At 35.4% G+C, this 115,343-nt stretch carries 86 protein-coding genes (2 of these 86 cut by a window edge); 38 read left to right on the forward strand and 48 right to left on the reverse strand.

Going from position 1 to position 115,343, the window contains the following annotated elements; translation table 11 throughout:
* The 5 genes from nrdB to KO509_RS17410 all read left to right on the forward strand — a co-directional run.
* A protein-coding gene (gene nrdB, locus KO509_RS17390; RefSeq protein ID WP_215974528.1) for a class Ia ribonucleoside-diphosphate reductase subunit beta crosses the window boundary here: on the forward strand, positions 1 to 62 show its 3' end. Its footprint begins 1,069 nt before the window's first position; the window shows 62 of its 1,131 coding nt (coding positions 1,070–1,131); the start codon falls outside the window, past its left edge; its stop codon occupies positions 60 to 62.
* Positions 63 to 82: 20 nt separating this feature from the next.
* Positions 83 to 373 (forward strand): class I ribonucleotide reductase maintenance protein YfaE, encoded by a 291-nt coding sequence (gene yfaE / locus KO509_RS17395; protein WP_215974529.1) that lies wholly within the window; start codon positions 83 to 85, stop codon positions 371 to 373.
* A 233-nt stretch (positions 374 to 606) separates the two neighbouring features.
* Positions 607 to 1,230 (forward strand): septation protein A, encoded by a 624-nt coding sequence (locus tag KO509_RS17400; RefSeq protein ID WP_215974530.1) that lies wholly within the window; start codon positions 607 to 609, stop codon positions 1,228 to 1,230.
* A gap of 8 nt (positions 1,231 to 1,238) precedes the next feature.
* A complete protein-coding gene (locus KO509_RS17405) occupies positions 1,239 to 1,541 on the forward strand; it encodes a YciI family protein (protein WP_215974531.1) in 303 nt (100 codons plus the stop codon).
* Between the two features lie 21 nt (positions 1,542 to 1,562).
* Positions 1,563 to 1,967, forward strand: coding sequence for a lysozyme inhibitor LprI family protein (locus KO509_RS17410; RefSeq protein ID WP_215974532.1), 405 nt, complete (start codon positions 1,563 to 1,565; stop codon positions 1,965 to 1,967).
* A 122-nt stretch (positions 1,968 to 2,089) separates the two neighbouring features.
* Here KO509_RS17410 and KO509_RS17415 read toward each other — a convergent pair whose 3' ends face one another.
* The 3 genes from KO509_RS17415 to KO509_RS17425 form a co-directional block, all read right to left on the reverse strand.
* Complete coding sequence (locus tag KO509_RS17415) at positions 2,090 to 3,160, reverse strand: AI-2E family transporter (RefSeq protein WP_215974533.1); 1,071 nt, start codon at positions 3,158 to 3,160, stop codon at positions 2,090 to 2,092.
* A 90-nt stretch (positions 3,161 to 3,250) separates the two neighbouring features.
* Positions 3,251 to 5,758, reverse strand: a complete 2,508-nt coding sequence (locus tag KO509_RS17420) for an FtsX-like permease family protein (protein WP_215974534.1) — start codon at positions 5,756 to 5,758, stop codon at positions 3,251 to 3,253.
* Positions 5,748 to 6,461 (reverse strand): ABC transporter ATP-binding protein, encoded by a 714-nt coding sequence (locus KO509_RS17425; protein WP_215974535.1) that lies wholly within the window; start codon positions 6,459 to 6,461, stop codon positions 5,748 to 5,750. The genes KO509_RS17420 and KO509_RS17425 overlap by 11 nt, the downstream gene beginning before the upstream one ends.
* On the opposite strand from KO509_RS17425, the gene KO509_RS17430 reads away from it, so the two are divergent.
* Both KO509_RS17430 and KO509_RS17435 read left to right on the forward strand, forming a co-directional pair.
* On the forward strand, positions 6,460 to 7,092 hold the full coding sequence (locus tag KO509_RS17430) for an arylesterase (RefSeq protein WP_215974536.1): 633 nt from the start codon (positions 6,460 to 6,462) through the stop codon (positions 7,090 to 7,092). The genes KO509_RS17425 and KO509_RS17430 overlap by 2 nt on opposite strands.
* A gap of 133 nt (positions 7,093 to 7,225) precedes the next feature.
* Entirely contained in the window at positions 7,226 to 8,797 is a 1,572-nt protein-coding gene (locus KO509_RS17435; protein ID WP_215974537.1) for a cation:proton antiporter family protein, read from the forward strand.
* Positions 8,798 to 9,173: 376 nt separating this feature from the next.
* On the opposite strand, the gene arsJ is transcribed toward KO509_RS17435, so the two are convergent.
* The 6 genes from arsJ to KO509_RS17465 all read right to left on the reverse strand — a co-directional run bounded on the left by arsJ (position 9,174) and on the right by KO509_RS17465 (position 15,859).
* Entirely contained in the window at positions 9,174 to 10,403 is a 1,230-nt protein-coding gene (gene arsJ, locus KO509_RS17440; protein WP_215974538.1) for an organoarsenical effux MFS transporter ArsJ, read from the reverse strand.
* A gap of 14 nt (positions 10,404 to 10,417) precedes the next feature.
* On the reverse strand, positions 10,418 to 11,440 hold the full coding sequence (locus KO509_RS17445; protein WP_215974539.1) for an ArsJ-associated glyceraldehyde-3-phosphate dehydrogenase: 1,023 nt from the start codon (positions 11,438 to 11,440) through the stop codon (positions 10,418 to 10,420).
* Between the two features lie 30 nt (positions 11,441 to 11,470).
* Positions 11,471 to 11,977, reverse strand: coding sequence for a dual specificity protein phosphatase family protein (locus KO509_RS17450; RefSeq protein ID WP_215974540.1), 507 nt, complete (start codon positions 11,975 to 11,977; stop codon positions 11,471 to 11,473).
* A gap of 1 nt (position 11,978) precedes the next feature.
* Positions 11,979 to 12,989, reverse strand: a complete 1,011-nt coding sequence (arsB, locus tag KO509_RS17455; protein ID WP_215974541.1) for an ACR3 family arsenite efflux transporter — start codon at positions 12,987 to 12,989, stop codon at positions 11,979 to 11,981.
* 40 nt (positions 12,990 to 13,029) lie between these two features.
* Complete coding sequence (locus KO509_RS17460; RefSeq protein ID WP_215974542.1) at positions 13,030 to 13,851, reverse strand: metalloregulator ArsR/SmtB family transcription factor; 822 nt, start codon at positions 13,849 to 13,851, stop codon at positions 13,030 to 13,032.
* 178 nt (positions 13,852 to 14,029) lie between these two features.
* Positions 14,030 to 15,859, reverse strand: coding sequence for an SLC13 family permease (locus tag KO509_RS17465; RefSeq protein ID WP_215974543.1), 1,830 nt, complete (start codon positions 15,857 to 15,859; stop codon positions 14,030 to 14,032).
* Between the two features lie 684 nt (positions 15,860 to 16,543).
* On the opposite strand from KO509_RS17465, the gene KO509_RS17470 reads away from it, so the two are divergent.
* Positions 16,544 to 18,343, forward strand: a complete 1,800-nt coding sequence (locus KO509_RS17470; RefSeq protein WP_215974544.1) for an ATP-binding protein — start codon at positions 16,544 to 16,546, stop codon at positions 18,341 to 18,343.
* 217 nt (positions 18,344 to 18,560) lie between these two features.
* Here the strand turns inward: KO509_RS17470 and KO509_RS17475 are convergent, their stop codons facing one another.
* The 4 genes from KO509_RS17475 to KO509_RS17490 form a co-directional block, all read right to left on the reverse strand.
* A complete protein-coding gene (locus KO509_RS17475) occupies positions 18,561 to 20,498 on the reverse strand; it encodes a hypothetical protein (protein ID WP_215974545.1) in 1,938 nt (645 codons plus the stop codon).
* A 450-nt stretch (positions 20,499 to 20,948) separates the two neighbouring features.
* A complete protein-coding gene (locus tag KO509_RS17480; RefSeq protein WP_215974546.1) occupies positions 20,949 to 22,547 on the reverse strand; it encodes a cation:proton antiporter in 1,599 nt (532 codons plus the stop codon).
* Between the two features lie 264 nt (positions 22,548 to 22,811).
* Positions 22,812 to 23,303, reverse strand: a complete 492-nt coding sequence (locus KO509_RS17485) for a hotdog fold domain-containing protein (RefSeq protein WP_215974627.1) — start codon at positions 23,301 to 23,303, stop codon at positions 22,812 to 22,814.
* A 263-nt stretch (positions 23,304 to 23,566) separates the two neighbouring features.
* Positions 23,567 to 25,750, reverse strand: coding sequence for an OsmC domain/YcaO domain-containing protein (locus tag KO509_RS17490; RefSeq protein ID WP_215974547.1), 2,184 nt, complete (start codon positions 25,748 to 25,750; stop codon positions 23,567 to 23,569).
* A gap of 366 nt (positions 25,751 to 26,116) precedes the next feature.
* On the opposite strand from KO509_RS17490, the gene KO509_RS17495 reads away from it, so the two are divergent.
* Together KO509_RS17495 and KO509_RS17500 are read left to right on the forward strand one after the other, a co-directional pair.
* Positions 26,117 to 26,572: a methylglyoxal synthase gene (locus KO509_RS17495; protein WP_215974548.1), complete on the forward strand. Its 456-nt coding sequence runs from the start codon at positions 26,117 to 26,119 to the stop codon at positions 26,570 to 26,572.
* 172 nt (positions 26,573 to 26,744) lie between these two features.
* Entirely contained in the window at positions 26,745 to 27,047 is a 303-nt protein-coding gene (locus KO509_RS17500; RefSeq protein ID WP_215974549.1) for a DUF6172 family protein, read from the forward strand.
* Between the two features lie 600 nt (positions 27,048 to 27,647).
* Here the strand turns inward: KO509_RS17500 and KO509_RS17505 are convergent.
* The 6 genes from KO509_RS17505 to KO509_RS17530 all read right to left on the reverse strand — a co-directional run bounded on the left by KO509_RS17505 (position 27,648) and on the right by KO509_RS17530 (position 32,941).
* A complete protein-coding gene (locus tag KO509_RS17505; protein ID WP_215974550.1) occupies positions 27,648 to 28,994 on the reverse strand; it encodes a hypothetical protein in 1,347 nt (448 codons plus the stop codon).
* Between the two features lie 60 nt (positions 28,995 to 29,054).
* Positions 29,055 to 29,624 carry an energy transducer TonB gene (locus tag KO509_RS17510; protein ID WP_215974628.1) on the reverse strand — a complete coding sequence of 190 codons (570 nt, stop codon included), beginning with the start codon at positions 29,622 to 29,624 and terminating at the stop codon, positions 29,055 to 29,057.
* An 83-nt stretch (positions 29,625 to 29,707) separates the two neighbouring features.
* Positions 29,708 to 30,118 (reverse strand): biopolymer transporter ExbD, encoded by a 411-nt coding sequence (locus tag KO509_RS17515; protein ID WP_215974551.1) that lies wholly within the window; start codon positions 30,116 to 30,118, stop codon positions 29,708 to 29,710.
* Between the two features lie 71 nt (positions 30,119 to 30,189).
* Complete coding sequence (locus tag KO509_RS17520) at positions 30,190 to 30,717, reverse strand: MotA/TolQ/ExbB proton channel family protein (RefSeq protein ID WP_159819812.1); 528 nt, start codon at positions 30,715 to 30,717, stop codon at positions 30,190 to 30,192.
* Between the two features lie 3 nt (positions 30,718 to 30,720).
* Positions 30,721 to 32,130 (reverse strand): MotA/TolQ/ExbB proton channel family protein, encoded by a 1,410-nt coding sequence (locus KO509_RS17525; protein WP_215974552.1) that lies wholly within the window; start codon positions 32,128 to 32,130, stop codon positions 30,721 to 30,723.
* A gap of 13 nt (positions 32,131 to 32,143) precedes the next feature.
* Positions 32,144 to 32,941 carry a DUF3450 domain-containing protein gene (locus KO509_RS17530; protein WP_215974553.1) on the reverse strand — a complete coding sequence of 266 codons (798 nt, stop codon included), beginning with the start codon at positions 32,939 to 32,941 and terminating at the stop codon, positions 32,144 to 32,146.
* A 367-nt stretch (positions 32,942 to 33,308) separates the two neighbouring features.
* Between KO509_RS17530 and KO509_RS17535 the strand changes: the two genes are divergently transcribed.
* Positions 33,309 to 34,424, forward strand: a complete 1,116-nt coding sequence (locus KO509_RS17535) for a polysaccharide lyase family 7 protein (RefSeq protein WP_252727696.1) — start codon at positions 33,309 to 33,311, stop codon at positions 34,422 to 34,424.
* A gap of 95 nt (positions 34,425 to 34,519) precedes the next feature.
* Here the strand turns inward: KO509_RS17535 and KO509_RS17540 are convergent, their stop codons facing one another.
* The 3 genes from KO509_RS17540 to KO509_RS17550 all read right to left on the reverse strand — a co-directional run bounded on the left by KO509_RS17540 (position 34,520) and on the right by KO509_RS17550 (position 42,567).
* A complete protein-coding gene (locus KO509_RS17540) occupies positions 34,520 to 36,067 on the reverse strand; it encodes a PAS domain-containing methyl-accepting chemotaxis protein (protein WP_215974554.1) in 1,548 nt (515 codons plus the stop codon).
* Between the two features lie 887 nt (positions 36,068 to 36,954).
* Entirely contained in the window at positions 36,955 to 39,621 is a 2,667-nt protein-coding gene (locus KO509_RS17545) for a TonB-dependent receptor (RefSeq protein WP_215974555.1), read from the reverse strand.
* A 132-nt stretch (positions 39,622 to 39,753) separates the two neighbouring features.
* A complete protein-coding gene (locus KO509_RS17550) occupies positions 39,754 to 42,567 on the reverse strand; it encodes a hypothetical protein (RefSeq protein ID WP_215974556.1) in 2,814 nt (937 codons plus the stop codon).
* A 287-nt stretch (positions 42,568 to 42,854) separates the two neighbouring features.
* Here KO509_RS17550 and ppk1 point away from each other — a divergent pair, with 287 nt between their 5' ends.
* On the forward strand, positions 42,855 to 44,996 hold the full coding sequence (gene ppk1 / locus KO509_RS17555; protein WP_215974557.1) for a polyphosphate kinase 1: 2,142 nt from the start codon (positions 42,855 to 42,857) through the stop codon (positions 44,994 to 44,996).
* A complete protein-coding gene (locus KO509_RS17560; RefSeq protein WP_252727701.1) occupies positions 44,996 to 45,919 on the forward strand; it encodes a Ppx/GppA family phosphatase in 924 nt (307 codons plus the stop codon). Before ppk1 ends, KO509_RS17560 begins: the two co-directional genes overlap by 1 nt.
* A 98-nt stretch (positions 45,920 to 46,017) precedes the next feature.
* Here KO509_RS17560 and acs read toward each other — a convergent pair whose 3' ends face one another.
* Positions 46,018 to 47,964 (reverse strand): acetate--CoA ligase, encoded by a 1,947-nt coding sequence (gene acs, locus KO509_RS17565; RefSeq protein WP_215974559.1) that lies wholly within the window; start codon positions 47,962 to 47,964, stop codon positions 46,018 to 46,020.
* A gap of 846 nt (positions 47,965 to 48,810) precedes the next feature.
* Here acs and nhaD point away from each other — a divergent pair.
* On the forward strand, positions 48,811 to 50,208 hold the full coding sequence (gene nhaD / locus KO509_RS17570) for a sodium:proton antiporter NhaD (protein WP_215974560.1): 1,398 nt from the start codon (positions 48,811 to 48,813) through the stop codon (positions 50,206 to 50,208).
* A 137-nt stretch (positions 50,209 to 50,345) separates the two neighbouring features.
* Positions 50,346 to 50,864, forward strand: coding sequence for a disulfide bond formation protein DsbB (gene dsbB / locus KO509_RS17575; protein ID WP_215974561.1), 519 nt, complete (start codon positions 50,346 to 50,348; stop codon positions 50,862 to 50,864).
* Positions 50,865 to 50,888: 24 nt separating this feature from the next.
* Here dsbB and KO509_RS17580 read toward each other — a convergent pair whose 3' ends face one another.
* Positions 50,889 to 51,515 carry a TetR/AcrR family transcriptional regulator gene (locus tag KO509_RS17580; RefSeq protein ID WP_215974562.1) on the reverse strand — a complete coding sequence of 209 codons (627 nt, stop codon included), beginning with the start codon at positions 51,513 to 51,515 and terminating at the stop codon, positions 50,889 to 50,891.
* Between the two features lie 640 nt (positions 51,516 to 52,155).
* On the opposite strand from KO509_RS17580, the gene KO509_RS17585 reads away from it, so the two are divergent.
* The 5 genes from KO509_RS17585 (at position 52,156) to KO509_RS17605 (ending at position 59,464) form a co-directional block, all read left to right on the forward strand.
* On the forward strand, positions 52,156 to 54,006 hold the full coding sequence (locus KO509_RS17585; RefSeq protein WP_215974563.1) for a M2 family metallopeptidase: 1,851 nt from the start codon (positions 52,156 to 52,158) through the stop codon (positions 54,004 to 54,006).
* Between the two features lie 313 nt (positions 54,007 to 54,319).
* A complete protein-coding gene (locus KO509_RS17590) occupies positions 54,320 to 54,826 on the forward strand; it encodes a YgjV family protein (RefSeq protein WP_215974564.1) in 507 nt (168 codons plus the stop codon).
* 345 nt (positions 54,827 to 55,171) lie between these two features.
* Positions 55,172 to 56,341 (forward strand): patatin-like phospholipase family protein, encoded by a 1,170-nt coding sequence (locus KO509_RS17595; RefSeq protein WP_215974565.1) that lies wholly within the window; start codon positions 55,172 to 55,174, stop codon positions 56,339 to 56,341.
* Positions 56,342 to 56,431: 90 nt separating this feature from the next.
* Positions 56,432 to 58,081 (forward strand): amidohydrolase, encoded by a 1,650-nt coding sequence (locus KO509_RS17600; RefSeq protein ID WP_215974566.1) that lies wholly within the window; start codon positions 56,432 to 56,434, stop codon positions 58,079 to 58,081.
* Positions 58,082 to 58,573: 492 nt separating this feature from the next.
* On the forward strand, positions 58,574 to 59,464 hold the full coding sequence (locus tag KO509_RS17605; RefSeq protein ID WP_215974567.1) for a GGDEF domain-containing protein: 891 nt from the start codon (positions 58,574 to 58,576) through the stop codon (positions 59,462 to 59,464).
* 41 nt (positions 59,465 to 59,505) lie between these two features.
* On the opposite strand, the gene KO509_RS17610 is transcribed toward KO509_RS17605, so the two are convergent.
* Positions 59,506 to 60,813: a DEAD/DEAH box helicase gene (locus KO509_RS17610; protein WP_215974568.1), complete on the reverse strand. Its 1,308-nt coding sequence runs from the start codon at positions 60,811 to 60,813 to the stop codon at positions 59,506 to 59,508.
* A 193-nt stretch (positions 60,814 to 61,006) separates the two neighbouring features.
* On the reverse strand, positions 61,007 to 63,238 hold the full coding sequence (locus tag KO509_RS17615) for an NADP-dependent isocitrate dehydrogenase (protein ID WP_215974569.1): 2,232 nt from the start codon (positions 63,236 to 63,238) through the stop codon (positions 61,007 to 61,009).
* A 322-nt stretch (positions 63,239 to 63,560) separates the two neighbouring features.
* On the opposite strand from KO509_RS17615, the gene KO509_RS17620 reads away from it, so the two are divergent.
* From KO509_RS17620 to purB, 4 genes are all read left to right on the forward strand, one after another.
* Positions 63,561 to 64,181, forward strand: a complete 621-nt coding sequence (locus KO509_RS17620) for a pseudouridine synthase (RefSeq protein WP_215974570.1) — start codon at positions 63,561 to 63,563, stop codon at positions 64,179 to 64,181.
* 110 nt (positions 64,182 to 64,291) lie between these two features.
* Positions 64,292 to 65,461 carry a tRNA 2-thiouridine(34) synthase MnmA gene (mnmA, locus tag KO509_RS17625; protein ID WP_215974571.1) on the forward strand — a complete coding sequence of 390 codons (1,170 nt, stop codon included), beginning with the start codon at positions 64,292 to 64,294 and terminating at the stop codon, positions 65,459 to 65,461.
* A 49-nt stretch (positions 65,462 to 65,510) separates the two neighbouring features.
* Positions 65,511 to 66,152: a high frequency lysogenization protein HflD gene (gene hflD, locus KO509_RS17630; protein ID WP_215974572.1), complete on the forward strand. Its 642-nt coding sequence runs from the start codon at positions 65,511 to 65,513 to the stop codon at positions 66,150 to 66,152.
* A 78-nt stretch (positions 66,153 to 66,230) separates the two neighbouring features.
* The gene (gene purB / locus KO509_RS17635; protein WP_215974573.1) at positions 66,231 to 67,601 is read left to right on the forward strand and encodes an adenylosuccinate lyase; all 1,371 of its coding nucleotides are present in this window, start codon (positions 66,231 to 66,233) and stop codon (positions 67,599 to 67,601) included.
* 97 nt (positions 67,602 to 67,698) lie between these two features.
* Here the strand turns inward: purB and KO509_RS17640 are convergent, their stop codons facing one another.
* Positions 67,699 to 68,952: an FAD-dependent oxidoreductase gene (locus KO509_RS17640; protein WP_215974574.1), complete on the reverse strand. Its 1,254-nt coding sequence runs from the start codon at positions 68,950 to 68,952 to the stop codon at positions 67,699 to 67,701.
* A gap of 237 nt (positions 68,953 to 69,189) precedes the next feature.
* On the opposite strand from KO509_RS17640, the gene miaB reads away from it, so the two are divergent.
* The 5 genes from miaB (at position 69,190) to lnt (ending at position 74,732) form a co-directional block, all read left to right on the forward strand.
* Entirely contained in the window at positions 69,190 to 70,647 is a 1,458-nt protein-coding gene (miaB, locus tag KO509_RS17645; RefSeq protein ID WP_215974575.1) for a tRNA (N6-isopentenyl adenosine(37)-C2)-methylthiotransferase MiaB, read from the forward strand.
* A gap of 147 nt (positions 70,648 to 70,794) precedes the next feature.
* On the forward strand, positions 70,795 to 71,787 hold the full coding sequence (locus KO509_RS17650; protein ID WP_215974630.1) for a PhoH family protein: 993 nt from the start codon (positions 70,795 to 70,797) through the stop codon (positions 71,785 to 71,787).
* Entirely contained in the window at positions 71,787 to 72,242 is a 456-nt protein-coding gene (gene ybeY, locus KO509_RS17655) for an rRNA maturation RNase YbeY (RefSeq protein WP_215974576.1), read from the forward strand. The genes KO509_RS17650 and ybeY overlap by 1 nt, the downstream gene beginning before the upstream one ends.
* Positions 72,243 to 72,268: 26 nt before the next feature.
* Positions 72,269 to 73,162: a transporter associated domain-containing protein gene (locus KO509_RS17660; protein ID WP_215974577.1), complete on the forward strand. Its 894-nt coding sequence runs from the start codon at positions 72,269 to 72,271 to the stop codon at positions 73,160 to 73,162.
* Positions 73,155 to 74,732, forward strand: coding sequence for an apolipoprotein N-acyltransferase (gene lnt, locus KO509_RS17665; RefSeq protein WP_215974578.1), 1,578 nt, complete (start codon positions 73,155 to 73,157; stop codon positions 74,730 to 74,732). The genes KO509_RS17660 and lnt overlap by 8 nt, the downstream gene beginning before the upstream one ends.
* A gap of 40 nt (positions 74,733 to 74,772) precedes the next feature.
* Here lnt and KO509_RS17670 read toward each other — a convergent pair whose 3' ends face one another.
* Both KO509_RS17670 and KO509_RS17675 read right to left on the reverse strand, forming a co-directional pair.
* A complete protein-coding gene (locus KO509_RS17670) occupies positions 74,773 to 75,738 on the reverse strand; it encodes a diguanylate cyclase (RefSeq protein ID WP_215974579.1) in 966 nt (321 codons plus the stop codon).
* Positions 75,739 to 75,796: 58 nt separating this feature from the next.
* Positions 75,797 to 76,903, reverse strand: a complete 1,107-nt coding sequence (locus KO509_RS17675) for a response regulator (protein WP_215974580.1) — start codon at positions 76,901 to 76,903, stop codon at positions 75,797 to 75,799.
* Positions 76,904 to 77,184: 281 nt separating this feature from the next.
* Here KO509_RS17675 and tpx point away from each other — a divergent pair, with 281 nt between their 5' ends.
* Both tpx and KO509_RS17685 read left to right on the forward strand, forming a co-directional pair.
* Positions 77,185 to 77,757 carry a thiol peroxidase gene (gene tpx, locus KO509_RS17680; protein WP_354668422.1) on the forward strand — a complete coding sequence of 191 codons (573 nt, stop codon included), beginning with the start codon at positions 77,185 to 77,187 and terminating at the stop codon, positions 77,755 to 77,757.
* A 341-nt stretch (positions 77,758 to 78,098) separates the two neighbouring features.
* Positions 78,099 to 78,557, forward strand: a complete 459-nt coding sequence (locus KO509_RS17685; RefSeq protein ID WP_215974582.1) for an Hsp20 family protein — start codon at positions 78,099 to 78,101, stop codon at positions 78,555 to 78,557.
* A 159-nt stretch (positions 78,558 to 78,716) separates the two neighbouring features.
* On the opposite strand, the gene aroC is transcribed toward KO509_RS17685, so the two are convergent.
* Positions 78,717 to 79,847 (reverse strand): chorismate synthase, encoded by a 1,131-nt coding sequence (gene aroC / locus KO509_RS17690; protein ID WP_215974583.1) that lies wholly within the window; start codon positions 79,845 to 79,847, stop codon positions 78,717 to 78,719.
* Between the two features lie 105 nt (positions 79,848 to 79,952).
* Positions 79,953 to 80,900 (reverse strand): 50S ribosomal protein L3 N(5)-glutamine methyltransferase, encoded by a 948-nt coding sequence (gene prmB / locus KO509_RS17695; protein ID WP_215974584.1) that lies wholly within the window; start codon positions 80,898 to 80,900, stop codon positions 79,953 to 79,955.
* A gap of 144 nt (positions 80,901 to 81,044) precedes the next feature.
* Between prmB and smrB the strand changes: the two genes are divergently transcribed.
* Positions 81,045 to 81,617: an endonuclease SmrB gene (gene smrB / locus KO509_RS17700; protein WP_215974585.1), complete on the forward strand. Its 573-nt coding sequence runs from the start codon at positions 81,045 to 81,047 to the stop codon at positions 81,615 to 81,617.
* Between the two features lie 33 nt (positions 81,618 to 81,650).
* Here smrB and sixA read toward each other — a convergent pair whose 3' ends face one another.
* Positions 81,651 to 82,193: a phosphohistidine phosphatase SixA gene (gene sixA, locus KO509_RS17705; RefSeq protein ID WP_215974586.1), complete on the reverse strand. Its 543-nt coding sequence runs from the start codon at positions 82,191 to 82,193 to the stop codon at positions 81,651 to 81,653.
* Between the two features lie 198 nt (positions 82,194 to 82,391).
* On the opposite strand from sixA, the gene KO509_RS17710 reads away from it, so the two are divergent.
* Positions 82,392 to 85,202: an insulinase family protein gene (locus tag KO509_RS17710; protein WP_215974587.1), complete on the forward strand. Its 2,811-nt coding sequence runs from the start codon at positions 82,392 to 82,394 to the stop codon at positions 85,200 to 85,202.
* Positions 85,203 to 85,377: 175 nt separating this feature from the next.
* Positions 85,378 to 90,072 (forward strand): EAL domain-containing protein, encoded by a 4,695-nt coding sequence (locus tag KO509_RS17715; protein ID WP_215974588.1) that lies wholly within the window; start codon positions 85,378 to 85,380, stop codon positions 90,070 to 90,072.
* A gap of 338 nt (positions 90,073 to 90,410) precedes the next feature.
* On the opposite strand, the gene KO509_RS17720 is transcribed toward KO509_RS17715, so the two are convergent.
* The 9 genes from KO509_RS17720 to KO509_RS17760 form a co-directional block, all read right to left on the reverse strand.
* Positions 90,411 to 90,908, reverse strand: a complete 498-nt coding sequence (locus KO509_RS17720) for a PaaI family thioesterase (RefSeq protein WP_215974589.1) — start codon at positions 90,906 to 90,908, stop codon at positions 90,411 to 90,413.
* A gap of 143 nt (positions 90,909 to 91,051) precedes the next feature.
* Complete coding sequence (locus KO509_RS17725; protein WP_215974590.1) at positions 91,052 to 92,302, reverse strand: AMP-binding protein; 1,251 nt, start codon at positions 92,300 to 92,302, stop codon at positions 91,052 to 91,054.
* 136 nt (positions 92,303 to 92,438) lie between these two features.
* Complete coding sequence (locus KO509_RS17730; RefSeq protein ID WP_215974591.1) at positions 92,439 to 93,260, reverse strand: ABC transporter ATP-binding protein; 822 nt, start codon at positions 93,258 to 93,260, stop codon at positions 92,439 to 92,441.
* Between the two features lie 212 nt (positions 93,261 to 93,472).
* Positions 93,473 to 94,732, reverse strand: coding sequence for an ABC transporter substrate-binding protein (locus tag KO509_RS17735; RefSeq protein WP_215974592.1), 1,260 nt, complete (start codon positions 94,730 to 94,732; stop codon positions 93,473 to 93,475).
* 138 nt (positions 94,733 to 94,870) lie between these two features.
* On the reverse strand, positions 94,871 to 95,944 hold the full coding sequence (locus tag KO509_RS17740; RefSeq protein WP_215974593.1) for a branched-chain amino acid ABC transporter permease: 1,074 nt from the start codon (positions 95,942 to 95,944) through the stop codon (positions 94,871 to 94,873).
* Between the two features lie 42 nt (positions 95,945 to 95,986).
* Complete coding sequence (locus KO509_RS17745; RefSeq protein WP_215974594.1) at positions 95,987 to 96,880, reverse strand: branched-chain amino acid ABC transporter permease; 894 nt, start codon at positions 96,878 to 96,880, stop codon at positions 95,987 to 95,989.
* Complete coding sequence (locus KO509_RS17750; protein WP_215974595.1) at positions 96,877 to 98,856, reverse strand: long-chain fatty acid--CoA ligase; 1,980 nt, start codon at positions 98,854 to 98,856, stop codon at positions 96,877 to 96,879. The genes KO509_RS17745 and KO509_RS17750 overlap by 4 nt, the downstream gene beginning before the upstream one ends.
* Positions 98,856 to 99,674, reverse strand: a complete 819-nt coding sequence (locus tag KO509_RS17755) for an ABC transporter ATP-binding protein (RefSeq protein ID WP_215974596.1) — start codon at positions 99,672 to 99,674, stop codon at positions 98,856 to 98,858. The genes KO509_RS17750 and KO509_RS17755 overlap by 1 nt, the downstream gene beginning before the upstream one ends.
* Before the next feature lie 120 nt (positions 99,675 to 99,794).
* Positions 99,795 to 100,877, reverse strand: a complete 1,083-nt coding sequence (locus KO509_RS17760) for a DcaP family trimeric outer membrane transporter (protein ID WP_215974597.1) — start codon at positions 100,875 to 100,877, stop codon at positions 99,795 to 99,797.
* 261 nt (positions 100,878 to 101,138) lie between these two features.
* Between KO509_RS17760 and KO509_RS17765 the strand changes: the two genes are divergently transcribed.
* Positions 101,139 to 104,687: a PAS-domain containing protein gene (locus tag KO509_RS17765; RefSeq protein ID WP_215974598.1), complete on the forward strand. Its 3,549-nt coding sequence runs from the start codon at positions 101,139 to 101,141 to the stop codon at positions 104,685 to 104,687.
* Positions 104,688 to 104,731: 44 nt separating this feature from the next.
* Here KO509_RS17765 and KO509_RS17770 read toward each other — a convergent pair whose 3' ends face one another.
* The gene (locus tag KO509_RS17770; protein ID WP_215974631.1) at positions 104,732 to 105,397 is read right to left on the reverse strand and encodes a response regulator transcription factor; all 666 of its coding nucleotides are present in this window, start codon (positions 105,395 to 105,397) and stop codon (positions 104,732 to 104,734) included.
* A gap of 261 nt (positions 105,398 to 105,658) precedes the next feature.
* On the opposite strand from KO509_RS17770, the gene KO509_RS17775 reads away from it, so the two are divergent.
* On the forward strand, positions 105,659 to 106,102 hold the full coding sequence (locus KO509_RS17775; RefSeq protein WP_215974599.1) for a hypothetical protein: 444 nt from the start codon (positions 105,659 to 105,661) through the stop codon (positions 106,100 to 106,102).
* A gap of 162 nt (positions 106,103 to 106,264) precedes the next feature.
* The gene (locus KO509_RS17780; protein WP_215974600.1) at positions 106,265 to 108,571 is read left to right on the forward strand and encodes a YgiQ family radical SAM protein; all 2,307 of its coding nucleotides are present in this window, start codon (positions 106,265 to 106,267) and stop codon (positions 108,569 to 108,571) included.
* Positions 108,572 to 108,668: 97 nt separating this feature from the next.
* On the opposite strand, the gene KO509_RS17785 is transcribed toward KO509_RS17780, so the two are convergent.
* The 6 genes from KO509_RS17785 to KO509_RS17810 form a co-directional block, all read right to left on the reverse strand.
* Positions 108,669 to 110,015, reverse strand: a complete 1,347-nt coding sequence (locus KO509_RS17785) for a DEAD/DEAH box helicase (RefSeq protein WP_215974601.1) — start codon at positions 110,013 to 110,015, stop codon at positions 108,669 to 108,671.
* Between the two features lie 256 nt (positions 110,016 to 110,271).
* Complete coding sequence (locus tag KO509_RS17790; protein ID WP_215974602.1) at positions 110,272 to 110,679, reverse strand: SHOCT domain-containing protein; 408 nt, start codon at positions 110,677 to 110,679, stop codon at positions 110,272 to 110,274.
* Positions 110,680 to 110,866: 187 nt separating this feature from the next.
* Positions 110,867 to 111,301: a GNAT family N-acetyltransferase gene (locus KO509_RS17795; RefSeq protein WP_215974603.1), complete on the reverse strand. Its 435-nt coding sequence runs from the start codon at positions 111,299 to 111,301 to the stop codon at positions 110,867 to 110,869.
* A gap of 227 nt (positions 111,302 to 111,528) precedes the next feature.
* Positions 111,529 to 112,158, reverse strand: coding sequence for a uracil phosphoribosyltransferase (upp, locus tag KO509_RS17800; protein ID WP_215974604.1), 630 nt, complete (start codon positions 112,156 to 112,158; stop codon positions 111,529 to 111,531).
* A gap of 144 nt (positions 112,159 to 112,302) precedes the next feature.
* Positions 112,303 to 113,262 carry a phosphotransferase gene (locus tag KO509_RS17805; protein ID WP_215974605.1) on the reverse strand — a complete coding sequence of 320 codons (960 nt, stop codon included), beginning with the start codon at positions 113,260 to 113,262 and terminating at the stop codon, positions 112,303 to 112,305.
* Positions 113,263 to 113,454: 192 nt separating this feature from the next.
* Positions 113,455 to 114,612 carry a hypothetical protein gene (locus tag KO509_RS17810; RefSeq protein ID WP_215974606.1) on the reverse strand — a complete coding sequence of 386 codons (1,158 nt, stop codon included), beginning with the start codon at positions 114,610 to 114,612 and terminating at the stop codon, positions 113,455 to 113,457.
* Between the two features lie 553 nt (positions 114,613 to 115,165).
* Between KO509_RS17810 and KO509_RS17815 the strand changes: the two genes are divergently transcribed.
* Positions 115,166 to 115,343, forward strand: the 5' end (the start) of a protein-coding gene (locus tag KO509_RS17815) for an ABC-F family ATPase (RefSeq protein ID WP_215974607.1). 1,415 nt of this gene lie beyond the right edge of the window; 178 of the gene's 1,593 nt are visible here — the first part of the coding sequence; its start codon is at positions 115,166 to 115,168; the stop codon falls past the right edge of the window.

Here is a 115,343-nt window from a genome sequence, read left to right on the forward strand (position 1 = left end):
ACTTAGTTGGCCAAGTAGATTCAACTATTGATGCTGATGATTTTGATGATTTTGATTTGTAAAACCGTTTAAATATCTTTCTATGCCTGCATCAAGTAAACCTTCGATAAAACCAGTGCCACAAATTAGTGTCAACGGTAAGGTCATAGAGTATAAGCAATCAAAGCAAAGCTTATTGGAATGTTTAGAGCAGGCAGGTGTCGAAGTTCATTATCACTGTCGAGATGGATTTTGCGGAGCTTGTCGAGTCACGCTAGCCTCAGGAGAGATAAGCTACCCTGAAGGGGAGCCGTTAGCCTTTATCGGCGAAAATGAGATCCTACCTTGCTGCTGTGTTCCCGTTACTGATATTAGTTTAAAAATTGATGAATAATAAAGACATCTTAACTATTTTTTGAGATGTCTTTGTCACCACCCTTTAATTATTTTACATATAGAAATATTAAATACACTTAAAAAATCAAATACTAAGCTCAATAGTTACTATTTAAACAATACTTACAAAGAAAGTAGGTTTATTTTACAAGATACTGAGCTTTAACTTTTAAAGTATAGGAAGTTTCGTTAAACTCAATTCATCAGTATCTTCCTTGTAATAATTATAATATGCATGCACTTTTTGAATACATTCCATTAGTTATCTTTTTTGTAGTAAATAAATTTGTCGATATTTATTGGGCTACCGCTTCATTAATTGCTAGTTCAGCCTTACAAATTCTTTATTACATTATTAAAAAAGAAAAAGTCCCCACACGTAATTGGATATTTTTTGGTTTAATCGCTGTTTTTGGTGGCTTAACTATCTTTTTACACGATGAAGCTTTTATTAAATGGAAAGTAACGATCATCAATGAGTTTTTTGCTGTTGCGCTACTCGTTAGTTATTACCTATTTAAAAAGAATATTATTAAACAATTTTTATCTGAATCAATAAATCTTCCCGATCCTATTTGGACTAAACTAAACCTAGCTTGGGCACTTTTCTTTGCCTTATGTGGTGTACTAAATTGGTATGTTGCTTTTAACTTTGACTTAGAAACTTGGGTAAATTTTAAAGTATTTGGCTTAACTGGGCTTATGTTTGCCTTCTCAATTATCACAATATTATCTTTACACAAATATATGCGTGATGACAGCGAAGACATAACTAACGCAATTGAAGATAGTATTGAAATAAATTCAAATGTAATAAGTAAACCTCAACACAACAAAGATAATGACAAAATATAGGAAAACAAATGTTATATTTAATATACAGTGAAGACGTCAGCAACAGTTTAGAAAAACGCTTATCAGTAAGAGAGCTTCACTTAGCTCGCTTAAGTACTCTACAAAGTGAAGGACGCTTATTAGTTGCAGGCCCATGCCCCGCTATAGATAGTAATGATCCGGGTGCAGCTGGCTTTACGGGCTCATTAATTATTGCAGAGTTTGATGACCTAACAGCAGCACAACAATGGGCTGATGCTGATCCCTATATTGCAGCCGGTGTTTATGAAAAAGTCACCGTGAAGCCTTATAAAAAAGTATTACCTAATTAATAATTTTCTTCTATTTAAAATATGATTAACAAGAGAACTATCTCAAGCGTATTAATATTTACGTATCAATTACTTTCTGCTCCTGTCTACGCTCATGATCCGTTAGACGCATGCTTAGAGGTAGAGCAAACGGCTAAAAGCCAATCACTCTGCCTTGATAATTTAAAAGAAGTGGTTGAACGCGAATTGCAAACATGGATAAACACCCATATTTTAAACTTGGAAGAGAAAATAACAGCTACTTGGCGCCCTGCAGCACTAAAACTTTTCAGACGTTCAGAAAGTGACTTTGTTGCTTTTCGAGAGCATGAATGTCGGTGGCAATATTTTGCGACACCACCAGAAAAAAGTGCAACATTAACATATAAGCGATGCTACATATTAATTACTCAAAATCGTATAGATCAATTGAGTAAGACACTGTAAAGAATATTAAAAGTAGCGGCATATTAGTATTAATAATATCAAATAATATCCATAAAAAAGTCAGCTATTTACATCGCTGACTTTTATTAAATTCATCAAGTTATTCCAAACAATTTAAACGATTAATCTTTACTCTTTTGAATCTGTTCTATTTCTAATAAAACGCTATCTTCATCACTGAGTAAAACAGCTAACCAGCGTCCTTCAGGCGTACTCTCTAACCCTATTTTTAAAATCATGGTTAATGGGACACTCAATAACATACCAACAGTTCCTAATAACCAGCCCCAAAAGATTAACGACAAGAAAACCACTAATGTTGATAAACCTAAACCCTTGCCTAAATATCTAGGCTCGATCATATTGCCCATCACCATATTAATAGCAACATAACCCAATCCTATAAAACCAGCTTCACCAATACCTAACTGTAAACTTGCTAAGGTTACAGCAGGCACAGCAGCAATAATTGAACCAATATTTGGGATGTAATTTAATAAGAAGGCAAATACCCCCCATAAAAGATAGAAATCTAACCCAAAGGCCCAAAGCATCAGCGAGACAACCATACCGGTAGCAATACTAACCATTGTTTTAATAGCAATATAATGATTTACCGAGGCTAAGAAACGTTCAATTTGCTTAATACGCATCTCAGGATCGTCAAGTGCAAAATGCAATTTCACAGGAAATGAAGATGCTTCAAAAAGCATAAACACAACAGTAAGCACAATTAACAGTAAATTAGCCATTACCGAGCCAAAACCACTCAGCATATTTGCCGCCATGCCCATAGCCGCGGCAGGATCAAAGTATTCTAATAAAATAGAAGACGATATTTGAATATTATAACGAGATAAAAAAGCAGTTAACCAAGTAAATTGCTCTTGGAATTGTAGTCGATATTGAGGAATAAGTTCTGACAATTCATTCAGTGACTTGCCCACTAAGCCTGCTAACGATAAAGCAATAGTGACAAAGATAGCAATAACAATAATCACCGAAACGGCTTTAGGTATCTTAAATTGACTCGCCTTAACAACAAGAGGGTTACAAATGATGGCAATAAATAAAGATAATAAAAAGGGGACTAATATATTTGCTGCTGTTTTTACTCCTGCAAAGATGATAAAGATAGCAGCAACAGTGACAAACCCTTTAACCATTGAGCTGTTTTTAGTCGATAATACCATGAAAATTAACTCTTATTTTTTAATAAGAGTTAATATACCTGAAATTAGTCTCTGGCACTAGCTTATGAATTGCTTGCTTTTGATATTAGATTAACTCAGTTTTCTTAATAAACCTTGGGTATTTTGACGCATTGTTTGAGCAACCATAATGTAACCGATGCTACCAACAAACAAAGCACCACTTGCCGGCCCAAGTACCCATACATAAGGGTGAAGTCGTCCTTCAAGATCAAACAATTGTTGCTGAATTACAAGTAAGGTAATATCACTTACCATAGCAGCAACTAAACCAGAAATAGCACCAAGTAATAAAAACTCATAAAGTGTTGCCAATTTAATCAAGCGCCCTTTGGCACCTAAAGTCCGTAATATAACCACTTCCTGTAAACGCTCAGACAAGCTCGCTTGTACTTGTGATATCAGTACTAATGCACCGCTAATTAACACAATTGATAATACAAAGCCTATGGCAAGTGTAACTTGCGAAATAATTGCTTGTGCTTGCTCCATGCGAGTTTTAACATCGATCATGTTAATAGTAGGGTGTCGTTGTAGTAAAAGGCTGATATCTTTAGTGTGCCCCTCTTCTAGTTTTGCTGCACTAAAATAAGTAACGGGTACTTTTCCAACCATATTAGGACTTAAAATCATAAAGAAGTTAGGTTTTATATTTCCCCAATTAACACTTCTAAAACTAGTAACTTTTACCTCAAATTTTTGTTCATTCACTAAAATTGTTAAGGTGTCACCAAGCGCTATATCAAGATCATCTTTCCAACCTTCAAAAACGGAAACTTCTAACGCATCACCATTTTCCGTACTAAACCATTCACCTTCGGTTATCTCATTACCTTCAGGTAATTCATCTAACCAAGTTAAATTAGGCTCACGTCTTGAGCCATTTCTAGCATTTTCATCTTTCTCTTCACCCTCTTGCTGTGAAACACGTCGCGCAAATTCTTCGCCATTAACGGCATCAACGCGCCCCTTAAAGACAGGATAAAAAGCTTCATGTGTAATGCCTTTATCATTAAAGAACTGTTTTATAGGGTCAATTTCTTTTTCTGCAATATTGATGATAAACATATTTGGCGCATCTTCAGGCACTTGCATTTGCCAATCCGCAATCATGTCATTTTTTAGCACAACTAAAAACAGCATTAATTGAATAGCCAAAGCAAAGCTAATTAATTGAATAGCATTAGCATTTGCTCGTTTTTGTAATGTAGCAATAGCTAATGACCAACTAGAGCCAGGTCTTAAACCTAAACTGCGTCCTGCAGCAAAAAACAAGCGCGATACGGCAAATAAAATAACGATGATTAATAAGGTTGAAGCAAATAAAACTAAGGTAGTCACAAGTGCACCACTGAACAACCACATTAAAGCAAAAATAGTAATAAGTGACAGCGCGATATGAATACGGCTTAACGCTAACGTATCCCCTAAATTACGACGCAACACCCGTAAAGGTGGAATATCAAATAAGTCTAATAAAGGTTTAAGTGAAAACATTAATGCACATACCACACCAATGAATGTTGATAAAATCCAAGGTCTAAAACCTGATGGCGGTAATTCTGTCCCCATAAAATTAGCCAAATAACTTGCCCCAATATTTTGCAAAATAAAACCTATGGCTAAACCCGCCATAATAGAACAAATAGTGACTAAACTTAGGTGGAGTAAAAATATATTACGAATTGTTGTGCGGCTACCTCCTAATGTTTTCATCATAGCGACAGGATCATATTGTCGCTCACAATACCGTTTAGCAGAAACCGCCATAGCAACCGCAGCCAACATAATACCGAACAATCCAGCTAGCAATAAGAAACTTTCAGCGCGCTCTAAATTATTACCCAATGGCGTTTGTCGGTCTTTGATCCCTTCCCAACTTTGGTTATTTTGAAGCTGTGGTTTTAACCAAGCGTAATAATCTGATAACTCTTGTTCTTCACCCGCAAACAATAAACGATGAAAAACTCGACTTCCTGCTTGTACGGCTTTGGTAGCGGGAATATCTTCATAATTCAGTAATACTCTTTTATTTCCGGATAAAGAAAAAAATGGAGCATCAGGCTCATTCACCAAAACTTTTGTAATAACAAAAATACCTGCCCCTAACTCAACTTTATCACCCACGTTCACATTAAGCGGATAGAATAAACCTTCACTCAGCCAAACAGTACCAACTTTAGGGCCAGTATCAACCTCATAAGACTCTCCAACTAGCGTATCCTTGATCGTGATTTTTCCTTTTAGCGGATAAGATTGCGAGGTAGCCTTAACCGACCCTAACACTAATTCATCATTAGCAAACAACATAGAGTCAAAAAATAAGAGTTGTGCCGTTTCAAGTCCTTGCGCTTTGGCTTTGTGTAGTATGTCAGGATCAAAAGCATGATTACTTGAAAGGCGCCTATCAGCTGCAATAAAGTCACTACTTTTTTGTTCTATGTTTAAGCCAATACGTTCGGTTATTGACGACAAACTAAAAACAGTTAACACCGCCAATGCAATAGCGGCGAATATAATCGTTAGTTCACCACGACGAAATTCACGCGTAAATAATTTAACAGCTAACTTAACCCACATTAGCAATCACCCCTTCGCTAATTTTTTCAAGCTGTCCGCCTTCAATATGAATAATTCGCTGACATTGTTTAGCTAATTGTTCATCATGAGTAACCAATACCAAGGTAGTGCCATTTTGTTTGTTCAGATCAAATAATAAATCTTCAATTAAATGTCCATTTTTACTATCTAAGTTGGCCGAAGGCTCATCAGCAAAAAGTATTTTTGGTGAACCAACAAAAGCTCGTGCAATGGCAACACGTTGTTGCTCGCCTCCAGATAATTGTGATGGATAATGCTCTAAACGATGAGACAAGCCTACCTTATCTAGAAGATCTAAGGCTTCTTTTTTAGCATTTCGATCGCCTGCTAACTCGGCAGGTAACATAACATTTTCTAGAGCAGTTAAACTCTGTACCAACATAAAAGATTGAAAAACAAAACCTACTTTTTCCGCCCTTACTTTCGCTCTTGCTTCTTCATTAAGCGTGCTTAACGCGTCACCATCTAAATAGATTTCCCCTGCACTGGCGACATCTAGTCCTGCTAGCAAACTCAATAAAGTAGACTTACCTGAGCCTGAAGCTCCAACAATTGCTACAGATTCTCCCTGCCTGACGTTAAAATTAATATCGTTAAGGATAGTGAGGCTTCCTTCAAGCGTGCTAACATGTTTACTTAATTCTGAGACTTGGATAACATTTAATTGAGAAGGTACTGGCATGACTCGTTTTTTCCTAAATTTTGCTGTTGTTATAATGCTAACATGTTTGTCATTTACAACCACCGCTAAAGACAAAATATTACTTATTGGTGACAGCTTAAGCGCAGGTTATGGACTAGAGCAAGAAGAAGCTTGGGTTCATTTGTTACAAAATAAATATAACAAAAAAGATAATGATATCATCATCATTAACACAGCTATTAGCGGACAAACCACTGACAATGCTCTACTCAATATAGACACTTGGCTTGAAACCCATCAGCCAAGCCACGTATTAATAGAACTTGGTGGCAATGATGGAATTAGAGGCTTTCCTATAAAAATTTTACAAAAGCATTTAACTGAGTTAGTGACTAAAAGCCAAGCACAAGGTGCACAAGTCGCATTAATGGAAATTCAAATTCCACCTAATCTAGGTGCACGCTATACCACGATGTTTACTGATAGTTACAATAAAGTAGCCAAAGCAACAAACGCGTATTTAATGCCTTATTTTATGACTAAAATTGCTATTGAACCTAAATTAATGCAAAACGATAATTTACACCCAAATGCTCAAGCACAAGCTATTATTAAAGATTTTATGTATGTAGAAATTAATAAATGGTTGCAAAGCTTAGCCCCTAGATAGCTAGCTAACGTTTGCTATACTAATATAACGTAAGGTGATAACAAATATTGATTAATATCAATCAGTAACCTTTTATAGCTATGCTATTATATCGATATCATTTAATGGCATAACAACTTAACTTGAGCTAAATATGGACTTTATCTGGATTCTTTTTGCTTTTATTTGTGGCTTAGCAGCAAAAACTTTTTCTTTCCCTCCTTCAATAGGCTACCTTTTAGCTGGCTTTATTTTAAACTTTATGGGTTATCAGGCTGATGAAAGTCTAACCATTTTAAGTAATTTAGGCATTACCTTAATGCTATTTACCATTGGCTTAAAACTTAATGTTAGAAGTTTATTTAAAAATGAAATTTGGTTAGCTAGTTCACTGCATACCCTACTTTGGATAGTGCTCACTGTCATAATTATAAAACTCTTTACTATCTCAGCTATAGGCTACTTCTCTAAGTTGGATGTTTTAACCGCAACACTTATTGTTTTTGCGTTAAGTTTTAGCAGTACCGTGTGCGTGATCAAACTACTTGAAGAAAATGGTGAAATGCGTACTCGCCATGGCAAATTAGCGGTTGGTATACTGGTAATTCAAGATATTGTGGCTGTTGCCTTTTTAGTGATTGCCACAGGCAAAACGCCTACTGTTTGGGCATTGGCTTTACTACTATTGTTTATTATCAAACCTGTTATTAATAAAATTGTCGATCATGTTGGCCATGGAGAATTACTCCCTTTAACGGGTTTTTTTATTGCGCTTGGTAGTTATGAACTATTTGAATTAGTGAATATTAAAGGTGATTTGGGAGCACTATTAGTCGGAATTTTTCTTTCTTCGCACCTTAAAGCTACAGAAATAAATAAGTCACTACTAAGCTTTAAAGATATGTTTCTTATCGGTTTCTTCCTATCTATCGGCTTTAGCGCCATTCCTACTTTAGAGATGTTAGGCTTAGCTGCAATGCTGGTTTTAATTATCCCATTAAAATTCATTCTGTTTTTCGGGCTATTAAGCTTGCTAAAAATACGTTGTCGAACATCATATTTATCGGCGTTAGCACTAAGTAATTTTAGTGAATTTGGTTTAATTGTCGGAGCAATCAGTGTGTCTAATGAATGGTTAAGTAGTGTGTGGTTGGTTATTTTAGCTTTAGCTGTATCTATGTCTTTTGTGATCACCAATATTCTGTACCCTCATGCACATAGCTTTTTTAGTAAACATAAAGAGTTTTTCTATAAATTTGAACGTAATGAATATTTAGCTGAAGATAAATTTTCTCAGCCTCAAGATGCACCTATCGTGATCATAGGAATGGGTCGTGTTGGTATGGGAGCTTACCGTGCAATTTGTGAACATGACAATAAACTAGCTTGGGGGCTCGATGCCGAGCCTGAAAAAGTGCAATTACTTTCAGAACAAGGTGCTCAAGTGTATTGTGGAGATGCCGAAGATGCATTTTTCTGGGAAAAAGTTAACCTATCTAACTTAAAACTCGTACTACTTGCCTTACCAAACGTAATCGACAGTGTGAATATAACGAATCAATTAAAATCTGCAGGTTATCAAGGGAAAATAGCCGCTATTGCTCGTTATGATGATGAGCGCTCTCAGTTAGAAGAGCTAGGTATTGATAAAGTGTTTAATTTTTATACTGAAGCAGGTGTTGGTTTTGCCGATGAAAGTATGGGGCTTATACAAACAACAAATTAACACTTACGTGTTAATTTGTAAGGAAGATTTCCCATTTAAAGTTAGCGTATTAAGCCTTTGAATTATTGTGAAATTGAATAATTACTAAGTCAATTTTACAATATTATTAAAAATAATTCGCATAACTCAAACCTTGCACTACACTTATTCAAGCACTATAGCAGTTTACAGACATAAATATTTTACTTCCTCTCTCTGAAATAAAGTATATGCTCGCAGCAGGCAGGGTCTGGACTTTATGCTTAGAATATTTAGTAACGTATGTAAACGAATATAGCGCATGGCTCAAACCCCTTTGAGCCAACTTTTTAGGCCTAAACTAGCATAGTTTGGGCCTTTTTTTATATAAGAAAACTGAGAACTGATAAAGTATATTTTAGCTTGTCGGCTCATTTTTATTTGGCAGTTTACTTGAGATAAGTGCAGCGATGCTCACAAATAATGTCGAAATGACTAAACAGGCAATTAAACCTTGTTCTTGATACATCCATCCAGATAATACAGTACCCATTAACCTCCCCATAGCATTGGCCATATAATAAAAACCAACATCAAGTGACACTGCATCTTTATTAGCATAACTTACAATAAGGTAACTATGTAGCGATGAATTAATCGCAAACACAATACCAAAAATCAATAAACCAATTATGATTGAATACTGAATATAAAAATCAAAATATAATGAAGCCGCTATTGCTATAGGCAATAAACTCAGCATTACAGCCCACAAACAGGCTGATTTTCCAGTAGGTACTTTGCCTTGTTTTTTCCCGGTAAAGTAAGGGGCAAACGATTGAACAATACCATAACCAATTACCCAAGAAGCCATAAAGCCACTAACCCACCAATGATCCCATTGAAAAGTTGCCGCAAGGTAAACAGGTAAAGCAACAACGAACCACACATCCCTAGCACCAAATAAAAACATTCGTGCAGCAGATAGGCGGTTAATAGCATCACTTTTAGAAAATATCTTAGTAAATTTTGGTTTGTTTTTGGCTTTTCCTAAATCTTCTTTTAAATATAAAAGGCTAAAAATCCAAACCACTATTAATAAGAGCGCCATCACAATAATAGCGCCCTTAAAGCCTATTAATGTTAATAATATTCCCCCTAAAAAGAAACCAACTCCTTTAAGCGTATTTTTAGACCCCGTAAGAATAGCAATCCACTGATATAGTTTATTTTCGGCATTTTCAGGAACCAGTAATTTTATCGAACTTTTAGCGCTCATTTTATTAAGATCTTTCGCTATTCCGGAAAGCGCTTGCGCCATCATAACATAGACCACAGTCAACATTTCTGGCGGAGCTGTCAGCATACCAAGAGCTACAATTTGCATCGCTAAACCAATATTCATGGTTTTATTTAAACCAAACCTTGCCCCTAACCAACCACCAACAAGATTAGTAATCACGCCAAATATTTCATAAAACAAAAATAACATCGCAATTTTTAGTGGGCTATAGCCTAATTGATGAAAATAAAGCACTACAAGCATGCGTAGAGCACCATCAGTTAAGGTAAATGCCCAATAATTACCTGTTATCATTAAGTATTGTTTAATCTGCGGCGTTAATGTTTTTAACGATAAAAAACTCATTAATAACTATTCCTTTAGGCTAAATCGGCTAATCCGACCATACGCGCTAATTCAGCCGTTCTATTGGCATACCCCCATTCATTGTCATACCAAACATATAATTTAACTTGAGTATTATTAACGACCATCGTTGATAAAGCATCGATAATGCTTGAACGTGGATCTGTTTTATAATCAATAGAAACTAATGGTCGTTCTTCATAACCTAAAATACCGCTAAGCTCATTATTAGCAGCTTCTTTAAGTAAGTTATTTACCACTTCTACTGTTGTATTTTTTTCTAACTCAAACACACAATCGGTAATAGAAGCATTGGTTAACGGTACACGAATAGCATGACCATTTAGTTTTCCTTTTAATTCAGGGAAAATATGTGTTATCGCTGTTGCTGACCCTGTTGTTGTTGGAATTAAGCTAGTGCCACATGAGCGAGCACGTCGTAGGTCTTTGTGCGGCGCATCAATAATAGTTTGCGTATTCGTTATGTCATGAATAGTGGTAATCGAACCATGCTTAATGCCTATCTTTTCGTGAATAACCTTAACGACAGGGGCTATACAATTAGTGGTACATGATGCAGCCGTTACAATAGAATGAATTTCTTTATTGTATAAGTGATCATTAACTCCCATTACAACATTTAACACTCCCTCTTCCTTTACCGGCGCTGTAACAACTACACGTTTAACGCCTTGATCTAAATAAGCTTGTAATAAAGCTTTCGTTTTGATTTTACCTGAAGCTTCAATAACAACATCACATTTTGACCAATCAGTCTCTTGTGTCATTTTATTTTGTGTACAAGGGATCGCTTTGCCATTTATGATCATTTCCTCGCCATTCACTGTTTTTTTACTCGTCGCTTCATGACACCAGCGACCATGAACTGAATCAAAAGTCATTAAATGCGCTAATGTTGCCGCATCACCTGCTGGATCGTTAATATGAACAATTTCTACATCATCCCAATCAAATGCAGCCCGCATCGATAAACGTCCCATACGGCCAAAGCCATTAATACCAATTTTAAGTGTCATCGTTTTTTCCTAAAATAAGAACAAGAATATTTAATATGAATTAAAGTAATTTAATTGCTTCAAGTTTTTTAATGATGTCGGTCTGAGTTTTTGTACCTCAGAAATAATTTTTTCATGAGACCAACCTAGGGCTAACAGTATTAATCCGATAACTAAACCTGTTCTGCCAGAGCCACCTTTACAATGGACCGCAATAACTCCTTTGTTATTTATTATCTTTATGATGTTAGCTTTATGAACCTGCCATTGTGTTTCAAATGCCTGATTTGGTTCAGCGTCATCTAAAATAGGCAATTGTAACCATTGTATACCTTGCTTGTTGCACTCTTCAGGTAAAGAAAGTACTGCATTTCTTTCCATTTCTTCATCAAACATCAAGGTAATAAGTAAATTAGTACCCGCATTTTTAAGCGTGGCAATAGATGCGACTAAATCTGCTTCTTTTGTGCCCGGACAAGGAGTAAAAATAAGTTGAGCGCCATTATCTAACGGTAACGTATCAAAAGGATGTGTTAAGCATAGTGTTTTTTTAATCATTTTATTTAAACCAATGTTGTGTCCGATTAATGATATAAACTAAGGAGAGCATTACGGGTACTTCCACTAACACCCCAACGACGGTTGCAAGCGCAGCCCCTGAATGTAAACCAAACAGTGAAATGGCAACCGCAACAGCTAATTCAAAAAAGTTTGAAGTACCAATTAAACAGGCTGGTGCCGCAATATTTTGAGGCAGCTTCATCCATATAGCAGCGATATAAGCAATAATGAAGATACCGTAAGTTTGGATCATTAATGGAATAGCGATTAAGCCAATGGTTTCAGGCTCATTAATAATTGTATTGGCTTGAAAGCCAAATAATAATACTACCGTAGCGAGCAATCCAATAACTGACCAAGGCTTCATTGTTGATAGAAAGTGCGTCAGTGATTTCTCACTATTATTTAATTTTTGGCGAGTTAAAATACCGGCAACTAACGGTAATAGCACGTAAAGGACCACTGAGATAAATAAGGTTTCCCACGGTACTTCAATATCACTCACCCCAAGTAATAATGCCGATATTGGCGCAAAAGCGAAAATCATAATGACATCATTCACTGATACTTGTACTAAGGTATAGTTTGGATCACCTTTTGTTAATTGCGACCAAATAAACACCATGGCAGTACATGGCGCAACACCAAGTAAAATCATACCCGCAATATATTCCTGTGCAGATTCAGGATCGACTAAATCAACAAATAAACCATTAAAGAAAAGCCAACCTAAACCTGCCATAGTAAATGGTTTAATCAACCAATTAATTATCACGGTTAGAACTAACCCTTTTGGGTTTTTACCTACATCTTTTATTGCTGAAAAATCAATTTGCACCATCATTGGGTAAATCATCACCCAAATAAAAATAGCTACCACAATATTAACATGCGCTATTTCAACGTTAGCAATAAGCTGAAATACCTCTGGTTGCCATAACCCTAACAACACACCAGAAAGCATGCTAATAGCTACCCAAAATGATAAATAACGCTCAAAAATACCCATTAAAATATATCCTTAAATTTAATTTTTACTTCGCACAATTTTACTTACAAAAAGTAGCTTTATTCGGTCGGCTTTGCATTTTAGTTAATCGTAAGTATGCATCCTGGAAAAGATGTGTATTATTTTCCGTTGTCTCTGCTATAACCGCTTTTGCCCAATGAGGAAGTTCAGGGTTAATTCGGTAAAACACCCATTGACCATGTTTTCGAGCACTCAAAATATTAGATTTTCTTAATAGTGCTAAATTACGAGATACCTTAGGCTGACTATCTTCAGCTAAAGCTTCCATTATTTCACAGACACATAATTCACCATGATAATGCGATAACATTAAGACCTTCATTCGGATTTCATCTGTCAGGTTTTTATAAAAATCAATCGGTGTTAAACGCAGCGTTTTTTCTTCTGTTTCACTAAGCTCTGTGTTGTTGCTGACCTTCTCTTCAACACTCGCTCCTTCCATGATTAGAAACATAGACAAACGACGACTTAACTCATTTAAAGTCATTGTAAATGGTGCATTACCTAAACGGTTTTTAGGGTCTGGAAAGTCCCAGGCATATTGTTGTTTTGCATCAGGAAAATCCCGACATTCACTGCTGGCTTTATCACAAAGTGTAATAACAAAATCAAACTCTCGGCCTACAAATGTATCAATTCCTTTAGAGACTAATTGCGGTGGATCAATACCAAATTGCTTTAATGCTGCAATCGCACGTCCATCGACGTTTTCGGGTTGTGTACCCGCACTAAAAATATCAAATTGATCACCTGCTTTGTGCTTAAGCAACGCTTCTGCCATTTGTGATCTCGCTGAATTACCAGTACATAGAAAAAGTACGCTGCGTTTACTTTTGTTCATATTAAATCTTACACTCACAATATATAAACATAATTGTATATATGTTTTTTCATATATACAAGCAGATGAGCACAAAAAAAACGTAGATATTATAATAAACATCTACGTTTTATAATCTAAGTGACCATAACTTATTGTTATAAAAATATATTTAAGTCATTAACAGCTCAAATGTACATTACAAATAAAGAAAACTTAGTAAGAACGAAAGCGTTACCCACATCAATAAAATTAGTGGAATACCAACCCGCATAAAGTCAGAGAACTGATAACCGCCAGCATTCATCACCAACAAATTAGTTTTATACGCCATCGGGGTCGCATAGCTTAAATTAGCACCAAATAAAACAGCTAAGATAAAAGGTTCTGCCGGCAGGTTGAGTTGGCTAGCAACAGAGATAGCAATGGGTGTACCAATAACTGCCGCAGCATTATTCGATACTATATTGGTTAAAATAGCGAGTAACAACATCAATGCCGCAATCACACCACCCGGAGGGAGCCCAAAAGATACAGCAACAAAAACCTGTGCGATATATTCAGCGCCCCCTGTTATCATCATCGCTGAGCCCAAAGCGAGGGAAGCAGCCACAATTAAAATAACTTGAGTACTCAAAGCAGATGCAGCTTCTTCCCAATTTAAACATTTAGTCATAAGCAGTATAAGTACACCAACAATAGAACTAATTTCAATCGGCAACAGACCAAGCGCCGAAGATGCAACAACCGCTAATAACGTTCCTAACGCAATTGGCGCTTTACTGGTTTGTGGTAAGGCTTCTGCACCATCAATAGTTAAAAAACCTTTTTTAGACTTTAACAAATGTATTTGTTCTGTTTTACCTTGAACCAGTAATACATCACCAATTTTAAGTTTAGTATCACCAATACTACTACGCCCTATCTCCATTGCTTTACCTGCACGGTGTAAAGCAACTACTGAAATTGCATATTTTTGGATAAAATGCGCTTGCTGTAACGTTTTCCCTTCTATGCCAGAGCCAGCAATAATCACAATCTCAGCTAATGTTTGTTCATCAGCTTTTAATGGATGCTCGTCAGAAACTTTATGCAGCCCTGAGAATAACGTAGCGCCTAATACTGTCTCAAATTCTTTTAAGCGATCAGGGTAATCATGCACTTTTAACCTATCACCAACTTTAAGTATCGTATCAGGTAAAGGAATAATATTACGATTATCCTTTCCTCGCTGAATACTTTCTATTTTAAGTTGACCATCAGTCATCGCAATTATTTCAGCAATGGTTTTTTCGTTTACATTACTTTCTTCACTAATATTAAGGTATGCACTAAATAAGCGTGGCGAGGTATCAGGCATTAACGGTGTTCTACTTGGTAATAGCTTAGGGGCAATTAACCATAAATAGATGATAGCGACTAGAGAAGCAATAAGTGCTGGCTGAACAAAATCAAATAATCCAAACTCAACTGACCCCATGTTTTTTGCAATACTAACCACTAATAAGTTTGTTGAGGTGCCTATAGTTGTAGCCATACCACCTACCAATGTTGCTAAGCCCATAGGTAATAACATTGGAGAAGCATCTGTTTTATTACGTAATGAAACACTGATCAAAATAGGCAATAAGAGAACAACAACGGGTGTGTTATTGATAAAAGCACTTAATACGCCAGCAAGGATAAGTGTCAATAATAAAGACAATGCTGGGCTAATCTTCCACAGTTTAGCTAAATATCGCCCAATAGGCTCTAAAGCTCCCGTTCGCACAATACCATGACCAATAATCATCAATGCACAAACTGTCACCAGCGCTTCGTGGCCAAAACCAAAAAACAAAGTACTTGGTTCAAAATGTTCACCATCAATATAAAAAGGAAACACTGAAAACATCACACATAAAATTGCAATAACAGCTAATGATGATGTTTCTAGAGGTATGCTGTCACGACGAAATAGATATAACGCTAGTACGGTGATCAATAAGATCGCTAATGCATGATAATTAGGTAGGTCAGGAATATTCAATGGGCAATACCAAGTTGATTAAATTAGGTAGCGTGAACGCTAATGACGCTATAAGGGGTAAATTTAAAATAAATTTTATTTGTTATAAATACTTTATAATACCTTCTGGATCAAGTATATACTTAACCTGAACTCAGTTTAAGATGTTTTTAATTTATTGAAATTATTAATAATATAACTATATTTTATACTTTAACTTGATAATTTTTCTTAATTCAAAGCAAATTTCGCGTCACTAGCTAGTCTATTACAAGTAAATTTAACGATGAAGTAAGGGAAAAATAACTGTTAGGTAATCTAACAGCAATAATAGCCTTACTATTGGTAGGTTTTACTTGCATGTTTATGGAGTTTATTATGACTGTTACGGCAGTACGTTTTTAAATATCCTGAGATTAACGGCGATAACGGCATTGAGTATTTTAAACTGCGCTCTGTTTAGTACATAATGAGTATAATAGTTAACACCTTAGTTTGTATTAAAAATATAATATAAGAAAAGCTGAAAGATCATACTGTTGAAATGCAAGATTTGTAACCTACATCACTTTACAATTTACGTATTGAACCAAGCTTTTTCCTTTGCCCTTATTTCTAATGTTCATATTTTATAGCCTACTAGTGAATGTAATATTTCATTTTAACAACTAACAATAACAACAAATAACCACTAACGAATATACAATGACAATAAAACGCAAAACTCTTTTTTGGAAATTATATCCCTCTTTTCTAAGCATCTCATTTATTTCATTACTCGCTATTGTAATGATTGCGCTTTGGTCCTTTAAATCATTCTATTATCAAGAGCGAGCTTTAGATTTAGAAATTAGAGCCAAAATATTAGCACCTGAATTCTCTCGACTTATTCAAGCTAAACGCTATCCAGAAATTCAAAATAAAGCGCAACAATTAGGTGATGATTCATTTACCAGAATAACCATTATTCTCCCTTCAGGATTAGTGCTGGGTGATAATAAAAAGTCACCAAAAATAATGGACAATCACATAGGTCGTCCAGAAATAGAACAAGCACTCATGACAGGAAAAGGTTTAGCAATAAGGTACAGTGATACTATATCAACAGATGCCATGAATTTTGCCATGCCCATTATTGAACAAGATATCCTTATTGGCTTTATCAGAACATCAACGCCTTTAGATACATTACAAAATGCGCTATGGATAATTTATTATAAAATATCTATAGGGTTTATTATTCTCACAGTTATTACTGTTTTTGCTAGCTGGTGGATGTCAAAATCTTTAGTGAGGCCGCTTGAAATGATAAAAATACAAGCACAACGGTTAGCTAAAGGTGATTTTTCAAGCCGTGTACAATTAGGCTCTAATGATTCTCTTGAGTCTGAACAATTAGGACAAGCATTTAATGAAATTGCCATTGAATTAAATCAACGTATTGAAACAATCCTCAATCAAAGAAACGAACAAGAAGCGGTATTTTCAAGTATGGTTGAAGGCGTTGTTGCGGTTGATAGTAATGAAAAAATTATCAGTATTAACCAAGCAGCCTATAACATTTTAAAAATAAGAGAAAAAAATATAGAAGGCTGTAAGTTAAAAAGCACAATAGATAACAGTGAACTATATAACTTGATTGTATTTTCGCTACAACAGAGCTCTCCAGTTGGGCAAGAAATTATTATTCATAATGAAAATACACATGAACAAGTTCTGTTTGCTCAATCAGCTCCGCTACTTGATATACACAAAAACAAGTGTGGTACCCTTGTTGTATTTAACGACATAACAAAGTTAAAAGAATTCGAATTACAAAGAAAAGAATTTGTTGCTAACGTATCGCACGAACTCAGAACACCACTTACCGCTATCCAAGGCCTTTCTGAAACCTTAATAGAGTTTCCAGAGTTAGATCAAGAAAAACGCTGCTATTTTATTGGTGTGATACATACCCACTCTATTCGTTTAGAAGGGATTATAGAAAACTTACTGACATTATCTAAAATAGAAAAAGAAACAGAGGTTGATGAAATAGACTTTGTTGATGAATCAGTCACCTTAGCAATAAGCAATGCTATTTTCCTTTGTAAAGACAAAGCACTAAAAAGAAATATCAACATCATATTAAATAATGCAGAAGATATAAGCTTTAAACATAATTCGTCATTAATAGAACAAGCAATTATTAATCTATTAAACAATGCTATTAAATACAGTAATGGTAATAGTGAAATAAACATTACTATTATTAAAGAAAATAATGATATTAAGATCAACGTTGCGGACCAAGGCAGTGGGATTCCTGAAGAGCATTTATCTAGACTATTTGAACGCTTCTATCGTGTAGATAAAGCACGTAGTCGACAATTAGGTGGGACAGGCTTAGGTTTATCTATTGTAAAACATATTGCTTTAGCGCATAAAGGTACTGTCAGTGTAACTAGCGAGCTAAATAAGGGCAGCGTTTTTTCATTAATTTTACCATTGAATAATGAAGGGTAATCCAAATTAACTAACGCCATATTCGACATAAAGCTAAAGCAATAATTTAATGTTCGATTGTACTAATTAGATAATCAGCATGGTCTATTAAACTATGCTTACTTAACTCACTAAACATAGCCTTTGCACCAAATAATAGACAAAAAAATAGCGCTAAAATGAGCGCTATTTTTGTATGTGTAATTATTAGCTAATGCCTAGCTATTCTGCTCGCTAGTTATTGTCCAACAATAACCTCGGCTGAGTTCGAATTATAAGGCGAAGCTGAATTATCTGCAGCTAATGAATCACCAACTGAGTAGCCCTCAAAATCATCAGAGAAAACTTCTACTGTAGCTTCTGTATCAGAATAAAGTTTAATATCATCCACTAAAAAAGCGGTTGATGCGACACCACCGTTATCACCTAATTTAAATACAACAGTTGATACACCATCAGCGGTTAAATCTAACGCTTCCGTTGTTGCGGATAAGAATGGCCCAAACATTTCGCCATCAATAGCAAGTGTCAAGGTTGTAACTTCGGTAGTGCTTGATGAATCCCACGTTATTTCAACATCATGCCATTTATCAGTTTCAAAGGTTACTGCACTAAGAATCGTTTCGTTATTACGAATTTCAAAAACACCGTTTTTAATTCTTAGATCAATAACAGCATCAGCAACACTGGTTGAGTTACCATACAAGCCAATGTAAGCATCTTTTTCATCACCTTCGGCTTTATTAAATGACGCTGTTAATTTACCTGCCGCTAACATTGATCCTTTATATCGTAATTCACCTGCATCATCGGTCATAGTATCAGTAATTGATGCAAATTTACCACGCGTGGTAGATGGGGCTTCAGGCTCTGTTGGCTCACTAGTACCTGCTCTAATCACTTCAACCACAAATGCATCAGCGGTACTTGAATCATAAGGTGATGCACTATTATCAGTATCTAATGAGCTATTGACTTCATAGCCTTCAAAATCATCTGAATAAGCAACTGTTGTGCCTGGAATATCAGAATACAGAGTAAAATCATCAACTAAATAAGCGCCTGTTACTACAGAACCAGTATCACCTAATTTAAATACTACTGTTTTAGCACCATCCATTACTGACGCAAGGTCTTCAGAAACAGAAGTAAAAGCTTCAGTAGTAATAGCACTACCATTAATAGAAACAGTTACTAACGGTGCGACACTTTCACTTGCGCTTGAGGCATCCCAAGTCATCTCAACGTCAATCCATTCACCTGGTGTAAATGTTGACGTCACGGCAATATCACTATTACGTATAGTATAAGTGCCATTACCTATTCTTAAATCAACTATCGCTGCGGCTGTTGAAGTTGAGCTGCCATATAAAGCAATATAAGCTTCTTTAGCGCTACCATCTGCGGTCAAAACTTCATCTTTTGCAAATGAAACAGTAAGCATACCTGCTTCAATAGTTGAGTCATGTTTATATCTTAATTCTCCTGCATCGTCGTCCATAGTGTCCGTAATTGATGCAACTTTAGAAGTAATAACATCAGCAGGTTTTTCGATAATAGCGGCTGTTGGATACGAAGTAGAAGCTTCCTCAAAACCATCATTATCTAGGTAACTTACAGCCACAGAAATAGTTTTTCCTTCTTCAGCAGCTGTTACCATGTAAGTAGCTTCGTCTGCATCAGCAATGGCAACACCATCCGCCATCCATGTGTAGGTAATAGGAGTATCACCAGATCCGTTATCATCGATAATTTGTGCTGTTAATTCAAAACCTATATAAGCATCACCTGTGATCTCGACTGTGCCTTCACTCGGTACTGCTGGAAATTCAACAGTTTCAGTTAGTGATGAGGTTGCTATCTCACTATAACCATCATTATCAACATAACTCACGCTTAATGAAATTTTTGAACCTTCATCAGTAGATGTAACAGTATAAGAACTTGATGAAGCACCACTAATGGCAACGCCATCAAGTAGCCAAGTATAGGTAACATTACCTGATTCAAAACCATTACCTTCGGTAATATTAGCAGATAATGTTGAACCAATAATAGCATCGCCAGAAAGTGCAACACTTCCTAAAGAGTTACCACTTGATGGTAGTTCATAATCACTTTTACATGCACTTAATGCTAAAGCGCTCGTCATTGCTATTAACAATTTGGTTTTCATTATAGATATCCCCGTACAAATTATTTTAATTTCTTGTAGTTATAAGTATAAAACCAAACCAATAAATAAGATTGGTTTTAATTAAAACACTGACAACTATAATCACAGCGCATTACCAAATTGTCAACCAATAATAAAATACAAACAATAAAAAATCATAAAATTGGTAAACCAAATTTCATGATGACGTTATATTTTGACCAGATGATGATAGGGGGAATAGCGACTAGAGGAAGATTTATTAATCCGAGAGCAGATTATTTACGTTATTTAATTAAAAATATAGCTAATTTGAACTGAGGTTAAGCAATATGGGAGACGAATCTTAATTCTAAATGCTAAATTGAAAATAAATAATAGTGCTTTAGCGCTTACAGTATATATGGACAATGCAGTGTACACCCAAAGAACAATATTAACATATTACATTTTGGGTGTTTTATATTTTGACTAAACTAAACTTTCTTTTACTAATAAAACAGCTGTTTCATGATGAGCATGGACAAATGATTTTATGTCTAACTCAGATAAAACTACTTTTTCCTCAAGCGTATTTACTTGCACAATCAAATTGGCTTCTGGGCAATATTCTAATACTGCTTCACAAATTAACTGTTTACCTTTTAATGTATGAACAGTCACTATAATGCTTTTAGATAGCTCTACTTTAAGTGATTCAAGCACTACTCGCTTATCAAGATGACCAAAGTAAGCATTGTATCCTCGTTTTCTAGCTAATAAGACATGCTGTAAGTTGTCAGAAATAATTAAAAAATCAATATCTTTGCTCGCTAACTCTTTGGCAACAATTCTTCCTAATGTAGCAAAACCACAAACAATCGTATGATTGCGCACATTTACCGGTGCTATTTTATCGGCTTCAAAAAACTCAACCACAAACAGCGATGCTATTTTGTAGATATTATTAATCATAAATGGGGTTACCAACATAGATAACACAGTAATCAATATAAGAAAATTTCCCAGTTCACTATCTAAAATATTTTGGTGAACAGCCAAGGCAAAAATTGCGAAAGAGAACTCCCCTATTTGACATAAAGCTAATGCAGACTTTATTGCATCACTTTTATTGGCGCTTTTTCTAATAATAAAATAGATAAGAACGGCTTTAATAATCATCACCAACAAGAGTATACCTAGCACTAGATATAAGTTACTGGCAAAATAAAAAATATCAATTTTGGTACCGATAGAGAAGAAAAAAGCCCCTAACAATAAATCTTTATAGGAAGAAATATCTGACTCAACTTTAATATGAAAGTTAGTTTCAGCAATAATCATTCCGGCAATAAAAGCACCTAAAGAGTAAGTAAAACCGAGCTCATGCGCCAATAATGAAGCACCAATAACGATGGTAAAAACAGAACTTAAAAACAATTCTTCCATTTTTGCGGTGGAAGAAAAATGCAGTAACCAGCCAATAATTTTTTTACCTAAAGTAAACATAAAAACGATGATAGCCGTCGCATAAAGAAAGGTCTTTAAGAGAATATCAGTCATCGACATTTCATTATTGGCTAGAAAACTCATTAATAGCAAAATTGGAATAACGGCTAAATCTTGAAAAACTAAAATGGCTACAGACTTTTCTCCGTATGGCGTTACAATATCTTTAGACTTTTTCAAATACGGCAGTACGATAGCCGTTGACGATAAACTAAAAGAAAGAGAGATAATGACAGATGAAATAGTATCTAATGAAAACACATAATGAGCTAAAGCAAAAATAATAAGGGAACTACAAGCGACTTGCATAAAACCATTATAAAATATCAAATGCTTCATCTTGTGAAGTTTAGAATAAGACATTTCTAAACCAATAGTGAACATAAGGAATACAATACCAAATTCACCAATTAAATCGAGTGATTCTAGGTCTTCACTACCGTTAAAATCGAAAATAAAACTAACGATAGTGCCTGTAATTATATAGCCAATAATATGAGAGATGGAAAACCGAGTTAATACTATATTTAAGACACTTGCTAGTGCTAATGAGATAGTAATAATAACGAGTAGTGAGTCCATTATACTTCCTTAAATAAACCTCATGTCTCGCCTACTACAAATGAAACAATTGAATAGTTAAAACAGCAAAGGTAGTGTGGATATTATAATTGGTTGTACTACAAACGATTAAGCGTATTGCACACCAGAATAAAAAATTTGAAATAACATGATATATCAGTATGTTATTTCAAATCTATAATTTTTTATGCAGTAATCAAAAAAATTCGTTTCGTTATGTTTGATAGGGTAATCAGCTTTGCTGAAATATAGCACTTAAAATCTTTACTTTTCAGAAATCCAAAGTTTTATATGGCCTTGTACTACCACAACATCATTGCTGTCATAAGCGGTAACAGGTACAAGAAGATCACCGACTTGCCATTGCTCAGGCTCTACTTGTGCTACACAACGTATATCTGAACCAGCCTTGGCAGTATAGTCTAGCGACATACCTTTAGGGATCCACCGTAAATGTTTAGGAATAGAAGCTTCAGCCATAACACCCATCGCCATTTCTAACCCGTTACAAATAGCAATAACATGTACCGTTTTTATATGATTATGAACCTTGTTGCGTTTTTTGATATAGCATTCGCAATAGTTGGGTTTTAGCTCAGTAATTAAAGGGTTGATGGTACTAAAATAAGGAGCCATACGAGCAACCATCATAGAGAATAACTTCTTCCCCATTGGCCAACGAGTCACTCTTTTATATAGCGCCATAACTTTAGTGGGTTTAGCTTGAGTAGACTTAGTTGTGGTGTTTTGCGCCATCATAAATTTTCCTGTTTTATCTTTACCTGGTCAGATGAGTTTAGCATTAATTTACCAAAACTCAACCAGCTTTATATACAGGAAAATTGTTTATGCTTAGTTTATAAATTAAGTAAACGATACAAATTGAGGAATGCTCTTAGAATAAAAACAAGATAAGGTATTGCGATTCATTTTAATACGTTGCTTCCATGCAACGTGATTTTTGCCTACAAATAACGGTTAAATGTAGGCAGAAAAATTTAAATATATTTATAGTTAGCTTACGTTATTTTTAAGCTTCGTGCTTGATGAAGTTTTTTATAACTTTCAATCAATCTTAAATGTTTATCTAAACCTTCGAGTTTCATGCTCGTTTTAGTTAAACCAAAGAATCTGATTTCACCAAACACTGACCCAACAACATTACTCATATTTTCTTCACCAAACATACGATTAAAATTAGTAATAAAATCATCTAATTCTAATTCATCATCTAACGTAACTTCGAGTACCGCATGTACTGCTTGATAGAATAAACCACGTTCAACAGTGTTATCATTGTACTGTAAAAATTCCCCGACTAAATCAAGGGCATCTTCCAATGCGCCTAACGCAAGACAAATAAGAATTTTCAGTTCAAGAATAGTTAACTGTCCCCACACGGTATTTTCGTCAAATTCAATGCCAATTAAAGTGCGAATATCAATGTAGTTATCTTGTTGGCTATCTTCTAAACGTTCAAATAAATCTTGTAATGCATCATCACTTAGCACATGAAGGTTTAAAATATCTTCACGATAATCTAATGCTTTATTGGTGTTATCCCAAATAAGATCTTCAACCGGATACACTTCTGAATAGTCAGGAACTAACATGCGACATGCGGTAGCACCTAGTTGATCAAAGACAGTAATATAAACCTCTTTACCCAGTGCTTTTAAAATAGCAAACAAGCTACCGCACTCTTCTTCATTTGTGCCAGAAAAGTCCCATTCACAAAATTGGTAATCGTATTTTGAACTAAAGAAACGCCAAGAAATAACCCCTGTAGAATCAATAAAGTGTTCAACCGCATTTTCCGGTTCAGACACTGCCATGCTATTAAATGTTGGCTTTGGCACATCGTTTAATCCTTCAAAACTTCGCCCTTGTAACAATTCAGTTAAGCTTCGCTCTAATGCTACTTCAAAACTTGGATGTGCACCAAATGACGCAAACACACCGCCTGTTTTCGGGTTCATTAAGGTCACGCACATAACAGGAAATTGTCCACCTAAAGAGGCATCTTTAACAACAACTGGAAAACCCTGCTCTTCAAGGCCTTTAATGCCCGCTAAAATACTTGGATATTTCTCAAGCACTTGTTGTGGTACATCCGGTAAGACAATTTCTTGTTCAATAATTTGTCTTTTGACCGCACGTTCAAAAATTTCAGATAAACACTGTACTTGCGCTTCAGCTAAATTATTACCCGCGCTCATACCATTACTTAAAAATAAATTTTCAATTAAATTAGAAGGAAAATAAACCGTTTCACCGTCACTATGACGTTGATAAGGAATAGAACAAATACCGCGCGCAACATTACCTGAGTTAGTATCAATTAAATTTGACGCACGTAGCTCATTTTCAGGGTTGTAAATACCTAAACAATAATCATCCAAAATTCCCTCAGGTAAGGCATCATTTTCTGCCGCTTTAAACCATTTTTCATTGGGGTAATGAACAAAATCACTATTCGCAATTTCTTCACCTAAAAATTGATCGTTATAGAAGAAATTACAATTAAGACGTTCGATAAACTCACCTAATGCTGAACAAAGTGCACTTTCTTTTGTTGACCCTTTGCCGTTGGTAAAGCACATAGGAGAAGCTGCATCTCTGATATGTAAAGACCACACATTAGGAACAATATTTCGCCATGAAGAAATTTCTATTTTCATACCCAAATCGGCCAGAATGCCCGTCATATCTTCAATGGTCTGCTCAAGTGGTAAATCTTTGCCTAAAATGTAAGTGCTACTATCACCAGTTGGCTGCCCCATTAACATTGCCTGAGCATCTTCTTCTAAACTCTCAACCGCTTCCACTTTAAATTCAGGTCCCGACTGTACAACTCTTTTTACTGTACATCGGTCAATAGAGCGTAAAATACCTTTTTTATCTCGATCAGAAATACTCTCGGGTAATTCCACCTGAATTTGAAATATTTGATTGTAGCGATCTTCAGGATCAACAATATTGTTTTGTGATAAACGAATATTCTCAGTTGGTATGTCACGCGACGAACAATAAACTTTAACAAAATAAGCAGCACAAAGCGCTGATGATGCAAGAAAATAATCAAAAGGACCAGGAGCTGAGCCATCTCCTTTGTAACGTATAGGTTGATCAGCAATGACACTAAAGTCATCAAACTTAGCTTCTAATCTAAGGTTGTCGAGAAAATTAACTTTGATTTCCATGAAACGTTTCCATATTTTAATGTTGTAATAAAAGTGTTTGGATCGTCTCAATTTATGAGGATTCACCGAAACTATTTAGCATCTTAATATTGATGAGTGTAATTATTGGATTTTTGGCTATATTAGCCTTAAGTCATAATATAAATTGACTCAATGTTTGTATAAATAAATATTATACGCGTCGAATCAACCTACGTTAACTACTTGCTCGTTTAATTAGTGATTACTTATAGGGTAAAGTATACCATTAGCAGCCGTTAACTTTTAATTCATCGACAGAATTATTATTAGCGCTAGAATAAAAAGTTCAAGATGTTACTATCTATTAAATTAATTACAGTTTTTTAGCAAAGCATTAGGACAGTTATGGAATATACAACACGCGAATTAGCGCAAAATAAACATATAGCGCTTGTTGCACATGACCATATGAAAGAATCACTACTCGATTGGGCGGAAGTGAGAATAGATATATTAAAAAGTCACAAACTTTATGCAACAGGCACCACAGGCACTCTGCTTTCACAAAAATTGAAATTACCTATTGAGAGTCTATTATCTGGCCCAATGGGTGGCGATCAACAACTGGGTGCTAAAATAGCCGAAGGAAAAATAGACATACTTATTTTTTTGTGGGACCCAATGAATGCTGCACCGCATGATCCTGATGTAAAAGCCTTATTGCGACTAGCCGCAGTTTGGAATATCCCGGTAGCAACAAATTTAGCAACGGCAGACTTTATTCTAGACTCATATCACCTTGATAAAGTTTATCATGCTCGTATACCTGACTATAAAGGCTATTTAGCAAGAAGAACCTAACAGTCATTAGTACTTTTTTCATATCAGGTAGCGCCCTTTTCATGTTAATATCTATTTATGACAGGCTCTATAGTAAAATAGCATCAAAATTGCGCTATGGTATACTGTACATCTACATTTGGATTAGCTCGCTAACCAAATATTAAAATATATAGTCGATCCAAGGTACCCAATGAAAAAAACATTTTTATTAACTCATAAAACAATTAAGCCAGCAAGACTTATTGATGCAATTAAGCACGAAGTAAAAAAGTACATTAAAAGAGAACGCAATAAAAAACTACCTGATGACGCTGACTTCTGGGACTTTGATTGTAAATATGGTCATACTAAAGAGGTAGCCGATGTTGTTCATATGTCTACACTGAATAAGTGTATTGATGATGCTGCACAACATGAACTGGAAAGTTTCTACCTAGAAATTATCGCAAAACCGGCAGTAAGAACATCAAAGCCAATTGAAGACGAAGAATAGAACACTTGAATTGATGGCGAGCATTTTTGAACTAGAATTCTCGTCATTTTGAGTTTAGTAATCCCCTTAACCTCGATTTCCTCATAAAAAATTTTGGTCATACCTGAGTAAAACCCGTCATTCTGAACTTGATTCAAAATCTCATGTATTATTCAACCACACGCATGAGATTTCGTATTAAGCGATCTACGGAATGACGAAATCCCCTGAACACCTCGTCATCATTCTAAACTTGATTAATAACCTCGGTTTTGTTCAACCATGCGTATGAGATTACGTATCAAGCGATCTACAGAATGACTAATCGAGCAAACACCCTGCACTTGATTCAAGGTCTCACGTATTATTCAACCACGCGCACGGGATCACTTATCAACAGACCTATGGAATAACTAAATAAGACATACAGGAATAACTAAATAAGACATACAGGAATAACCAAGTATTTTGTATTTAATGGCCTATGAAGTATATGATGTGACATATAGAATATGACAATAGAATGCAAAAATCGCACAAAAAAATCTCAGGAATATACATAATAAAAAAAAGCGCCTAAAGGCGCTTAAAAGGGAGGTTAAACAAAACCTATTCTCTATACTAATTAAGCATAGCTAAACGCATTTCCTGTTGTCTTTGAAAAGCGTCTTGTTCACGTGCAACATATTTAGCCCATTGCTGTGCTGTTTTTTTAATTTTAGGTAATTTTTCTGCCTGCTCAAAAGCCGCCAAAGATGCATCAAATTCTTTTAAATTAAAGTTTGCCATACCTTTAGCAAGGTACATATTACCTAAGTAAGCCGCTGATTCTTCACTTTTACTTTTTGTAATTGCTTTATCTGCAGCGTTAATGGCTTGTTGCCATTTTTCAGCATTTAAATATGTTTGCGCAAGTAACGCATCATATTTACCGTCATCAGCTAACTCTGTTAATTGTTGTAGGGTTTTAATAGCTTGCATTGTTTCCTTAGCACCTAAATATGCACGAGAAAGTAAGTCTAAACTTTTTTCTTGTGCAACTACGTTACCTTGTTCAATGGCTTCGTCTAATAATTTCGCAGCTTTAAAAGGCGCGCCATGAAATTGGTATAATTGTGCAAGTGTCATAATATCATTTGATTTAATAATATAGCCTGCTTGATAAGCCGCTTCCATTACCGCAACTTGCTTATCTTCTTCTCCAATTTCACCATACATACCTGCAAGCTGTAACCAATATTCAGGCTTGCTGTATAAACGTACAAGTTGTTCCATCACTTCGGTTACTTGTTTAGGCTGATTTAACTCATAGTGAGTGGCACGTTTTAGAATAAGCCAATTTTCTTTAGGTATTTTATTATCTAGTTCAGCTATTTTAATGGCATTTTCAATATGCATTAAGCTATCAACAAATTGTTTATCTTGGTAATAAACTTGAGCAAATAACATTTCTTGACTCGAAGTTAGTGGCTTTGAATTAATTTCTTGCCAAGCCTTTAAATGTGTTAATGCCGAAGTATAATCTTGGTTTTGCATCGATAATTGCGCAAGTGAAAATCGTGTTGAAATAAGCAAACTATCCGGAATTGAACTTTCGTCACGGATCACTTTATTAAAGTTAATAATCGCATTTTCAACATCATCATTGGCGTAATGCATAAAGCTATAAAAGTTATATAACATTGCTTGTTCGTAGCTATTTAAACTATCAACACGCTCTTCCACTTCAGCTAACACAGCTATTCCTGCGGGTATATCGCCTTCATCCGCAAGTTTTTGTGCTCGCGCAAGTTGCGTGTAAACACGGTTTCTCATCGCTGGAACTTTTTTACTTTCACGGTAACTTTTATGTTCTTGTTTAGCTTCTTGTTTAGTGTTGGCTGAATTATTTTCGTTAGCCATTACCTGACTTGATGATAAAAATGTCACCAAACCTAATGTTGAAGCTAAAAATAAGGAAACTTTCATTTTAACTCTCCTTTTTATTTAAATATTAAAAATAAACTTACTTTTCTTGTGAAGTTTGATTTATCCGTCGATCTCAAAACTAATTTTATTTTGGACCCCTGCCACTGACATTGCGACACCATCAACAACACGTGGTTTATATTTGAACTTAACCACCGCATCTAAGGCTGCTCGGTCAAACACACCTTCAGGCTCGGCTTGCACTACAACTGGGTTTGTTACAGCCCCTGTTTTAGTCACGGTAAATTCAACAATTACATAACCTTCAATACCTCGTGCTTGCGCTCGACGTGGATAAACCGCGGCAACTTTTACAATAGGTAAATAATCTCCATCACCACTATCTAAGTTCAAACCACCTGATAACCCGATATCAGCTTGAATATCAGCAGCAAAGCTACTTTTAGTCGCGTTTGCATTAGGGTTACTCTGCTGCATAGGAGGTGTTGTCATTGGCGGTGGTGGCTCTTTAGGTTTTGCGGGCTTTTGTACTTTTCGTTCTTTTTTAACAACCGACTCATCTTTTTTCAAACGAATAAAATCTAGCACATTACCTTTTACTGGCTCTGACATAACATCATTACCGCCAGCAATAAGGTTCTGCATTCCCCAAAATAATAAAAAGGTCATACTTAGCGCCAGTACACCTGCGATAACATATCGAACACCACTGCGCACAATTATTGTAGTCACTTAACACTCTCCAACGTTTACTAGGCTTCTTGCGCAGCAATCGATACGTCAAACACACCAGCGGCGCGCGCTGAATCCATAACCTTAATTAAAGTATCTGTTGTTGCCTTCTTATCAGCTTGAATAACAACAGTACCTTGCGGGTTTTCAGCTTTTAATCGTTCAATATTGGCTTGCACACTGCGAATATCAACTTTACGTTTATTGATCCAAATGTCGCCTTTATCACTAATAGCAACGAGTATATTGGCGCGCTCTTTCTTAACAGCTGTAGCTGCTTCTGGACGATTAACATCAATACCAGCTTCCTTAACGAAAGAGGCAGTAACGATGAAGAAAATAAGTAAAATAAACACTACATCCAACATTGGAGTCATATCTATTTCTTCTTTTTCTTCCTGCGCTTGTATCATTTTATTTAAGTGACGCATGATTTTTCCTAATAGTTTATCTGTATGGTACTAGCCAATAATCATTAACTAGTACGTAACTTTCTTTTTGTTTAATGATTTGCTGTTAAAGAATCAGCTAATAACTCGGTTTCTTTCTTAGCATTTCGTTTAATCCAGGCGACGGTGAAAACACCTGATAAAGAGCCAACCATACCGGCCATTGTTGGTATCGTTGCTCTTGATACACCTGAAGCCATTGAACGAGCATTGCCACTACCTGAAATAGCCATTACATCAAAAACTTCAATCATACCGGTCACTGTGCCTAGTAAACCTAGAAGCGGACATAGCACAACCAATGACTGAATTAAGCTAATATTTCGATTTAACTTAGTTGCACCACGTGAAATTAATGCCGTTCTAATTTGCTCACTGTTCCATGACGTTTGATCTGCTCTGCTTTCCCATGTACTAAGCAAATGCTTTTTCACACTTTTATAACTTAGTGAGATAAATACAAATCGTTCAAAGATCATTAACCACATAATGAAAATAACACAGCCAATAACGGTTAATACCTGCCCGCCCGTATCCATAAACTCTACAATAGCGTCGAACATTTCGGTTAAGGCAATCACGTTTTATGCTCCCTGCCCTGCTAACTCTGCATTTTCAGAGCGCTGAGCAATTATACCGGTGCTTTCTTGTTGTAAAATATTGATGATATTTTTACTACGACTATTTAGGTAAGCGAATATGAATACCATTGGAATCGCAACAACTAAGCCAAGAACCGTTGTAACTAAGGCTTGAGAAATACCACCTGCCATTAATTTAGGGTCTCCTGTACCAAACAAGGTAATCGCTTGGAACGTATTAATCATACCGGTTACCGTACCAAGTAGACCGATTAACGGTGCAACGACTGAGATAATTTTAATAAGCGTTAGCATGCTAGATAACTTAGGTAACTCACGTAATATTGATTCAGACAGTTTTAATTCTAATGTTTCAGTATCTAAACCAGGATTATCGTCTTTTACTTGCATAACACGGCCTAACGGATTGTCATTTGACGCAACATCAGACTTAAGTTGACGATTAACTTTAGCGCCTACAGATACCAAGCTAATTAAACGTATTAACGCGATTAATAAACCAACTGCGCCAATAGCAAGAATGATATAACCAACAACACCACCTTGGTCGATACGCTCTCGTGTGTCTGGTGCTTGCACAAGTAAACTTAAAATTGAACCGCCTGTTGGGTCTAACGCAAAAGCGGTTGTTTCTTTGCTTGTTGTTAACGCATCAACTGTTGATAAATAACGGTTAGCGGGTTGTCTAATTAACTCAGCAACACTGCCTGTTTCATCGATATATTCTAAATATTTACCATTAGCAACTAAGTTAAATCCGCCAACACGTGTAACGTCTGTCATGGTACGTTCGCCATTAGCTAAAACGACTTCACGATTAAACGTACTTATTTTACCGCTTTGTGTCATTTCACGTTGTAGTTCAAACCACAAACGTTCTATTTCTTCAATTGACGCTAACTTACTAGTAGATCCCATACTTTGCGCAAATTGATCTAAAAACTCACCACGACCAGGAATTTGGGCCGAAATAACAGATGTTTGAAATTTACTACGAGTATCACCTGACACTTGTTGCAGTACGCCAAATAACTCTTTTAATTCACCTAAGCGCTTATCAAGTGCTTCCGTTTTATTCGCTAATTGAATTTCATTATCAGCAAATGTTTTTTCTAATTCACCACTTAAGGCAATCGCTGAATCTCTTTGCTTTTTAATATCATTAAGCATTGCTTGTTGTTGATTCACTTTTGCTTTAAATTCAGCTTCTCTATCTTTATTTTGTTTAGATTGCGCAATTTTTCCTTGTTCTAGCTGACTCAATAAATCATCAAGATTAGTCGCTTGTTGCGCCATACTTGCACCGCTTGCCAGCGTTAATGAAAGCGTTACAGCCGTTATTGCTTGTTTGCTAAAAGTTGTTAACGATTTAACAGTATTAATAATAGTCATGTTTGATACTCTGCTATAGCTTGGCTTGTGTGTTGGTCAATGGCACCATGATTAAGTCCGGTGCTAGTTGTTTACGTGCAATACGAAGTGCTTTATTTACACCTAAACGATAATCTTGTGAAAGTGTTTGCCATTGGCCACTTGCTTGATCCCATTGACCCAAACGACTTCCATCACGTGTTTGATAAATATAACTAACACGCCCTACCCGTAAAAAGTCGACATCCATTTGTTGGTTATCAACTGTCAATTGACCACTGTATGATTCAATAGTACGCCCATAATCAACTTCAATTTGGTAAGCTTCTAAAACACGACGAAATTTTTCAGCAACTGAAGTATCAGCACGTACCATCATGTCATTTAAATCATTAAGTCTTTTACTACGCTCTTCAGGGAGAAAAGGAACATCAAGTTGTACGAAACTTTCTAATGTAGAAATCATGCGCGCCATTAGAGGTGATATTTGGCGTTCAATAACACTGACTTCTTCCATAGACATAGCCAGCTGAGTTAATTCGGCTACTTGATTGTCTAATTGAAGTTGCATTTGTAAGTTATATACATTTAAACCGTCTAGCTCTTTCGTTACAGTATTAAATTGTTGTAACTTAGTCTGAACTTGCTCTGTAAGGCCATTTACTTTTAACTGAGAGTTAACGGCAGACTGATTAATTTGTTGTCCGGCAGCAACCACTTCATCTAGTCGTTGAGATTGGTTGTTTTCATTCGCGATAGCACTTGTATGTAGCAGGCTGCTAGCACTAAAGCTAAGCAATAAGCTTGCTTTGGCAAGGTGTGATAACTTCATGTATTTACCTATATCTTGTCATAAAATAATTGTGACAAAGTCTACCCAAGAAATATGACAGTTAAGTTATGGAAATGTGACAGTTAGGTTTCAGTAATGTTTCACTTTTATGAATTACTAAGTAGAAGAATGTTCAACAGTCATGACGTATACTTTTTATGGTTCATTTTGTTTACTTAGGGTTTACGACTAAATAATGTACTGTTTCGTTTGATAATATTGAAATTGGTATACCTAGTTGGTATGGTAGGTTGGTAAACCAAAAAGCAATAAAGAGTAAGAGGGGAGATTGTAAATATAACAATGCTATTTACATCATCATTATTCTTTTATAAAGAATCAAATATAAATAATTTAAGAGAACATTATGAATAACATTCGAGTAAGGCAAACTATTTTATCCTTAACTGCTATACCTATTTCTGTTGTCATGCTGATGTCATGTGCAAGTAATGGAGAAAGTGAACAATCTAGTTTTCCTCCTAAAACAACGGCTACTATTCCTGCTGATAAATTTGATTTATCTCATTGGAAAATGAATGTGCCACTTGATTCAAACAATGATGGAAAAATTGATGAAATTTCAGTAAAAAAGATGCAAAGCTATTCGCATCCAGACTTCTTTTATCTTGATGAAGAAGGTTATATGGTTTTTACGGCGCCAAATAAAGCCATCACTACTGCCAACTCTAGTAATACTCGTAGCGAATTACGCCAAATGCTTCGTGGGAGTAACACTAAAATAAAAACAAGTTATCCTGGTAACAATTTTGCTATTGCAGCCCACCCATTGTCTGAACGTTTTGGTGCTGTAGGCGGGAAAATGACAGCTACCTTAAAAGTTGATCATGTTGCACTAAGAGCTAAGAATATTAATAAACCTGCAGCTTATTCCGTTGTTGTAGGACAAATTCATGCAGGAAAAGATAAAGCATTACAAGCAAAAAACTTAGGGTTTGGTGCCGGTAATGAACCGATAAAAATTTATTATAAAAAATGGCCAAATCATGAAAAAGGCTCTGTTTTTTGGAACTATGAAAGAAACCTAGCTAAAAATGATCCTAACAGAACGGATATTGCTTTTCCTGTTTGGGGAAATACCTGGGAAAATTCAAATGAGCCTGGCGATAATGGTATCGCACTAGGAGAAGAATTCAGCTATACCATTAATGTACATGAAAACATTATGTATTTAACTTTTACTGCGCCAGGTAAACCAACAGTTAACTACAATGTAAATTTAGCAAACAATGTTGATGCAAACGGCGAGATAGATCCCAAAGATAATAAGTGGGGCTATACTGGCGACTGGTTATACTTTAAAGCCGGTGCTTATAATCAATGTAGCACTAAAGATGCTCCTGGTCTGTGGTATGCAGCTTGTTTAGGAACGGGTGATTGGAAAACAGATAAAGCTAATGGAGATTATACGCAAGTTTCTTTTAGTTCATTAGTGCTTAGCGACTCTACTAATCCAAGATAATAGTACATTATCCTAACTGAATTTTACTTTAAAGTTGCTTTAATCATAAGGGGGATCATACGTTCCCCCTTAATCGAAAAGTAATTCAATATTATTTAACTATTAAATTGAGAAATTAAACTTTGTTGCTCGTGCAGTCGTTTTAATAGTTTATTACTTAACTCAACAGCTTCTTTACCATGAGACTCACTTTTGGCTGACATATCAGTAATAGATGAGATATTAAGGCTAACATTTTCAGCAACAATAGATTGCTCTTCTATTGCTGTAGATATCTGTATATTTATATCAGCTAATGCTGTTACTTCCTCATTAATTTCTCGTAGAGCTACTCCTGTTTGATCTACCATAGACACGCAATTTTCTGATAGATCTCGTCCTTTAGACATAGAATTAATTGCAAAATCAGATTCTGCTCTTAATTGAATAATTAATTTTCCAATTTCATCAGTGGATTGTTGCGAACGTGATGCTAAAGCTCTCACTTCTTCTGCTACAACAGCAAAACCACGCCCTTGCTCTCCAGCTCTTGCAGCCTCAATAGCCGCATTCAATGCTAAAAGATTAGTTTGATCAGCAATAGCGCTGATTTCACCCAAGATTTCTTCTATTGATCTCGTTCCATCAATTAAACGATGAATAGCCATATCAACTTCACCTAATTGCTTAGATAATTCATTTATAGAACTCATTGTTTCAGATACAACTTCTAAACCATTATTACTAATATTCAATCCTTGCTGAGATGTATCAGCAGCTAGTGTTATCACTTGAGCAATTTCTCTTATGGTCGAAGACATTTGAGTAATAGAAGTAGCGACCTGATCAGTTTCATTTTTTTGTTCCGCAAGAATTGTTGCTACATTGCTACCCCGTTTTTCAGATTGAGTTGCTACATCATTAATAATGGTTGAATCGTCAGAAACACGCCCTACAACAGCTTTTATTTTAGCTGCTTGCATTTTCAAAGCTAATAAAATATTTCCAACCTTATCGTTATTGCCAGAATATAAAAAACTCATTAGATTATTATCATAAATATTTTTTGATTCTTGAAGTACAGTTAGATATTGAGAGCGCCACAAAGAAAAAATTAATGCCCCACAAAAAATGAGCCCTGCGAGTAAAATAGATATCATTGTATTATTATCTTCAACAAAAATATTTGTTATAGATAGTAATACAGAGAGCAATAAAATAACTTGTACCCATAAAGTTTTATCAACTTTTTCTTTAATAGCGGCTGGTTTCTTACCTTGGTGAAGCTGCGGATAAACTTCATTAGCTCTGTCAATTACTTTTCTATCAGGTAAAGTTCTAACAGATTGATATTCAAAGACACTACCAGTATCATCTTTAATTGGTGTAACAAAAGCATCAACCCAATAAAAATCACCATCTTTGCAACGATTCTTAACAGGCCCCATCCAAGAATTACCTTGTTGAATACTTGACCAAAGGTCCTTAAAGGCTTCTTTTGGCATATCTGGATGTCGAACTTTATTATGAGGATTATTCACTAACTCATCTAACGTATAACCAGAAATAGTACAAAATTTAGTATTTGCGTATTTAATATGACTATTTAAATCAGTAGTTGAAAGCAATATATCAGACTCAGAAAACAACAACTCTTTACTCATTTTATTCTCAATAATACAACGGTTGAATTAATTATATTAATCATCAAGATACAACCAAACTTAGCCTCATAACTTAATATTTTATAATTAAAAACGGAAGTTTATTGTAATATAATATTCATTACTTTTAGTGGGATAATCACTTTAAAAACATAACATTGCGAATTTTGTACAAAACTTTAATAGCAAATAAATGTTATTTACATAATCCTATTAAATCATTCAAACTAAATAGCTAAAACTAAATTAATAAAGACGGTTATTTACCTTTTTTTATACATATTCCAATTTATTGAAGTAATTACGCCTTACAGAGAGGCTTTTATTTTTTATCAAATAGACTTGATTTAGATCAAACAAATTAAAATAATGCGTATTTTGTACTATTAAAATTTTAATATTTAAATCAATTACTTTAAAAGATAAATAGATCGAAACTCTAGTTGAATTTCGCATTAGAATTTGTATGTTAATAACAGAGGTAATATGAAGTACTTTTATTATGATATTAATGACTTGATAAATAAAAGTGAGTCGAAGTAATCTAATCGTTAAGTGTATTAGTCAACCTATTTTACAAATTGAGACTGCTTTCCCCCCTAAATGAGCCTACCTATTTAACCTGAACTCGGTTTAAGATGTTTTTAATTTATTGAAATTATTAATAATATAACTATATTTTACTCTAACTTGATAGTTTTTCTTAATTCAAGGCAGATTTCGCGTTAATAGCTAGTCTATTGCAAGTAAATTTAACGATGAAGTAAGGAAAAATAACTGTTAGAGAAAGATTTATTAAACCGAGCTCAGGTTATTTAACGCGAGAGTTAAAATAAAAAAAGGAGCTTTACTAAAGCTCCTTTTTGATTCACTAAATTTCTAGTACCTTAAAAGTCCCACTTTAATGCGACTTCAAATTGAGTACCTTTCGTTTCACTTTGTATGAGCGTATCTTCAAATTCTATCGCTTTATCTTTACCTAAAATATTCTGTACTTTAAAGGTTACAGTTGAAGAAAAAGTAGGATAGTAAGTATAGACCATATCAAGTGAATGAAATGGTTGCTCGTATGCATCATCTTTACCTTCAATACCCGGTATAATAATACGTTCGCCAAACACATTATAAACTAATGTCGCACTATGATAGCCATTAGGTGCATCCCAACCTAGATTGAAATTAAGTACATACTCTGAATGACCCGTCATTCTGCGTGTAGGATTTGAAATACTAGTAGAAACACCTGTTTGTTCAACGACACTTTGGGTATTAATATTAATTTCAGAATCACTTAACGTAACATTACCCGATAAGAAAAGATCGGCACCATTTACCGGGCCTAAATCACCTAAGAAAGTAAAGTCTTTCAAAAATTCCATTTCTATACCATAAACATAACCGTCTTCAGCATTGGCAATACGGATAAGTGATGGACCATCTTGCGAAGGTGACTGTACCGATTCAATTGGCATATCCATATCTTTATAGAATAAGCCAACCGACAAGTTTTCACCTGTTTCCATATACCATTCCCAGCGTACGTCATAGTTAATTATGTCGGTACTTTCTACGCCAGGAGTTCCACCAATAGGGAAACCAGTTAAAGGATCAATATAAGTTGCTGGGGCTACTTCACGAAGATCTGGACGAATTGTTGTTTGGCCAACTGATGCACGAAATTGCATTTGATCATCTAAAATATAGGTCAATGCTAAAGCACCAAAGAATTCATCTTCTTGGAAGGCAAGATCAGCTAAGTCAGCTTCTGTTGGTTGTGAAGGTAAGTCAAATTTTCCTGTTGCTGGATCAAGCGGTGCAACAACTTGTCTAAAATCTTCATAACGAACACCACCTACTACGCGCCACTTTTCATTAAAGAAAAAATCTGCTTCGACATAATAAGCATCAATCATTTGCCCTGAATAATAATCATCACCGGCAATTGACGTATCACGCATAATATTATCATTGCCACTTAGCGGGTAATTTAAAATAACATCATCAGTTAATATAGTGTTTAATTGACTACCTGTTAAGTCTAGATCACTTAGTGCTAACGTATTAATATCAACACGTCGAGCAAATGCTTCTCTTGATTTTTTAACAAAATCACCACCAAATTTTAATTCAACTTCAATGCCAGAAAAAGCTAATGGCAATGACAAATTATAACCATAATTTTCTACTTCATCGTCTAAGTCTTGAAAAGTATAACGAGTAGAAGTACTAGCTTTTCTTAATGAACTTTCATTAACGTAATCAAAGATTCCATCTTCTGGTTGCCCATTATAACCATCTGAAATAATGTAACGTGTTTCTATATTACCTGGAGCATAACGGTTAGAACGTGCATCAGAATAAAACCAATCAACACCGAGTCCCCACCAGTCATTAAAATTATGCGTGCCACGTAATTGATTCGAAATCATTTCACGTTCTTCGTAGATAACTTCACTATCGCGAATTCTTAAACCATCACTCAGTAAAACGTTATTAGTATTACCTCGTTTATCACTCACTTGATCACGAGTATCATGCAGTATTAATGAAGTAAAATCGATGCGATGGTTGCGCATGTACTCTAAGCCTAAACTCATCATGCCAGAAAAACGCACTGAATGTTCAGTTGTATCTACTTCATCAAAACCACGCACTAAAGACCAAGCACCATCTGAGCCTTTAGTAAAATCTTGACCTTCATAACCTTCTGATACTTCCCATTTATTGTCATAAGAAATAGATGAAAGAAAACCTAAACGAAAATCATCAAAGTCAAATTTATTACCAAGCGTTATATCTAACCCTGTATTTGGGTTAATACTTTCACTTTTTGGATCATAATCGCGATTAAGCTGGGCTGCCACTAATCGGTTTTCATCTTGGTCTAAACTATTGATAGAGGTATAGCTATTCCACAACTGTGTTAAATCATCTGGTGCTGCTCTCGTACCATCATCAACACCGTACCAATCGTTACCACCACCATTGTAAGTAAGCCCGTCATCAAAGTTATTAGTGTTACCACCAAGTTTAGCTTTCATGTTAAAAACGAAATCTGTTGGAATAGTTTTCAAACGAACATCAACATTACCACCAGCAAAATGGGCTGGCATACTGGCCGAATAAGACTTTTGTACTGATAAGGATTCAATAATACTCGATGGAAATAAATCTAATGGTATTACTGTTCGTGTTGGGTCAGGACTAGGTACAGCAGCACCATTTAATTGCGTACTTGAAAAACGTTCACCAAGACCACGTACATAAATAAATTTTCCATCTACAAGTGTTATACCTGTTACACGACGAAGCGCAGCGGCTGCATCTGAATCGCCTGTGCGAGAAATTTGCTCTGCACCTAAAATGTCGGCAACAAAAGCTTGATTTTTACGTTCTTGCATTACGGCACTTGCAGTACCTTTTAAGCGACTAGCTTTGACCACAACTTCTTCAATGGCCTCGCTATCGTCTTCTTCAGCTATAACCTGTCCCGTTGTTGCCATCAAAGCAATTGTTAGAGAAGATAAAGCAAAAGATTTAAACTTATTATTCATTGTAAACCTCATGAATTAGGTATTTGAACATTAATACCAAACTAATGAATAGAAGTGCTCAATTGATTAGTTTGGTATGAAATGCTGTAGTATAAAAATAATTGTGCTACAGCATTTTGATTAGCTAGTCTGTTACTCTAAACCTACAGTCCAGCCAGCAGTCCAGTTGTTTCCTTCAGTTACCGCACCAATGTGATTAGCGTTGTCAAAGAAAGCATTACCTGTAAAGTCTTTCGGGGTAGTTGTATCAATGGTGAATATACCGTTTAGTACTGTACCCATATTTTCGGCAGTTGAGTTATCATCGTTTTGATTCAGCACCCAATCTTCAGCGTCAAGTAATACCGTGCCATCCGTTGCTTTTGAATCTTTGAAGTTTTCATCACAAGCAAATACTGAATTTGAAATAACCGTATCGCCATTTATGGCTTGGTCTGTTGTTACCGTAGAGCTGCCGCCTTCAAGTTCTAAACATTCACCCATGCCTGAAGTACCTGTTACAACAAAATTATGTAACTGTGCTTTAGTACCTTCACGTAAGTATATACCTTCAGAAGCTTTATCAGGTGTATCAAAGCCATTACCAATAATCGTCATATTAGCAATTGTTGGATTAGATTGAGGTTCTTTATCAGGCGTTGAACCGTCGTTATCAGCTTCAATTGCTCGGTTAGCTTCACCGTCATTATCTGCATGTTTTACTAATACATACTGTAAATTACCGCGGTAACCATTATCCCAGTCAACACTGTCATCTTTATTCCCTGTAAGCACAACATACTTCGCATTAACAGTACCACCGAAGAATTCAACACCGTCGTCTGCATTTTCATGTACTTGAATATATTCTACTGTTGTACCTGAGCCTACACCGCCAAAAGTAATACCGTTTAACTCATTGTCTGGGGCAATTTCATAACCGGCATGTTTAACAACAACATAACGCAATGTACCTGAGCTGTCTTCATCATCAGTACCACCAAAAACACCACCTTCAGCTACACCTTCAACCTGTAATGCACAGTCACTACCATCTGATGGACATTTATTTGATTTTGCATTACCAAGAATAACAACACCGCCCCATTGGCCAGAGCCAGTAACACCTTGTGCAATATCTTCACTAGAAGTAAAAGTGATTGGGTTAGTCGCAGTACCATTAGCTTCAATAGCTGAATCACGGCTAATAACTAGGTAATCGCCACCTGAGCGACCATAAATGGTAGTACCTGGTTCAATTGTTAAAGTAGCGCTATTCGCTTTATCTTCACCAATAAATACCGGACCATTTAATGCATATAAATTATTGGCCGTTAATGTTAAATCATTAGTAATTTCACCTGTTAATTGACAGGTTGTCGTAACGCCATCAATTGGTGTAATCGGTGTAGTACCTGTTGGACAACCTTCAGCCTCAGATTCAGCTGTTGCCGTTACAACACCACCACCAAAACCAAATGCCCAACCTTGACGCCAGTCATCTGTACCATTTAGTGCACCAACATAATCTGTCGTATCAAAAAATGCATTTTGAGTATTAGCAACATCTTGACCTGCATTAGCTGCAATGAGTGGAGAACCACTATCAGGTACACCTGATTCACTAATTAAAATTGACGAACTAATACTGTTTGAAGATTCAGCACTAAACCATGCTTCCATATCAAATGAAGTGGAGTCTTTAAAGTTTTCTCCTTCACATGCCATAATGACATTTTCCATCACGATTTTGCCGCTATTGGCATTATCTACCGTGATCCCAGCTTCAAATTCTAAACACTCACCCATTTCGCTCGGGCCAGTGATAACAGTATTAAATATTTTCGCTGCGGTTCCTTCACGTAAATAAATACCTTCGGAATCTTTATCCGCTGTGTCGAAGTTATTACCAATAATGGTCATATTCGAAATTATTGGGTTAGACTGTGGCTCTTTACTTGGGTCACTACCGTCATTATCTGCTTCAATAGCACGGTTAGCTTCACCAGAATTATTAGCATGCTCAATATAAATATGCTGTAGCATACCTTTATAACCATTATCCCAATCAACACTATCGTCTTTGTTGCCTGTCAAAACTAAATGTTTTGCGTTAACAGCACCACCAAAAAATTCAACGCCATCATCAGCATTGCTGTGAACTTGAATATAGTCAACAGAAGTACCTGAGCCAACACCACCAAAAGTAATACCGTTTAATTCATTATCAGGGGCAATTTCATAACCTGCATATTTAACAACTAGATACTTTAATGCACCTGAATCATCTTCCCAATCAGTACCGCCAAATACAGCACCTTCACCAACACCTTCAACTTGTAGCGCACAATCGCTACCATCAGTTGGACATTTATTTGATGGTGCATTACCTAGAATAACTAAACCACCCCATTGACCTGAATCCGTTGTTTCACCTTGAACGTCTTGTAAAGATGTCATGATGATTGGGTTAGTTTCAGTACCTTCAGCCATTATCTTTGCATCACGGTGAATAACTAAATAGTCATTACCAGATTGACCAAAAATAACTGTGCCTGGTTCAATTTTTAATACCACATCATCAACACCACGTGCTTGTTTATTAGCAGATAAACCACCAACATCTACACCACCACTTAAAGCGTACATAACAGCATTACCATTACTGTCGTTCGCCACTAACGTTGTGCTTTCTGTAATTCTTGTATCAAGTACTTGTATTTGAACATCAAAACCTAGTGCAGCAGAAACTTGTGTGCTCAATGCAGAATTCGCCTTACCCGGTAACACTTCATCAGGTGTCGTTGGAGTCGTTGGTGACGGATTCGTTACAACTGTATCACCGACTGAATTATCTACATTTGACTCAAGGTTTATATCACCACCACAAGCAGCAAGACCAAGAGATAGAGCAGTTACAATAGCAACATTGGTTGCGCTGTGCTTAAAGATCTTATTCAATTTCATGTTTCTCTCCGAAGAGTTAGTTGTTTTATTAAAGGACTAATTAATTTTTCCAACATGCTACAAGAGAAAAATGACAGAAATGTTTTAGAAATATGACTGTTTCTTTACAGTTATATTTCATTTTAATGACAGAGATTGCGCATCAAGGGCTGTGGGCGTTATCTATATTTCACTTAAGAAAATAATCAATCCCGTTTTATGCTTAATTACACTTGTCATTAATTTGAAACATTACTTCTTTAGTGTTTTAGCTTTATAAATGCCCCTTAACTTTATGGAGTATATTAATGAAGTTTATTGAGAAAGAGCTCAGCTGGTTATCATTTAACCACCGAGTATTACAAGAAGCTCAAGATATTAGTGTTCCTTTATTAGAGCGCTTGAGATTTTTAGGAATATATTCCAGTAATATGGATGAGTTTTATCGTGTTCGCGTTGCTAATGTAAGAAGAAAAATATACATAGCAAAATCAGTGTCAGAGAAAAAACAAGCGCGTGAGCTTTATGATCTTATTCAACAAAAGGTCATTGAATTACAATTAATATTTGACGATACCTATTTAACATTACTCAATAAGTTATCAGAGCAAGACATTAATTTAATTAATGAAATGCAACTTAGTCAGGAAGAAGAAGCTTGGCTTGATACTTATTATAAAGATAAACTACGTCGCCATATTTTCCCGCTTATTTTAACTGAAAATATTAATTTAAAAGATAATATAAAAGACGACTCGACTTATTTAATGGTTGCTATGACTATCAATAACCATAGCCAGTATGCCTTAATAGAAGTGCCCAGTAGTAATGTACCTCGCTTTGTAAAATTACCTAAATACACCAACAGTGACGATGAAAGTTCGAGTATTATTCTACTCGACAATATAATACGGCACAGTCTCAAACAAATATTTGTCGATTTTTTCGAGTTCGACTATATTCATGCCTATTCAATGAAGCTTACCCGTGATGCTGAGTTTGATTTAAGTAATGAATTTAGCCAAAGTCTGTTTGAACAAATGAATACCAGTTTACGCAAACGAATTAACGCAGAGCCGGTTCGTTTGGTATATGACAAAAAAATGCCGGCCGACATGCTATCTGTGCTTAAACAAAAGCTAAATATTACTTCGAATCAAAGACTTGTTTCAGGTGGGCGTTATCATAGTTTTAAAGATTTTATTGAATTTCCTGATGTTGGTAATAAATCACTCTCTTACGAAAAAATGTCAGCTATAGAACATAAAGATTTTCGTAATCATCCTAATGCTTTTACTGCAATGGCTAATAAAGATATTTTACTTTATTATCCTTACCATAAATTTTCTCACTTTACGGAATGGTTAAGGCAAGCAGCTTATGATCCTAAGGTTGTTAGCATTGAAATATCACTTTATCGTGTGGCTAAGAAATCCCGTGTTGTTGCCGCGCTGATTGAAGCGGTTAAAAATGGTAAACAAACCACAGTAAATATAGAGTTAAGAGCTAGGTTTGACGAACAAGCAAATTTAAATTGGGCTGAAATATTAACAAACGCCGGTGCTAAAGTTACCTTTGGGATTCCGAATTTAAAAGTTCATGCAAAAATTTGTTTGATTACACGTAAAGAAGAGAGTGGCTTAGTGCGTTACGCGCATATAGGCAGTGGTAACTTTCATGAAAAAAATGCTAAAATTTATACTGATTTCAGTTTATTTACTTGTCGTCCTGAATTAACGGAAGAAGTCGCACAAGTATTTAAGTTTATTAAAAGCCCATACCAAAAGTTCACATTTGAACATCTTATTATTTCACCTATTAATTCACGTGCTAGTTTTGTTGATCTCATTGATCAAGAAATAAGTGCTGCCAAAAATAATCATAAAAGTGGCATAACGCTTAAAGTTAATAATTTAGTAGATCACAGTTTAATTAATAAACTCTACCAAGCGAGTAATGCCGGCGTTCCAATTAAATTAATTATTCGTGGTATATGTACATTAGTTGCAGGAATTAAAGAACAAAGTGAAAATATTCAAGTCATATCAATTATAGATAGATTTTTAGAGCATCCTCGAGTTGCTATTTTCGAACAAAAAGGCAATCAAAAAGTATTACTTTCATCTGCCGACTGGATGAATCGTAACATTGAAGAAAGGGTTGAGGTAACCTGTCCAATTTATTGCCATGATGTAAAAAAACAAATTATCGATATTATCAATATTCAACTTGCAGACAACACCAAAGCCAGAATAATTGATAGTGAACAACGTAATCTCTATCCACCTAACCATTGTAATGAGAAGGTTCGTTCTCAAATGGCTATTTATCGTTATTTAACTAAGCAAAATGATGAATTAGTAAAAACCACTGAACTAACAGAAACTATAGAACAGAGTAAAGATATGAGTATCATGGATAATTTTATTTTAAAAAAAGAGCCTGCTTGATGATATTAAATGAATCTACTAGTGTAAAACATTTTGTAGCGATTGATCTGGGCTCAAATAGCTTCCATTTAATTATTGTTCGTGAGCAAAACAATCATACTGAGGTAATTTATAAACAGAAGCAATCTATTAGATTAGCAGCCAGTTTAGAAAGAGAAGGCACCATTAATGATCAAAGTATGACTTTGGCCATGGATTGTCTAAAGAGCTTTGCAGACTCTTTTGCTCAATTACCTAACTGTCAAGTAATGATAGTGGCGACTTATGCTTTACGGCAAGCTCAAAACAGTCAACAATTTCTTGAGCAAGCAATCACAGTTATGCCCCACCCTATAAATATTATTTCAGGGGAACGTGAAGCTGAATTGATTTTTTTAGGTGTTGCCTATACGCAAATAATAAATCAACCGACCTTAATTATTGATATAGGCGGTGGAAGTACCGAATTTATTATAGGTCAAGCATTAAGCCCTAACTTGACCCGAAGCTTAGACATAGGTTGCGTCAGTTTTAGCCAACGATTTTTTCATTCGGGGAAAATAAGCGAAGAATTAATGTTTACAGCGGAACTTTATAGTAAACAAGTTCTAGGTAGTATATCGCTTGAATACAATAGTTTTGGCTGGGAGCAAACCCTAGGATCGTCTGGTTCAATAAAAGCAATAACTCGTATAATGAAAGAGTTATACGACGATAGTAATATTACACTCAAGCGATTATATAGAATAAAGTCACAACTTATTAATTGGGGTCATCACGATAATATAGCGTTTGCCAACTTAAGTGATAAACGTCGCCCTTTATTAGCGCCAGCAATTGCTATTTTAATACCCTGCTTTGAACTACTTAATATTGACATGCTTAAATACAATTCTGGTGGTGTTCGTGAAGGTTTATTACATCAGCTAAGGTTTACACAATAATATAAAATAGTATTGAAAAAATAAAAAGGCTGTTAATAAACAGCCTTTTTATTTATGTTGTATCAATCAGACAGATACATTGTTAATTAACAATAGTATTAACCAGCATGAACAATACGTTTTGTTATTAAGTTATCAACAACACTTGGATCCGCTAATGTTGAAGTATCGCCTAACGTATCGACGTCATTTTCAGCAATTTTACGCAATATACGACGCATAATCTTACCTGAACGTGTTTTAGGTAAACCTGGTGCCCATTGCACGTAATCAGGTTTTGCAAAGCGACCTAGCTCTTTAGCCACAAAATCTTTTAGCTCTGCATTAAGTTCATCTGACTCTTGCGCATTTGCCATCAAAGTAACATAGCAATATACACCTTGGCCTTTAATTTCATGAGGATAACCAACAACAGCCGCTTCAGCAACAGCTGGATGAAGTACTAAAGCACTTTCAATTTCAGCAGTACCTAGACGATGACCTGAAACGTTTAGGACATCGTCAACACGACCAGTGATCCAATAGAAACCATCTTCATCACGTTTTGCACCATCACCAGTAAAGTAATTACCCGGGTATTGACCTAAATAAGTTTGGTAGAAGCGATCATGATCACCATAAACAGTACGAAGTTGTCCTGGCCAACTAGCTGTCATTACTAATAAGCCTTGGTTTTCACCTTCAAGGGTATTACCATCTTTATCAAATAATGCTGGTTGAACACCAAAGAATGGTTTACCTGCACAACCAGGTTTCATATCTACAGCACCAGGTAACGAAGTAATTAAAATACCACCTGTTTCTGTTTGCCACCAAGTATCAACAATTGGACAATTACTTTTACCTACAACTTCATAATACCAATGCCAAGCTTCAGGGTTAATTGGCTCACCTACAGAACCAAGTAAACGTAATGATGAAAGATCATATTTCTCAACAAATTCATCACCTACACTCATTAAAGCACGAATAGCTGTTGGTGCAGTATAGAATACATTCACTTTATGTTTTTCACAGACTTGCCAGAAACGTCCAGCATCAGGGTATGTTGGTACACCTTCAAAAACTAAAGTGGTAGCACCGTTTGCTAATGGGCCGTAAAAAATATAAGAATGGCCAGTGATCCAACCTGCATCAGCAGTACACCAGTAAATTTCGCCTTCTTGATAATCAAATACATACTTATGTGTCATTGCTGCATATAAAATATAACCACCACAAGTATGTACAACACCTTTTGGTGTTCCAGTCGAGCCTGACGTATATAAAACAAATAGTGGATCTTCAGCATCCATGACTTCTGGCTCACATACGGCTTCTTGTCTTGCTACAGCTTCTTCATAATTAATATCTGTCTTTTCATTCCAAGCAACATCACCACCTGTGCGAGCAACGACAATAACAGAGTGAACTTGAGGACATTCTGCAACTGCAGCATCAACATTCGCTTTAAGTGGAATACGCTTACCACCGCGTAAGCTTTCATCAGCAGTGATAACTACTTGGCATTCAGCATCCATAACGCGAGCTTTAATAGCTTCGGTAGAGAAACCACCAAAAATAACAGAATGAATAGCACCAATTCGAGCACAGGCTAACATGGCATAACCTACTTCAGGAATCATTGGCATGTAAATACAAACACGATCACCTTTTTTAACGCCACGTTCTTTTAGTAAATTAGCAAAACGACAAACATGATCATGAAGCTCTTGATAAGTTACCTGTAAATCTTCACTTGGATCATCGCCTTCAAAGATAATCGCGGTATCATTTGCCTTGGTCGCTAAATGGCGATCAATACAGTTGTAACTCACATTAAGTTTACCGCCTGAGAACCAATTGATTTCAGAATTTTTCAAATCAACTTTACTTACGCTATCCCAAGGTTGGTACCAGTCAATAAACTCTTTTGCTTGCTCTCCCCAAAATACATCTGGCTGTTCGATAGATTGCTTATACATAGCATCGTAAGTTGCGCTATCAATATGCGTATTAGCTTTGGCTTTCTCTGATACAGGGTAACAAGGTTTTAATTCATTCATAAGTTATTCCTTCTTGGGGGTTAACACCCAATATAATAATTTTTATTTTTTACTTTATCTAAATAAGTAAGATTGTGTTTATGCTAAGTATTTTACGTTGGTTTTCATATACGCCTTTAGTCTTAAGCAAATACACCTTTAGTTGGAAACTATATAAATAGTACTCATTTTAGGCATACGTTCAGAATCTTATATTTAATGTTTTTATAGGCTAAAGCCATTTTATTTTAACGCGTACATTAGCATTGACAATGGGTGTCGACAATATTGTCACTTCGCCATCTCCTAACTCATAAGGTTATTGAATGTTAATTATACAATTAATGAATTACAAAAAATTGACACATATAAAATCATCGTTGCATATAAGTTAGCCTTAATAATTTATCAAAAGAGAAAAAAAGATCAAATCCCTAACAAATCAACAAACCTATTTTACAGTAACCTATCAAGCAGCAAACATACTCTAAGATATTTAGCTTAGCGAATGAGATAAACTAACCTGAGTAACAACACAGCGCTATACAGAAAGGCCAATAGTAATATGCTACTTATTATTTTCTAAGGAGCGTAATTAAAATCTTGTGCACTAAAAGATTAACACGTCCCTGATACACAGCACATATATCAACCGAAATAGTGTAAAAAAAGACAGTTTGGATTACTATTTGAGCAACAAAGAAATAATAAAAGTGCAATTTAAAATATACTGAAACAATAATTTGTATCATGAGTATTAATGAAATGAATAGTATTTAGCCAGCTTTTATATATCATTTTAGCTAGGTTTTGCTAGAATCTGCAAAAAATCAAAACCTCCTCTTACTCAAAACCTAGAGAATAAGCATGAAACAACTTTTATTCATTTTAGTGGCACTACTGCTTGCACCTAGTATTGCCTTTGCATCTGATGCTTCGCATCAAACCTTAAATTTAACCGCTCATTGGGTTGGTTATGCCGCAATAGCTATTTTTGTAATTGCTTATACTTTAGTTATTTTAGAGGAACAATTACACTTAAGAAAATCTAAACCTGTGTTACTCGCGGCTGGGTTAATTTGGATACTTATTGCCTTTCATTACAGCTCTCAAGGAATGCCGCACTCTGCTGAAGTAGCCATTCGCCATAACTTTCTTGAATATGCTGAACTTTTTTTCTTCTTACTTGTTGCTATGACCTACATCAATGCTATGTTAGAGCGTAATGTATTTGACTCATTACGTGATTGGTTAGTTGCCAAAGGATATAGTTATAAAACACTCTTTTGGTTAACCGGTATTCTTGCTTTCTTTATTTCCCCAGTTGCTGATAACTTAACGACCGCTTTAATTATGTGTGCAGTGGTTATTGCCGTAGGTAAAGACGAGCCTAAATTTATTGGCATGAGTTGTATTAATATTGTTGTTGGTGCAAACGCTGGTGGCGCGTTTAGCCCATTTGGTGATATTACAACGTTAATGGTTTGGCAAAAAGGCATGGTAGAGTTTAACGAATTTTTTGCATTATTCATTCCTGCTGTCGTTAACTTTTTTATTCCTGCTTTTATTATGCAATTCTTTTTACCTAAAGGTAATCCGTCAACTGAATCAGAGCACGTTACATCAATCAAACAAGGTGGTTTAGTGATTGTTGGCTTATTCCTTTTAACAATTATCACAGCAGTATCTTTCCATACATTTATTAACTTACCTCCGGTATACGGTATGATGCTGGGTCTGGCATACCTGAAGTTTTTTGCTTACTACCTTCGTAGATCTGGACAAGGTGAAATTGATAAATCAGATATGCCAACAAGCCACCAAATTGAAGATGATTTTGATATTTTTGATAAAATTGCCAAAGCAGAATGGGATACATTATTCTTCTTCTATGGCGTAATTTTAGCTGTTGGTGGTTTAGGTTTTATTGGTTATTTAGGCATAACATCTGAATTTATGTATGGTCAGCTTGGAGCAACGAATGCTAATATACTTGTGGGTATTTTATCTGCGATTGTTGATAACATCCCGGTAATGTTTGCAGTGTTAACTATGAATCCTGATATGTCACATATGCAATGGTTACTAGTAACATTAACGGCTGGAGTTGGAGGTAGCTTATTATCTATTGGCTCTGCTGCTGGTGTCGCTTTAATGGGACAAGCTAGAGGTTACTACACTTTCTTTAGTCATCTAAAATGGACTCCTGTTATTGCCTTAGGCTACGCTGCTAGTATTTATACTCACTTATTAATTAACGGCTAAAAAATTGTAACAATTTCAGATAACAACATTGATAATTAGTTGTTATGATTAAAAGCTTCTACTTTTTACTTCAAGGTAATTTAGAAGCTTTTTTTATATTCATAAGCATCGTTATCATAAGAATTATTAGGAAAAAAATGAAATTTTTAAGTGATTTAACCACTCGTTCAAAATCTTGGTTATTATTAACCATATCGGCCTTAGCTTTCGAGTTATGCGCTTTATATTTTCAATATGTAATGGACTTAGCACCTTGCATCATGTGTGTATATCAACGCCTTGCAATTTGTGCAATTATTATCGCGGGTGTGATTGGCATTGCCGGTTCACGCTTTTTACTCACCAGAATAATAGCTTATGCTTTATGGGGTGTTGGTGCTATTTGGGGCTTATTAATAGCGTTAGAGCATATAGAAATGCAAAGCAACTCAGGTTCATTATTCTTTAGTTGTGAATTTGTACCTAATTTCCCAACATGGGCACCATTACACGAATGGCTCCCATTTTTATTTGAAGCAACGGGTAGTTGTGGAGATATCGATTGGCAATTTTTAGGTTACAGTATGCCGCAGTGGATGACTGTTGTTTTTGGATTTTATACAATCGCTTTTGGTATTATTTTATTAAATAGATTAATACACAGTAAAAAACTTTAAACGTTATCGTTAAATTAAAAGCGCTTATTTAACGATAGGCGCTGCTACACCTGCAGCAACATAAGGAATTACTTGCTTAATAACGCCAGCAATATCTACTTGGCGGTCAAAATCATTTAACGCAATATCAATTAACGCATCACTTGAAGACATAGTAAACACAATAGTCCCCATCGTAAAATGTAAACGCCAAAACATTTCTTCTGCACTCAATTCTGGATAAGCTTTGTGAACAGCATTAGTGAAATTAGTAAAAACATTTGGGTATTGAGTCGTCAAAAACCATCTTAAAAAGCCTTGGCTATCGGTATAACCTCGACCCAATAATTGCAAAAAAATACTTGTGCCATTGTCTTTAAAAGTATTTAAATGAAGTAAAGGATCAAGAAAAGCCGAAAAAACATCAATTAAACTTGGCTTTGCTTCGTCAGAGCACAATGTGCCTAATGCTGATTCTAAGCGAGGACTGAGTTCATTCATGTACCGAGACATAACAGCTTTGATTAACTCTTTTTTAGAGCCAAAATGATAATTAACTGCGGCTAAGTTTACTTCTGCTTGACTAGTAATTTCTCTTAACGATGTTCCGTTAAAGCCTTTATCAGAAAATAGGACTTCTGCTGCATCTAAAATTTTATTTTTTGTACTCATATTTCTTTATACCAAAACGCTATAACTAACATTAAAATTCAAACAAGCGTTTAAAATAGCTTATTTATCACGTTCAGGTCAAGCAGCATCAAGACCTAAATAATAATTTATAATTTTATGTAGAAAAATTGAACTAATTATAAATAAGTGTCTCAAACCTAGTGAACATACATGTTTACTTCCTGACTCAGTGGCCTGATCTGTCAATCTGCCCTGAGTCTTTTTTTTCTGCTGCTGATAAGACCAAATAAAAAGTTTATCAAATTTATTTTCGTCATTATCAGCCTGATTAATAGCAAACTGTTACGCATTGTATACAGTAACGTCTGTTAAACAAGTCATTCACGCGTCTTTTTCAACGTGTAATTTAACTATAAAAGGCAATAATGGCTATTAATCAAACCGAATAAATCACAACCTTTTTTACTTAACTACAATAAAAAAGCCTTATGAATAAAGGCCTAGCAAGTAGAAATATCTATGACTTTAGTTTGTGATATTACTGGTTGATTTGAATAACTGAGCAACTAGATATCATTTTTACTCATCTTACTTTTCCTTTATTAGATCATTTGCATTAGTTTCATCTTTCAATATACTAAATTATCTTCCAAATTTTCTATAACACTTAAAAAACATGATGAATAATATAACAAATACGTTCAAATTTACTTCTATTGCTTTAGTCATAGCAGCGTCATTATCTGGTTGCTCTCAAGTTCAAAGTAATTCAACAACAACAACATCACAAACAGAAGAAAAAGCGTTAACAAGCCAAGATGCGCAAGTGTTTCTAGATGATGTAGCAAAAGAAATGACTGCTTTAGGAGTGTCTGGTGCAAGAGCTGCATGGATATATTCAAACTTTATTACAGAAGATACAGCATCTCTGGCAGCAGAAGCTGATCAAAAGTCTACTGAAGCTGGTGTTCGTTTTGCTATGCAAGCAGCTAAGTTTGATAATGTCGACGTCAATCCAACGCAACGTCGTCAATTAAATATATTAAAACAGTCTTTAGTCTTACCGGCACCTCAAGATTCTAAAAAATCTGCTGAATTAGCACAGATTGGTGCAGAATTAGGCAGCATCTATGGTAAAGGAAGTTACACAACTAAAACAGGTGAAAAACTTAGTTTAGGTGATATGACTTCAATTATGTCAACGTCTCGTGATTACGATGAATTATTAGAAATGTGGCAAGGATGGCGTGAAATCAGTCCATCAATGAAGCCTTTATATGCTCGCCAAGCAGAATTAGCAAATGAAGGGGCAAAAGGATTAGGCTATAAAGATCTTGGAGCTATGTGGCGTTCAAACTATGATATGCCTGCCGACGATTTTGCCAATGAATTAGATCGACTTTGGGGGCAAGTAAAGCCTTTATATGATGATTTACATTGTTATGTACGTAGCGAGCTTGGTAAAGAATATGGCGAAGATAAAGTACCACAAGATCAACCTATTCCAGCGCATTTACTTGGTAATATGTGGGCACAATCTTGGGGAAATATTTATGATGTGGTTGCTCCCGATAATGCCGATCCAGGTTATGATGTAACTAAGCAATTAGCAGTTCATAATTATGATGAAATACAAATGGTTAAAGGCGCAGAAAAGTTTTTTACTTCACTTGGATTTGACGCATTACCCGAGACTTTTTGGACTCGTTCATTATTTACTAAACCTGAAGATAGAGATGTAATTTGTCATGCTTCAGCGTGGGATTTAGATGCTAAAGATGATTTACGCATTAAAATGTGTATTCAAAAAACGGGCGAAGAATTCTCTGTTATTCACCACGAATTAGGTCACAATTTTTATCAACGAGCCTATAAAGATCAGCCTGTATATTTCCAAAACAGTGCTAATGACGGATTTCATGAAGCAATTGGTGATACTATTGCCTTATCGGTTACACCAAAATATCTAAAAGAAATTGGTTTAATTGACACTATTCCTGATGAGTCAAAAGATATTGGTTTATTGATGAAAATGGCCTTGGATAAAGTTGCCTTTATTCCTTTTGGTTTAATGGTAGATCAATGGCGCTGGAAAGTTTACTCAGGCGAAATTACACCTGAAAACTACAATACTGCTTGGTGGGAATTACGTGAAAAATATCAAGGTGTTGCCGCACCAGTTGAGCGTGAACAATCAGCGTTTGATCCAGGTGCAAAATACCACGTTCCAGGTGGTGTTCCATATAGCCGTTATTTCTTAGCGCATATACAACAATTTGAATTTCATCGTGCTTTATGTGAAATTGCTGGTAATACCGATCCGATTCACCGTTGTTCTATTTACAATAATAAAGATGCAGGTAAAGCACTTAATACTATGTTAGAAATGGGCTCTAGCCAGCCTTGGCAACAAGCGTACAAAGTATTAACCGGTAATGAACAAATGGATGCTACGGCAATTTTAGATTACTTTGCCCCATTACAAACTTGGCTAAAAGATAAAAACCAAGGTAAACAATGTGGCTTTTAAATAAATAATCCACAGATAATTTTACTCAATAAAAGCCCTAATATTCACAATATTAGGGCTTTTTATTTTGACCTTGGATTATCACACCAACACTGAGCATAATATGTTAGACTGCCTCGCTATTGTCTATCATCACATTCTAAATAATCATTTCATGTTGCTGTAATATATCTATTAATTAGGGTAAATACTGCTAGGAAATTGTGTAGTGATGAACGACCAACAGGTAATGCCTTTACTCCTGCTCGTAAATTAACTTGTAGATATAAATAGGTAACCACTAATAAACAATAGCGTATTTTACTAAATTATTATGTCTGATTTTTTCATTTCACAACTACTCGTTAGCGTCACACTCATTATTGAATGCTGTGCTATGCAACTGAAGAACAAAAACTACATTTTGGCTCTATTGTCTGTTAGTTGTTTTTTTAATGGTTTTCATTATCTATTACTTGATCAGCCTACCGCAGGTTTTATTTTTTTGTTTTCCAGTTTGCGTTTTTTAATTTCAATAAAATGGAAGTTAAAATGGCTTTCCTTTGCATCGCTTGGGGTAAGTTTACTCATAACCGTTGCTACTTATATTGGTTTGTTAAGCATTGTTGGCTTTATAGCAACAGTATTTATTACGCTCGGTTCATTTAGTCACAATGATAAATTTTTACGCTTAATGATGATTATAGGTGGCTCATTATGGCTGGTGCATAACCTTATTTTGTGGACGCCTATAGGGGTACTCGTTGAAGTCATTTTTGTTGGTAGTAGTTTTATAGGATATTATCGTTATTATCTCGCGCAAAAACCAATAAAGTATTAACCCGAATTAATCAGTAAATAAAATACTGGTTTGATAAGTCTGAATCGATACTGAGAGAGTCCAGCTATAAAATTTATAGTGGTTACACTCAATGCTATGTCGGCTCCTTTTTTAAGCCATTATAAAAAGACTCATGCTATTAATATCACTTAAAGTAGCATTTAATTCTTTTTCATTTATATTGATCAAAGTACTCCATAACAGCGTTGCTCTTTACTACAATAACAATTATTCTCAATTAAGGGCCTTACCTTGATATATTTTCCAGTACACAATAAGATTATAAACTTAATGAGAATGATATATTAACAACCTAATCAATACTTTAATTCAAGATAATATTAGATGACTAGAAGACATAATTATGTTGCCAGTAAAAACGCTTTAGTACTAACCGGTGGTGGGGCTCGAGCCGCCTATCAGGTAGGAGTTCTTTCAGCTATAGCTAAGTTTGTCCCTAGAAATCATGCTATTCCCTTCCCTATTCTCAGTGGCACTTCAGCCGGAGCTATTAACACTACTGCCTTAGGCTGCTACGCATCATGTTTTCATTTAGGGGTAAAAAAACTTGAATGGGTATGGAAAAATCTCGATACCAGTAAAATTTATCATAACAATACCCGCGGTGTATTTGGCCATATAGGTAAAGCTATGTTTGCTAACTTTCAAGCTGATTACGCCAATAAATTACCACGTAGTTTATTAAACAATGAGCCGCTTCGTGACCTACTAAACTCTGTTATGAATTTTAAACGTATTGATAATAACATTTTACAGGGATATCTATCTGCCACATCAGTTACCGCTTCCAGTTATAGTACAGGAAATTCTATCAGTTTCTTTCAAGCTGACGATACGATAACGCCCTGGAATAGAGAGAAGCGTTGTGGTCAAGCAACTCAACTTAATACTGAACATTTAATGGCTTCAGCAGCAATTCCTCTAGTATTCCCGTCTGTAAAAATTAAAAAGAATCACTTTGGCGATGGCTCTGTACATCAATTATCGCCACTAAGCCCTGCGATCCATTTAGGCGCGAAGCATATTTTTATTATAGGTGTAGAGCAACCTAGAGAGCCTATTTATGTTAATGAAAATACCCCTCACCCGCCGACGGCAGCAACAATTGCTGGTCATCTATTAGATTCTATATTCGCTGACACTATGAATAGTGATTTAGAACGTATGGCCCGTATAAATGAAACTTTAAAGTTGATTCCAAAAAGTAAAAAAGAAAATGTTGAAGGCCTAAAGCATATTGATAGTTTTATTATTAATCCAAGTAGTGATTTTAATACTATCGCACTAAATTATTATGATGATTTACCTTTACCTGTAAGAATCTTATTACGTAGCGCCGGAATTAATAATGATGCTGAATCAAGTCTTATTAGCTATTTACTGTTTGAAAAAAACTTCTGCAGCGAGCTAATAAGATTAGGGTTTAATGATGCCATGGAGCAAGAGAATCAAATCAGGCATTTCTTAAATTTATATACAGCAACTAAGTCCTAAATAAACTGCCAAAATAAACTGCCAAAATAAATGTACGTATAAAAGCTTATGTCTTAATATGAAAACCCGTTTAAATTTAGGTTTGTACTAATGAAAAAAATTATAATTTTTATATTACTTGCTATCGTACAATTCTCAGCCTTTTCACAAACAACATTACTGAAAAATATTAATGGTTATACATTAAATGAAACAGGTGAACTTGTTCAGTTTTCAGCTATGCAGTTTAGCGATGACAAAATAGATAAAATATTTACCAGCAATGACATCCTACCGACAAAAAATATACAAGAAATTGACGGACAGGGTAAAACACTATTACCTGGTTTAATTGATGCTCATGGACATGTATTAGGCTACGCCTTAAGCTTAATGCAAGTGAATCTAAACAATGTATTATCTGAGCAAGAAGCAGTTCAATTAGCGATTAACTTTCATAAAAAACATGAAAATGGACAATGGCTGTTAGGCCGAGGTTGGAATCAAGTTTTATGGAAAGATCAACAATACCCAACAGCCATCTCACTTGATGAATATTTCAAAAACACACCTGTTTGGTTTAGCAGAATAGATGGTCATGCAGGCTGGGCAAATTCAAAAGCGATGGAGTTAGCGGGTATTGATCATACCTCAGTTTCACCTAACGGTGGTGAAATAGTCAAAGATAAACAAGGTAAACCTACCGGTATTTTTATTGATAATGCAATGAGCCTTATCACCGATAATATTCCTATGATAACGCAAAAAGAGATGAAAGAAGTTTTAGTAATCGCTTTAAATGAATTAGCTAAAGTAGGCTTAACATCAGTACATGATGCTGGTATTAGTAACGCAAATATTTCGGCTTATAAAGCATTAGCTTTAGAAGATAAGATGCCAATTAGAGTCAATGGTATGATCTATGTTGATGATACAAATTTACAAGAATTATTAAAACATGGGCACTTTAAATCCCCTGATGATAAATTTATTATCAATAGTGTTAAAATTTCAGCTGATGGTGCTTTAGGTAGTAGAGGTGCGTCATTAATTAAAGATTATTCCGACTTAAGTAATCATAGAGGCTTATTACTCTACAACCAAGAAACGTTAGCCTCACTGATACAAACAGTAATGATGGCAGGTTTTCAAGTAAACACTCATGCAATTGGAGATAATGCCAATAAACTTGTCTTAGATCTTTATGAAAAATATATAAAAAGCACGAAAACAAGAAATATGCGTCACCGAATAGAGCACTCGCAAATTCTTCGTCTAAAAGACATCCCTCGCTTTGATGAGTTAGGCGTAATAGCCTCAATGCAAGCCACTCATGCAACAAGTGACAAGAATATGGCACAAGACCGTTTAGGTGAAGAAAGAATATTAGGTGCTTATGCATGGCAAAAACTAATCAAGGCTAATGCCATCATTGCTGGCGGATCAGACTTTCCTATTGAATCAAGTAATCCATTTTTTGGCCTTCACGCAAGTGTCACAAGACAAGATCATCAAAACAAACCAGCTTTAGGTTGGTTTCCAGAAGAATCTATGTCCATTAAGGAAGCATTTAGAACATTTACTGTTAATGCTGCCTATGCAGGCCACCAAGAAGATATTATTGGTATACTTGCTAAAGATAAAAAAGCTGACTTTATTCTGATTGACCAAGATATTTTTGCCATTCAAAGCAGTGACATTTGGAAAACTAAAGTTTTACAAACCTGGGTAGACGGTAAACAACTCACGTTCAATGAGTAATACTGTATATTAGAACGAAAAGTAAAAAATACTAAGTAAAGGTGTTGTAATAGAAGCTTTATCTATACGTTTTACAATACCTGACCTGCACTGGCAGTAATTAGTTCTATTTAAGAGATAATATAAATTAATTATGTATTATCTCGTCCAATCAATATTTTCAATAAAATAATGCGAGTATAAGATACTCATGTTATAAATCATCCCTAACCCTATGCTATTAATACTAAAAATGTCCTATATAGCTATTTAAAAGAAAAAACAAACTTGCCACCCGGCAAACTATTGCCGTCAATTTGCTGACAAGCAATATACCATCTAAAAACCATACAAGGCATCCACACAAAGATAAAACAAAAGCCATGTAAATCAAATACATAGATAGCAACTTAAAGATCGTTTTTTTAATTGAACCACACTCTAAATTATTGGAATAATTTTTGCTTAAACATACTTATTAACAACTAAAGCTATGTAAATAGAGGCGTAAGTATGCAAACATTGAATATACTTGAAAATACAACACCATCATTTAATGTATTTAATGTATTAGCAAATAGTACTGCTATCAATAATAAACAAAATATGAGTTTGTTAGAGCAACTCCAAACAACCTTATCTTTAGAGAAATTACTCGATATTTTTGCTATGGAAGCCGCTCGTTATATCAAATTTTCAGGGTTATATTTTAAAAGTGAAATTGCCAGCAAAACTTTACGTGGAAGCCGTAAATCAAAACAGGAACGCCACTTTGAATTAAAGCTAAATAATGAATTTATTGGGACGCTTACCTACGGTATAAATAACCCTATTAGCATGCATCATTATAAAGACTTACAACGAATCCATAAAATACTATTATACCCTTTAAAAAATGCTCTCCAGTATCACCAAGCGATGCAACTTGCTATGGAAGATGGTTTAACGGGCTTAGGGAACCGTAGATATTTTGATGATCAATTAAAACGTGCCATGCATAATGCAAATCGTCAACATGAGATGGTTGGTTTGATTTTAGGAGACTTAAACAAATTTAAAGCCATTAATGACAATTACGGCCACAGTATAGGGGATCAAGTACTGATGCAATTCTCTGATATTTTAAGAACTTGTGTACGTGATTCCGACAGTATATTTCGTTTTGGTGGTGATGAATTTGCTATTATTGTTGAGCATGCGAGTAAAGATGCTTTAGATATCATTGAAAGCAGAATTGATGGTGCTTTAAAAACAAACATCATACTTTCAAAATACCAAGTAGGTTGCAGTTTAGGTACAACCTTTATGACTAGAGCTGATAATGAGCAAACATTATTTGAACGAGCTGATGCAGCGCTCTACCGTGAAAAAATGAAAAGCATAACAGGCTTGAGTGTTGTTTAAGCCAGCCAACATAAACAACATAAATATTAAACGAACTAAACTTATCGTTTTTTCTTTATTTTAACGTTATATTTTTTATTGCTTGTACGAGTTGTTTGCTTTTTCTTTTCAATTGCTTGATTCTTTTCTTGATTAGCACGATAACGGTTTTTACTGGCGCGTTTTTCAATAATTTGTTGGTACTCTAATGCCTCATCTTTCTTTAATTCATATCCTGGCACAATAATGCGTTCAAATTTTCGCTCTATAAGTGCCTCAATATTTTCTAAAAATCGTTCATCCTTAGGGCTAACTAAAGAAATAGCTGTACCTGACTTCCCTGCACGACCTGTTCGTCCAACTCGATGAACGTAGTCTTCAGCCAAAAAAGGTAAATGAAAATTAACAACGTATGCTAAATTTTCAATATCTAAGCCACGGGCAGCAACATCCGTTGCTACTAATACCCTAACCTTACCTTCACTAAAATCACTCAGTGCTTTATTTCTCGCTCCTTGTGTTTTATCGCCATGACAAAGTGCAGCTTTTATTCCATCAAGTTTTAATTCTTTTGCAAGAATATTTGCACTTTCTTTAGTTCCAGCAAAAACAAGTACTTGCTGCCAATTATTAACACCTATTAATTCTGATAATAATTCTCGTTTTCTTGCTTCACTCACCCAATAAACTGATTGCTTTATTTTGCCCGAAGTAGAGTTTTGCTTTGCAACCCCTATAGTTTTAGGTGTAGTAAGTAAGGTATTTGCTAATGATTTAACTTTATTTGAATAAGTGGCAGAAAACATCAGGGTTTGATGCTTTTGTTTCACCGCTAATGTTAACTTTTCTATATCGGTTAAAAAACCCATATCTAACATACGATCAGCTTCATCTAGCACAAGATACTTTACTTGGGATAGATTTACATTACGTAAATTTAAATGTTCAAGTAATCGTCCTGGCGTCGCTACTAAAATATCGACACCTTGTTTTAACAAGCTAGTTTGTGATGGCATTTTCCCACCCCCATAAACAACACCAACTTTTAATGGTAAAAACTGACTGTATGCGATGATATTTTCAGCAACTTGTGCTGCAAGCTCTCGGGTTGGTGTTAATATTAATGCGCGTATATTTCGAACAGTATTATCATCAACTACATCACTTTTAGAGGCTTTAGCTAATGCATCTAAAATAGGTAAGCTAAACGCAGCTGTTTTCCCTGTTCCTGTTTGAGCACTTGCTAAGACATCAACGCCTGAGCGGATCATAGGAATAGCCTGCTGTTGAATAGGGGTTAAATTTTTATAACCACATTCCTTTACCGCTTTCAATAAATTGGCAGACAAACCAATAGCATCAACACTCATACATCACCTAGAACAAAAAAAACACAAATAAGGTGGCGGATTATATACTAAGCAAACTTAAAACACAGTGTTAATACTAATATTTATTAAACATAAAAAAACCCTGATAATTATTCATCATCAGGGCTTTACAGGTAAACAATTAAAACGCTGTCGTTAGCTGTTTACACTTTTACTACATATAGACTTATCTTTAAAAAAGAGCAGATAAAATAGTATTTAATGTTTCACTAGAGCGCATTGCTTTTTCAGCTTTAGCTGGGTCAGCAAAATAATAACCACCAATATCCATTGCAGGACCTTGTGCACCATTTAACTCAGCAACAATTTTATCTTCTTGCTTAGTTAATGCTTGAGCAACACCAGTAAAAGCGGCTTTCAGCTCACCATCACTTGTTTGTGCCGCTAATTCTTGTGCCCAATACATCGCAAGATAAAAATGACTACCACGGTTATCGAGCTCACCCACTTTACGTGACGGAGACTTATTACTATCTAAAAACTTACCTGTGGCTTTATCTAAGGTATCAGCTAGGATCTGTGCTTTAGCATTACCTGTTGTAACACTTAAGTGTTCTAATGAAGCTGCTAATGCTAAAAACTCTCCTAAAGAATCCCAACGTAAATGATTTTCTTTTTCAAACTGCTGAACATGCTTCGGAGCACTACCACCAGCACCCGTTTCAAATAAACCACCGCCATTCATTAATGGAACAACTGACAGCATTTTAGCACTAGTGCCTAATTCTAAAATTGGAAATAAATCAGTTAAATAGTCACGTAAAACGTTACCTGTTACAGAAATAGTGTCTTCGCCTTTTAAAATTCGCTCTAAGGTAAATTTACAAGCATCAACAGGATTAAGTGTTCTAATATCTAAACCAGTTGTGTCATAGTTTGCTAAATAAGCATTAACCTTTTTAATCATTTCTCTATCATGAGCACGATTTTCATCTAACCAGAAAACAGCTGGCATTCCAGAAGCTTTAGCACGTGTTATTGCTAATTTAACCCAATCTTGAATTGGTAAGTCTTTAGCTTGACACATACGCCATAAATCACCAACTTCAACATTGTGCTCAAGTAAAGTTGTACCAAGCGCATCAACAACACGAACACTACCTTCAGCATCCATAACGAATGTTTTATCGTGTGAACCATACTCTTCAGCTTTTTGCGCCATTAAGCCAACATTAGGTACTGTACCCATAGTCGTTGGATCAAATGCACCATGTTCTTTACAGAAGTCAAAAACGGCTTGATAAACGCCCGCATAACAACGGTCAGGAATCATAGCTTTAGTATCTTTTAACTGTCCATCAGGTCCCCACATCATTCCAGAAGAACGAAGAGTTGCAGGCATAGAAGCATCAACAATAACGTCACTTGGCACGTGTAAGTTAGTAATACCTTTATCTGAATCAACCATTGCAAGCTCAGGACGATTAGCAAAGACATTAACTAAATCTGCTTCAATTTCAGTACGTTTAGCTTCAGGTAAACGTGATATTTTACTATAAACATCACCAATACCATTATTAGCATCAACACCGAGTTGCTCAAAAACTTCAGCATGTTTTTCAAATGCTTCAGCGTAAAAAACTTTTACTGCGTATCCAAAAATAACAGGATCTGATACTTTCATCATCGTTGCTTTTAAATGCAATGATAATAAAACATCTTCTTTCTTAGCATCTTCTATTGCTTGTTGGTAAAACTCAATTAACGCTGATTTACTTAATACAGATGAATCAATAATTTCACCTGTTAATAAAGCTAAGTTATCTTTTAAAACTTTAACGCTACCATCTTTAGCGACAAATTCTATTCTTGCATTGGTCGCATAGTTAACAGTAACTGATTGCTCTGAATCATAAAAATCGCCTTTAGACATACTTGCCACATGAGATTTAGAATCGCTTGACCAAACGCCCATTGAATGAGGATTTTTTTGTGCGTACTGCTTCACTGAAGCAGGTGCTCGACGATCTGAATTACCTTCACGAAGAACTGGATTTACCGCACTACCTTTGATCTTGTCATAAGTATACTTTATTGACTTTTCAGCTTCATTCTGTGCTTCTTCAGGGTAATTAGGTACTTCATATCCTTTTGCCTGTAACTCTTTAATTACGGCATGTAATTGAGGAACTGAAGCACTGATATTAGGAAGTTTAATGATATTTGCATTTGGATTAGTAACCATCTCTCCCAATTCAGCTAACGCATCATCAATACGTTGCTCTTTTGTTAAATACTTTGGAAAACTAGCTAGCACACGACCAGCTAAAGAAATATCACGTGTTTCAACATTTATACCAGAAGATGCTGTATAAGCTTGGATAATAGGTAATAATGAATATGTTGCTAAGGCTGGTGCCTCATCAGTAATAGTATAAATAATTTTTGAGTTATCTGTGCTCATGAGTTTCCTACTTTATTTAACTTAAGTTGATTAACCTATCAAATTGACTCAGTTTTTCTCATTCAATAAAAAATAAAGGGTATTAAGACGAGTGTTAGTTGTAGAGACTTATTTATTCTCTAGCAAAAACTAATAACACAGCTAACTACCTTTTAAATTCATTTCGAGAATAGATTTATGCAAATTGATATTATTGGCTAATCCTAAATATAATTTAGATTTAACATTTATTTTTCGCGCATTATATTATAATAATTTACGACGTATTAATATAGCTGAGTATAAGCACAAATCTCGTTATCCCGACTGAAATAAGATCAAAATGAACAACAACAAAGACCATACAAGATATAGAGCGAAACAACAAACAAAGGTACGACCAGATAAAAGTGAGCGCAAGATTGTACTCTTCAATAAACCTTTTGATGTTTTATGCCAATTTACCGATGAAAAACATGAAGGGAAACAACAACGAAAAACATTAAAAGACTATATTCCTATAGAAAGCGTCTATGCAGCAGGTCGGCTAGATCGAGATAGTGAAGGCTTATTAATGCTGACTAATGATGGAAAATTACAACATCAAATAGCTAACCCGAAAAAAAAGACAGCTAAAACCTACTGGGTACAAGTCGAAGGCAGTCCAACCGATAATGATTTAGCTATGCTACGTAAAGGCGTAATACTTAAAGATGGTATTACTTTACCGGCAAAAGTAAAAATAATGGAACAACCTAACATTTGGCCACGCACTCCACCTATACGAGAGCGCGCCAATATTCCAACAACTTGGCTTGAAATAACTATTACAGAAGGTCGAAATCGTCAAGTTAGACGAATGACAGCTCATATCGGCTATCCTACACTGCGCTTAATACGTTTTTCCATTGGTCAATGGACAATAAATAATATTGATAATGGTGCATATAAGGTAATTGATTAGATTAATGATAGTTGTTATTAACTATGGCTATTTAATCGCGATAATGAGCGTGCTATAATTCTGCGCCCATTTATTGCGTACATTCATTTTTTACGACCAAGAGTTTTTCAATGTCTATTGAGCTTCAAGATCCACAAAACAAAACACTAACGCCCTCATCACCACAAGCAACGAAAGTTATTGTTGGCATGTCAGGCGGAGTAGATTCTTCAGTTTCAGCCTATTTATTAAAAGAACAAGGCTATCAGGTTGAAGGCTTGTTCATGAAAAATTGGGAAGAAGATGACACCGATGAATATTGTGCAGCGGCACAAGATTTAGAAGATGCTCAAGCAATTTGTGATAAATTAGATATAAAATTACACACAATTAACTTTGCCACTGAATATTGGGACAATGTTTTTGAATACTTTTTGGCTGAATATAAAGCTGGTAGAACACCAAACCCCGATATAATGTGTAACAAAGAAATCAAATTCAAAGCTTTTTTAGAGTTTGCTTGTGAAGATTTAGGCGCTGATTATATTGCCACTGGTCATTATGTACAGCGTCGATTTACTAACAATCATTGGACCATGGTACGTGGTTTAGACAATAATAAAGATCAAAGCTACTTCTTATATACCTTAGATGAGAAGCAACTTTCACAAACATTATTTCCTGTTGGCGACATTGAGAAACCTCAAGTGCGTGCTATTGCTGAAAAAGCAGGATTAATTACGCATAACAAAAAAGACAGTACTGGGATTTGTTTTATAGGCGAACGTAAATTTAAAGATTTTTTAGGGCAATATTTACCCGCACAACCCGGTATTATTGAGTCAGCTGAAGGTGAAGCTGTCGGTCATCATGATGGTTTAATGTATCATACCCTAGGTCAACGTAAAGGTTTACGTATAGGTGGCTTAGCTAATGCTGGTGAAGAGCCTTGGTATGTTGTGGAAAAAGACTTATTACGTAATGTACTTATTGTTGGTCAAGGACATAATCACCCTCGTCTATTTTCAAAAGGTTTAATTGCTAATCAGTTACATTGGGTTGATCGAAAAGAATTATCTGCGCCAATAAAATGTACGGTAAAAACACGTTACCGACAAGATGATGTAGCTTGTACAGTGATGCCACTCGCACAATCAGAAATGAAAGATGACGATAATAGCCCACAATATCAAATTGATTTCGATGAGCCTCAAAGCTCAGTAACACCAGGCCAATCTGTTGTATTTTATCAAGGCGACGTTTGTCTTGGCGGCGGTATTATCAATACTCTTATTCGTTAATTATTTATTAACGAAAATAAACCTATTTAAAGAAGTAATTAAAGTAGCAATGAAAGATCAAACGATAACTTTAGCCGCCATTTTTCAAGCAGCATATCTGGTACAACAAGTTTCACGTACAGGGCAAGTTGATGAAAATGACCTGACCGTATTAGTCAACAGTATAACCATTACGTCGCCCGAGAATACCTTAGCAGTATATGGTGGAGATTTAGCTAATGTGAAATTGGGGCTCAAGCTGTTAATTAATCATTTAGGTGACCCATCAAGTGAGAATAGTAATAGCGAAGGTAAGAAAGTAAAAGATCCTGAGCTTACCCGCTACATTATTGGTTTAATCAATCTCGAGCGAAAATTAGCAAAACAACCAAAACAGTTAACAAAGCTCGGTGAACGTATTGATGCAAGTAAAAGACAAATAGACCATTACAGCATTACCAGCGATACACTTATCTCCAGCTTTGCTAGCATATATAGTGATATTATTAGCCCACTAGGAGCTCGTATTCAAGTAACTGGCGAGCCAACCATATTAAAACAATCTATAAATCAACATAAAATTAGAGCCTTACTCTTAGCAGGTATAAGATCAGCCGTATTATGGCGACAAGTGGGCGGTAAACGAAGAAGCATATTTTTTAACCGTAGTAAAATAGTAAAAACAGCACAACAGCTTGTTAATACTATTTAACCTATTTTGTAACCGTATTTTAAAAAGATACTTTTAACAAATACTATAAAACATAAATTTTTAACCTAGGAATACATCATGGAACTTTCAGCATTAACAGCTATATCGCCAGTAGACGGCAGATATGGCAGCAAAACAAGTGACTTACGCCCTATATTTAGTGAATTTGGTTTAACTAAATACCGTGTGACGGTTGAAGTACGTTGGTTACAGAAATTAAGTGCGACTAAAGCTATTGCAGAAGTACCTGTGTTTAGTGATACAGCAAATGACGTATTGAATAGCATTGTTAATAATTTCGACGTAGAAGATGCTTTGCGCATCAAGAAAATTGAAGCAACGACTAATCATGATGTAAAAGCGGTTGAATATTTTTTAAAAGAAAAAATTGCTGATAATGCTGAGTTAAATGCAGTAACTGAATTTATTCATTTTGCTTGTACTTCTGAAGACATTAATAACCTTTCTCATGGCTTAATGCTAAAAGAATGTAATGACAAGGTTTTATTGCCTGTCATTGATGAAATTCTTGCTGAAATTAAAGGTTTAGCAGTTGAATATAAAAATATTCCTATGATGTGTAGAACTCATGGGCAACCTGCTTCTCCTAGCACCTTAGGTAAAGAAATGGCGAATGTTTATGTACGTTTACAACGTCAACGTAAGCAAATTGCAGAAGTAGCATTACTAGGCAAAATAAATGGTGCTGTTGGTAACTACAATGCTCACCTAAGTGCTTATCCAGAAGTTAATTGGCATCAATTTGCAGATGAATTTGTTAGTTCATTAGGATTAACTTGGAATGCTTTTACAACACAAATAGAGCCACATGACTATATTGCTGAGTTATTTGATGCGATCGCTCGATTTAATACTATTTTGATCGACTTTGACCGTGATGTTTGGGGATATATTGCCCTAGGTCATTTCAAGCAAAAAACTATAGCAGGTGAAATTGGTTCATCAACAATGCCGCACAAAGTTAACCCTATTGATTTCGAAAATTCAGAAGGTAACTTAGGTATTGCTAATGCAATATTCAATCACCTTGCTCAAAAGCTGCCAATTTCTCGCTGGCAACGTGATTTAACTGACTCAACTGTTCTACGTAACTTAGGTGTTGGTTTTGGTCATGCACTTATTGCCTACCAATCAACATTAAAAGGCATTAGCAAATTACAAGTAAACGAAGAAAACCTAGCTAAAGAACTTGATAATAACTGGGAAGTACTAGCAGAGCCTGTACAAACGGTCATGCGTCGTTACGGTATTGAAAAGCCGTATGAAAAATTAAAAGAATTAACACGTGGTAAACGTGTTGATGGCAACTCTATGCGCGAATTTATTAATAACCTTGAGCTACCGGATAGCGTTAAAGCTGAATTATGTTTGTTAACTCCGGCAAGTTATATTGGTCGTGCTGTATCATTTATTGAAGAATTAGATTAATAATTCTAGTTAAGATAAAAATGATTAATTGTTAATAAAAAAAGAAGGCTAAAGCCTTCTTTTTTTATTCTGACTATATACTCTGAACTTGGTTTACCTACACACCACAAGCATAAGCCAAGGCTTTATTTTTTACGACACTATTCAGTCCAGGAACCTTACTAACCGCAAATAAGCTCGCATTTCTTAAGGTTTTAATTAATGGTGATGGGTGGCTAAATGCATGATATAAAACATCCATGGTTGATTGCATCAACAAATTATCCTTGCGCCTCATTCTTTCATAACGGCTTAATACAACTGTATTATGCCAACATTCGCCATTACCAATCGCACATGAAATTACAGTTTGTAATGCTTGAACATCTTTAAAACCTAAATTAACACCCTGCCCCGCCATCGGATTTATCGTATGGGCTGCATCACCTAACAACAGTACCCGCTTGTTCTGATAAGTATTGGCATGACGTCGAGTTAATGGAAAAGCTCCTTTATCGAGTACCTCTATTTGACCTAATCGTTTAGGAAAAACTGACAATATTTCTTGCTGCAATTGCTGGTTTGATAAAGCGGCCAATCGTTTAATTTCATCACGTTGATGATACCAAACCAAAGATGCATAACCACCAGTATCAACTTTATCTTTTGAACTTACATCATCAATCGTCTCTTGCGGCTTTGTAGTTTGTAATACTGTATTTTTTGATAATGGTAAAAATGCCACCGGACCTGTTGGTAAATATTGTTGCCAAGTAATATCTTGTTGAGATAACTCGGTTTTTACATTCACAAGCATAGCTGATTGCTGATAATCCCATGATGTAATTCCTATATTAACTAAGTCTCTTATTTGAGAATTAGCACCATCAGCCGCTATCACTAACTTGGCAGTTAACGTTATATGCTCTAGCACTAACGTCGCTTGATCACTGTTTTGAGATAACGAAATCAATTTTTCTGGGCAAAATACTTCAATATTAGATTGCAGCTTTATTTGTTGCCATAAAGATAATTGTAATAACCTATTTTCAGCAATATGCCCTAAATGAGCCTGACTAATATTATCAGCATTAAATTCAGTATAAGCATATTCTTGTTCCCAAACACCCAATCGTTTATAAGGACAAGCTCGCCATTGCATCACTTGTGTCCACGCCCCTAATTGCTCTAATAAATATTGAGAGGCTAGCGATATCGCTGAAACACGTAAATCAAAACTTTGTTCTTTCGTAAATGGTTGCGGCTGATGTTGCTCAACTAGAGCCACAGTCAATCCTAGCTGTGCTAATGCTAATGCACTTGCGGCACCTACCATGCCACCACCAATAACAACACAATCAAAGTCTTTCATTTTGCACTTATTTCCATTAAAAATGATAACGGTTATTGTATCGAAGAGCTTGAGTTAAACCTAGTGAAAATAGACAGAAATTAATTTCACCGAAACAACACGGAGTTTGCTCGAATGTTTGATTAAATTAATGTAAAATACGTCTCCTTTTATCGACAAATCAATTGGCATTCAATGTAAGTTGAGTAAATTAGATGTCGGTTTCTATCGTTAAACGAATATGTAAGAGTAAAATAAATGAGTAAAAAGCTATATATCAAAACTTGGGGCTGTCAAATGAACGAGTATGACTCGCAAAAAATGGCCGAACTACTAGATTCAACTCATGGTTTTGAACTAGCACAAGAAGCTGAAGATGCTGATGTGATTTTACTCAACACCTGCTCGATTCGTGAAAAAGCACAAGAAAAAGTTTTTCACCAACTTGGCCGTTGGAAAAATTTAAAAGACATTAACCCTAACTTAGTTATTGGTGTTGGTGGCTGTGTTGCCTCACAAGAAGGTGATGCAATTCGTAAACGAGCACCATTTGTCGATATGGTTTTTGGTCCACAAACCTTACACCGCTTACCTGAGATGCTTAATCAATTACAACATGGCTCGAAATCTATTGTTGATGTTAGTTTCCCTGAAATTGAAAAGTTTGATCGCTTACCTGAGCCTGTTGCCGATGGACCAAGCGCTTTTGTTTCAATTATGGAAGGTTGTAGTAAATACTGTACTTTCTGTGTTGTACCTTATACTCGTGGTGAAGAAGTTAGTAGACCTCTTGATGATGTATTATATGAAATAGCGCAACTTGCTGAGCAAGGTGTACGTGAAGTTAACTTATTAGGACAAAATGTTAATGCTTACCGTGGTGAAATGCATGATGGTAGTATTTGTCGTTTTGCAGACTTAGTACGCTTAGTTGCAACCATTGATGGTATTGACCGCATCCGCTATACCACTTCACACCCTGTTGAATTTACTGATGATATTATTGACGCATATGCTGACGTACCAGAATTAGTCAATCATTTACACCTGCCAGTACAAAGTGGTTGTGATAGAATTTTAACGCAAATGAAACGTGGGCATACGGCAATTGAGTATAAATCTCAAATTCGTAAATTAAAAAAAGTACGACCTGATCTTTGTATGTCTTCTGATTTTATCATCGGTTTCCCTGGTGAAAGCAATGACGACTTTATGGATACCATGAATTTAATTGAAGCCGTTAATTTTGATCTAAGTTTTAGCTTTATTTACAGTGCTCGTCCTGGTACGCCAGCAGCTGATTTACCTGATGATATTAGCGATGAGATCAAGAAAGAACGTCTAGCGCTATTACAAGATAAAATTACGCAACAAGCATTACGTATTGCCAGACAAATGTTGAATACAGAGCAACGTATTTTAGTTGAAGGTCCATCAAAGAAAAACCCGATGGAGCTCCGTGGTAAAACTGAAAACAACCGCACAGTTAACTTTGTGGCACCACATTCTGTGATTGGCCAATTTGTTGATGTAAAAATTACCGATGTTTACGCTAACTCTTTGCGTGGCGAGTTAATTCGTCAAGAAAGTGAAATGGGCCTTCGTATAGCGCATTCACCAGCTGATATATTAGCGAATAACCATCATAAAACATCAAAATCAATCATAAGTAATATTGATGATTTAGGTGTTGGCACTTATAACCCTGCAAGTTAAAACATTGTTATTAATACTAGATGAACATATAAAATACTGGATAATATTTTGACTGATAAATCACTAGAGCAAACAAGTAAACAAGATAACCATCAATTAAGCCTAGAGCCTGTTGATAACGCTCGTCAGGCTAATTTATGTGGTCCTATGGATGATCACCTCAAAACAATTGAACGTCGTTTAGGGGTTAAAATTAGTTACCGTGGTAGTCAATTTACCGTTTTAGGTAAAGATAGTCATTGTATTGCCGTTATTAATTTATTAAAAAATCTGTATATAGAAACAGCTCCCGTAAAAGGACAACATAAAGAAATAACCAGTGAAATGGTGCATCTTGCAATTATTGAAGCTGATATGATGGAGCAAGATAGCGCAACCGATACTTCAAACAACACTAAAGAAGCGTCAGAGTTAGGTGCTAACTATGAAAAAATGGTTACCATTAAAACTAAACGTGGTGTAGTTAAGCCTCGTAATGGTAACCAACAAACCTATGTACAAAATATAATCACCAATGATATTAGTTTTGGGGTCGGTGTTGCAGGAACAGGTAAAACTTATCTTGCAGTCGCTTGTGCTGTAGATGCATTAGAACGACAAGAAGTTCGTCGCATACTTCTAACTCGCCCTGCTGTCGAAGCGGGGGAGAAACTTGGCTTTTTACCTGGTGATTTATCACAAAAAATCGATCCTTACTTAAGACCGCTTTATGATGCATTATTTGAAATGTTAGGCTTTGAGCGTGTTGAAAAGTTGATTGAACGTAATGTTATTGAAATAGCCCCTTTAGCCTATATGCGTGGTAGAACATTAAATGATGCCTTTATTATTTTAGATGAAAGTCAAAATACAACAGTTGAACAAATGAAAATGTTTTTAACACGTATTGGCTTTAATTCTAGAGCGGTTATCACAGGGGATATAACACAAGTTGATTTACCTAAATACCAAACGTCAGGTTTACGTGATGCTATAGAAGTGTTACAAAACATTAATGGTATTAGCTTTAATTTTTTCCAATCGAAAGATGTTGTTCGTCACCCTGTTGTCGCTAGAGTAGTTGATGCTTATGAGTCTCATGAACAAGAATTAAATAGACAAAAAAAATTAAAAGAAAATAAATTAAGTAGTACTGAGTAATGAAACATATTGTTGATTTACAAAATGCCTGTGATGCGCAGAATCTACCTACTGCTGAACTTTTTCAACAGTGGGTTAATGCAGCATTAACAACTGTTACAGAAAAAGAGTTTGAGTTAACTATACGTCTGGTAAATGCACAAGAAAGCCAGCAACTTAACAAACAATATAGACAAAAAGATAAACCGACTAATGTGTTATCTTTTCCTTTCGAAGTCCCTGAAGGCATTGAACTCAACTTGTTGGGTGATTTAATCATTTGCTCTGAGGTTGTCGAAGAAGAATCAAAGCAACAAAAAAAAGCATTATTTGATCATTGGGCACATATGGTAATACATGGATGCTTGCATTTATTAGGATATGATCATATAAACGATACTGATGCAAATGAAATGGAAGCGCTAGAAATTAAAATTTTAGCTACATTAGCCATTAATGATCCATATAACGTATAAATTAATATAGGAAATACCCAAGCTCTATGAGCGATGACAACCCCCACTCGAATAGCGGTTCAAAGAAGAAATCATTTTTTCACAACTTTATGCATATGTTTCGTCTTGAACCGAAAAATAAAAATGACCTCGTCGACGTATTAACTGGTGCTGAGGGTCGTGAACTTATAAACCCTGAAACCAAACTAATGATTGAGGGCGTTTTAGGTGTATCAGAGATGCGTGTTCGCGATATCATGATCCCGCGTTCACAAATGGTTACTATTGATAGAAACCAAAGTTTAGATGAGTTCTTACCAATAATTTTAGAGTCTGGACATTCAAGATTCCCTGTCGTTAATGAAGATATTGATCATGTAGATGGTATTTTATTAGCTAAAGATTTAATCGCTTTTGGTTTTAATAGCGTTAACTTAGGCATAGATGACAAAGAATTTAGTTTAAATAACATAATTCGCCCAGCCATCATTGTACCCGAAAGCAAAAAAGTTGAGCCTTTGTTAAAAGAGTTTCGCTCTAATCGTTATCATATGGCATTAGTTGCTGATGAATATGGTGGTATTTCAGGTGTTATTACAATAGAAGATATTCTTGAACAAATTGTTGGTGAAATTGAAGATGAAACCGATGAAGATATTGAAGAAGATATTAAAGTACTCGCTGGTAACGTCTATTTGGTTCGAGCATTAACCGAACTTGAAGATTTTAACAGTTATTTTAACAGTGATTTTGACGAGAAATCAGCGGATACGATCTCAGGCGTTATTTTACAAAATTTACATCATATGCCACGAAAAGGTGAACAAGTAACTATTGGCAACTTTGAGTTTAAAGTAGTAGCTGCCGATACTCGATGTATGCAAATGTTACAAGTAACCGTTAATAAAAAACATACAATCAATGGTAAAGTGAGTGACTAAAATAAACGTTAACATAGTCTATTCACGTTTACTGAAAAAACTACAAAATAAAGATTATTGGCTTAGTTTCTTAACTGGCTTAAGCTTAGTTTTCGCTTATGCCCCTTTTTCGCAGTGGTATTTAGCCTTATTTCTTCCTGCTTTTGTTTTTTACAAAATACGTAATACTTCACCTAAAAAAGCAGCCAAATTCATGGCCTTATTTGCCTTTGGGTGGTTTGCTAGCGGTATTAGTTGGGTTCATGTCAGTATTGACCAATTTGGTGGTCTGCCCTTAATTATTTCATTAGCCTTAATGCTGCTACTTTGTCTTTATTTGACAATATTCCCTGCTCTTGCTGCTTACCTAACCGCCCGGTTTTCCAATAACCAGCAATTAAACTTATGGCTATTACCTTCATTTTGGCTTATTTGTGAATATCTACGTAGTGTAGTCCTTACTGGCTTTCCTTGGTTATCATTAGGGTATAGCCAAATAGACAGTCCTTTGGCGAGCTTAGTTCCCTTAATTGGTGAGGTAGGGGTAACAGCGATTGTCTTATTGATAAATATATCTTTAGTTAAAATTTTTATCGCATTAACACAGCAAAAACGTGGGAAATTGGTACTCCCTACAAGTATTATTTGTTCATTGGCTTTGCTTAGCTTTGTTTTATCTCAAATGATATGGGTGGAAACGAATGGTAAAACCACTAAAGTAGCGCTAGTTCAAGGGAATATTGCACAATCAATAAAGTGGTCGCCTGAACAAGAGTGGCCAACCATGCTCAAGTATTTAGATCTTACCCGCGTAAATTATGATGCCGATATTATAATTTGGCCTGAATCAGCAATTCCGGCATTAGAGCCTACAGTTCAAGACTATTTAACCACTGTAAACGATTCCGCTCTATTAAATAATAGTGCTATTATTACCGGAATTCTTAATTATAACTTTGAAAGTAAAGAGTATTTCAATAGTTTAATTACTCTAGGAAAAGCACAGCCGACAGATGAAATAAGCTATTACTATAATCATCAAAACCGTTATTCTAAACACCATTTATTACCTATTGGTGAGTTTGTCCCTTTTCAAGAATTATTACGTCCATTAGCTCCTCTTTTTAATCTCCCTATGTCTTCTTTTAGTCGAGGTGATTATGTTCAACCTAACTTAGTCGCTAACGGTTTACACTTACTACCGTTACTTTGCTTTGAAATCGCCTTTCCTCATCAATTAGCCGCTAATTTAACACCTGAAACTGATTTACTGCTAACAGTCAGTAATGATGCTTGGTTTGGTCATTCTCATGGGCCACATCAACATATGGAAATTGCACGTATGCGCGCATTAGAATTTGGCAGACCATTATTACGAGCAACAAATAATGGTATTACTGCTATTGTTGACCATAATGGCGACTATATTGCTCGCATTCCACAATTTAAAGAAGGTGTATTAAAAGCTGATGTACCATTAGTGGTAGGAAAAACACCTTATAGCCAGTGGCCAAGATTAATATTATTACTAATTATTTTAGTACCAATGGTATTTATTTTTATTAAACAAAGAATAATACCAAACAAGTAAGCATTAGAATCTCTAGTTATTCTAATGGCTAAAAAGTAAACTAATCTTGTTTTGAATGTAATATTACCTTATTGCGACCATTTTCTTTTGCATTATAAAGCGCCGAATCTGCACACTCAATCCAAGCTGCTGGCGTTTTTATGCTTGCATCTACTTCAGCTACGCCAATACTCACAGTATAACTAATTTTAATATCATTATAATTCACAACGGCTGTTTCTACTGCTCTACGCAGACGTTCAGCGAAAACATAAGCACTTTTTAATTCAGTATCAGTGAGTAAAATAGTAAATTCTTCACCACCATAACGACCAGAAATATCAGTCTCACGTGCCTGTTCTTTGATTAACGCTGAAATATGCCGAAGAACTTCATCACCGACTAAATGGCCATAGCTATCATTCACATTTTTAAAGTGATCAATATCAAGCATCACTAACGAACAAGGGTGTTGGCTTCTAATCCAACGTTTGTATTCTGCTTGTAAACAACTTTCCCAATGAGTGCGATTAAATAAGTTAGTTAAACCATCTGTTTGACTTAAAATAGCAAGCTCGGCATTTGCCTTTTCTAAACTCATTTTATGTATAGCATTATCGGTTACATCATAAACAAGTAAGCAAAGATGTGTTATTTCACCCGTAGAAGAAGCCAATGGAATAAACGTCGAGTTTTGATACATAAACTCAGCACTACCGGTTACTGGACGATAGCTATCAAACTTAAATAAATAAGGTCGCTGTTCCCAAATAGTAAACGCTTTATTCTTTAATAAAAATACCGACTCAGCTTTGCGTTTAAACCAATCTTTAGGGATTTCATCAAAGAGATCAAAAAGTATTTTTCCTTTTACTTCTCTAGGCAAATAACCACTATGATTTTCCATAAAACCGTTAAACAGTTGAATTTTATATTCTGTATCTAAAACAACTAAGCCAACGTCAATGCTGTGAAGCATTTCCATTAACCAGTGTAATTCATTTAACTGCGAGGTTTCTAACGACATACGGTCTAATCCTACTTTCTAAGTATAACGGTTTAAATTTATTCAACGAGTAATAAACTTACTCTAACAAATAAGTAAGTTTATTATTCAACGTTCGCATTGATTGCTCGGTAAACAGCAGCAACAAGTCACATTTAATTTCATAACTTTCAATGCTATAGCTGATCTCTATGGCTAAAGTTTTTTTCCATTTATTTACATTGTTAGCGATTAATTCTGATATTTTTCTGTGTTGACCTAAAACTACGGGATGGCCTTGGCTAAAATTAATATCTAATTGTTCTGATATTCCTTTTAAACAAGCACCAATCAATACGTTTGATAAGTCCATTAAAAGCTCTAACTCTGTACCTTCGTCTTCGTTATACTGATAATTCATTAAAGAAGCGACATCTTTAAAACTTGAATCATTAAGAATAAGTAATGCTTCACCTGATATCCCTGCGCTAATAAAGCCCTGACAAACACCAGATGTACTCTCATTGGATTCAACATCCCCCAATGCCATTCTGAGCTCACTAACTTCAATAAAATTTACGTTAGGTATAGGTAGTTTTACAAATACATCCAATAAACGCGCTAATAAATCACCTGCTCTGCCCATAGCAACATTAGCAATCTCTTGATAACAGTCACGTAGGCTCGGCGCTAAAGTTAATTCATCACTTAAAGTCGGTGTGAAACTAGTATTCGCTTGTGGCGATGATAGTTGCTTATTACCACTTTTAGTTGGCTCAGGCTTACTAGCTGTTGGTATACGATCAGAAATATCTTGGAGATCATTTTGCTGTTCATCTTTTGTAAATAGACCGTAAGACAATAAAACTTCAGTTAATTTATCTTTATTAACAGGTTTTTGAATAAAGGCTAATGCACCTAATCCAATAACTTTTTTATGTGCTTCTGGTTGAATATCACCAGAAACCACTATCGTTAATGTTGGTAAATCTTGCGCTAAAATAGCTTCCAGTACTTGATAGCCATCCATTTTAGGCATATTTAAATCAAGTAGTAACACATCTCCCTTGTTTTCTTTTATGGCTTCAATCCCTTCGATACCATTCGTTGCAAAACTTACTTCTACATCCCAACCATCAGGTAAAGATCGTGCAAGTTGCTTTCGTGCCATATTTGAATCGTCACAAATTAGTAGCTTAGTGGACATATAGATATCACTTTTTTAAGAAAAATGTACAATATGAAGGCTTTATTTACATCAAGTAAAATACTTTCATAATATAATCTAACAATAGGTTAATCTTTCAGAACTTGACAACTATTATTAAAAATAATGCAGAAATTAGATCAGAAAAACGGTAAACTTAATTTTTAATCTAATTATCCCAACTAATGATGAAAACTACTAGCTTAAACAAATTTTTATTTGCATCACTCATTATAAATTCTCTTTTAACTTTCAATGTTCAAGCATTTAGTCAGGACAATTTGAATCAAACACAAAACTTAGTTAAAGCAAATAATAAGTATGTCACATTACTTGGAACTCAAGTGGCTATAAACGATCTAGCACCTAACTTTAAAGTAGTAGACAAAAACTTTGCGCCTGTGCAACTATCTGATTTTAAAGATCAAACTATTTTAATCTCTGTTGTTCCTAGTTTGGACACAGGCATTTGCTCTATTCAAACCAAACGCTTTAATGATGAAGCATCAAAATTACCCAGTAATATAACTATTTTAACTATCAGTAATGACTTACCCTTTGCGCAAAAGCGTTTTTGCAAAGTCGAAAATGTTGATCAAATCAAAGTACTATCCGACTCAGTTTGGCGTGATTTTGGTGAAAAATACGGTTTAATTATCAAAGATATGGGCTTACTAACTCGTGCTATTTTTATTGTTGATGCTCAAGGAAAAGTGAAATATAAAGAATTAGTTAAAAATATTTCTCAACATCCAGATTACACCGCTGCATTAAAAGCAGTGAGAGATATAGCCCCCATTTTAGTCGTTGAAAGTAAAGATAATGATAACGATGATGAGTTACCTGATAATTAATTAAATAAATAATTCCATATAAATCAATATAATAAAAATATTTTTATTTTTTTCCTTGAAAAATATTTTACCAGTCCCATCTTTATTAGTGTAGTCGCCGTAAGGGGCTACACAATACCAAATGGTATAACTCATTGCCTGTTCGTTAACGCCTACATTAGGTAAGAAAGGCAGCATTATTTTATCAATGAGTATTACTTTATATCACTATGTAATAGCGTATTGAAAATTTACTTTTATGCAACCTAGTTGGTAAGAGTCGCTCAATATAGAGATCAGAAGTTACAATCACTTATTGTTTAAAATAAAATTATTATTGCTAATTATTAGGATATTTTATTATGCGTACATCTACAGATTTCAGCCCACTTTACCGTTCATTTATTGGTTTTGATCACTTAGCTGGCTTAATTGACAAAGCTTCACAAGCTGAAAAACAATCTTCATACCCACCATATAATGTAGAACTGCTAGCCGAAGATAAGTATAGAATTACTATGGCGGTGGCTGGTTTTAGTGAAGAAGATATTGATATCGAATCAAGAGACAACAGTCTAATTATTATTGGCACAAAAGCAATAAATAATAATTCAGAAAAACAAGCACCGAGAAAATTTTTACATCAAGGGATAGCCGAACGAAATTTTGAAAGAAAGTTTCAATTAGGTGAACATGTTAAAGTCATTGGTGCCTTTATGAAGGATGGTTTATTACATATTGATTTGCAAAGAGAAATACCTGAAGCGTTAAAACCAAGAAAAATTGCAATCAATGGTAAAAGCTTACTAAGTGATAGTTAAGCGTTTGTAATTCTCCCCTATTTCCTACTTATTTGTTATTTTTGCCCAGTCATTGACTGGGCTTTTTTATGTCTAGGTTATGATAATTTATGAGTTATGATTAATTGAAAAACAACAACTTGCTAAATAGTTACTGAGTAAATAACTACATCATAAAAATTAAATTGAATGCTTTGTGATCACCGGCGTTGTGCAAACTACATCAGCATTCTGTGCGCGGTGTCTTAAGTAATGATCCATTAATGTTAGTGCTAACATAGCTTCAGCAATAGGTACTGCACGAATACCAACACAAGGGTCGTGTCTACCTCTAGTGATAATATCTGCTGCTTCGCCATTAGCATCAACTGTTTTACCACTAACACCAATACTAGATGTCGGCTTTAAGGCTAAATGAGCAATAATATTTTGTCCTGAAGAAATTCCACCTAAAACGCCACCAGCATGATTACTATTAAAACCTTCCGGCGTTAGCTCATCTCTATGTTCAGAGCCTTTTTGATTAACAACAGCAAAACCATCACCAATTTCGACACCTTTAACAGCATTAATACTCATTAAACCATGGGCAATCTCTGCATCAAGTCTATCAAAAATAGGTTCGCCTAAGCCTACAGGTACATTTGTTGCAACAACACTAAGTCTTGCGCCTATAGAGTCTTTAGTACGCATAACATCACGTAAATATTGGTCTAACTGTTCAAGCTTATTATTATCTGGAAAAAAGAACTGATTCTCTTCAACTTCATTCCAATTAATGTTTGCAAAATCAAGTGGCTTTCCTTCAGCAGTTGTTGCCGAAATAGGACCAATTTGTGTAACACAAGCTTGTATTTTCATACCAAACTTTTGCAATAAATACTTTTTAGCTACGGCACCCGCAGCAACACGCATAGCTGTTTCTCTTGCTGACGAACGACCGCCCCCTCGATAATCGCGTAATCCATATTTTTGTGTGTAAGTATAGTCCGCATGGCCTGGCCGAAAACTTTGCGCAATATTTCCGTAATCCTTAGAACGCTGATCTGTATTTTCAATAATAAGCCCTATAGGCGTGCCAGTCGTTTTTCCTTCAAAAACACCTGACATTATTTTAACTTTATCCGCTTCATTTCTAGCTGTAGTAAAGCGTGATTGACCTGGACGGCGTCTATCTAAGTCAATCTGTAAATCTTCTTCACATAATTCGATTCCCGGAGGACAACCGTCAATAATGGCGCCTAGTCCTAAACCGTGACTTTCGCCAAATGAGGTGACGGTAAATAATTTTCCAAAGGTATTGCCTGACATTTTAGCTCCAAGATCTATTTCTTATTTTACAAATATATGAATTTATACTGCTAATTTCTAATATTAACTCACTAATATTAATTACTTAAACTAGCTTAGTACTATTTAATTTATTGAATCGTGTTTTAAAGCAGCAACGAAAACATCTGAAAACTCAATCAACTGCGCTTTCGTTAACATAAAAACACCATGCCCGCCTCGTTCAAAATCAAGCCAAGTAAAAGGAACATCTGGATATAGGGCTTTAACATGAACTTCTGAGTTTCCTACTTCACAAAAAAGTAATCCTTCATCGTTAAGGTGGTTAGCACTCTCAGCTAAAATAACACGAACAATATCTAAACCATCTTCCCCACAACCTAAGCCCATTTCAGGCTCATGATGATATTCTTGCGGTAAGCTATCAATATCTTGTTGATCAACATAAGGTGGATTGCTGACAATTAAATCATAACTTTGCCCTTCAACCCCAGAAAATATATCAGACTGAATTGGAATAACTTGTTCACAAAGGCCATGATTTTCTATATTTATTTGAGCAACATTCAACGCATCTATAGATAGATCAACTGCATCAATTTCACTTTCGTCAAAATAACTAGCACAAGCAATTGCTATACAACCACTACCGGTACATAAATCTAAAATACGCTTAGGTGGATTGTTTTGCGCAATATAAGGTGAAAATTTAGTTTCAATTAATTCACCAATCGGTGAACGAGGGATTAATACACGTTCATCAACATAAAAAGGTAGTTGGGCAAAGTAAGCCACATTCGTAATGTAAGCAACAGGGATTTGCTCTTCAATACGACGAGTAAACAAACCCAAAATATCTACTTTTTCAGTTTCAATCAAACGACATGACATAATACTGTCGTCAGTATCATTAGGTAAAGACAAAGCATACATAACTAATATATAAGCATCGTTAAAAGCATTATCGCTACCATGGCCATAAAACAACTCTGCTTGATTAAATAACGTTGCTCCATATCGGCAATAATCAGCGATTGTGTGAAGTTGGCTCGTTACGGCGGTGAACTTACTCATTTTTAGTTCCTAAAACCTTTAAGTTTTCTGTATACTCTACATTCTTTAGAATGTATGCATCATCAATTACGTTTGTTTGATTATAATTCATTACATTCATCTCTTGTAAAGATTAACTGATATTTTTAAACTGCCATGATAAAAATGAAAGATATATTTCAAAAATCAAACGACAACGTGGAAGAAAAGTTGTTTCAACAAGCCATTGGCAAGGTGAAACCTTTAAAGGTGGACACAATACACTTTGATAAAAAGCTCAGCAAGCCAAAAAGTAAATATCAGCTAAAAAATTCGCTACAAAGTACGTTACAACACAAAAACAAAGCCCATGCACAATTTCATTTTTCTGATGAGTTTGAACCCAATTTAAATAAACAGGGGCCAATGAAATATGTACGCGCCGATGTTGACAGTTTTGAAGCTAAGAATTTACGACGTAGTGTATACAAACCTGATTTAATTTTAGATCTACATGGTTTAGATCAACATCAAGCCAAGCAAGAAATAGCTGCATTACTCTATGCTTGTCAAAAAGAACATGCGCAATGCGTTTGTATTATTCATGGTCTTGGTTCAAAGATATTAAAAAATAAAGTTCCTCATTGGTTAGTGCAACACCCTGATGTAATGGCATTTCACCAAGCGCCTTTAGAATGGGGTGGTAATGGCGCTTTATTAGCTCTTATTGAACTCAAAGATAAATTTACAAGAATGTAATATATCGATTCAGCTAACTTACGCTAATAACAACTAAAAAAATTCCTCACTGTAAAGCTCTGCATTTTCTGGTGATACCATACCGACTAATTCACCATGCATTTTTTCAATATCATAATCAATTATCGCTATTGTTCCTGTCGCAAAAAGTGGCATATTGCTCGAATTAGTTAACTCGGCAACAAAATAACTAACAAAAGGCATATGCGAAACAAATAAGACACCTTGTTTTTTATCTAGAGTTGTCTCTTTATTAAAAGAACCAATATCTTTAATGAAGCCATCAATAAAATCATGCACTTGCTGCGGGTTACCTGAAGGCGTAATTAAATTAAGTGTTTCAGGCATGAGTCCACTATTAATTGCCATTTCAGGTATAGCTTCAATAACATTCGCACACGTCTGCTGAGCTCTAAGATAAGGGCTAACAAACACTTTCACTTGCGATAATTTTCGGTGTGCTAACCACGCTCCCATTTTGGTAGTTTCAATAATGCCTACTTTTGTTAACGGTCTAACTGAGTCTTCAGTGTCAGTATTTGCAGCCTCTCCATGGCGCATGATAAAAATATGCATTTATTCTCCAGTTTATCGAGTAGATAAACTTACCCTTATTGTCTTTATTTTGGCTATAGTAATGGTAATAGAATATAAATCAACTGTTAAGAATAAATTAGACTCTACTTATTTCATAAGGTACTTTAAAGGCTGCCAATTAATAAAAAAACAGCTCAATTTAAAAAAGAGTTCTCAAGCTAATTTAGGAGCTGCAACTTGAAGCAAAGTCCAAATGATTTAAAAAAATACCAACCACTTACTTTGGACAATGGTCTACGCGTTTTGCTGATTAATAATGCAGAGTCTGAAAAGTCTGCCGCTGCATTAGCGGTAAATGCAGGGCATTTTAATGATCCACAAACAAGGCAAGGTTTAGCTCACTTCTTAGAGCATATGTTATTTTTAGGTACACGTAAGTTTCCTGATGGTAGTGAGTATCAAAAATTTATTAACCAACATGGCGGCAGTAACAATGCTTGGACTGCAACTGAGCACACTTGTTTCTACTTCGATATCCAACATCAATATTTTACCGAAGCATTAGAGCGCTTCAGTCAGTTTTTTATTTCACCGTTACTTTCCGATGACTTTGTTGTCACAGAACGAAAAAACATTGAAGCTGAATTTAAATTAAAACTAAAGGATGATGTTCGACGGTTATATGACGTACATAAAGAAACAATTAATCAACACCACCCATTTTCAAAATTTTCTGTCGGAAATTTAGATACACTTGCAGATAGAAATAATGAATCAATAAGTAAGGAAATCAACGCTTTTTTCAATCAATATTACCAAGCAAGTTCTATGACACTTGCCATTGAAGGGCCACAACCTTTAGCTGAATTACAACACTTAGCCGAAAGCATGTTCAGTGGCATTCAAAACAATAGCCAACCATTAAATAAAATTACTGAGCCGTTATATCTATCTGAACATCAAGGTATACAAATAGATGTGCAGCCGGTAAAGAATGAACATCAATTAATTATCAGTTTTGCAATGGAAAGTATTGATAAATATTATCAAGATAAACCTGAATCTATCTTAGCTTATTTAATTGGACATGAAGGTAAAGGCAGTATTTTATCAGCACTAAAAAAAACACAATGGGCGATGAATTTAACCGCAGGCTCTGGCATTAATGGCTCTAACTTTAAAGATTTTAACGTCAGCATTAGTTTAACTGAATTAGGTGAAGCACATATTAATGAAATTATTAGCCTTGTTTTCTCCTATATTGGTTTGTTGAAATCCACAAAAATCCCTTGCTACTACTATAAAGAAAAACAAACCATTGCTGAACTCGCTTTTATTTACCATGAAAAGTGCCCCCCGCTCGATAATGTAAGCCAATTGGTCATTAATATGCAGCATTATCCGGCTAAAGACTATATTTTTGGTGACTACATCATGTCAGGTATGAGTCATAAAAATGTTAATCATTTACTTAATTATTTGAATGCAGACAATGTACGCATTATTCACGTTAGCCAAAACAACCGTTTTTCTAAAACCAGTACTTGGTATCAAGTTCCTTATCATGTCACTAAAATAGAAAAGCACCTATTAACTCGTTGGCATAACCTATCAACACCAACCAGTGAAGCTTTTCAGGAAAATAAGGCTCTATATCTCCCTAAAGAAAACCCTTACATTACAGGTAAACCACAAATTTTTGATAATAATAATGATAAAAAACACCCGACAAAAATTGAAGACTCTAATGGCTTAGTTGTATGGTATCAACAAGACACAACCTTTAAAGTCCCCAAAGGGTATATATATGTTGGTATAGATTCACCTTGCTCAATAGAGAGTATAGAGAATATTGCCATGACGCGGTTATTTGTCGACTTATTCACCAATACCGTAATCGAAGAAAATTATGATGCAGAGCTTGCCTCTATTCACTATCATTTATATGCTCATCAAGGTGGTATGACGTTACAAATATCAGGATTTAGTGAAAATCAGCCTAAATTATTAGAGAAACTTATATACCGCTTAAAGCATCATTATATCACTCAAGACGATTTCAATTTATTTAAAAAACAATTAATCAATCATTGGGAAAATAGCAATAAGAGTAAATCTATTTCACAATTATTTTCCACATTAAGTTCATTGATGCAACCAAACAACCCAACGTCAGCCAATTTAGCACAGGCTTTAACTCACATTTCCTTTGCCCATTATCAAGCCTATAGTAAAAAGCTTTTCGAAAAAGTTACCCTAGAAGTACTTATCCATGGTAATTGGCTAATGGAACATGCTAATGAGATAGTCGCTAACATTAAACGCGCATTTAATCACAATTATCATGCTGGCTATTCAGTTCTTTGCCCTGTTGTTGATATATCCAATACAGAAACGCTTGTACTCCCAATAACCATACCGGAACATGATCATGCAACCGTAGTGTACGCCCCATTAGAAACGAGAAATAATCACTCAATTGCTTTAGCCATGATAACTAGTCACCTATTATCTCCTTTATTCTTTCAAGAGATGCGCACAAATAAACAATATGGTTATTTAGTCGGTGTTGGTTATGTTCCAATAAATCGCTATCCAGGCATTGCCTTTTACATTCAGTCGCCACATACCGATGCAATTACCTTAACGCAGGCTATTGATCGCTTCATTAATGAAAGTGTTGAAACAATAACAAGCATCTCTCCAGATGACTGGACACACCTTATTCAAGGTCTAGCTGGACAGTTGCAAGAAAAAGATAATAACTTAAGAATAAAAAGTCAGCGATTCTGGGCAGCTATTTGCAATAAAGATGTACACTTTTCACATATTAAACAACTTATCAACGTTATTTTAAGTATAAAGTTTGAAGAAATAATAACCTTTATTCAGGCTCAATTGATGACTATTTCCCACCCTGACAGAATCATTCTTATGTCTACACCAACAAATGAACCTGAATTCACGCAAAAAATAGAAGCAAAATTAAAGAGAAAAAATATAATAACACCTAACTACTTCACTAAAAAAAGTAAAAGAAAATATTAACACTACCGATATAAATTTATGAGTAGATAATAAGCAGTATTTAAAACAATTAAAGAGAAAAGTTGACTTAAAGCGGTGCATGATTTTTAATGGTACAAACCTTATTTTTCTTTTTTTGTATAAAAAACAATAATGTTTTATATCTCTTTTACTTTAAATCAAACTAGGTTGTACTGTGCTGCCATATTTTTTTACATTTATTGCTATTATAACCTTGTATTTAATTGCCGATAAAATACCGCGAATGGTTATTATAAAAAAGTTTATCAGCAGCCTTTTACTCGCAATCCTATCGATAAATAGTTATACAGCTAACGCATTACCAAGCAGCCAATCGGTTGCTCAAAGCACTTTAAGTAATAACTTCCTCAAGTTTAACCAATTATCAACGTCAGACGGTTTATCAAACTCCAATGTATTTAATATCACCCAAGACCATCAGGGGTTTATCTGGTTTGCCACAGAAGATGGTTTAAACCGTTTTGACGGTAATAATATTGTTGTCTACAGACATAACACTAAAGATAAACACTCTATTGCTGATAATATTATTCGAAAAATATTCATTGATAGTGAGAAAACACTCTGGGTTGGTACTGAAAATGGCTTAAGCCGTTATAATTATGAGCTCGATAACTTCAATAACTTTGTTCATGAAGAGCAAAATAATTTATCACTCAAAGATAACGTTATTTGGGATATCTATCAAAATAAGCGCAGCTCGGCACAAGGTGGCCAAAGTGAGTCGTTATTATGGATTGCAACAACTCAAGGATTACAAACGTTGTCGGTCAAAACACCAGTTAAAGAGATAGCTTTCGACCCCATTTACATCCGGAATTACAACGAATTATTTAAAGAAATAAAAACGATATTCCAAGACAATGCAGGTACATATTGGCTTGGTAGTTATGATAAAGGCATTCATTTACTCAGTAAAAATCTCAATTATATCGGATCCCTTAATAAACAAAATAAACATAACTTATCAATTACTGCCACTGCCTTATTTGATATGAAAACTATTGACAATCAATACTGGTTAGCCACAGATAATGGCTTATATATTGTTGATGACCGTTACCAATTAATTTCACATTTAACCACAACTAAACAAGATGTTAATGATCAGCAAGTATTATTGTCTAATAATGTCAGAGCCATTGCTCAATATGATGAAAGCCACATTTGGTTAGCTACTCACAATGGTTTAAATACAATTAACTTATTAAATAGACAAATTCAAAGCTATCAAAGCAGCCCAAAATCAACGTCTATCAGTGACAACTGGTTAATGGATATATATCGTGATAACAATAATAATATGTGGCTTGCCAGTTATGGCGGTGGTGTAAACCAATATTCAGCATTGAAAGATTTTATTTATCATGGTTTAGCCAGAGATAATGGTCAAGGTTATCGTGTTGAGTCTTTTGCAGAGAGCTCTGACGGCACTATATGGTTATCTACTGAAAAAAATGGTTTATTTAGCTTATCTAAAACAAAAGTATTAGCTAAAAGTAAACTAAATTTAAATGAAAATATTTGGCAGGTTTTCTCAGCTAATGATGATGAGCTTTTTCTCAGAACAGAAAGTGGCAAGCTCTATCAGTATGATATTAATAAAAATAGCGTAACGGAACATAAAGCTTGGTTCAATGAGTCAAACCACCCTGTTGAAAACTTTGTCGTAAAAATAAAAGACAGCCTTTGGTACCTTAACAGCAAAAACTTTCTAGCTGAATATCACATAGCGCAAAAAACATTTACTGTTTATCCAACCCTAAATAAAAGTCAATTCATTAACTTTCAAGTTAATGGCGATAAATTATTTCTGTTATCAACAAAAAATCAAGCTTTTATCTTTGATACAAATGAATATTCTTATCAAAAAACCAGTAAAAAGTTAACTGACATCATTAATAATAGTTTAATCAATAACATTTGGATGCAAAATAATAATGTTCTATTAGGCACAGAGTCACAAGGGTTAACTGTATTCAATGAAAAAAAAACATATACTTTCAATGAAAATAATGGCTTACAAAATAACTATATCGCATCACTATTAGTTGATAGCAATGACAATATTTGGGTAGCAACAAACACAAGTATAAACGCAATATCACTGGCAACAGAAAAAGTAATAAAATTTGATGTAGACTTCGATATTAATACCCCTGAATTCCAAGAATCTGCGGCCTTTAAATCAAGTAATGGCGATATGTTTTTTGGTAGCCCCAATGGATTTTATCAATTTAACCCTGATGAATTATTAAAAATAGAACAAAACATTACTGCACCAATATTTACCAACCTTTATGTTGCTAACAAAAAAGTACCAATAAAAGTAGATGAGGCTGAATTAACCAATACTCATGCTCCTTTTACCTTAAAAAAACAGCTAAATGCTTTAAGCTTGCTCGAATTAGCCTACAAACAATCCCCTATCAGCTTTGAGTTTGTCTCTCCTAACGCAAAACTTAATAATCAAATCCGTTACAAGTATAGATTAGTTGAACTAGAGACTGAATGGATTGATGCTTCTCTTAATACAGGAAGATATAACAACCGCGCTACGTACACTAACTTAAGCCCGGGTAATTATATATTTGAAGTACAAGCCTTTGATGTTCATTCCCCTCAAAAAACGAAAATCAGTCGATTACATGTACGAATTTTACCTCCATGGTGGTTATCAGCAAGCATGATAGCCGTTTATGCTTTTATTTCTTTTTTATTTTTAACTTATATATTTCAACAGTATAAAAACAAGAAACACTATAATTCTCAAATAAAAGAAAGTGAAGAACGTTTAAAACTCTCACTTTGGGGAAGTGGTGATGAAATGTGGGATTGGAATATTATCACTGATAAAATTTATCGCTCTAATATTTGGGGAGTCTTGGACTTCCCACAAGATGGAACTCGAAATAAAAGTGCGCAAAAACATCACAATGGTAGTAAAGCTACTAACATACATCAACATGACATTGAGAGAGTAAAAAAGGCCCTCGCCGATCATGTTTCTGAAAAAACAGAGCATTTTGAAGCAACCTACCGAGTTAAAGATAAATACAATCAATGGATTTGGATTTTAGATCGAGGGAAAATAGTTGAACGTGATGAAAAAAATAATCCTTCACGTATGACTGGTACACTTAAGGATATAAGTAAACTTAAAAAAACGGAAGAAAGTTTAAAATTATTTGCTAAATGTATTCAAAATATATCGGATGCTGTTGTCATTTATGATCGTCAATTTACAATTGTTGATATCAATAAAGCTTTTCAGCGAATAACAGGACAAGAAAGAGAGGATATGATTGGTCAACCGATCACATTCAAACAGTACCCTCAAAGCTTTACCCAAAAGCTTAAACAACACTTAGTCACCAAAGGCAGTTGGCATGGCGAAGTTGAAAGTTTACGAGCTGACGGCAGTAAGTTTTTTGCTGATTTAAACTTAGATATTATTAATGATGAAAATGATCAAATATCTCATTTTGTGGGTGTTTTTTCTGACATAACCAAACGTAAACAAATAGAATCTGAATTAAGAAAGCTAGCTAGTTCAGATATTTTAACAGGTTTGCCCAATCGCTCATATTTTCAAGCTCACCAAGCAAGGTTAGTCAAAAGTAATATTAATCATGCCTTATTCGTATTTGATTTAGATAACTTTAAAAAAATTAACGACTCTATGGGACATCAAATAGGTGATGCTATTTTATGCCAAGTTGCTAAAAGAATGTTAACTCTTGGACGTGAACAAGATACCGTTTATCGATTAGGGGGCGATGAGTTTAGTATTATTCTTGAAGGTACTAATGATATACATACTATTACTTCATTAGCCAAAGATATCTTACGCACTGTTGCCATCCCTTTTAAAATAAACAACCAAGAAATAGTTTTGTACAGTAGTATTGGTGTTGTCTTATTTCCTGAAGATGGTAATACTGGGCACGAGCTACTTAAAAATGCCGATACAGCAATGTATCATGCAAAAGGCAGTGGCGGTAATAAATATCAATTTTTTAGTGCCTCCATGAACAAACAAGCAGTGAAACGATTACAAATTGAAAGTTTAATTCGACATGGCTTAAAAGACGATTCATTTTCTGTTTACTATCAACCTAAAATTGAAATTGCGAGTGGCAAAATTTCTGGAATGGAGGCTTTAGTTCGCTTTGAAACCCCCAGTAAAGGTATTATTAGCCCGGTTGTATTTATTCCAGTTTCAGAAGAAACGGGACAAATTATTGATATTGGCGAAATAGTACTAAGAAAAGCCTGTTTCGCGACAAAAAAATGGGTTGATGCTGGCTTATTTACTGGTCGAGTTGCTGTTAACTTATCTGCTGTACAATTCACCCAATCGAACTTAGTTGCACAAATAGCAACTATTTTAAAAGAAAGCGAGCTACCGCCTCAGCATTTAGAGTTAGAAATAACCGAAGGCACAGTAATGGACTCTCCGCAAAGCGCCATTAAGACCATGCTACAAATAAGAGCTATGGGCATTCATTTATCGCTAGATGATTTTGGTACCGGTTACTCATCTTTAGCATATTTAAAAAAATTCCCACTTAACACCTTAAAAATAGATAAAGCTTTTGTCGATGATATTGAAGAGTCTGAGCAAGGTAGAAATATGGTTGCGACCATTATCACTATCGCTCATAACTTGGGTATGGATGTTGTGGCTGAAGGTGTTGAAACCAATCAACAACTAAAATTTCTATCAGGCCTACACTGCGAACAATTACAAGGCTATTTATACAGTAAACCATTAGCCACCGATCACTTCCAAAAATATTTAATTGCTCATCAAATAACAAGTAAATCGACTTCCTTTAGCCAATAAAAAACATGTAATACTTAGGGGGGGGGGGTAAAACGATATCACTAATAGTTCAGTTGACAGTAACGATGTTATTAGAAAAAATAAAGGGTTGTTTATGGCGGAAATAAGTCGCTGTATAAAATACTTTAGTGGTTTGAAACTTACGAAGGTAATTGTGAGTAGGATATAAATATAGAATCGAAAGAGTTTAGTGGGTAAGCGCTTAGCTAAAAAGGCAGTTCAAGAAATGGGTCAAAAATCAGTCTGAAAAGTTAATTAGTCCTACAACTACTACCATAGCAATTTAGACTAATTAACTTAAGCTAGGTTGAATTATCACATCTGTATATAAATACACACTAACGTTTAGGTGTCATACCTTCAGGCATTAATACTGCAATCACTTGCCCTTTAACACAAACAATGTCATTAGCAGACAAAGATATATCCACAATAACTTTTCTTTCTTTTACTTCACTAAAACGTCCAATTAACGTTAACTCAACCCCTTGAGGTGTTGGTGCTAAATAATTAATGTTGAGCGCACCTGTTACAAAACGCAATGCTGGGGTACTTCCCATGTCACGATTTTGAGCAAGATAAGCCATTGCTGAGGCACTGCCAGTGCCATGACAATCGATCAATGAGGCAAGCATGCCGCCATAGACAAAGCCAGGAATCGCAGTGTATATATCTGCCGGCATATAATGAGCTACAGTCGTACTTGCTAATACATTATCTTTATCAATATTTTGCCAAAAACTTTTTAGTTGGTGACCATAATTATTATTTTTACCACAACCATAACAATGACTTAGTTCTTCTGGGTAACAATCCTGAAAAGCTTTGATTTCCATATTTATTCCTTAATAGTAGATAAAATAGCGCTCAACTTTGTTTATTAAAAATATTAAACTTAACTTTAACTGAGCTTTCTTAGAGCTTACTTATAACTTAATTTTGCTTAATGCCTATTTTTATACAATTAACTTCCCTAAACTCAATCAATAGTTCGCAAATCATCAATCACTTTGCCATCATCAGCAAGCGACCCAAGTGCAACAAACTCTATCGTACCGGTTAATTTAGTAACCTTTTTTAATGTGCTACTAATTCTATCAAGCATATTGGTAACATCTTCTTTTAAATACTTATTGTCTGTTACTTCACACTGTAGATGCATTTTATCATTATAATTAGCTTGCGAGACTACTAGGCGCATTTTAGCAATGTAAGGATAAGCTTGTCTCACCTGCTCAATTTGACTTGCATGAACAAACATACCTTTCACTTTAGTTGTTTGATCAGCACGTCCTAGCCAGCCTTTAATACGCATATTCGTCCGACCACAGTCACTTACACCTAACTTCACAGCAGATAAATCTCCAGTAGCAAAGCGAATAAGTGGATAATCTACATTAAAACTAGTAACAACAACCTCACCCACTTCGCCTTCAGCCACAGGCTCTAAACTTCCTGGTCGCACTATTTCAACCAGCAAATCCTCTGCGATGATTAACCCTTCATCACTTTGTGATTCAAAGCCAATAAGACCAACATCAGCAGTCGCATAGGCTTGCAAAGTATCAATTCCTGCAGCAGCTAACTCGGCTCTTAAGGGTTTAGGTAAAGCTTCACCAGTAACCAACGCCTTAGTTATACTAGATACGTCTCGGTTTTCAGCTTTGGCTTTATCTAATAAAATTTTTAAAAATGATGGTGTACCGGCATAGCCTTGTGGTTTTAAGTGTTCAATAATATCGAGTTGTTGATCTGTTTGTCCTGGACCTGCAGGAATCACGATACAACCACAAGCTCTAGCGCCTGAGTCAAGTATAAAACCGCCCGGCGTTAAATGATAAGACAAACAATTCTGAACAAGTTCACCTTGCCTAAATCCCGCGGCGTAAAAAGCTTGGCCCATACGCCACCAATCATCTTTCGTGTTTTCAGGATCATAAATAGGACCTGGTGATTGAAAGATTCGACCTAAATTAGCTTTTGCAGCGTTTAATCCACCTAAAGGAGATTGCTTAGCCTGCAAACGTATTAAATCTGACTTTCGGGTAATAGGAAGCTGAGCTAATAATTCACGGCTAGTGATTTTCTCTCCATCAATATGAGCTAGCGTTTCCTTGTAATGTTCACACTCCTGTTTAGCATAATTGATAAAATCTGCCAAACGTCTTAATAATGCTTGCTCTCGCAATGGTGAGCTCTCGCACTCACTCTCGTAAAAGTATTTATTCATGGTCACTCGATAATCTCTTATGATAACGTTTATTATTATTTAAATTTGCAATGTACTTTTAAGTTCACCGTCAAGCCATTTAATGTTTACAAAATAATACGAAGCTCAACATGGCAATAAATCATTAAGTACAATCTTATAACCAACGTTTACGTCGTTTATAAGATTTTAAATTCTTAAAACTTTTGCGTTCTTCATTACCGCCACCTAAATAGAATTCTTTCACATCCTCATTACTCATTAATTGTTCTTGCGTACCATCAAGCACTATTTTCCCTGATTCCATAATATAACCATAATCAGCAGCCTTTATTGCATAGTTAGCATTTTGTTCGACCAATAACATGGTAATACCTTGATCTACATTTATTTTCTTAATAATTCCAAAAACTTCTTTTACTAACAATGGTGATAAGCCCATCGATGGCTCATCTAAACAGATCATTTTAGGACGTGCCATTAATGCTCTACCAATCGCCAACATTTGCTGTTCGCCACCCGACAAATACCCTGCTAAGCCGGTACGCTCCTTTAACCTTGGAAAATAATGAAAAACCATCTCTATATCTTGATTGATTTGAGAGTCGTTTCGGGTATAAGCACCTAATTTCAAATTTTCAATTGATGTCATATCTTCAATAATACGACGCCCTTCCATTACCTGAAAAAGTCCACTACGCACAACATCCTCTGCGTTCTTTTTGTCGATACGTTCGCCCATAAAAGTGATATCACCCTTAGTGACCTCACCATATTCTGTCTTTAAAAGTCCAGAAATCGCTTTTAATGTTGTCGATTTTCCTGCCCCGTTAGGTCCAAGTAAAGTAACAACATCACCTTCTGGTACATCTAAAGATACTCCTCGAAGTACTTGGATAACCTCGTCATAAACAACTTCTATATTGTTAACTGATAACATAGGTGTGGCTGTTTGAATTTTTGCTGCTGCCTGAGACATATTTATAGGCTCCGTTAAAATCTTTATATTTGTCTAATTTGAAATCAATACCCATTAGATATAATCACAAACTCGCTAACTAATTTTATTACGCTAAAAATCATCAAGTTATCGCCACAACCACAGCGCTAAATAACGCAATGAGTGGTTATGACTAGCACCAATGACATCATTGGTGCTGCAATCGCTTACTTGAAATTAATAAGTTAAAATTAATAACCTAACCAATCATCGCGACGGTCTAAGGTAACTTGTGATACTTTTTCAATTTTTATATCACCATCGTTATAGTTGCCTTTGTAAATGTTAACTTGGTTAACACCACGGTGATCTTCACTCGTCCAATTAGCAGCTAAACAAACACCTTCTAACCCCTTTGGCACCCAATCTTTATGAACATACATCCCTTTTTTGATATTTTCACCAGTAATACCACCATTGTCTTTAGCCCACTCCATTGCTTCTTTCATAAAGTAAGTTGAACAAACACCACGAATATAGTGATGAACACGTTCTTCTTTACCTGATTCATCTGACATTTTAGAAATTTCACGTAGCAGCTTCATGCCAGGTACATCATCTCCCCAAAAAGGGGTCATCGTTGGGAATATATAGTCTTGAATTCCTTCGCCTGCAGCTGCAAAGACTTCTTTATCACCGCCCCAAATATTTGACATAAATTGAATATCAACACCAACAGTACTACACGATTTAACTAACGATTGAACTGAACCACCTAAGTTACCGATATAACCATAATTTGAGCCTGAGCTTTTAATACTTAAACATTGGGCTTTAAAATCGCCAGGTTTCATAGAAATAACAACGGGTGGTAGCACATTAAAACCGAGTTCTTCAGCATACTCTGCACAAGCAGCTTTTGGAGCATTTGGAAATGGATGGTTGGCGCCTATATGGGTAAATTTGGGTTTGCCGTCTTTACCTTGCTTTTTCCAATCATCAGCGGCCCACTGAACTAAACCACGACAAGCATCAGAGTAAGATGCTCCATAAAAAAAATTATATGGTGCTGGCTTTTTCGTATGTGGATTTTTAGCGGTTGGATCAGTCAAATGTCCGGAATAAGACGCAGAAAAAACAGGCGTTTTATCACGAGCAACAAAAGATATTAATGCTTCAGTATCTGCCGTTCCCCAACCTTGCATCGCCACCATATTTTTACGCGTTTTCCATTTTTTATAATTGGCAATCGCTTGTGGTACTTTATAAGCATAATCAATTGTTTCAGATTCAAGTCTAGTCCCACTAATGCCACCATTAGCATTTATATAGGCGAGAGAGTCTCGTACACCATCAGCATAATTTTTACCAACAAATGCTGTTGGACCCGACATATCTGCCAAATGACCAACAAAAACAGAATCTTGTGCCTGTGCTTGGCTAATAGCACTTAACAAAACAGTAGTCGCAATTGAACTTAGTAATAATTTTTTATTTATAGTTTTTCTCATGTGATGTTCCTTAACTTATTGTTATATATTAGATTGTTAAACTTTTTTACATTTTATTCAGAAGTTAAGCTAAAATTCTCCCCATAAACTTAACTTCATCTTATTCTCCATGACTTACTAATAACTTAAACAAAGCACTTAGTAAGCAAATGGATAGAATTTCCAATAGTTTTTAATTTGCGTCCAGCGATGTGATAGACCTTCTGGCTCAAAAATTAAAAATCCGATAATAACCAAACCAATTGCCATTTCTTTAATGTAAGCTAAACCATCGATAACCATTGGAATATTGCCCCAATCAGTCATTTTCATAAAACCAACACCGCTTGATAATACTTCAGGTAAAAACACCATAAAGATAACGCCCATTAATGTGCCTTTAATAGACCCTAAGCCACCAATAATAATCATGCCTAAGAATTGAATAGACATCATAATGGTAAAACCTTCTGCAGATACATAACCTAAGTAATGCGCGTATAATGCACCGCCAATACCGGCATAGAATGAAGAAATACCAAAGGATAATAAACGGTATTTATTTAATTTAACGCCCATAATTTCAGCTGATAAATAATGGTCTCGTACCGCTATAAAAGCTCGCCCATCACGGCTGCGCATTAAATTACATCCCCAAATAAACATAAAAACTAAGGCAAACAGCGCGATATAATAAAAACTTTGGTCGGTATCAAAAACAAAACCAAATAATTTTACTGGCTCTGCCATAGAGCCTGATGCACCACCCGAGAACCACTCAGCACGAGCAAAGAAATCCTCAATAATAAATTGCGATGCTAATGTTGCTATTGCTAGGTATAAGCCTTTAATTCTTGCCGCCGGTGCACCAAACATCATGCCAACCGCCATGGTTAAAAAACCAGCTAAAGGAATACACAAAAACACAGGTATATTAAAACTTGTATTCAACCAAGCTGAGGCAAATGCGCCAAAGCCAAAGAAAGCCCCATGACCTAACGATATTTGTCCGGTGTATCCCACTAAAATATTTAACCCCAGTGCTGCAATGCCTAAATAGGATATTTGAATCAATAAGGTAATAAAGTATCCGTCAAGTAATACCGGTGCAAAGCACAACGCTATGATGGTAAATATAGTCACCCAACGGATGGTTTTCGTTTCAAAAATTGTATTGTCTTGTTTATAGCTGGTACGGAAATCTCCGCACGGACGCATAGTTAAGCTCGACATAAGTTACTCCTAATAATTATTCTTTTTGTTAATTAAGTCGCGTTATATACGCTCAATGTCTTTAGTACCGAACAACCCATAAGGCTTGAACCAAAGAATGATTAACAAGACATAAAATGGTGCTATGTCATACATATTGCCAATGTTTAAATATTGGCTATCAAAAAACTCGGCAACATTCTCTAACACACCGATAATTAAACCACCGACAATGGCACCGATAATGGAATCTAATCCGCCTAAAATAACCGCTGGAAAAACTTTAATTCCCATAATAGAAAGTGAATCTGAAACCCCATTTACCATGCCAATCACAATACCTGCCGTTGCTGAAACAGTTGCGGCAATTCCCCAACTCATCGCAAAAACGTGTTTAACAGATATACCTAAGCTTTGTGATACTTGTTGGTCAAAAGCAGTAGCGCGCATTGCTAGACCGTGTTTAGAATGTTTAAAGAATAAGTAGAAAGCTATCATGATAACTAAGGCAATAATGGTACTCATTAAGTACGCCATCTCAATATTTAATCCCATAATATTAATTGTTTGAGTATCAAATACTTGAGGGTAACTTTGTGGTGACACACCAAATATCCACTTCATTAGTGCTTGGAAAAATATTGATAAGCCAATCGTTACCATAATCACAGAGATAATAGGCTCGCCTATCATAGGTCTTAGCACTATCATTTGTAGTAACACCCCAAAAGCAGCCATAAAGCAAAGCGATAGTAAGAAACCAGCAAAAAATGGTAGCTCTAAGTAAATAAGTGATGCCCAACAAACCCAGGCACCAATCAACAGAAATTCACCTTGGGCAAAGTTTACAATTTGGGTTGATTTGTAAACCAAAACGAAACACATCCCAATGACGCCATATAACAAACCAACTATCAGTCCGTTTACTACTAATTGAATTAAGAGTTCAAAATTCATGATGCTTTCCTCTCTATTTGGCTAACATTATTTGCTGTAGTTGCACTACCATCATTTTCGATTAACGTAGATACCTTAAGCTGAGTTTTAATGCGTGAGCTCCCACCATCTTGGAAGGTAATCACAGTATCTATATCAACTTTTTCTTTGTTATCATAAATAGACGTAATAATGTCTCCATACTTGTCTGCAATAACACTACGGCGCACTTTACGGGTACGAGTTAATTCACCATCATCAGCGTCTAATTCTTTATAAAGTAAGATAAATTTATTAATTTTTTGAGCATCGGGTAACGTATCGTTAACTTTTTCTATTTCTTCGCTTAATTTCTCATACACTTCAGGTAAGGCTGACAAGCTAGTATAATTAGTAAAACTGTAGCCGTGCTGCTCAGCCCATTTTGATACGATTGAAAAACGGATACAGATAAGTGCGCTCAAATACGGCTTATCTTTACCGAGAATAACGGCCTCACCAATGAAAGATGAAAATTTCAATTTATTTTCAATGTATTGTGGAGAGTACTGCACACCGTTACTTGTTTTCGCCAGATCCTTAATACGATCGATAATCACCAAGTGACCTGATGGTTTAAAGTAACCGGCGTCTCCTGTATGCATCCAACCATCAATAACATCTTCGTCATATGCTTCTTGGTTATCTAAATAGCCGGTAAACATACCAACGGTTTTGGCGATAACTTCACCTACGCCTGCTTTATCGGTGTTAATCACTTTTACTTCGGCACTATCAAAAGCGATACCAACACTGTCATAATCAACATCATTTGCTTCATGCACGGTATAAGCACCACATAGTTCAGTTTGACCATAAAGTTGACGTAAAGGCACACCAATAGTTTGGAAGAACCTAAAAGTATCAGGTCCCATCGCGGCACCACCTGTTGCGGCAGATTTCAAAAAAGTAAAACCTAATCGATCTTTTAACGCATTCATTAATAATAAATCGGCGAGCCAAGAGCGTTTTCCTTGGTTCTGTGCTTTTTCAGCTAAGGCAAAGGCATAATCAAATAACTTTTGTTTTAATGGTGTTGAATCCATCATACGAGCTTTTACGTCAGCTAAAATGCCTTCCCAAACACGTGGCGCAAGTAATACAAAGCTTGGCCCTATTTCTCGTAAATCAGCCATTAAGGTTTCTTGCTCTTCAACAAAATTAACAATTTGTCTTGCTATTAATGCTTGGCCAACAGCATAGACTTGCTCCATAATCCAAGGTAAAGGAAGAACTGAAACGTAGTTATCACCAGCTTGGCGAGGATCTGCTCGCAAGTATGAACTACAGTGTTTTACAAAATTTCCGCCACCTAAAAAAGCTATTTTAGGCTTAGACGTTGTACCTGAAGTAGTACAATAAATAGCGGTTTCTTCTGCACGTGTAGAGTCAACATATAGGTCATATAACTCAGGAGAGGCTTTATCTATTGCTTGTCCTTGCTTATAAAGGTCTTCAATATTCACTAATCGTTTATCATCATATTTACGCATACCACGAGGGTCGCAATAAACAATAATTTTTACATCTTGAATGTCTTCGCCTAACTCAAGTAATTTGTCACACTGCTCTTCATCTTCCGCAATCACAACAGTCGCATTACTTTTATTAAGTAAATAAACCACTTCTTCATGTAATGAATCTTGGAAAATCCCAATAGAATAACAGCCCATTGCATGGGCACATATTTCACCCCAAACCCACTCTGGACGGTTATCACCTAATAAAGCAATTGCATCTTTAGGTTGAATACCTAATTCTCTTAATGATAGAGCAAGCCACTTAACGCGGTTTTGATAATCTAACCAAGTGAATTCATTCCATATACCAAACTCTTTTTCACGCATTGAAATATCATTTGGGTGTTTCAAGGCATTGTGACGAAGTATTTTAGGAAAGGTATCTAATTCACCCATATCAAAATCTTTATTCGCTGCTACTTCTGTTAAACTTGACATTAGCTAGCCTCCTTTTCTGCATAGACTGTTGCTTTCTCAATATCGTCATCTTCTATACCAAGATAAGCACGTTTCACATGTGGGTCAGCCATCACTTCATCAGGTAAACCAGAAATTAGTTTTTTACCAAAATCGAGCACCATCACCTGATGGGAAATATCCATAACCACTCCCATGTCATGTTCAATCATCACAACGGTAATACCAAACTCTTCGTTTAAATCGAGGATATAACGAGCCATGTCTTCTTTTTCTTCCAGGTTCATTCCCGCCATGGGCTCATCAAGTAAAATTAATTCTGGCTTTAAAGCTATTGCTCTTGCTAACTCGACGCGTTTACGTAAACCATAAGATAGCGTGCCGGCAACCGATTTTCTGATATGAGAAATTTCTAAAAAATCAATAACTTCTTCGACGTATCGTCTATGTGCTAACTCTTCTTTTTGTGCATTTGAAGCCCAATATAGTGGGCCTGTAAGCCAATTATTTTTTAATAGGTGGTGACGACCAACCATAATATTGTCTAATACCGACATGTGACCAAATAAAGCTAGGTTTTGAAAAGTACGCCCCATACCAAGGTCGGCCCTATCATTTGGCAACAACTTAGTGACATTTTGATCATTAAAAATGATATTGCCTGAATTAGGGCGATAACGGCCAGATATACAATTAAGCATGGACGTTTTACCAGCACCGTTTGGGCCGATTATCGAAAATACAGAGCCTCGGGGAACTTCAAAGCTAACATCAGTTAGCGCTTTCACACCACCAAATGCTAATGAAACTTGCTCTACTTTGAGTATTGACTCAGCCATACTCCCTCTCCTAAATAAATAAAAATAATAGATGCGTTTAAAAAAAGTGGGGGAATATCCCCCCACCAAAACGTAACAACAAAATGGGAACTGTTACGTCAACAACGCTTTACTTGAAAACTAAAGTACGTATTGCAGTGAAAGTTGTGCGTAATTAGAATCAGCGTCTTGCTCTTTCATGGTGAAGTTACCTACTTCAACACCAACGGCTAGTTGCTTGGTTAAATTTTGAAATAAATTCACACCCCATTGACGACGATCTGCACCTGAAGAGTCCGCATCAGCAGCACCATAAAGTACAGTACTTCTTAAAGTGTCAGTCCAATAATGACGATAAGCAACAAGATAAGAAGTAACATCTTCCACTTCTTCAATGACATTGCCATTCACATCTGTTTTAGTGAAAATATCGGGAGTAAAACCTGCACCAACATAACGACCTACTTCGCCTTGATGAAGTTGGAACCTAAGATCATCTTTACCGATTGTTTTAATGCGGCCAGCAATTGAAGCACCTATCGCTGTTTCGGTATTACCTAAATTAGTATTTAGCTGACGACCTAATGCAGAAAAAGAAATATTTCCCCAGTCACCTTTTAGGTTATAACGCGCAACAACATCGGGAATACTGTCATTAGCGGTATCGCCACCCCAGCTTTCAGGATTTTCAATTGATACTTGAAAATCTCCCATGGTATAGCGAACTTGACCTTGTCGAATGAAAACTAAACCTAAGGTAGCGCCAGCAAAATCGGCTGACTCAGGAATAGCACTAGTATTCATAAAAGTTGACCATGTTTGCCCAACTAATACATCTTTATACTTAATAAACGCATGACGAATACGAGGGTTAGCAGAATTAGAAACAATCTCATTACCCCCGCCTCCCCAAAAGTCCATTTCAATAAACCCCATAACATCATCATGGGTATATTTCATATTGAAGCGTGTTTCATTGGCAAAAAGATTAAACTGAGAAGCGCTTTCATCTAGCTTAGTACCTGATCCGGCCCAATATGGTCGGTATGCAACATCGCCATCAACATAGCGAGCATCCACTTTAATGTAGCCACCAAAAGATAGGCTATCTTCATCCGTCAACTTAATATCGTAAGCTGCATTAGCGACACCCGTAGCTAAAAGTAAACTTCCAGCAAGTAATAATTTTTTAGATTTATTTTTTGTAGACTTATTGCTAAACATTACTATTTCCCCTTTTTATATTTTTTATTTATAGTTTTACTTTTTGTATTTATTGTTTTGTTATTCTCTTTGTTCAAAAACATAATAGAACAGTAAACAAATGTAACAATCGGCAATAAGACTTAGCACCTAGCGCTTAGTCCTTTAGTATTAGGTGTTTAAATAACCAAAGTACTAGTACTTAAGTTATAGAAATATAGAAATATATTGTCAGTGAACTATGGTAAATTTAGTAAGAAGGTTTAGTTTTCTGGAATAAGTATGTTTGCAAATTGGTTATTGGTTAGCGTTAGCATTGGCTATATAAGTTTATTATTTCTGATTGCCCACTTAGGTGGTAAATACAGAAATAAACTAAAAACTAAACAACAAGCCATTATTTATGCCTTATCTTTAGGGGTTTATTGCACTTCATGGGGTTTTTTAGGTACAAGTGCACAAGCAGCTAATAATTCCTATACCTACATTTCAGTATATTTAGCTCCTATCTTATTATTTGTATTTGCTTGGCCTTTTATTCAGCGGATGATAAAAACAAGCTTACAACTTAAAATAACCTCTATAGCTGACTTACTTTCCGCACGTTTTGGTAAATCTCAAAGTTTGGCCGTTATTATTACCATAGTCGTTTTAATCGGAACTATGCCGTATATAGCCTTGCAACTAAAAGCGATTATTTATTCCTATCAAATTTTACAAGAAACCCAGCATTTACCTATTTGGAAAATAGGGTTAATTGTTAGCATTATTTTGGCCGTATTTACTATTATTTTTGGTATTCGTACAATTGATATAACAGAGCGTCACCCTGGCGTAATGATTGCCATTGCTTTTGAATCACTCGTAAAATTAATCGCTTTTCTTTTGGTAGGCTTGTTTGTGTGTTTTATTATTTATGACTCGCCAATGGATATTTGGGCGCTATCAAAAGATCAATTAAGTATTAAGCAACAATTTGATTTTTCTAACTTTGTTGGTATGTTCGGCATGCTAATTATTGTTATGTCTGCTTTTTTGTGTTTACCAAGACAATTTCAAGTTATGTTTGTTGAAATAAAAGAGCAGAAAACAAGTGCCATGGCGAGATGGCTTTTGCCTATTTACGTGCTTATTTTTGCTTTTTTCGCTGGCCCATTAGGGTTGGCCGGCCATTTGAATTATGGAGATTCATTGCCAGCGGATGCTTATGTGCTTTTTTTACCTGCTTTTCATGGCGAAGTATGGCTGTCTTTATTCTCCTTTTTGGGCGCTATTTCTGCCGCAAGCTCAATGGTAATTGTATCTACAATCGCGTTAAGTACTATGCTCAGTAATGAAATTGTGTTCCCGTTAATGTTTAAGTTTTCGCATAAACAACATCACAATTTTAATCATTTTCAATCGCAACTTTTATTTATTCGTAAAGCACTCGTCCTCTTTGTTATTTTCTTAAGTTATGGCCTTTTATTACTGTCGCCACCAGATACTCTATCATCACTAGGTGAAGTTGCTTTTGGCGCAATAGCTCAAGTGGGGCCTGCTTTATTTGTCGCATTTTATTGGCGTAAAGCAACACTTGCAGGTGTACTAACAGGAATAAGCAGCGGCTTTACTATTTGGGTGCTCTTTAATTTACTACCACAATTAGGTTTATACCAACACCCTTTTGTAAATAGTGACTTACCTAAAACGACTGTAGTCACCTTACTTGGGTTGCTTATCAACATTATTTCACTTTGGCTGATTTCTTTATTAACAAGACAGAGTATTCGAGAGCAAATGCAAAGTAAATTTTTCTATAAAAATAGACTACACACGCAGTGGAATTTGCCTACTCAGCCCAAAGTTGACATTGTTGAACTCGAGTTTTTAGTTGCCCGTTTTATTGGTCAAGAAAAAGCAAAACAATGCTTTAAGCAATTTCATCGTCCTTACCGTAACAAACACAGTAAACAATTTAATGAAACTATATTACTACACGCCGAAACAACGCTAGCTCGAGTATTAGGCTCAGCATCAGCAAAACTTGTGACTTCTTTTGCGATCAGTGGCCAAACCATGCCCTTCGATCAAGTCGCTAAGTTAGTTGAAGACAACTCTACCCAGCAACTAGAATTTAGCCGAACAGTGCTACAAAGCGCTATTGAAAATGTTAGTGAAGGAATATCCGTTATTGATAGCGAACTTAAATTAGTCGCATGGAATAAACAATACGTAGATATTTTCAATTACCCCAGTGACATTATTTATATCGGCTGCCCTATCGGTCAGTTAATTTATTTCAACCTAAGTCAACAAGACTATTTTATTAAAGATATTAATCAACAAGTTGAAAAACGTATCGAATTTATTAAAGCGGGTAGTCGTCACAACTCCGAGTATAAACTCAAAAATGGCAAAAACATTCATATTGAAGGAAACCCTATCCCAGGTGGTGGTTTTGTCATGATATTTTCTGATATCACTAAATATCGTCAAACAGAAAAAGTCCTCAAAGATGAAAACACAGACCTTGAATCAAGAGTACAATTTCGTACTGCAGAATTAGAGCAAGCAAATAAAGAACTTGCACAAGCTAACTTCGAATTAGCACAAGCAAAAGCTAAAGCCGTACAGGCGCATATTAAAAAAAGTCAATATTTAAAAGCATGTAGCCACGATTTACTACAACCCTTATCGGCTGCTAGACTATTTTCATCTTCAGTATCTTTAAACCCTAAAGTCAGTCATGACGTTCGCGAACAAATAAATAAAATAGATAACTCTTTAGAAATAGCGAATAGCTTATTGCTTGATCTCAATGAAATCTCTCGTATTGAAAGCGGTAATATTGATCCCAGCATTGAGTCAATTTCTGTAGAGAAACTGTTCATTATGCTAACCAGTGAATTTAATGCGCTAACAGATGAGTACCAAATAGAGTTTCACTGTAAAACAAGCAAACTGTTTGTTGCTAGTGACATAACCTTACTTTCAAGGATTATCCAAAACTTCTTAAGTAACGCTTTTCGTTATGCACACACAAATAAAAGCAACAAAAAAAATAAAGTGTTATTAGGCTGTCGTCGACAAGGAAATGAGCTTTCTATTCAAGTATTTGATAATGGTCCCGGTATCCCAATAGAAAAACAAAAACAAGTATTTGAACAGTTTACCCAATTAAAAAGCAGTCATTATATGGGACCTAAAGGGCTAGGGCTGGGTTTAAACATAGCACAAAGTTTAGCCAATATTTTGGATCATAAAATCAATCTCAGATCTCAAGCCGGACACGGTTGCTTATTTAGTATTAATGTTCCAATTATTCAATCTATGTTGAAAGATCAACAAGTACAACCTACTGCTAGTATGAATTTACAAGGTGTCGGCGTCTTATGTGTTGATAATGAACAAGCAATACTTGAGGGAATGTCAACATTGTTAAGGGCATGGCAATGCCAAGTATTTACCGCAATTAACGCTCAACAAGCCAAAGAAATTTATAGAAAACACGAAGATGAAATAGACATTTTTTTGGTTGATTATCAGCTAACCGAAGCTAAAAATGAAGATTTAAACCTAACGATGCATAAGCTAAGAAATGATGAGCGCAACAAAGAAAACAACGACCATCAAATTAACGGAATTGAATTAATTAAGCAGCTAAGGTCAACAAGTCAATATTCTTTACCAGCAGTACTAATAACAGCAACCACAGATGAAAACCTGATGGCACTTGCCAAACAAAATAATATTAGTTACTTACAAAAAATTATTAAACCGCTAGCTTTACGAGCGCTTATGAGCGCATTACTAACAAAAGAGCTCGCTAAGAACTATGCAAATAAGTAGTGCTAACAATCAATTTAGCACTAGATAGATATCAGAGCGTTCAGCTATTCGATAGAAGTTTGACCAAAAACGCTCTGACTTGATTGCACTTCATTCAAAAGGATTACTGCTTGAGTGCGGCTTCTAACACCTAATTTTAAAAATATAGTGCTTGCATGACTTTTGATTGTAGATTCAGATAATCCTAATTCATAAGCAATTTGTTTATTTAATAAACCATCAGCAAACATTAATAATATTTTATGTTGTTTTGGAGTTAACGACGCGACTTTCTCACTTGCAATATTTTTTTCGGTATCATGACCATTAAACTTACCATCAGGGGTCCACAACGTACCGCTTAGTACTTCTTTTATCGCAATAACCATTTCTGGCACAGGCGTAGATTTAGGAATAAAGCCTGCCGCACCATAGTTCATCGCTTTATAAATGGTCTCTTTATCTTCAAAACCAGAAATAATAACCACTCCTAGCTCAGGGTATGTACGCCTAATGGCAATTAAGCTGTCAAATCCTTTTGCACCTGGAATATCAAGATCAAGTAATAATAAATCAACATCATTTACACTTTGTAAATGCTGTTCAAGATCGGGAATAGTTTGTGCTTCAAAAATTTTTGCACCACTAAAATTTGACTTTAACGTAAGCGTCAACGCTTGGCGAAATAAAGGATGGTCATCCGCCAGTATTATCTTCATGTTACTAAACATAGTTATACTCATTGCTTAACCAATTATAATTATTAATTGGAAGGGTTAAGACTTATCAAATGAAAACTTTCAATGTATCAAACACCATAACAAAATCTATTAAATGCTGCTATAAAGAAATTTTATTTTTCTGATCTATTCGTGAATGAAACTAAATTATAAATTAATTACAAAAAAAGGTTGAATATTAAACAAAATAGACATACTGTATATAAACACAGTATGTCTATTTTTACTTAATATGCCTTAAGGGAATTAATAATGATTAACACTAACACCAATAATATCAATAAATTAAAAAATAGTTTTAATACAGCAACACCATTAAATATAAATTGGTTTCAACATACTAACGTCACAAACGACTTCGAGCTTTCAAGTCAATATGCCCATATCTGCCATCAACATAAGCAAGAAAAGAAATGGTTATTATTTATTAACCCAGAAGAAAACTCTATTGAGAAACTAGCGAAAACACATGGTGTAGATGTATCAAAAATACTTATGGTGAATTATAAAAGCTCTGTAACTAACCGAGCAAAAATAGTATTAGCACAAATTACCTCAGTATTAAGTAAAGGTAATTGCTCTGCTGTTATTTTATCGAATAGTTTATTTAACGCTGATGAAATTGCAGAACTCGAAATATCTGCAAAAAAAGGAAAAACACATTGTTTCTTAATGGAACAATGTAAATTACATTAAAACCTAGCCAACTAACTCTTTTTAAATTTATCCAATTAATACCAACATAAGTGCATTGTATTTAAAGATAATAGATACCTTTAGAAAAACCACTCAATTTTTGTTATAATCGCGCGCTAAGTTTCAGCATGCTGAATATTACCAAATAAATTGAGTTCTTCTATGATCAAAGCACAACAGCCATCCTTATTCGACTACCCAAAATATTGGGCCGAAATGTACGGTACAGCACCATTTTTTCCTATGTCGAGAAAAGAAATGGACGTATTGGGCTGGGATAGCTGCGATATTATTATTGTCACAGGTGATGCTTACGTAGACCACCCAAGTTTTGGCATGGCAGTTATTGGCAGAATGCTAGAATCGCAAGGGTTTCGTGTTGGTATTATTGCGCAACCTGATTGGCGCTCAAAAGATGCCTTTATGGAGCTTGGTAAACCAAATCTATTTTTTGGTGTTACCGCGGGTAATATGGATTCCATGATAAACCGCTATACCGCTGAACGTCGTATGCGTCATGATGATGCTTATACACCAAATGATGAAGGTGGCAAACGCCCCGACCGTGCAGTAACTGCTTATACTCAACGTTGTAAAGAAGCATTTAAAGGCGTTCCTGTTATTATTGGCGGCATAGAAGCAAGTTTACGCCGTATCGCTCATTATGATTATTGGTCTGATAAAGTTCGCCGCTCAGTATTATTTGACTCAAAAGCTGACTTACTCATATACGGTAATGCAGAGCGTCCTCTTATTGAGATAGCACACCGTATTGCTAAAGGTGAAGACGTTAAAAAAATCACGGATGTTCGTGGTAGTGCATTTTTAGCGAGCCAAGCCCTACCCGGTTGGAAAGGTATAGATTCACGTGATATTGACAGACCTGGTAAAATAGAACCTATAATCAATCCTTATGCTGAAATAACCTCAGAAAGTTGTAGCGACAATGAAGCCGCCACGGCTGAAGCAAATAGCGATTTAAAAGATATTACAAAAACTGCACAAGTAATCAATATTTCAGATTTTAATGAAAGTAAAACTAGTTATTCTCGCAATACTACATGGGAAAAAAAGGCTAAACCTTGGGAAAATACTTATATTAACTTGCCTACTTTTGAACAAGTTAAAGACAATAAAGTCCTTTATGCGCATGCATCTCGTATTTTTCATCAAGAAGTAAACCCAACATCGGCAAAACCTTTAGTTCAATCTCATGGCAGCCGAATTATTTGGTTGAACCCACCTGCCAAACCTCTTTCGCAAGATGAAATGGATGGTGTATTTGGTTTGCCTTATCAACGTGTACCACACCCAAGTTATGGTAATGCTAAAATCCCCGCTTACGACATGATTAAAACGTCTATCAACATTATGCGAGGCTGCTTTGGTGGTTGTACTTTTTGCTCTATTACCGAGCATGAAGGCCGTATTATTCAGTCTCGTTCTCATGAATCTATTATTGCTGAAATTGAAGATATAAAACTTAAAGTACCAGGTTTTACTGGCGTTATTTCTGATTTAGGTGGCCCTACTGCCAATATGTATCAGCTTAATTGTAAAAGTGAAAAAGCTGAAGCAACTTGTCGTAAACCTTCTTGTGTGTGGCCAACCATCTGTGGTCATTTAGATACAGATCACACGCCAACGATAGAGCTGTATCGAAAAGCGAGAAAAGTAAAAGGTATTAAAAAGGTACTTATAGCATCAGGTGTTCGTTACGATTTAGCCATTAAACATCCTGAATATGTGCAAGAATTAGCAACTCATCATGTTGGTGGTTATTTAAAAATAGCACCAGAGCATACCGAAACGGGTCCATTAGCTAATATGATGAAGCCTGGTATGGGTAGCTATGATAAATTTAAAGAAATGTTTGATCATTACTCTAAAGTCGCAGGTAAAAAGCAGTATTTAATTCCTTACTTTATTTCTGCACACCCAGGAACGACCGACAGAGACATGGTTAACTTAGCACTATGGCTAAAAAATAACGACTTTAAACTTGATCAAGTACAGAATTTTTACCCATCACCTTTAGCCAATGCAACAACGTTATATCACACCGAGATTAACTCTTTACGTAATGTAACTAGTAAAAATATCGCTAGAGATGACGGTACAGTTACTGTTCCTAAAGGCACAATTCAACGCCGATTACATAAAGCTATTTTACGTTACCACGATCAAAATAATTGGCCAGAAATACGTGCAGCATTAACAAAAATGGGGCTAAGTAAATTAATTGGCTCAGCACCAAGCTGCCTAGTGCCAAGAGAAACACGTAATGAGCAACGTAATCAAAATAATGATAGACGACAAGGTAAAAATAATGCACATGGCTTTAAAAGCAGCCCTGGACAAAATAGACCTAAACAAGGGCAAGGTAAAGGAAAAAGAACACCAGCACATAAAAAAGGGTTAACGCGATTTGCAGACAACCAATTTAATGACAGAAAAGGTAAAAGATAGCGAATACCATAAATACGCTAGCGTTAGTAACAATGTAAACTAACGCTGGCTAACACTTGAGTGTATTACTTCTTGTTTTCTTATCTATATTTAAGCGTTACTCAGAATCTGATGTTAAATAACCCGCCCAAATATCGGTATTAATAGACGACTTACTTTTTAAATTCTTTTTCGCTTTTTTCTTACCACTATTTTTACCCCTACCTTCTGGCGGCGCCATTGGCTTATTTGCAGAAAAAGACGGATCAATAAGTGTTTCATCAACTTCAAAACCAATAATTTCTTCTCGTTCAAGTATGATCTTATTCTTCTTTTCGATGATTTTAAAATGATGATAATCTTCATAATCAATCAAGGATAACGCTAATCCCACTTCGCCAGCACGGCCACTTCTACCAATGCGATGCATGTAATCTGATGGGCTTCTTGGTAAATCAAAATTAATAACAACGGGCAGTTTTTCAATATCTAAGCCTCTGGCTGCGATATCAGTTGCAATTAGCACGTCAATATCACCAGCTTTAAATCCATCGAGCACACGATTACGAGCGCCTTGTCCTTGATCGCCGTGAAATACTTCGGCGACAATGTCATGCTTGGAAAGTTTATAAGCAAGATGTTCACAACCCTTTTTAGAATTAACAAAAACCAGCACTTGTCGCCATTTATGCTGTTTTATTAGATGCGCAAGTGATACTGTTTTTTCGCCTTTATTCACGGTAAAAACACGTTGAACTAAAGTGCTAGCATCAGCATTTTGTACCTGTATCTCAACAGGATTGTTAAGTAATTGTGCCGTTAATACTTTAACTTGCTCTGGAAAGGTTGCAGAAAATAATAACGTTTGCTTTTGCGTTGGCATTAACGCTAATAACGCAGAAAGCTCTTCAGTAAAACCTAAGCTCAACATGCGATCGGCTTCATCTAACACCAAGGTTTTAACGCGATCAAGCTTAATAGCATTACTTGATATCAAATCGAGTAATCGCCCAGGCGTTGCTACTAAAATATCAGTACCACCGCGTAAGGCTAACATTTGAGTATTTGCCGACACACCACCAAATACTGCCACGGTTTTAATCGCACCATTAAGGTGTGCGGCATAAGATCGAATACTGTCAGCAACTTGCTTCGCTAATTCACGCGTAGGTACTAAAATTAGCCCACTAACAAAATTGCCCTCCTTGCCCATGCTTTTTTTATTTTGTGCTTTTTTATTAAAAAGTTGTTGCAACAAAGGAAGCGCAAACGTCGCTGTTTTACCCGAGCCCGTATTTGCGCCAGCAATGAGATCACGCCCAGCTAGCACATTAGGAATAGCCTGTCCTTGAATAGGCGTTGGTTGTTGATATTCCAGCTCGGCTAAGCGCGCGACTAAAGGCGAAATAAGGTTAAGCTGCGTAAAGCTAGCAGGTGTAACAACTTCGGTATTGTTAGTATTCATGAATATAAGAGGCTCAAAACAAAGATAATGACTACATTTTAACGTATTTATACGGTATTAAGTTAGTAGAATCTATTTAACCTTGTAGTAAGTGTATTAAACATTGAAGTGAGACAATGAATTTGCCTTGTTTTTCAGGTAATTCATTTACTTTACAATTAATTATTCAATATATGATTTCCATTGTAAATATAGCACTTCACGAAGAGGTAACTAAGAAGAGCTGCTCGCTATTTTCTGTTGGTTGAGTAATGCGTTAACTTGTTTTCATCAACAGTTTTTGTTTTTCTAAATTAAATTCTTCTTCTGTTATAGCGCCAGAATCATACAACTTTTTTAATTTATTTAACTCATCATATTTAGAAATAACACCAGCAGTTCTTTCTGGATACAAAGCAGTTCCAGCAACATAGGATTTATAAGCAAAATACCAAAATAGTGGCAGCGTAATGAGCCATAAAGGTGTAATTAAACCTAACAAAATAAATATAATAGTTCTAAATTTAAATGTATTAGTAACTTCAGGGCTTTTTACTAATTTTTCTTGCTCTTGTTTACGATTGAAATCTTTTCTAATTGATTCTTTGCTGCAGGCGGAGCAAAGCTTTAAATGAGTTCCATCCCAATCTGTAAATGTTTTCTCTCCACAGTTTATACAGTCCATTGTTACCTCTTGTCAGTTACCACCGTATTAAGCGGGTTAAAATTATTGGCTAAAATGTATAGCTAACAATTTTAGATCCATATAAATATCTTATGTCGATAATACCACTAAGACTTAGGTTAAGCTTTAATTTTGAAAGGTTCAGACTTATTAATAATCAGGTATAAGTAGACTGAAATTTTTAGTGTTATAGCACCTTAGAATAAAGTACAGACGTAACGTCCGCTCCTTTAGTTTTATCGTTGTAGTTTTTAATGAAAGACATGCCCAACTTTTCCATTATCCTAATTGATGCGATGTTGCTCGCATCTGCCGTGGCACTAATAATTTTAATGTTTTTTTGTTCAGTGATTTTATCAGCAACGGCTTTGGCAGCTTCTGTGGCATAACCCTGCCCCCAATTTTCTTGTTTAAAACGCCAGCCTATTTCTATGTTATTAACATCAGGGAACTCACTCGATATATTTAGTGGCTTTACCAGTATGTAACCAATAAAAACATCATTGCCTTTTACACTAACCTTCCAAAGCCCCCAATAATTTTTTTCATAGAGCTGTTGGCTTCCATCCTCATCCATTAACTCGATGTTTAATCTATTTGTATTTATTTCAAATTTTTTCATTAATTTTCAGCCAAAATTACAGCAATTGCGATACATGATAAAATAAAGCCTTTCACAATACCGGAAATTGATTAACTAAACAAAACTATGGGACACCCAAAAACTTTTAGTCAAATAATAAGAAGCCAAAGTATCACCAATTGCCTTACTTTTAATATTAACAAGGGACACTTGCTTATAAAGCATATTAAAATAAAACAGGTTAACTAGCGACTCAAGAAATTCTTCTAAACTGTCCCAAATATTTTATCGCCTGCATCACCTAAACCTGGCACTATATAACCTTTTTCGTTAAGGTGACTGTCTACAGATGCAGTAAATATTTCGATGTCAGGATGAGCTTCAAGTGTTTTTGTAACTCCCTCAGGCGCCGCTACAAGTATAATTACTTTAATTTCTTTACATCCTGCTTTTTTAAGCATGTCGATAGTCGCAATCATTGAACCACCCGTTGCAAGCATTGGGTCAATTACTAGGCTCAAGCGTTCATCAATATTCCCCACTAGCTTTTCAAAGTACGGAATTGGCTCTAATGTTTCTTCATTACGTTGCAGCCCTACTACACTTACCTTAGCAGCTGGCAATAATTGCATTACGCCGTCCATCATACCCAAGCCCGCACGCAAAATAGGCACTACCGTGATTTTTTTCCCTTTAATATGTTGCACATTTAATTTATTGCCATCCCAACTCGTTATTTCGTTATCTTCAAGTGGTAGGTTTTTAGTCGCTTCGTAAGTTAATAATGTACCTACTTCAGAGCACAATTCACGAAAACTTTTAGTGCTAATGCCATATGCGCGCATTAAGCCGAGTTTATGTTGAACAAGAGGGTGAGTAATAACGTGAATAGCCATGATAAAAAACCTACTAAGACAATAATTAGCGATATTTTATATTAAAAATGATTATTTGACCTGTAGTTTTCAAGAGATTTTAATATCCGGTGTCAAAACATATGGTTTTGCTTGATATTTATGCAAGAGTTTAGCAAAACCTGTTTATTCAATATTACTCGCTAACCAGTTGTTCACCTGTTTAAGCATATAGCTATTCATTTTTTGATGTTGTGGACTCCAGCCAGCTAAAAACCGATAAAAATCTGCCCATGCAGCAGGCCATAAAAAAAGCCAGTCGTTAGCTATTTTATCTGCGGGTGCTTTTGGATGATAAGTAGTAATTGCTGCTTTTAAATTATCAAAATAATATACAAGGTACTCATCAGCGTATTCATGTAATTGCTTATCACTAAAGCAACTGGTCATAAAATACATGACATCAATTACCCCACTACCTGCACCTATATATTGAAAATCATAACCGAGTATTTTACCACGCTCATTTGCTGCAAAGTTAGCAAGTTTCGCATCACCATGAACCAGCGTTTTGTACGCACAACTTTGTAGTTGCTCATCTATTTTATGTGCAACATTTTTAATATCGGACTTTTTATCTGCGCTTTCTTTTAGTTTGTTGAACTCATCAGGACGCGTGCTTAAATGCCAGTAGTTACCTTGTTGCCATAACCCGTCAGTGGGCTTATTTAAGTTAAATGCATGAAAGTGCGCAAGCCAATTTAATATCGCTTTAATGTGTTGATGCCCAGCTTGAGCAAACCCATGCTTAGTGAAATCTTTAAATACCAAGACATATTCATCATCTTTATTAATTGCGTTTATACATTCAATACTTTGCGCATATATTGGTAAATGCAGGCTATGTAACTTATAAAAATGATATTCAACACGATAAGAATCTTGTTTTCTTTTTAGTGCAAATGCACTTTGTTTAATTTTAGGATGCCTTATGTAGCTGGGTACCTTAATCGCTTTAATTACACAGGCTTTATCATCAAGCTGGCACTGCACAATACTGCCACATCCGCTCCAAAGTGATGTTAGCGTATCGCGAATTTTAATCTGTTTAAAATGAAGCTCTACTAAAGGAAGGTAAAATGCCATAGCTATATTAAATAATTAATTTTTTGTAGTTTAACATTGGAAGATGCTCGTAATAACAGTATTTAATTGAAAAGCCTGTATGATTTTGCACAATGCATTAACCATTAACAAGGACACTCGCCTATAAAAACTATGTCCTCGTTAATTATTGAAAAAGATGACAGCTTTACCAAGTCCGTGTGCTTTGACTTGTTAGCCATTTGATGGTGCTGGAACCCAAGTTAAATTCAAATCAACATGAAATTCGTTTGGTTTTATTTTACCTTGGTCGGCTATGTTCACGACATTTGACCCAGTATCAATTGCGAGAAGTTCACCATTTGTAAATTTAATGAATAATACTTCACTTTGATGAATCAGGGTGTGATCCTCTCGCAAGCCAAACCACACTTTTTCAACTGTTTTACCGAGCATTTGGGTAGCTTGGCAGATAGAGTAATTGGATTCGATGCCACCATCAACAATCTTTGGTAAATACTGCATAATTTCCTGCCTTCTTAGTTCATGTGCTGCGGAAACAGTGAATTCTTGCTCTATAAGTTTTAACAGCAATTCAAAAGACTCAACGGCCTGCTCTAAATCACGATTAAAGAAGCTGAAGGCATCACATGACTTTGCAGAATTTCTTACGCCGTGACTACTATTGCCACGTTCAGTGCTTATTAGACTTAAAACTTTGTGCAACTGAGATTCTTTATCGAACTCTGTGAATACATGACGCAACAAAGTCGGCGGTTTCATATTCGCTGCTTCAAGTATTTTTTTTTGACGTTTTTCAGCCAGAGCGAGTAAACATTTTTTGGACAGACCATCAACGAGAAAACCGTATAAATTCTTATGTGAATCTTCATATGCGTGGGTATTCTGAGAACTTGGGTATGTGACAGAACTATTTGGAACCTTGGAATATAGAGGATACCCAGTGAGAGCTTTACAGCAAGCATTGATTTTCGCGATTACTGCTGTAAGGCGTTTTCTTGCTCCATTTTTCACTCCCCAGCTCCCCTGAATATTTCTATCAAACCACATGGTAAACCGCTCATCTGAATCTGCTAAAGCATCATCTTGAACGATAAATGGTGACCATTTCTTTTGTTCTAAGGACGCAGCGTTAGCTAAGTCTGGGATAAAAACAGCCAAGCATAGCCCTCCATCAGACTTTGTGTGATAGCCGAATCTAATTCGGATGTACTCATCACGTTTCCCCGAAGTATCAAGTTCCTCAAAATATTCTGCGGAGGTTTTTAGCTCACCTTCAAAGTAGTCAGTATCTATGGTGTATTTATGAGGGTTCGAGCTATATAGAGATAGAACATCTGCCTCAAAATATCCGATGACTCTCTGTGTCATGACTTCTCCCTAATGCCTAACAGCTTACTATGAGGTGACATACCTTCTTTCTACAAGAGAGTATTAATCATCCATAATTTTATAATTCATTGACATTACTCGATTGTTATCTGTAGATCAATCACTTAAAAACATCACATCTACTGCTTGATGTGTAAAAGAAGGTGATCCCCCTCCTTTCTTGTAGAAAGAAGGTATTACGGTATTATTGACTCTTTACTAAATAATATAGGGCACTATTTAAATAGAGGTGATGCTATAAAGTTCAATGCAAATAAAAAGCAGGATTACCGTGATATATCAAATAGTCCTTTTTTATTAGAGACGGTATCATTGTTAATATTCCTTAAATTTTTCAAATAATTAATACATAGGTTTACAACGCACTGCCCTAAGAGTATTCAACCGAAATTGTCGTATCAGATTAACGTAGAATAGTGTATAATCGCGCGCATTATTTTATGGTTATTGTATTTGATTTCTTCAATGAAGCCTTTGCTTAATAAATCACTTACTCACGCCTAATAATTAACAACATTAAACGGAATACATCATGCTTGCAGCAAATAATATTACCCAACAGTTTGGGGCTAAACCTCTATTTGAAAATATTTCACAAAAATTTGGTGGCGGAAATCGCTACGGTTTAATCGGTGCCAATGGTTGTGGTAAATCAACCTTTATGAAAATTTTAGGTGGTGATTTAGAACAAACCTCTGGCAATGTAAGCC

The sequence above is a fragment of the Colwellia sp. C2M11 genome (genome assembly GCF_018860915.1).
Lineage (GTDB): Bacteria > Pseudomonadota > Gammaproteobacteria > Enterobacterales > Alteromonadaceae > Colwellia.

Coding starts and splice junctions, on each gene's coding strand:
- KO509_RS17760 (WP_215974597.1), bottom strand. CDS start 100,877: ATGTTTAGCAATAAGTCTACAAAAAATAAATCTAAAAAATTATTACTT.
- KO509_RS17535 (WP_252727696.1), top strand. CDS start 33,309: ATGAATAACATTCGAGTAAGGCAAACTATTTTATCCTTAACTGCTATA.
- KO509_RS17485 (WP_215974627.1), bottom strand. CDS start 23,303: ATGGCGCAAAACACCACAACTAAGTCTACTCAAGCTAAACCCACTAAA.
- sixA (WP_215974586.1), bottom strand. CDS start 82,193: ATGCATATTTTTATCATGCGCCATGGAGAGGCTGCAAATACTGACACT.
- KO509_RS17730 (WP_215974591.1), bottom strand. CDS start 93,260: ATGTCTCAGGCAGCAGCAAAAATTCAAACAGCCACACCTATGTTATCA.
- aroC (WP_215974583.1), bottom strand. CDS start 79,847: ATGTCAGGCAATACCTTTGGAAAATTATTTACCGTCACCTCATTTGGC.
- KO509_RS17620 (WP_215974570.1), top strand. CDS start 63,561: ATGAACAACAACAAAGACCATACAAGATATAGAGCGAAACAACAAACA.
- KO509_RS17420 (WP_215974534.1), bottom strand. CDS start 5,758: ATGTGGGTTAAGTTAGCTGTTAAATTATTTACGCGTGAATTTCGTCGT.
- acs (WP_215974559.1), bottom strand. CDS start 47,964: ATGAATGAATTAAAACCTTGTTACCCTGTATCAGAGAAAGCCAAAGCT.
- KO509_RS17545 (WP_215974555.1), bottom strand. CDS start 39,621: ATGAATAATAAGTTTAAATCTTTTGCTTTATCTTCTCTAACAATTGCT.
- mnmA (WP_215974571.1), top strand. CDS start 64,292: ATGTCTATTGAGCTTCAAGATCCACAAAACAAAACACTAACGCCCTCA.
- KO509_RS17550 (WP_215974556.1), bottom strand. CDS start 42,567: ATGAAATTGAATAAGATCTTTAAGCACAGCGCAACCAATGTTGCTATT.
- KO509_RS17450 (WP_215974540.1), bottom strand. CDS start 11,977: ATGATTAAAAAAACACTATGCTTAACACATCCTTTTGATACGTTACCG.
- yfaE (WP_215974529.1), top strand. CDS start 83: ATGCCTGCATCAAGTAAACCTTCGATAAAACCAGTGCCACAAATTAGT.
- KO509_RS17685 (WP_215974582.1), top strand. CDS start 78,099: ATGCGTACATCTACAGATTTCAGCCCACTTTACCGTTCATTTATTGGT.
- KO509_RS17650 (WP_215974630.1), top strand. CDS start 70,795: ATGGATGATCACCTCAAAACAATTGAACGTCGTTTAGGGGTTAAAATT.
- KO509_RS17805 (WP_215974605.1), bottom strand. CDS start 113,262: ATGGCATTTTACCTTCCTTTAGTAGAGCTTCATTTTAAACAGATTAAA.
- KO509_RS17675 (WP_215974580.1), bottom strand. CDS start 76,903: ATGTCCACTAAGCTACTAATTTGTGACGATTCAAATATGGCACGAAAG.
- KO509_RS17425 (WP_215974535.1), bottom strand. CDS start 6,461: ATGCCAGTACCTTCTCAATTAAATGTTATCCAAGTCTCAGAATTAAGT.
- KO509_RS17725 (WP_215974590.1), bottom strand. CDS start 92,302: ATGAATAAATACTTTTACGAGAGTGAGTGCGAGAGCTCACCATTGCGA.
- KO509_RS17605 (WP_215974567.1), top strand. CDS start 58,574: ATGCAAACATTGAATATACTTGAAAATACAACACCATCATTTAATGTA.
- miaB (WP_215974575.1), top strand. CDS start 69,190: ATGAGTAAAAAGCTATATATCAAAACTTGGGGCTGTCAAATGAACGAG.
- KO509_RS17755 (WP_215974596.1), bottom strand. CDS start 99,674: ATGGCTGAGTCAATACTCAAAGTAGAGCAAGTTTCATTAGCATTTGGT.
- KO509_RS17640 (WP_215974574.1), bottom strand. CDS start 68,952: ATGAAAGACTTTGATTGTGTTGTTATTGGTGGTGGCATGGTAGGTGCC.
- hflD (WP_215974572.1), top strand. CDS start 65,511: ATGAAAGATCAAACGATAACTTTAGCCGCCATTTTTCAAGCAGCATAT.
- KO509_RS17500 (WP_215974549.1), top strand. CDS start 26,745: ATGAAAAAAACATTTTTATTAACTCATAAAACAATTAAGCCAGCAAGA.
- KO509_RS17540 (WP_215974554.1), bottom strand. CDS start 36,067: ATGAGTAAAGAGTTGTTGTTTTCTGAGTCTGATATATTGCTTTCAACT.
- KO509_RS17660 (WP_215974577.1), top strand. CDS start 72,269: ATGAGCGATGACAACCCCCACTCGAATAGCGGTTCAAAGAAGAAATCA.
- KO509_RS17405 (WP_215974531.1), top strand. CDS start 1,239: ATGTTATATTTAATATACAGTGAAGACGTCAGCAACAGTTTAGAAAAA.
- KO509_RS17430 (WP_215974536.1), top strand. CDS start 6,460: ATGACTCGTTTTTTCCTAAATTTTGCTGTTGTTATAATGCTAACATGT.
- KO509_RS17615 (WP_215974569.1), bottom strand. CDS start 63,238: ATGAGCACAGATAACTCAAAAATTATTTATACTATTACTGATGAGGCA.
- KO509_RS17460 (WP_215974542.1), bottom strand. CDS start 13,851: ATGAACAAAAGTAAACGCAGCGTACTTTTTCTATGTACTGGTAATTCA.
- KO509_RS17580 (WP_215974562.1), bottom strand. CDS start 51,515: ATGAGTACAAAAAATAAAATTTTAGATGCAGCAGAAGTCCTATTTTCT.
- KO509_RS17495 (WP_215974548.1), top strand. CDS start 26,117: ATGGAATATACAACACGCGAATTAGCGCAAAATAAACATATAGCGCTT.
- purB (WP_215974573.1), top strand. CDS start 66,231: ATGGAACTTTCAGCATTAACAGCTATATCGCCAGTAGACGGCAGATAT.
- KO509_RS17785 (WP_215974601.1), bottom strand. CDS start 110,015: ATGAATACTAACAATACCGAAGTTGTTACACCTGCTAGCTTTACGCAG.
- KO509_RS17740 (WP_215974593.1), bottom strand. CDS start 95,944: ATGTCGAGCTTAACTATGCGTCCGTGCGGAGATTTCCGTACCAGCTAT.
- KO509_RS17790 (WP_215974602.1), bottom strand. CDS start 110,679: ATGGACTGTATAAACTGTGGAGAGAAAACATTTACAGATTGGGATGGA.
- arsB (WP_215974541.1), bottom strand. CDS start 12,989: ATGGGTATTTTTGAGCGTTATTTATCATTTTGGGTAGCTATTAGCATG.
- KO509_RS17750 (WP_215974595.1), bottom strand. CDS start 98,856: ATGTCAAGTTTAACAGAAGTAGCAGCGAATAAAGATTTTGATATGGGT.
- KO509_RS17490 (WP_215974547.1), bottom strand. CDS start 25,750: ATGGAAATCAAAGTTAATTTTCTCGACAACCTTAGATTAGAAGCTAAG.
- KO509_RS17475 (WP_215974545.1), bottom strand. CDS start 20,498: ATGAAAACCAAATTGTTAATAGCAATGACGAGCGCTTTAGCATTAAGT.
- KO509_RS17410 (WP_215974532.1), top strand. CDS start 1,563: ATGATTAACAAGAGAACTATCTCAAGCGTATTAATATTTACGTATCAA.
- KO509_RS17470 (WP_215974544.1), top strand. CDS start 16,544: ATGACAATAAAACGCAAAACTCTTTTTTGGAAATTATATCCCTCTTTT.
- KO509_RS17445 (WP_215974539.1), bottom strand. CDS start 11,440: ATGACACTTAAAATTGGTATTAATGGCTTTGGCCGTATGGGACGTTTA.
- KO509_RS17610 (WP_215974568.1), bottom strand. CDS start 60,813: ATGAGTGTTGATGCTATTGGTTTGTCTGCCAATTTATTGAAAGCGGTA.
- prmB (WP_215974584.1), bottom strand. CDS start 80,900: ATGAGTAAGTTCACCGCCGTAACGAGCCAACTTCACACAATCGCTGAT.
- KO509_RS17510 (WP_215974628.1), bottom strand. CDS start 29,624: ATGACCTTTTTATTATTTTGGGGAATGCAGAACCTTATTGCTGGCGGT.
- KO509_RS17780 (WP_215974600.1), top strand. CDS start 106,265: ATGATCAAAGCACAACAGCCATCCTTATTCGACTACCCAAAATATTGG.
- arsJ (WP_215974538.1), bottom strand. CDS start 10,403: ATGAGTTTTTTATCGTTAAAAACATTAACGCCGCAGATTAAACAATAC.
- ppk1 (WP_215974557.1), top strand. CDS start 42,855: ATGAAGTTTATTGAGAAAGAGCTCAGCTGGTTATCATTTAACCACCGA.
- KO509_RS17810 (WP_215974606.1), bottom strand. CDS start 114,612: ATGACACAGAGAGTCATCGGATATTTTGAGGCAGATGTTCTATCTCTA.
- KO509_RS17415 (WP_215974533.1), bottom strand. CDS start 3,160: ATGGTATTATCGACTAAAAACAGCTCAATGGTTAAAGGGTTTGTCACT.
- KO509_RS17670 (WP_215974579.1), bottom strand. CDS start 75,738: ATGTCGTTAGAAACCTCGCAGTTAAATGAATTACACTGGTTAATGGAA.
- dsbB (WP_215974561.1), top strand. CDS start 50,346: ATGAAATTTTTAAGTGATTTAACCACTCGTTCAAAATCTTGGTTATTA.
- KO509_RS17770 (WP_215974631.1), bottom strand. CDS start 105,397: ATGTTTAGTAACATGAAGATAATACTGGCGGATGACCATCCTTTATTT.
- KO509_RS17515 (WP_215974551.1), bottom strand. CDS start 30,118: ATGCGTCACTTAAATAAAATGATACAAGCGCAGGAAGAAAAAGAAGAA.
- KO509_RS17595 (WP_215974565.1), top strand. CDS start 55,172: ATGACTAGAAGACATAATTATGTTGCCAGTAAAAACGCTTTAGTACTA.
- KO509_RS17530 (WP_215974553.1), bottom strand. CDS start 32,941: ATGAAGTTATCACACCTTGCCAAAGCAAGCTTATTGCTTAGCTTTAGT.
- KO509_RS17600 (WP_215974566.1), top strand. CDS start 56,432: ATGAAAAAAATTATAATTTTTATATTACTTGCTATCGTACAATTCTCA.
- KO509_RS17480 (WP_215974546.1), bottom strand. CDS start 22,547: ATGGACTCACTACTCGTTATTATTACTATCTCATTAGCACTAGCAAGT.
- KO509_RS17560 (WP_252727701.1), top strand. CDS start 44,996: ATGATATTAAATGAATCTACTAGTGTAAAACATTTTGTAGCGATTGAT.
- ybeY (WP_215974576.1), top strand. CDS start 71,787: ATGAAACATATTGTTGATTTACAAAATGCCTGTGATGCGCAGAATCTA.
- KO509_RS17435 (WP_215974537.1), top strand. CDS start 7,226: ATGGACTTTATCTGGATTCTTTTTGCTTTTATTTGTGGCTTAGCAGCA.
- KO509_RS17525 (WP_215974552.1), bottom strand. CDS start 32,130: ATGACTATTATTAATACTGTTAAATCGTTAACAACTTTTAGCAAACAA.
- KO509_RS17585 (WP_215974563.1), top strand. CDS start 52,156: ATGAATAATATAACAAATACGTTCAAATTTACTTCTATTGCTTTAGTC.
- upp (WP_215974604.1), bottom strand. CDS start 112,158: ATGGCTATTCACGTTATTACTCACCCTCTTGTTCAACATAAACTCGGC.
- KO509_RS17400 (WP_215974530.1), top strand. CDS start 607: ATGCATGCACTTTTTGAATACATTCCATTAGTTATCTTTTTTGTAGTA.
- KO509_RS17765 (WP_215974598.1), top strand. CDS start 101,139: ATGTTTGCAAATTGGTTATTGGTTAGCGTTAGCATTGGCTATATAAGT.
- nhaD (WP_215974560.1), top strand. CDS start 48,811: ATGAAACAACTTTTATTCATTTTAGTGGCACTACTGCTTGCACCTAGT.
- KO509_RS17735 (WP_215974592.1), bottom strand. CDS start 94,732: ATGAGAAAAACTATAAATAAAAAATTATTACTAAGTTCAATTGCGACT.
- smrB (WP_215974585.1), top strand. CDS start 81,045: ATGAAAGATATATTTCAAAAATCAAACGACAACGTGGAAGAAAAGTTG.
- KO509_RS17795 (WP_215974603.1), bottom strand. CDS start 111,301: ATGAAAAAATTTGAAATAAATACAAATAGATTAAACATCGAGTTAATG.
- KO509_RS17720 (WP_215974589.1), bottom strand. CDS start 90,908: ATGGAAATCAAAGCTTTTCAGGATTGTTACCCAGAAGAACTAAGTCAT.
- KO509_RS17590 (WP_215974564.1), top strand. CDS start 54,320: ATGTCTGATTTTTTCATTTCACAACTACTCGTTAGCGTCACACTCATT.
- KO509_RS17775 (WP_215974599.1), top strand. CDS start 105,659: ATGATTAACACTAACACCAATAATATCAATAAATTAAAAAATAGTTTT.
- KO509_RS17505 (WP_215974550.1), bottom strand. CDS start 28,994: ATGAAAGTTTCCTTATTTTTAGCTTCAACATTAGGTTTGGTGACATTT.
- KO509_RS17745 (WP_215974594.1), bottom strand. CDS start 96,880: ATGAATTTTGAACTCTTAATTCAATTAGTAGTAAACGGACTGATAGTT.